At 65.1% G+C, this 113,765-nt stretch carries 104 protein-coding genes (2 of these 104 running past the window's edge); 51 read left to right on the top strand and 53 right to left on the bottom strand.

What is annotated here, in order from left to right; translation table 11 throughout:
- Positions 1-85 carry the 3' end of a prolyl oligopeptidase family serine peptidase gene (locus DIZ22_RS18275; protein ID WP_048936770.1) on the top strand. The gene continues 2,012 nt to the left of window position 1, outside the view, so only the last 85 of its 2,097 coding nucleotides appear in the window; the start codon falls outside the window, past its left edge; the stop codon is at positions 83-85.
- 71 nt (positions 86-156) lie between these two features.
- Here DIZ22_RS18275 and DIZ22_RS18270 read toward each other — a convergent pair whose 3' ends face one another.
- Together DIZ22_RS18270 and DIZ22_RS18265 are read right to left on the bottom strand one after the other, a co-directional pair.
- Entirely contained in the window at positions 157-513 is a 357-nt protein-coding gene (locus DIZ22_RS18270) for a DUF805 domain-containing protein (protein ID WP_137406043.1), read from the bottom strand.
- A gap of 149 nt (positions 514-662) precedes the next feature.
- Complete coding sequence (locus tag DIZ22_RS18265; protein WP_048936863.1) at positions 663-866, bottom strand: hypothetical protein; 204 nt, start codon at positions 864-866, stop codon at positions 663-665.
- Positions 867-1,195: 329 nt separating this feature from the next.
- Between DIZ22_RS18265 and DIZ22_RS18260 the strand changes: the two genes are divergently transcribed.
- From DIZ22_RS18260 to DIZ22_RS18240, 5 genes are read left to right on the top strand one after another with little or no spacing between them, the layout of a single operon-like run.
- On the top strand, positions 1,196-4,540 hold the full coding sequence (locus DIZ22_RS18260) for a transglutaminase family protein (RefSeq protein ID WP_048936771.1): 3,345 nt from the start codon (positions 1,196-1,198) through the stop codon (positions 4,538-4,540).
- 3 nt (positions 4,541-4,543) lie between these two features.
- Positions 4,544-7,027, top strand: a complete 2,484-nt coding sequence (locus DIZ22_RS18255) for a circularly permuted type 2 ATP-grasp protein (protein ID WP_048936772.1) — start codon at positions 4,544-4,546, stop codon at positions 7,025-7,027.
- A complete protein-coding gene (locus DIZ22_RS18250) occupies positions 7,024-7,929 on the top strand; it encodes a transglutaminase family protein (protein WP_048936773.1) in 906 nt (301 codons plus the stop codon). The genes DIZ22_RS18255 and DIZ22_RS18250 overlap by 4 nt, the downstream gene beginning before the upstream one ends.
- The gene (locus DIZ22_RS18245) at positions 7,926-8,108 is read left to right on the top strand and encodes a hypothetical protein (RefSeq protein ID WP_007706813.1); all 183 of its coding nucleotides are present in this window, start codon (positions 7,926-7,928) and stop codon (positions 8,106-8,108) included. The genes DIZ22_RS18250 and DIZ22_RS18245 overlap by 4 nt, the downstream gene beginning before the upstream one ends.
- Positions 8,109-8,121: 13 nt before the next feature.
- A complete protein-coding gene (locus DIZ22_RS18240) occupies positions 8,122-8,475 on the top strand; it encodes a hypothetical protein (protein ID WP_048936774.1) in 354 nt (117 codons plus the stop codon).
- A gap of 86 nt (positions 8,476-8,561) precedes the next feature.
- On the opposite strand, the gene DIZ22_RS18235 is transcribed toward DIZ22_RS18240, so the two are convergent.
- Together DIZ22_RS18235 and DIZ22_RS18230 are read right to left on the bottom strand one after the other, a co-directional pair.
- On the bottom strand, positions 8,562-9,929 hold the full coding sequence (locus DIZ22_RS18235) for a cytochrome P450 (RefSeq protein WP_048936775.1): 1,368 nt from the start codon (positions 9,927-9,929) through the stop codon (positions 8,562-8,564).
- A complete protein-coding gene (locus DIZ22_RS18230) occupies positions 9,926-11,050 on the bottom strand; it encodes a hypothetical protein (protein ID WP_048936776.1) in 1,125 nt (374 codons plus the stop codon). Before DIZ22_RS18230 ends, DIZ22_RS18235 begins: the two co-directional genes overlap by 4 nt.
- A gap of 21 nt (positions 11,051-11,071) precedes the next feature.
- Here DIZ22_RS18230 and DIZ22_RS18225 point away from each other — a divergent pair, with 21 nt between their 5' ends.
- Complete coding sequence (locus DIZ22_RS18225; protein WP_004209421.1) at positions 11,072-11,365, top strand: hypothetical protein; 294 nt, start codon at positions 11,072-11,074, stop codon at positions 11,363-11,365.
- Between the two features lie 5 nt (positions 11,366-11,370).
- Positions 11,371-12,198, top strand: a complete 828-nt coding sequence (gene kdsA / locus DIZ22_RS18220; protein WP_048936777.1) for a 3-deoxy-8-phosphooctulonate synthase — start codon at positions 11,371-11,373, stop codon at positions 12,196-12,198.
- A 26-nt stretch (positions 12,199-12,224) separates the two neighbouring features.
- Here the strand turns inward: kdsA and DIZ22_RS18215 are convergent, their stop codons facing one another.
- From DIZ22_RS18215 to DIZ22_RS18200, 4 genes are all read right to left on the bottom strand, one after another.
- A complete protein-coding gene (locus tag DIZ22_RS18215) occupies positions 12,225-13,490 on the bottom strand; it encodes a glutamate-5-semialdehyde dehydrogenase (RefSeq protein WP_048936778.1) in 1,266 nt (421 codons plus the stop codon).
- A gap of 237 nt (positions 13,491-13,727) precedes the next feature.
- Positions 13,728-14,831: a helix-turn-helix transcriptional regulator gene (locus tag DIZ22_RS18210; protein ID WP_048936779.1), complete on the bottom strand. Its 1,104-nt coding sequence runs from the start codon at positions 14,829-14,831 to the stop codon at positions 13,728-13,730.
- A 100-nt stretch (positions 14,832-14,931) separates the two neighbouring features.
- Positions 14,932-15,579: a methyltransferase domain-containing protein gene (locus DIZ22_RS18205; protein ID WP_010335491.1), complete on the bottom strand. Its 648-nt coding sequence runs from the start codon at positions 15,577-15,579 to the stop codon at positions 14,932-14,934.
- Positions 15,580-15,719: 140 nt separating this feature from the next.
- Entirely contained in the window at positions 15,720-18,008 is a 2,289-nt protein-coding gene (locus tag DIZ22_RS18200) for a CDC48 family AAA ATPase (protein ID WP_170978461.1), read from the bottom strand.
- 337 nt (positions 18,009-18,345) lie between these two features.
- Here DIZ22_RS18200 and DIZ22_RS18195 point away from each other — a divergent pair, with 337 nt between their 5' ends.
- Positions 18,346-19,230, top strand: coding sequence for a LysR substrate-binding domain-containing protein (locus DIZ22_RS18195; protein WP_004209412.1), 885 nt, complete (start codon positions 18,346-18,348; stop codon positions 19,228-19,230).
- 92 nt (positions 19,231-19,322) lie between these two features.
- Entirely contained in the window at positions 19,323-20,480 is a 1,158-nt protein-coding gene (locus DIZ22_RS18190; RefSeq protein ID WP_048936781.1) for a GGDEF domain-containing protein, read from the top strand.
- A gap of 21 nt (positions 20,481-20,501) precedes the next feature.
- On the opposite strand, the gene DIZ22_RS18185 is transcribed toward DIZ22_RS18190, so the two are convergent.
- Positions 20,502-21,173: a glutathione S-transferase family protein gene (locus DIZ22_RS18185; RefSeq protein ID WP_004209410.1), complete on the bottom strand. Its 672-nt coding sequence runs from the start codon at positions 21,171-21,173 to the stop codon at positions 20,502-20,504.
- Positions 21,174-21,325: 152 nt separating this feature from the next.
- On the opposite strand from DIZ22_RS18185, the gene acs reads away from it, so the two are divergent.
- Both acs and DIZ22_RS18175 read left to right on the top strand, forming a co-directional pair.
- Complete coding sequence (gene acs / locus DIZ22_RS18180; RefSeq protein WP_017502732.1) at positions 21,326-23,269, top strand: acetate--CoA ligase; 1,944 nt, start codon at positions 21,326-21,328, stop codon at positions 23,267-23,269.
- A 118-nt stretch (positions 23,270-23,387) separates the two neighbouring features.
- The gene (locus tag DIZ22_RS18175) at positions 23,388-23,900 is read left to right on the top strand and encodes a cytochrome b (RefSeq protein WP_048936782.1); all 513 of its coding nucleotides are present in this window, start codon (positions 23,388-23,390) and stop codon (positions 23,898-23,900) included.
- 33 nt (positions 23,901-23,933) lie between these two features.
- Here DIZ22_RS18175 and DIZ22_RS18170 read toward each other — a convergent pair whose 3' ends face one another.
- A complete protein-coding gene (locus DIZ22_RS18170; protein ID WP_122928499.1) occupies positions 23,934-25,142 on the bottom strand; it encodes a UbiH/UbiF/VisC/COQ6 family ubiquinone biosynthesis hydroxylase in 1,209 nt (402 codons plus the stop codon).
- A 100-nt stretch (positions 25,143-25,242) separates the two neighbouring features.
- Positions 25,243-26,334 carry a branched-chain amino acid aminotransferase gene (locus DIZ22_RS18165; protein WP_004209406.1) on the bottom strand — a complete coding sequence of 364 codons (1,092 nt, stop codon included), beginning with the start codon at positions 26,332-26,334 and terminating at the stop codon, positions 25,243-25,245.
- Positions 26,335-26,488: 154 nt separating this feature from the next.
- Here DIZ22_RS18165 and DIZ22_RS18160 point away from each other — a divergent pair, with 154 nt between their 5' ends.
- Both DIZ22_RS18160 and DIZ22_RS18155 read left to right on the top strand, forming a co-directional pair.
- Positions 26,489-27,514 carry a beta-eliminating lyase-related protein gene (locus DIZ22_RS18160; protein WP_048936784.1) on the top strand — a complete coding sequence of 342 codons (1,026 nt, stop codon included), beginning with the start codon at positions 26,489-26,491 and terminating at the stop codon, positions 27,512-27,514.
- Positions 27,504-28,439, top strand: coding sequence for an EamA family transporter (locus DIZ22_RS18155; RefSeq protein WP_234415689.1), 936 nt, complete (start codon positions 27,504-27,506; stop codon positions 28,437-28,439). The genes DIZ22_RS18160 and DIZ22_RS18155 overlap by 11 nt, the downstream gene beginning before the upstream one ends.
- A 64-nt stretch (positions 28,440-28,503) precedes the next feature.
- Here DIZ22_RS18155 and DIZ22_RS21965 read toward each other — a convergent pair whose 3' ends face one another.
- The 12 genes from DIZ22_RS21965 to DIZ22_RS18100 form a co-directional block, all read right to left on the bottom strand.
- Positions 28,504-28,662, bottom strand: a complete 159-nt coding sequence (locus DIZ22_RS21965; protein ID WP_004209402.1) for a hypothetical protein — start codon at positions 28,660-28,662, stop codon at positions 28,504-28,506.
- A 77-nt stretch (positions 28,663-28,739) separates the two neighbouring features.
- The gene (locus DIZ22_RS18150; RefSeq protein WP_122928496.1) at positions 28,740-29,555 is read right to left on the bottom strand and encodes an SDR family NAD(P)-dependent oxidoreductase; all 816 of its coding nucleotides are present in this window, start codon (positions 29,553-29,555) and stop codon (positions 28,740-28,742) included.
- 23 nt (positions 29,556-29,578) lie between these two features.
- Positions 29,579-29,941 carry an iron-sulfur cluster assembly accessory protein gene (locus tag DIZ22_RS18145; protein WP_017503694.1) on the bottom strand — a complete coding sequence of 121 codons (363 nt, stop codon included), beginning with the start codon at positions 29,939-29,941 and terminating at the stop codon, positions 29,579-29,581.
- Positions 29,941-30,402, bottom strand: a complete 462-nt coding sequence (locus DIZ22_RS18140; RefSeq protein ID WP_010335502.1) for an SUF system Fe-S cluster assembly protein — start codon at positions 30,400-30,402, stop codon at positions 29,941-29,943. Before DIZ22_RS18140 ends, DIZ22_RS18145 begins: the two co-directional genes overlap by 1 nt.
- Positions 30,399-31,604 (bottom strand): cysteine desulfurase, encoded by a 1,206-nt coding sequence (locus DIZ22_RS18135; protein ID WP_122928494.1) that lies wholly within the window; start codon positions 31,602-31,604, stop codon positions 30,399-30,401. The genes DIZ22_RS18140 and DIZ22_RS18135 overlap by 4 nt, the downstream gene beginning before the upstream one ends.
- Complete coding sequence (locus DIZ22_RS18130; RefSeq protein WP_048936787.1) at positions 31,601-32,353, bottom strand: SufD family Fe-S cluster assembly protein; 753 nt, start codon at positions 32,351-32,353, stop codon at positions 31,601-31,603. The genes DIZ22_RS18135 and DIZ22_RS18130 overlap by 4 nt, the downstream gene beginning before the upstream one ends.
- Complete coding sequence (gene sufC / locus DIZ22_RS18125; protein ID WP_048936788.1) at positions 32,350-33,111, bottom strand: Fe-S cluster assembly ATPase SufC; 762 nt, start codon at positions 33,109-33,111, stop codon at positions 32,350-32,352. The genes DIZ22_RS18130 and sufC overlap by 4 nt, the downstream gene beginning before the upstream one ends.
- Before the next feature lie 7 nt (positions 33,112-33,118).
- On the bottom strand, positions 33,119-33,574 hold the full coding sequence (locus DIZ22_RS18120) for a hypothetical protein (RefSeq protein WP_048936865.1): 456 nt from the start codon (positions 33,572-33,574) through the stop codon (positions 33,119-33,121).
- Between the two features lie 35 nt (positions 33,575-33,609).
- A complete protein-coding gene (locus DIZ22_RS18115) occupies positions 33,610-33,888 on the bottom strand; it encodes a cytoplasmic protein (protein ID WP_206364609.1) in 279 nt (92 codons plus the stop codon).
- 17 nt (positions 33,889-33,905) lie between these two features.
- Positions 33,906-35,390 (bottom strand): Fe-S cluster assembly protein SufB, encoded by a 1,485-nt coding sequence (gene sufB, locus DIZ22_RS18110; RefSeq protein WP_004209391.1) that lies wholly within the window; start codon positions 35,388-35,390, stop codon positions 33,906-33,908.
- Positions 35,387-35,797 (bottom strand): Rrf2 family transcriptional regulator, encoded by a 411-nt coding sequence (locus tag DIZ22_RS18105; protein ID WP_004209390.1) that lies wholly within the window; start codon positions 35,795-35,797, stop codon positions 35,387-35,389. The genes sufB and DIZ22_RS18105 overlap by 4 nt, the downstream gene beginning before the upstream one ends.
- A 269-nt stretch (positions 35,798-36,066) precedes the next feature.
- Positions 36,067-37,011 carry a helix-turn-helix domain-containing protein gene (locus DIZ22_RS18100; RefSeq protein ID WP_122928491.1) on the bottom strand — a complete coding sequence of 315 codons (945 nt, stop codon included), beginning with the start codon at positions 37,009-37,011 and terminating at the stop codon, positions 36,067-36,069.
- Positions 37,012-37,356: 345 nt separating this feature from the next.
- Here DIZ22_RS18100 and DIZ22_RS18095 point away from each other — a divergent pair, with 345 nt between their 5' ends.
- Positions 37,357-38,412, top strand: a complete 1,056-nt coding sequence (locus DIZ22_RS18095) for a quinone-dependent dihydroorotate dehydrogenase (RefSeq protein ID WP_048936791.1) — start codon at positions 37,357-37,359, stop codon at positions 38,410-38,412.
- Positions 38,413-38,482: 70 nt separating this feature from the next.
- Positions 38,483-40,192 carry a gamma-glutamyltransferase gene (gene ggt / locus DIZ22_RS18090; RefSeq protein ID WP_048936792.1) on the top strand — a complete coding sequence of 570 codons (1,710 nt, stop codon included), beginning with the start codon at positions 38,483-38,485 and terminating at the stop codon, positions 40,190-40,192.
- Between the two features lie 46 nt (positions 40,193-40,238).
- Here ggt and DIZ22_RS18085 read toward each other — a convergent pair whose 3' ends face one another.
- The 10 genes from DIZ22_RS18085 to DIZ22_RS22085 all read right to left on the bottom strand — a co-directional run bounded on the left by DIZ22_RS18085 (position 40,239) and on the right by DIZ22_RS22085 (position 44,169).
- Positions 40,239-40,736, bottom strand: coding sequence for a hypothetical protein (locus DIZ22_RS18085; protein ID WP_048936793.1), 498 nt, complete (start codon positions 40,734-40,736; stop codon positions 40,239-40,241).
- A gap of 51 nt (positions 40,737-40,787) precedes the next feature.
- Positions 40,788-41,222, bottom strand: coding sequence for a SufE family protein (locus DIZ22_RS18080; protein WP_048936794.1), 435 nt, complete (start codon positions 41,220-41,222; stop codon positions 40,788-40,790).
- 117 nt (positions 41,223-41,339) lie between these two features.
- Positions 41,340-41,573: a hypothetical protein gene (locus DIZ22_RS18075; protein ID WP_010339237.1), complete on the bottom strand. Its 234-nt coding sequence runs from the start codon at positions 41,571-41,573 to the stop codon at positions 41,340-41,342.
- A 28-nt stretch (positions 41,574-41,601) separates the two neighbouring features.
- Entirely contained in the window at positions 41,602-41,853 is a 252-nt protein-coding gene (locus DIZ22_RS18070; protein ID WP_007708693.1) for a hypothetical protein, read from the bottom strand.
- 30 nt (positions 41,854-41,883) lie between these two features.
- On the bottom strand, positions 41,884-42,228 hold the full coding sequence (locus DIZ22_RS18065) for a hypothetical protein (protein WP_004209381.1): 345 nt from the start codon (positions 42,226-42,228) through the stop codon (positions 41,884-41,886).
- A 27-nt stretch (positions 42,229-42,255) separates the two neighbouring features.
- A complete protein-coding gene (locus DIZ22_RS18060; protein ID WP_048936795.1) occupies positions 42,256-42,546 on the bottom strand; it encodes a hypothetical protein in 291 nt (96 codons plus the stop codon).
- Between the two features lie 43 nt (positions 42,547-42,589).
- Entirely contained in the window at positions 42,590-42,970 is a 381-nt protein-coding gene (gene pspC / locus DIZ22_RS18055) for an envelope stress response membrane protein PspC (RefSeq protein ID WP_004209378.1), read from the bottom strand.
- Between the two features lies 1 nt (position 42,971).
- Complete coding sequence (gene pspB / locus DIZ22_RS18050) at positions 42,972-43,238, bottom strand: envelope stress response membrane protein PspB (protein WP_004209376.1); 267 nt, start codon at positions 43,236-43,238, stop codon at positions 42,972-42,974.
- Between the two features lie 4 nt (positions 43,239-43,242).
- Positions 43,243-43,911, bottom strand: a complete 669-nt coding sequence (gene pspA, locus DIZ22_RS18045) for a phage shock protein PspA (protein WP_004209375.1) — start codon at positions 43,909-43,911, stop codon at positions 43,243-43,245.
- Between the two features lie 84 nt (positions 43,912-43,995).
- Positions 43,996-44,169: a hypothetical protein gene (locus DIZ22_RS22085; RefSeq protein WP_007708701.1), complete on the bottom strand. Its 174-nt coding sequence runs from the start codon at positions 44,167-44,169 to the stop codon at positions 43,996-43,998.
- Between the two features lie 187 nt (positions 44,170-44,356).
- On the opposite strand from DIZ22_RS22085, the gene pspF reads away from it, so the two are divergent.
- Positions 44,357-45,388, top strand: coding sequence for a phage shock protein operon transcriptional activator (gene pspF / locus DIZ22_RS18040; protein ID WP_048936796.1), 1,032 nt, complete (start codon positions 44,357-44,359; stop codon positions 45,386-45,388).
- A gap of 35 nt (positions 45,389-45,423) precedes the next feature.
- On the opposite strand, the gene DIZ22_RS18035 is transcribed toward pspF, so the two are convergent.
- Positions 45,424-46,302 (bottom strand): 3-hydroxybutyryl-CoA dehydrogenase, encoded by an 879-nt coding sequence (locus DIZ22_RS18035; RefSeq protein ID WP_037508086.1) that lies wholly within the window; start codon positions 46,300-46,302, stop codon positions 45,424-45,426.
- A gap of 167 nt (positions 46,303-46,469) precedes the next feature.
- On the opposite strand from DIZ22_RS18035, the gene DIZ22_RS18030 reads away from it, so the two are divergent.
- From DIZ22_RS18030 to DIZ22_RS18000, 7 genes are all read left to right on the top strand, one after another.
- The gene (locus tag DIZ22_RS18030) at positions 46,470-46,940 is read left to right on the top strand and encodes a YbgC/FadM family acyl-CoA thioesterase (protein ID WP_004209371.1); all 471 of its coding nucleotides are present in this window, start codon (positions 46,470-46,472) and stop codon (positions 46,938-46,940) included.
- Positions 46,937-47,656 carry a protein TolQ gene (tolQ, locus tag DIZ22_RS18025; RefSeq protein WP_048936798.1) on the top strand — a complete coding sequence of 240 codons (720 nt, stop codon included), beginning with the start codon at positions 46,937-46,939 and terminating at the stop codon, positions 47,654-47,656. The genes DIZ22_RS18030 and tolQ overlap by 4 nt, the downstream gene beginning before the upstream one ends.
- Entirely contained in the window at positions 47,656-48,126 is a 471-nt protein-coding gene (tolR, locus tag DIZ22_RS18020) for a protein TolR (protein ID WP_004209369.1), read from the top strand. The genes tolQ and tolR overlap by 1 nt, the downstream gene beginning before the upstream one ends.
- A gap of 18 nt (positions 48,127-48,144) precedes the next feature.
- Positions 48,145-49,116, top strand: coding sequence for a TolA protein (locus DIZ22_RS18015; protein WP_048936799.1), 972 nt, complete (start codon positions 48,145-48,147; stop codon positions 49,114-49,116).
- Positions 49,113-50,447 carry a Tol-Pal system beta propeller repeat protein TolB gene (tolB, locus tag DIZ22_RS18010; protein ID WP_017500982.1) on the top strand — a complete coding sequence of 445 codons (1,335 nt, stop codon included), beginning with the start codon at positions 49,113-49,115 and terminating at the stop codon, positions 50,445-50,447. The genes DIZ22_RS18015 and tolB overlap by 4 nt, the downstream gene beginning before the upstream one ends.
- A 119-nt stretch (positions 50,448-50,566) precedes the next feature.
- Entirely contained in the window at positions 50,567-51,079 is a 513-nt protein-coding gene (gene pal, locus DIZ22_RS18005) for a peptidoglycan-associated lipoprotein Pal (protein ID WP_004209366.1), read from the top strand.
- A 162-nt stretch (positions 51,080-51,241) separates the two neighbouring features.
- Positions 51,242-52,018, top strand: coding sequence for an IclR family transcriptional regulator (locus tag DIZ22_RS18000; protein ID WP_037508079.1), 777 nt, complete (start codon positions 51,242-51,244; stop codon positions 52,016-52,018).
- Between the two features lie 153 nt (positions 52,019-52,171).
- Here DIZ22_RS18000 and DIZ22_RS17995 read toward each other — a convergent pair whose 3' ends face one another.
- Entirely contained in the window at positions 52,172-55,114 is a 2,943-nt protein-coding gene (locus DIZ22_RS17995) for a TonB-dependent receptor (RefSeq protein WP_048936800.1), read from the bottom strand.
- 328 nt (positions 55,115-55,442) lie between these two features.
- On the opposite strand from DIZ22_RS17995, the gene DIZ22_RS17990 reads away from it, so the two are divergent.
- From DIZ22_RS17990 to DIZ22_RS17940, 11 genes are all read left to right on the top strand, one after another.
- The gene (locus DIZ22_RS17990; protein ID WP_122928490.1) at positions 55,443-56,654 is read left to right on the top strand and encodes a rhamnogalacturonan acetylesterase; all 1,212 of its coding nucleotides are present in this window, start codon (positions 55,443-55,445) and stop codon (positions 56,652-56,654) included.
- Positions 56,655-56,666: 12 nt separating this feature from the next.
- Entirely contained in the window at positions 56,667-58,202 is a 1,536-nt protein-coding gene (locus DIZ22_RS17985) for a glycosyl hydrolase family 28-related protein (protein ID WP_048936802.1), read from the top strand.
- A 104-nt stretch (positions 58,203-58,306) separates the two neighbouring features.
- On the top strand, positions 58,307-58,621 hold the full coding sequence (locus tag DIZ22_RS17980) for an L-rhamnose mutarotase (protein ID WP_037508075.1): 315 nt from the start codon (positions 58,307-58,309) through the stop codon (positions 58,619-58,621).
- A gap of 22 nt (positions 58,622-58,643) precedes the next feature.
- A complete protein-coding gene (locus DIZ22_RS17975) occupies positions 58,644-61,652 on the top strand; it encodes a beta-galactosidase (protein ID WP_122928488.1) in 3,009 nt (1,002 codons plus the stop codon).
- Positions 61,653-62,768, top strand: a complete 1,116-nt coding sequence (locus tag DIZ22_RS17970; protein WP_048936804.1) for a glycoside hydrolase family 88 protein — start codon at positions 61,653-61,655, stop codon at positions 62,766-62,768.
- A gap of 28 nt (positions 62,769-62,796) precedes the next feature.
- Positions 62,797-64,377: a glycoside hydrolase family 28 protein gene (locus DIZ22_RS17965; protein ID WP_048936805.1), complete on the top strand. Its 1,581-nt coding sequence runs from the start codon at positions 62,797-62,799 to the stop codon at positions 64,375-64,377.
- Positions 64,377-66,809 (top strand): glycosyl hydrolase 115 family protein, encoded by a 2,433-nt coding sequence (locus DIZ22_RS17960; protein WP_048936806.1) that lies wholly within the window; start codon positions 64,377-64,379, stop codon positions 66,807-66,809. The genes DIZ22_RS17965 and DIZ22_RS17960 overlap by 1 nt, the downstream gene beginning before the upstream one ends.
- A 108-nt stretch (positions 66,810-66,917) precedes the next feature.
- Positions 66,918-68,432 carry an MFS transporter gene (locus DIZ22_RS17955; RefSeq protein ID WP_017500972.1) on the top strand — a complete coding sequence of 505 codons (1,515 nt, stop codon included), beginning with the start codon at positions 66,918-66,920 and terminating at the stop codon, positions 68,430-68,432.
- A gap of 29 nt (positions 68,433-68,461) precedes the next feature.
- Complete coding sequence (locus tag DIZ22_RS17950) at positions 68,462-69,652, top strand: SGNH/GDSL hydrolase family protein (protein ID WP_048936807.1); 1,191 nt, start codon at positions 68,462-68,464, stop codon at positions 69,650-69,652.
- Entirely contained in the window at positions 69,649-70,614 is a 966-nt protein-coding gene (locus tag DIZ22_RS17945; protein ID WP_122928487.1) for a family 43 glycosylhydrolase, read from the top strand. Before DIZ22_RS17950 ends, DIZ22_RS17945 begins: the two co-directional genes overlap by 4 nt.
- A 46-nt stretch (positions 70,615-70,660) precedes the next feature.
- Complete coding sequence (locus DIZ22_RS17940) at positions 70,661-71,710, top strand: LacI family DNA-binding transcriptional regulator (protein ID WP_004209352.1); 1,050 nt, start codon at positions 70,661-70,663, stop codon at positions 71,708-71,710.
- 25 nt (positions 71,711-71,735) lie between these two features.
- Here the strand turns inward: DIZ22_RS17940 and DIZ22_RS17935 are convergent, their stop codons facing one another.
- The 7 genes from DIZ22_RS17935 to rhmD form a co-directional block, all read right to left on the bottom strand.
- A complete protein-coding gene (locus DIZ22_RS17935) occupies positions 71,736-72,554 on the bottom strand; it encodes an alpha/beta hydrolase (RefSeq protein ID WP_048936809.1) in 819 nt (272 codons plus the stop codon).
- Positions 72,541-73,581 carry a glycoside hydrolase family 43 protein gene (locus DIZ22_RS17930; RefSeq protein WP_048936810.1) on the bottom strand — a complete coding sequence of 347 codons (1,041 nt, stop codon included), beginning with the start codon at positions 73,579-73,581 and terminating at the stop codon, positions 72,541-72,543. The genes DIZ22_RS17935 and DIZ22_RS17930 overlap by 14 nt, the downstream gene beginning before the upstream one ends.
- Positions 73,581-74,645 carry an L-rhamnose/proton symporter RhaT gene (gene rhaT, locus DIZ22_RS17925; RefSeq protein ID WP_048936811.1) on the bottom strand — a complete coding sequence of 355 codons (1,065 nt, stop codon included), beginning with the start codon at positions 74,643-74,645 and terminating at the stop codon, positions 73,581-73,583. The genes DIZ22_RS17930 and rhaT overlap by 1 nt, the downstream gene beginning before the upstream one ends.
- Positions 74,642-75,544 carry an amidohydrolase family protein gene (locus tag DIZ22_RS17920; protein WP_048936812.1) on the bottom strand — a complete coding sequence of 301 codons (903 nt, stop codon included), beginning with the start codon at positions 75,542-75,544 and terminating at the stop codon, positions 74,642-74,644. The genes rhaT and DIZ22_RS17920 overlap by 4 nt, the downstream gene beginning before the upstream one ends.
- Positions 75,545-75,721: 177 nt before the next feature.
- Positions 75,722-76,471 carry an SDR family NAD(P)-dependent oxidoreductase gene (locus DIZ22_RS17915; RefSeq protein ID WP_004209347.1) on the bottom strand — a complete coding sequence of 250 codons (750 nt, stop codon included), beginning with the start codon at positions 76,469-76,471 and terminating at the stop codon, positions 75,722-75,724.
- Positions 76,468-77,325 carry a fumarylacetoacetate hydrolase family protein gene (locus DIZ22_RS17910; protein WP_048936813.1) on the bottom strand — a complete coding sequence of 286 codons (858 nt, stop codon included), beginning with the start codon at positions 77,323-77,325 and terminating at the stop codon, positions 76,468-76,470. Before DIZ22_RS17910 ends, DIZ22_RS17915 begins: the two co-directional genes overlap by 4 nt.
- Before the next feature lie 27 nt (positions 77,326-77,352).
- Positions 77,353-78,573, bottom strand: coding sequence for an L-rhamnonate dehydratase (gene rhmD, locus DIZ22_RS17905; RefSeq protein WP_004209345.1), 1,221 nt, complete (start codon positions 78,571-78,573; stop codon positions 77,353-77,355).
- Positions 78,574-78,707: 134 nt separating this feature from the next.
- Here rhmD and DIZ22_RS17900 point away from each other — a divergent pair, with 134 nt between their 5' ends.
- From DIZ22_RS17900 to DIZ22_RS17845, 12 genes are all read left to right on the top strand, one after another.
- Positions 78,708-79,535, top strand: coding sequence for an IclR family transcriptional regulator (locus DIZ22_RS17900; protein ID WP_004209343.1), 828 nt, complete (start codon positions 78,708-78,710; stop codon positions 79,533-79,535).
- 17 nt (positions 79,536-79,552) lie between these two features.
- Positions 79,553-80,317 carry an SDR family NAD(P)-dependent oxidoreductase gene (locus tag DIZ22_RS17895; RefSeq protein WP_004209342.1) on the top strand — a complete coding sequence of 255 codons (765 nt, stop codon included), beginning with the start codon at positions 79,553-79,555 and terminating at the stop codon, positions 80,315-80,317.
- A gap of 65 nt (positions 80,318-80,382) precedes the next feature.
- On the top strand, positions 80,383-81,189 hold the full coding sequence (locus DIZ22_RS17890; protein WP_048936814.1) for a rhamnogalacturonan acetylesterase: 807 nt from the start codon (positions 80,383-80,385) through the stop codon (positions 81,187-81,189).
- Entirely contained in the window at positions 81,186-82,157 is a 972-nt protein-coding gene (locus DIZ22_RS17885) for an alpha/beta hydrolase (protein ID WP_048936815.1), read from the top strand. Before DIZ22_RS17890 ends, DIZ22_RS17885 begins: the two co-directional genes overlap by 4 nt.
- On the top strand, positions 82,154-82,912 hold the full coding sequence (locus tag DIZ22_RS17880; RefSeq protein ID WP_048936816.1) for a (Fe-S)-binding protein: 759 nt from the start codon (positions 82,154-82,156) through the stop codon (positions 82,910-82,912). The genes DIZ22_RS17885 and DIZ22_RS17880 overlap by 4 nt, the downstream gene beginning before the upstream one ends.
- The gene (locus tag DIZ22_RS17875; RefSeq protein ID WP_048936817.1) at positions 82,909-84,324 is read left to right on the top strand and encodes a lactate utilization protein B; all 1,416 of its coding nucleotides are present in this window, start codon (positions 82,909-82,911) and stop codon (positions 84,322-84,324) included. Before DIZ22_RS17880 ends, DIZ22_RS17875 begins: the two co-directional genes overlap by 4 nt.
- On the top strand, positions 84,321-84,959 hold the full coding sequence (locus tag DIZ22_RS17870; RefSeq protein WP_122928486.1) for an LUD domain-containing protein: 639 nt from the start codon (positions 84,321-84,323) through the stop codon (positions 84,957-84,959). The genes DIZ22_RS17875 and DIZ22_RS17870 overlap by 4 nt, the downstream gene beginning before the upstream one ends.
- 79 nt (positions 84,960-85,038) lie before the next feature.
- Positions 85,039-85,878, top strand: coding sequence for a 5-dehydro-4-deoxy-D-glucuronate isomerase (kduI, locus tag DIZ22_RS17865; RefSeq protein ID WP_017500956.1), 840 nt, complete (start codon positions 85,039-85,041; stop codon positions 85,876-85,878).
- An 87-nt stretch (positions 85,879-85,965) separates the two neighbouring features.
- Positions 85,966-86,721, top strand: coding sequence for a 2-dehydro-3-deoxy-D-gluconate 5-dehydrogenase KduD (kduD, locus tag DIZ22_RS17860; protein ID WP_048936819.1), 756 nt, complete (start codon positions 85,966-85,968; stop codon positions 86,719-86,721).
- Positions 86,722-86,811: 90 nt separating this feature from the next.
- Positions 86,812-89,208 carry a beta-galactosidase gene (locus DIZ22_RS17855; protein WP_048936820.1) on the top strand — a complete coding sequence of 799 codons (2,397 nt, stop codon included), beginning with the start codon at positions 86,812-86,814 and terminating at the stop codon, positions 89,206-89,208.
- A complete protein-coding gene (locus DIZ22_RS17850; protein ID WP_048936821.1) occupies positions 89,205-90,416 on the top strand; it encodes a glycosyl hydrolase 53 family protein in 1,212 nt (403 codons plus the stop codon). Before DIZ22_RS17855 ends, DIZ22_RS17850 begins: the two co-directional genes overlap by 4 nt.
- On the top strand, positions 90,416-91,357 hold the full coding sequence (locus tag DIZ22_RS17845; RefSeq protein ID WP_122928485.1) for a glycoside hydrolase family 43 protein: 942 nt from the start codon (positions 90,416-90,418) through the stop codon (positions 91,355-91,357). Before DIZ22_RS17850 ends, DIZ22_RS17845 begins: the two co-directional genes overlap by 1 nt.
- Here DIZ22_RS17845 and DIZ22_RS17840 read toward each other — a convergent pair.
- From DIZ22_RS17840 to DIZ22_RS17810, 7 genes are all read right to left on the bottom strand, one after another.
- Positions 91,313-92,755: an efflux transporter outer membrane subunit gene (locus DIZ22_RS17840; protein ID WP_122928484.1), complete on the bottom strand. Its 1,443-nt coding sequence runs from the start codon at positions 92,753-92,755 to the stop codon at positions 91,313-91,315. The two genes, DIZ22_RS17845 and DIZ22_RS17840, sit on opposite strands and share 45 nt — an antisense overlap.
- Positions 92,748-93,650 (bottom strand): efflux RND transporter periplasmic adaptor subunit, encoded by a 903-nt coding sequence (locus DIZ22_RS17835; RefSeq protein ID WP_010337503.1) that lies wholly within the window; start codon positions 93,648-93,650, stop codon positions 92,748-92,750. The genes DIZ22_RS17840 and DIZ22_RS17835 overlap by 8 nt, the downstream gene beginning before the upstream one ends.
- Positions 93,647-93,862 (bottom strand): DUF1656 domain-containing protein, encoded by a 216-nt coding sequence (locus DIZ22_RS17830; protein ID WP_004209328.1) that lies wholly within the window; start codon positions 93,860-93,862, stop codon positions 93,647-93,649. Before DIZ22_RS17830 ends, DIZ22_RS17835 begins: the two co-directional genes overlap by 4 nt.
- A complete protein-coding gene (locus DIZ22_RS17825; RefSeq protein ID WP_048936824.1) occupies positions 93,859-95,967 on the bottom strand; it encodes an FUSC family protein in 2,109 nt (702 codons plus the stop codon). The genes DIZ22_RS17830 and DIZ22_RS17825 overlap by 4 nt, the downstream gene beginning before the upstream one ends.
- On the bottom strand, positions 95,964-96,413 hold the full coding sequence (locus tag DIZ22_RS17820; RefSeq protein ID WP_004209326.1) for a MarR family transcriptional regulator: 450 nt from the start codon (positions 96,411-96,413) through the stop codon (positions 95,964-95,966). The genes DIZ22_RS17825 and DIZ22_RS17820 overlap by 4 nt, the downstream gene beginning before the upstream one ends.
- Before the next feature lie 104 nt (positions 96,414-96,517).
- A complete protein-coding gene (locus tag DIZ22_RS17815; protein WP_004209325.1) occupies positions 96,518-96,820 on the bottom strand; it encodes a hypothetical protein in 303 nt (100 codons plus the stop codon).
- Between the two features lie 23 nt (positions 96,821-96,843).
- Positions 96,844-99,729 carry a pitrilysin family protein gene (locus DIZ22_RS17810; protein ID WP_048936826.1) on the bottom strand — a complete coding sequence of 962 codons (2,886 nt, stop codon included), beginning with the start codon at positions 99,727-99,729 and terminating at the stop codon, positions 96,844-96,846.
- 186 nt (positions 99,730-99,915) lie between these two features.
- On the opposite strand from DIZ22_RS17810, the gene DIZ22_RS17805 reads away from it, so the two are divergent.
- The 3 genes from DIZ22_RS17805 (at position 99,916) to DIZ22_RS17795 (ending at position 104,986) form a co-directional block, all read left to right on the top strand.
- Complete coding sequence (locus tag DIZ22_RS17805; protein WP_122928483.1) at positions 99,916-101,583, top strand: M28 family metallopeptidase; 1,668 nt, start codon at positions 99,916-99,918, stop codon at positions 101,581-101,583.
- A 95-nt stretch (positions 101,584-101,678) separates the two neighbouring features.
- A complete protein-coding gene (gene clpB / locus DIZ22_RS17800; RefSeq protein ID WP_048936828.1) occupies positions 101,679-104,258 on the top strand; it encodes an ATP-dependent chaperone ClpB in 2,580 nt (859 codons plus the stop codon).
- Entirely contained in the window at positions 104,255-104,986 is a 732-nt protein-coding gene (locus DIZ22_RS17795) for a 2OG-Fe(II) oxygenase family protein (protein WP_107917527.1), read from the top strand. The genes clpB and DIZ22_RS17795 overlap by 4 nt, the downstream gene beginning before the upstream one ends.
- Positions 104,987-105,101: 115 nt before the next feature.
- On the opposite strand, the gene DIZ22_RS17790 is transcribed toward DIZ22_RS17795, so the two are convergent.
- The 3 genes from DIZ22_RS17790 to DIZ22_RS17780 form a co-directional block, all read right to left on the bottom strand.
- Positions 105,102-108,077 (bottom strand): TonB-dependent receptor, encoded by a 2,976-nt coding sequence (locus DIZ22_RS17790; RefSeq protein ID WP_037519341.1) that lies wholly within the window; start codon positions 108,075-108,077, stop codon positions 105,102-105,104.
- A 482-nt stretch (positions 108,078-108,559) separates the two neighbouring features.
- Complete coding sequence (locus DIZ22_RS17785) at positions 108,560-108,817, bottom strand: hypothetical protein (RefSeq protein WP_234415690.1); 258 nt, start codon at positions 108,815-108,817, stop codon at positions 108,560-108,562.
- 56 nt (positions 108,818-108,873) lie between these two features.
- A complete protein-coding gene (locus tag DIZ22_RS17780; protein ID WP_048936829.1) occupies positions 108,874-110,157 on the bottom strand; it encodes an aspartyl/asparaginyl beta-hydroxylase domain-containing protein in 1,284 nt (427 codons plus the stop codon).
- Between the two features lie 88 nt (positions 110,158-110,245).
- Between DIZ22_RS17780 and DIZ22_RS17775 the strand changes: the two genes are divergently transcribed.
- Complete coding sequence (locus DIZ22_RS17775) at positions 110,246-111,280, top strand: hypothetical protein (RefSeq protein ID WP_048936830.1); 1,035 nt, start codon at positions 110,246-110,248, stop codon at positions 111,278-111,280.
- Between the two features lie 164 nt (positions 111,281-111,444).
- On the opposite strand, the gene DIZ22_RS17770 is transcribed toward DIZ22_RS17775, so the two are convergent.
- On the bottom strand, positions 111,445-113,765 hold the 3' portion of the coding sequence (locus tag DIZ22_RS17770) for a TonB-dependent receptor (protein ID WP_048936831.1). Its footprint extends 736 nt past the window's final position; 2,321 of the gene's 3,057 nt are visible here — the last part of the coding sequence; its start codon lies off the right edge, out of view — the gene reads right to left on this strand; the stop codon is at positions 111,445-111,447.

Here is a 113,765-nt window from a genome sequence, read left to right as displayed (position 1 = left end):
TTCGGGCGACGCCGATATCGAACAGGGTGCGCGGTTGCAGGCGATGCAGATGGTCTATTTCAGCCAAAGGCTGGAGGGGAAATAGGGGCCAGGCCGCGTGGACAAATCCAGTGCGGACCGAATGGCCGGGATGGGTGGGTAGCGGAAAGTCAGGTTTCAGTTCGCTGAAGAGCTATAGCTGCCGTTATGCTTGGCAGGGAAAATCCAGCCTAGAATGATTGGCACGCATGCGAGAATGGAGCCGCCGATATCCATCGTCACATAATCCGAAAGGTGCCAATCAGGACCGACACCAAATTTCAGGATCATCAATAAAATCCATGCGCCCGAGAGCCCACTATCACGCAGACGATGGAGAGTAATGGTTGCCAAAGCGATCCAAGCGGCCGCAGCGATTAGAAAGCAAAGCCAGCTAGGAACTCCAGCGAAAATTCCAGCCAGAGCAATATAGGACATCACGAACAGCGCTGCCGATGCGGGGCGGTAGCGGGAGCGCTCTGCGAATGCTTTCAAGTCAATCTCCACGTGTCGAATTTATCGTCCGCATATCACCTATGAAACCGTACGGCTATGATGCCGGAGCAGATGGCTGTTTTCGGACATTTCCTTATTTTTCGAGAACGTCTAAAAATGGTCGTATGCTGCCTATCGCCGGCTATGGCCTAGTCGTTGATTTCAACACGAATGCACGCTCGAAAGACGCCAGTTGCGCCCTCTTCGCGATGCCAGACCTCAACCACATTGTAGTAGTCGAAATACCCTCCCGCATCCTTGGAGATGTATTCCCCTATCCGGGGCAAAAAAGAGAAATCGCCTTGAAAGAGGGGTGTCATCTCATCTTTTTCAAACACTTCGACGGTGGGCATGGTGGTCTCCTTCCGCCGTTTTAGCCTTATCGCTTGATGTCCGCTATCAGGAAGGCCTTGAAGCCTATCGACCGGCAAAAAATGGTCGCTCCCTGCCAATCTCGACCTGCGCCATCCTGACGGAAGTTAGGATCTATTCGGCGTTACACCCGCGCGAAAGCGCCGAATGGATCACGGATCAAGCCTGCCCTGAGCCTGTCGAAGGGTCCGGGATGACGTCGGTTAAATGAGGGGATGGCCGGGGCTGACGCGAACGGAAATTGCGAGAATCTTTGTCGAGGCGACAGTTTCGCATTGCATTGCAGCAAAGCGTGGTTTCTGATCGCATCATGCTCAAGGCCGCGCTGCACCACCTGACCGCCTATCGCTATAGCCGCCCGATCCGTCTGGGTCCGCAAGTGATAAGATTGCGGCCCGCGCCGCATAGTCGCACCAAGATCCCCAATTATGCGCTGAAGATCGAGCCGGCGAACCATTTCCTCAACTGGCAGCAGGACCCGCACGGCAACTGGCTGGCGCGGATCGTCTTTCCCGATCCGGTCGATCATTTCAGTATCGAGGTCGACCTGCTGGCCGATCTGGATATCATCAACCCGTTCGACTTCTTCGTCGAACCCTATGCGGAAAATTACCCCTTCACCTATGACGAGACGCTGGGGACGGACCTGGCGGCCTATTATGATGTCGAGGCGCAGGGGCCGTTGTTCGAGGCGCTGGTCGCGCAGCATGCGTCGTTCGAGGGCCGGACGATCGACTTCCTGGTCGATGTGAACAGCAAGCTGCAGCAGCGCATCGGCTATGTCATCCGCATGGAAACCGGCGTGCAGACGCCCGAGGAGACGCTGGACATCGGCACCGGATCGTGCCGCGATTCCGCCTGGCTGCTGGTGCAGCTGCTGCGACGCCTCGGCTTTGCCGCGCGTTTCGTGTCGGGCTATTCGATCCAGCTGGTTGCCGATGTCGAGCCGATCGAGGGGCCCAAGGGCGTCACCCAGGATGTGGTCGACCTGCATGCCTGGGCCGAAGCCTATGTGCCCGGCGCCGGCTGGATCGCGCTTGATGCGACCAGCGGCATGTTCGCGGGCGAAGGGCATATCCCGCTCTGCGCCACGCCCCATTATCGGTCCGCCGCCCCGATCAGCGGCATGGCCGAGCCGGCCGAGGTCGATTTCAATTTTGCGATGAATGTCAGCCGCATTGCCGAGGCGGTACGGATCACCAAGCCCTTTACCGAGGGGCGCTGGGCGTCGCTGATGGCGCTGGGCGAACAGGTGGACGCGGACCTGATCGCACAGGATGTGCGGCTGACCACCGGCGGCGAGCCGACCTTCGTCGCGGTCGACGACCCGCAGGCGGGCGAATGGAATGGCGATGCGGTCGGGCCGACCAAGGCGGGCTATGCCGACCGGCTGATCCGGCGGCTGCGCGACCGCTTTGCGCCGGGCGCGCTGCTGCATCATGGCCAGGGCAAATGGTATCCGGGCGAAAGCCTGCCGCGCTGGGGCTATTCCATCTACTGGCGGGCGGACGGCGTGCCGATCTGGCGCGATGCCGGGCTGATCGCGGGCGAGCCGGAGGCGGGCGATACGACCATTACCGCCGAGGATGCCGGCCGCTTCCTGACCGCCATGGCGGACGGGCTGGGAGTTGAGACGGATTTCGTCCAGCCGGTGTATGAGGATGCGCTGGCCTGGTCGGTGAAGGAGGCGGAACTGCCCGCCAATACCGAGCCGGGCGACCCCAAGTTCGACAATCCCGAGGAGCGCAGCCGGATGGTGCGCGCGTTCGAGGGCGGCCTTAGCAAGACGGTCGGCTATGTGCTGCCGATCCAGCGCTGGCAGACGCAGGCGAGTGCGCCGCGCTGGCAGAGCGAGGTGTGGAAGGTACGGCGCAAGGCGCTGTTCGCGGTGCCGGGGGATTCCGCACTGGGATACCGCCTGCCGCTGGGCACCCTGCCCTATGTGCCACCGTCCGATTTTCCCTATATCCACCCGCAGGACACGAGCGAACCGCGTGAACCGCTGGCCGATTATCGTGCCGAGGCGGAAGCCGAAACCAGCGCGCCGGCGGAACGGTTCGAGCGGTCCGAAGTGGCGCAGGCCGAGCATCAGGACCGGCAGGAACAGGTGTTCATCGAAGGCGCCGTGCGCACCGCCGTCACGGTCGAGCCGCGCGGCAATTTCCTGTCGGTCTTCATCCCGCCGGTGAAGACGCTGGACGATTATCTGGAGTTGATTGCTGAGGTCGAGAAGGTGGCCGAGGCGACCCGCATCCCGGTGCGGATCGAGGGCTATGCCCCGCCGTCCGACCCGCGCGTCAACGTGCTGAAGGTGACGCCCGACCCCGGCGTGGTCGAGGTGAATATCCAGCCGGCAACAAGCTGGGCGGAAACGGTGGCGATCACGCAGGGCGTCTATGAGGATGCCCGCGAAGTGAAGATGACCGCCGACAAGTTCATGGTCGATGGCCGGTCGGTCGGCACCGGCGGCGGCAATCATCTGGTGCTGGGCGGGGCAAGCGTGAACGACAGCCCGTTCATCCGCCGGCCGGACCTCTTGAAGAGCTTCGTCCTCTACTGGCAGCGGCACCCCTCCCTCTCCTATCTGTTTTCCGGCCTGTTCATCGGCCCGACCAGCCAGGCGCCGCGCATCGACGAGGCACGGCACGACAGCCTCTATGAGCTGGAGATCGCGCTGGCGCAGGTGCCCAATCCGGTGCGTGACGGCGCGGACAAGCTGCCGCCGCCCTGGCTGGTGGACCGGCTGTTCCGCAACCTGCTGGTAGATGTGACCGGCAACACCCATCGCACCGAAATCTGCATCGACAAGCTGTTCTCGCCCGATGGCCCGACCGGGCGCCTGGGCCTCGTCGAGTTTCGCGGGTTCGAGATGCCGCCAGACCCGCAGATGAGCCTGGCCCAGCAATTGCTGCTGCGCGCGCTGACCGCCTGGTTCTGGCGCGAGCCGCAGCAGGGCAATCTGGTGCGCTGGGGCACGGCGCTGCACGACCGTTTCTTCCTGGGCCATTTCGTCTGGGCCGATTTCCTGGAAGTGCTGAACGACCTGCGCCAGGCGGGCTATGATTTCGATCCCAACTGGTTCGAGGCGCAGCGCCAGTTCCGCTTCCCGGTGCATGGCAGCGTGGAGGCCGGCGGCGTCGGGCTGGAAATCAGCCATGCGCTGGAGCCGTGGAACGTGCTGGGCGAGACCGGCGCGATCGGCGGCACGGTGCGCTATGTCGACAGTTCGACCGAGCGGTTGCAGGTGCGCGTGTCCGGCCTGGTCGCCGGGCGCCATATCGTCAGCTGCAACGGCCGGCGGGTGCCGATGACGCCAACGGGCGTGCCGGGCGAGGCGGTGGGCGGCGTGCGCTACAAGGCATGGGCGCCGGCCAATTGCCTGCACCCCAACCTGCCCGCCAATGCGCCGCTGACCTTCGATATCTTCGATAGCTGGAGCGGGCGGTCGCTGGGCGGCTGCGTCTATCATGTCGCCCATCCGGGCGGGCGCAATTATGACGATGTGCCGATCAACAGCTATGAGGCGGAGGCGCGGCGCAAGGCGCGGTTCCAGGATCATGGCCATACGCCCGGCCCCGTCGACATGCCGCCGGCCGAGCCCCCAAGCGAATTTCCGATGACGCTGGACCTTCGGTTCAGGCATCCCGAATATTAGACGATGACCGACTCGCCTGTCCTGCCGGGTCTCGAAGCGTCCGGCTGGGCCGGCGACTATCTGGCGCGCGCGTCGGGCGGCGACCTGTTCGCCGGGGCGCCGGCAGAGATGGCGCCACGCTGGCGGGCGATGCTGGATCGATTGTCGGAACAGGGACAGGGCGATCCGGCGACGCTGGCCGGCAATGTCGAGCGGCAGGCGCAGGATCTGGGCCTGGCGTTCCGCCTGACCGGCGACGAGCAGGAGCGGCCCTGGCCGCTGAGCCCGATCCCGATGCTGATCGGCGCTGGCGAATGGACCCGGATCGAGCAGGGGCTGATGCAGCGGGCCGAGCTGCTGGAGCGGGTGATCAGCGACATCTACAGCACCCAGAGCCTGGTGCGCGAGGGCAAGCTGCCCGCCGCCGTGGTGACCGGCAGCCCGCATTATTGGCGGGTGATGACCGGGGCGGCGCCGCCGCGTGGCCATTATCTCCATTTCTATGCTGCCGATCTGGGACGCGGGCCGGACGGCGAATGGCGGGTGCTGGCCGACCGGGTGCGCACGCCCGTAGGCGTCGGCTATGCGCTGGAGAACAGGCTGGCGCTGTCGCGCGCGACCGGCGATCTGCTGGGCGCGATGAACACGCGGCGGCTGGCGCCCTTCTTCGCCGACCTGCGCCGGGGCCTGGCGGTCGATTGCCAGCGCGCCGATCCGCGTATTGGCCTGCTGACGCCGGGCCGGTTCAACCAGAGCTATGCCGAACAGGCGCATCTGGCCCGTTATCTGGGCCTGATGCTGGTCGAGGGCGATGACCTGATCGTCAGCGACGGGCGCCTGTTCGTGCGCACGATCGAGGGGCTGAAGCGGATCGACGGGCTGTGGCGCTGGATGGACAGCCGCTTCCTCGACCCGCTGGCGTTCGACGGGGAATCGCGGATCGGCGTGCCCGACCTGTATGATGCCTGCGCGCGCGGCGGGTTGATGGTCAGCAACTGGCCGGGCGCGGGCGTGATCGAGGCGCGCGCCTTTGCCGCCTTCCTGCCGCAACTGGCGAAAGCGTTGCTGGGCACCGAATTGCTGCTGCCCAATATCGCCACCTGGTGGTGCGGGCAGGAGCGCGAGCGCGGCCATGTGACCGGCCATCTGGACGAGTTGCTGGTGGGGGCGGCATTCGACCGGGATGCGGCGGGGCTTGGACCGGCGCGGTCGGTGCAGGGATCGACGCTGGACGCGGACCAGCGCGCCACCCTGCTGGAGGCGATGGCGCGGCGGCCGATGGACTATGTCGGGCAGGAAGTGGTGAAATTGTCCACTACCCCGGCGATCGTCGGCGGGCGGCTGACGCCCCTGCCCTTCACCCTGCGCGTGTTCGTGGCGCGCGATGGGCTGGGCCAATGGCGGATCATGCCCGGCGCCTTTGCCCGGCTGGCCGCGCATGGCGATATTCGCGCCGCCTTGATGGGCGAGGGCGACATGTCGGCGGACATGTGCGTGATCGACAGCCAGCCGGTGCCGCCCGATACGCTGTTAGGCGATGGCGGCGCACCGGCGATCCGGCGGATCGGCGGGCTGTTGCCGACCAAGGCGGCGGACAATCTCTACTGGCTGGGCCGCTATATCGAGCGGACCGAAATGACGTTGCGGGTGATCCGCGCGGTCATCGGCGAATCGATCGAGGTCGATATGGGGCCGTCGTCGGATTCGCCGACCATGGCGCGGCTGGCGGGACAGCTGGCGCTGTGGGGCGCGACCGGAAACGCGGCGCAGCCGGTCGGTGCCCTATGCGCGCAGGCGCTGGGCGATGCGCGCCAGCCGGGCAGCGTGCGCGCGCTGATGGGCGTGGTCGCCAATATCGGCGAGGGGCTGCGCGATCGGCTGGCGACCGATTTCTGGCGGCTGGTGCGCCTGCCGCTGCCGGCGTTCGACGGGGCGGTGACCGAGACGCTGCTGGATGCGGCATCGCGCATGATCGAACGGATTTCGGCGCTGTCGGGCCTGGCGGCGGAGAATATGGCGCGCACCGAGGGCTGGCGCTTCCATGATATGGGGCGGCGGATCGAGCGGGCGATCACCGGATCCCGGCTGACCTTGCTGCTGGGCAGCGACTGGGCGACGGCCGACGACCTGACCGTGCTGCTCGACCTGCATGACAGCCAGATCAGCTATCGCAACCGCTATCTGACCGGCCCGTCGCTGCCGCCGGTGCGCGATCTGGTGGCGCTGGAGCCGCAGAATCCCCGATCGATCGCCTATCAGGCGCAGCGCATTGCCGAGCATGTCGCCGCTTTGCCGACGCTGCGCGGTGATGGCATGCCGGAGGAACCGCAGCGGCTGGCCGGCGCGCTGGCGGCGACGCTGGCGCCGCTGACCGGGGACATGCTGACCATGGCGGCGCTGACCGATATCGAAAGCCGGCTGCTCGCCTTGTCCGACGCGATCGGCCAGCGCTATTTCCTGCAGGTCCGCAAGACGGAAAAGGTCGAGGGCGCAGAGCTTCTGTCATGATCTACCATGTCCGGCACAGAAGCATATTGCGCTATGGCGCGCCGGTGCGGGTCGCCCGCTTCAATCTGCGCTTGCGGCCGATGGCCTGGGCCGGGCAATGGACCGCCGACTATGCCCTGAGCGTCGATCCTGCGCCGCTGTCGATCGAGGCGCGGCCGGGCGCCTGGCCGGTGCATGTCGAGCGACTGGTGATCGACCAGCCATTGCGGCAATTGACGATCGAGAGCCAGTTCCGCGCCGGGGTGGCGGGCGGCGCGCCGATCCTGCCGCAGGATGACGATCCCAGCATCGCCATGGTGGCGCGCGCGGCGCTGGCGGATCGCGACATCAGCGCCTCTGCCCCCGCGCAATATCTCTATGCCTCGCCCCGCGCGCCGATGCTGGACGCGATCGGCAGCTGGGCGGGCGACATGCTGGCGCCCGATCGGCCGATCGTCTCGGCGGCATGGGAACTTGCGCAGCGGATCAAGGCGGACTTCGCCTATGACCCCAGCGCCACCGATGCCGGCACGCCGGTGGCCGACGCCTTTGCCGCGCGCCATGGCGTGTGCCAGGATTTCGCCCATGTGATGGTGGTGGCGCTGCGCCTCGCTGGCCTGCCCGCCGCCTATGTCAGCGGATATCTGCGCACCTATCCGCCGCCGGGCATGCCCCGGCTGGTCGGCGCCGATGCCATGCATGCCTGGGTGATGCTGTGGTGCGGGCCGACGCGCGGCTGGATCGGCTTCGACCCCACCAATGGCGTCATCACCGGCGAGGATCATCTGTTCATCGCCATGGGCCGCGACTATGCCGATGTCGCGCCGATGGACGGGCTGTTCGTCGGCGGATCGGGCCAGAGCATCAGCGTTGCCGTCGATGTCGTGCCAGAAGACGAAAAGGCAAAAGAGGAAGTCGCATGATCGCCGCCATCATCCTGGTCCTGGCCGGCCTTTACTGCCTGGCGCGCGGCGTCATGGATTTGCGCGCGAAGCGCTGGGTGTGGGGCGTGCTGGGGATCGTCGCCGGGATCGCGATCATGGCCGCGCCGATCCCGACGCAGGTGCAGGTGGAACTGCCGGCGGCGCAGGGCGGGAAGTGATTGGGACGGCGCCATGAACGCCGACTCCCTCATCGAAGAGATCGATTCCGGGACTATTGCGCCGAGGACGTGGCCCGTTATTCGTGCGCTGCATCGGCACATGCCGCTGATCAGTCCTCTGCAACGAAATATATTGGTGGCGTTTGATCGGCGGGATAGCCCCGACTCCATGGCGCCATTGCGAGATATGCTATGGGCCTCGATCCAGTCACAATCGCCTAACGAGCAAGGATGCCTGCGCCTTTCCGTCGGCCTGACAAGGGGTGACGAACCGATCAACGCTTATCTGGCCGAGTTCCTGATCCAGTGGGCACGAGAGCAAAAACTCACGGAACGACAGATCATCGACGCCTTTCACGGCAAATGACTGGTCCGCGCATCGGTGAAAGCCCTCACCCTCCCACCGCTACGCGGCGGGCCCCTCCCTCTCCCGCACGCGGGAGAGGGATAAAGTTACACCCGCTCGAACAGCAGCTTCATGCCGGTCCTGGGGCGGATGGTGAGGCGGCTGATGGGTTCGGGTTTGAAGCCGGCGGGCATGGTGAGGCGGTAGCAGCGGATGACCGAGGCGATCACGGTCATCACTTCCTGCTGGGCGAAGCCGGCGCCGACACAGACGCGCGGGCCGCGACCGAAGGGGAACCAGGCCTGTTTCACCATGTCGGCATTGGCCGGGTCATCGAACCGGTCGGGATCGAAGGCGTGCGGGCAGGCCCAATTATCCTTGTTGCGCTGGGTCAGCCAGGGCGCGACGACCAGCATCGATCCTTCCTCAAGGCTCTTGTCGCGCATCTCCATCGGACAGGTGACTTCGCGCGGGAAGAAGGCGACCGGCGGATAGAGGCGCAGCGTTTCGCGGAAGATGTTGCGGACATGACCCATATCCTTGAGCATCGGCGCGGTCAGCACATCGTCGCCGGCGATGCCGGCCACTTCGGCGCGCACCCGATCCTGGATATGGGCGCATTCGGCGAGCATGTAGAGCGCCCAGGTCATGGTGCTGGCCGAGGTTTCATGGCCGGCGAGGAAGATGGTCGAGACCTGTTCCATCACCTGTTCGCAGGTGAAATGGGCGCCGGTCTGCGCGTCCTGCACCTCGATCAGCGACTGGAGAATGTCGCGATGGGGCGCCTCGCCCCGGCCATGATAGCCTTCGTAGCGGGCTTCGACGATCGGACGGAACACGTCATGGATGGCGCGGGCCGGCCCTTTCGAGCGCTTTTCGAACCAGCCAGCCGGAATGCCGTAGAGGCGCAGCATCGAGGCCGAATGGGCGAGCCGCTGGAACCGGCCGAAGGCGGTGTGGATGATGTTGGAGCGTTCCTCGTCCAGCGTCTGCGAGAAGAGGGTGCGGAAGATGATGTCGGCCGCGACATGGGTCATCATCGGGTCGATATCGACCGGCTTCGTGCGATCGGCGGCATCGAGCCGGGCGAGCAGATCGTCGGCGGCGGCGACCATCAGCGGCATGGAGCGATTGAGCGCGGTATGGGCGAAGGCGGGATTGACCATCGCCCGCTGGCTTTCCCAATCCTCGCCATTGGCGGAGAAGACCGAATTGCCGATCAGCGGATCGAGATTGCGGACCAGTTCGCTATGCTTGGGGAAGGCGGTGCCGCCCTTGAGGATCTTGTCCACCAGCGGCAGTTCGTTGGCGATATACATGGTCTGACCCGGCATGCGGATCTCGCCCATCTTCATCGTATAGCTTTTGTCGAACAGCACATGGATCCAGCTGTGCCAGCCGCGCAGGAACCGTTTGATCAGGCCGCGCTTCGACTTGGGCGGCTCGGGATAGGGCGGCGTGAAGGGCGCGCTCACGGGATCGTCCGGAAGGCGGCGACAGCTTCGTCCACGGTGCGGCGGCCGGCGGTAAGGCTCACGAAATCCAGCGGCGACAGGCGGTCGCCGACCCTGAGATAATCGAAATGCGCCTCATATTTGTTGGACCAACCCCCGTGATAATTTTCGGTCAAGTAGAAGAGATGGAAACGCGGCGATAGCATGTCCACCCGCGCGGCAAATTGATCGGCGACAAGGCGCAGCGGATTGACATTGTAATAGGCTGCGCCGTCGGGCGGCGAGCTGATGTCGACATAGCGGAAATGCTGGTCGGACAGGGCTTTCAGGTCGGCATGATACCAGCGCGCGTCGCGGCGCAGGCCGATCACCGGCACCACCTGTCCCATGCCGACCATGACGAAATGGTCGGGCAGCACGCCACTGCGCAGCGCGAGGATGCGGCGCAGCAGGCTCATGCCCAATATGGTGCCGGCACTGTGAGTGACGAGCTGGATCTCGTCCCAGTTGCCGTCCAGCTCCGCCGCGACGCGGGCGGCGAACTGGTCGAGCCGGGCATTGAGATCATCGCCCGGCCCGTCGGCGGCGAGCGCGCCATGATAGGTCATGAAGCGCAGCAGCCAGGGCACGACCAGCTTGTCGAGGATGCGGCCGGAGAAGAAGGCGCTGATGCCGATGCCGACCAGCGCGGCGATCCAGAAGGGCAGCAGCAGCGACAGCAGCAGCGCGGGCACCAGCGCCAGCAGCAGTGGGATCAGCACGGCCAGGATCGGCGGATAGAGGATGGTGATGACCGGGCCGCGGCGCAATTTGCGCATCCGCCCGAACTGCATCAGCCGGGCATGGCCGGCATAGGCACGAGCCGCGCGCCAGGCGAGGGTGAAGGGATGGCGGATCCAGACCTTGCCGATCAGGTCTTCCCAGCGGAGATATTCATAGTCGGTCTCGACCCCGGCGCTGGCGTTGGTGACGGTCCAGATCGCGCTGTTGGCGGGGCCGGCGCGGCGCGCGCTGACCTCCACCGCTTCGCCGGTCAGCGCGGTGTAGCGGGCAGCCTGATCGCGGTAAAGCTGGTGATAGAAACGGACGCCGCGCGGATCAAAACCACCTAGGTAAAAGACTTTACGCTTGAATTTCTGCACTGCCCCGGTCCTAATCGGGACATGACCACGCCCGAACGCGACTACTGCTATTTCATAGACCATCGCAAATACAACCGGAATGTCGGCTGTAGGAAGCATGACAATATGTATGGCATCAATGGCGGCGGCAGTGAGCGCGACCGCTGGCGCGCCGACATGACATTCTATCGCCATATGAAGGCCAATGGTGATCCGATGGCGCTGCCCTCGCTGCTCGCCTGCCTGACCTTTGGCTGGTTCTGCTGGAATTATCATCCCGGCAAGGGGCTGTGGCGCGGACAATTGTTGCGCCGCTTCGCAAAGGCGCCCAAGTGAGCGCCATGAGCGATCCCAAGCATGTGAAGGTCGGCCCGATCAGTTTCGGCAACGACCTGCCCTTCGTCCTGATTTCCGGCCCCTGCCAGATCGAAAGCCGCGACCATGCGCTGTTCATGGCCGATGCGCTGGCGAAGGCCGCGGCGGATGCGGGCGTGCCCTTCATCTTCAAGAGCAGTTTCGACAAGGCGAACCGCACATCGGTATCGGGCAAGCGCGGGGTCGGCATCGACGCGGGGCTGGCGATCCTGGCCGAGGTGAAGGCGGTGCTGGGCTGTCCGGTGCTAACCGACATTCATGGCCCCGAACAGGTGGAGGCGGCGGCGCAGGCGGTGGACATCCTGCAGATCCCGGCCTTTCTCTGTCGCCAGACCGACCTGCTGATCGCGGCCGGCAAGACCGGCGCGGTGATCAATGTGAAGAAGGGGCAGTTCCTGGCCCCGTGGGACATGGCGGCGGTGGCGCAAAAGGTCGCGTCGACCGGCAACGAGCGCATATTGCTGACCGAGCGCGGCGCGAGCTTCGGCTATAATACGCTGGTCAGCGACATGCGCGCGCTGCCGGTGATGGCGGAAACCGGTTATCCCGTCGTATTCGATGCCACCCATTCGGTGCAGCAGCCCGGCGGGCTGGGATCGGCCTCCGGTGGCCAGCGCGACTATGCGCCCCTGCTGGCGCGCAGCGCGGTAGCGGCCGGCGTGGCGGCGATCTTCGCGGAGGCGCATGAAGACCCGGACAATGCGCCGTCGGACGGGCCGGTGATGCTGAAGCTCGACTGGGTCGGGCCGATGCTGAAGCAGTTGAAGGCGATCGATAGGGTGGTGAAGGGGTAAGTTTCCCCCTTCACCCCGAAAACGCCTTACGGTCGGGCCTGGCCGCGACCGCGCACGATCCATTTATAGGTGGTGAGCCCTTCGAGCGCGACCGGGCCGCGCGCGTGGAGCCGGCCGGTCGAGATACCGATTTCCGCACCCAGGCCGAACTCGCCCCCATCGGCGAACTGGGTCGAGGCGTTCCACATCACGATTGCGCTGTCGACGGCATTGAGGAAGCGTTCGGCGACCGCCGCATCCTCGGTGATGATCGCGTCGGTATGATGGCTGGCATGGGCGGCGATATGGGCGATCGCCTCTTCCACGCCGTCGACCAGCCGGATCGAGACGATGGCGTCGAGATATTCGGTATCCCAATCCTCATCCGAAGCGGCGATCACGCGATCGTCCATCCCCTGCACCGCCTCATCGCCGCGCACTTCGCATTTGGCGTCGAGCAGCGCCTGCACCAGCGCGGGGGCATGGGCATAGGCGCGGTCGATCAGCACCGTTTCGGTCGAACCGCAGACACCGGTGCGGCGCAGCTTGGCATTGAGGACCAGGCTTTCCGCCATGGCGGGATCGGCCGCGCCATCGACATAGCTGTGGTTGATGCCGTCGAGATGGGCGAGCACGGGCACCCGCGCCTCTTCCTGCACCCGCGCGACCAGGCTCTTGCCGCCACGCGGCACGATGAGGTCGACGAAATCCGATGCGCGCAGCAGCGCGCCGACCACGGCGCGATCGGTGGTGGGAATGAGCTGCACCGCTTCGGCTGGCAGGCCGGCGGCGGCGATCCCCTCCACCATGGCGGCGTGGATGGCGCGGTTGCTTTCCTTCGCCTCGCTGCCGCCGCGCAGGATCACGGCGTTACCGGCGCGCAGGCAGAGGGCGGCGGCGTCCGCGGTGACGTTGGGGCGGCTTTCGTAGATGATGCCGATGACGCCCAAGGGCACGCGCACGCGACTGAGTTCCAGCCCGTTGGGGCGCACCCTGGCGTCGATCACGCTGCCGAGCGGATTGTCGAGGGTCGCCACCTGATCGACGCCGGCGGCCATGGCGGCGATCCGGTCCTCGTCCAGCCGCAGCCGGTCGAGCATCGCGGCGGACAAGCCATTGTCGATGCCATTGTCCATGTCGCGCGCATTGGCGGCGAGGATGGCGGGCGTCTGGTCGCGTAGAGCCTGGGCCGCGCGACGCAGCGCGTCGACCTTCTGCGCGTCCCCGGCTGGCGCGAGCAGGGCGGCGGCGCGGCGCGCACGCGCGCCCATCTGCGCGATCAGCATTTCGGGGGTCTGCGTCAGGTCGTTCATCGGTAATCTCGCTTCAAATCCGGCAGCGGCTTAGCACGAAAATGTCGCGGGACGGAACCCTGACGAAGCGGGAAGGTGGCAGGGAGCGGTTGCCGGCGGCCGACCCATGGGTCGCATATGGATCGGCCGTCGGCCGGCAAGATGGTCCTGCCTTATCGATTCGCTTAGCCTTTTTGCGCGGCTGACGCATACCCCATTGGGGGTAAATTGCGTAATTTTCGCAATAAAATCCGTAACTCAGCTGCTCATCATCCCGACGATGCGGACCAGTTGCGATTCCCGGTTGCAGCCCGTCTTGTCATAGATGGAGCGCAACTGAGCCTTGAGCGTCTCCGCCGAAACACCGCGCCGCGCGGCAATATCGGCACGACTCATCCCCGCGGCCAGATGGATGGCGATATCCGCTTCAGCCGGGGTCAGGCGGAAGGTCCGCATCAGCAGGCGGACATGGCGCTCGGTCGGCGCGCCCACGCGGGCGACGATGATCGCATGCGGCGCGAAGGGCAGCGACCAGGGCCGGGACGGCAGCGGGAAAAATTCCAGCATGATGCCCACGCCCCCATCCGCGTCGGCCAGCGCCACCGGATCAGCCTCCCGCGCGGGCGCGTCGACCACGGCCCGGACCGAACGCAGGATGGCGCGCGTCTCGTCGCTCCGTTCGCTCTGCAACCAGCCATCACCGACCCGCAGTCGGCTGGTGGAGAGCAGGGCTTCGGCGCGCGGTGTCATGCCCCCTACCCGCCCCGTCGCGTCGAGCAGCCAGCAGGCGCGGTCCATGGTTTCGAACGTGCCGGCCAGCAGCGCGAATCCCTGATGCTCGATCGCGCGCTGCAACCGCACGGCGTTGCGGGCATGGCCAGCGACATGGGCGAACAGGTCGCGCTGGTCCTGATCGGTCCGGCCATCCTTGCGACCACGCAAGAGCGCCAGGCCGATCATCATGTCGGGACCAGCGAAAAGCCGGGTCTGGCAGCCGTCGAAAATATCATAATCGCTGCACAGATCGAGATAGTCGGCAGAACGCAGGCTCTGCCGGGCGATGTCATAATGGGCTTCGTGGACGATTTCGGGGCGCCCGGACAATTGATCGGCCGCGACGCGGAAATTGAGATCGGGCGCGGCCCCATCGATGGTTGCCGACTTGTCGACAATATCCGGCTCTACATCACTGATCCAGTTGAAGCCGGCAGCTCCATGGCCAAAGCCGATCAACTGACCATGGCGCGACCCCGTCGCCTGCGCCATCGCACGGATCGCCTGATCCCACAGATGCGGCTCCAGCGCAGCCGACAGAAAGAGGTCGGCCCACGGGTCGCTGCCTTCGGCGTAATAAGACGCCATATAACCCCCTTGTCCCCAAGCAATTGGTTGCTCAAGTCGATCGCGGAGTCAAACGCGCAGCAGGCTGAATTACGTAATTTCTGCCAGATATTAATACAGATCAGGCCGCCTGGGCCAGCGCTTCGTCCTTGGCCGCGCGGAACAGGCGACAGGGGGGAATGTTGCGCCATTCCAGTTCGTCGCTGACCTGGCCGAACAGCGGGTCGATCAGGCGGCGGACATAGCGCGAATATTGGTAGATGATGAAGCTGCCGCCCGGCCGCAGCACGGCGCGCGTCTCTTCGCAGATGGTTTCGCCCACGCCCGCCGGCAGGGTGGAGAAGGGCAGGCCCGAAAGGACGTAATCCGCCTTCTGATAGCCCGCTTCCTTGACGAAGCGGCGCACGTCGGCGGCCGAGCCATGAACGACGCGCAGGCGCGGGTCGTCGATCGCATCCTCCAGATAGGCGACGAAATCGAGATTGAGGTCGATCGCCAGCAGGATCGCGTCGGGGTGCATGCGATCGAGAATGGCCTGGGTGAAGGTGCCGACACCCGGACCATATTCGACGAACAGGCGGGTCCGCGCCCAGTCGACGCCGTCCAGCGAGCGCGCGACCAGTTGCGACGAGGAGGGGATGACCGAACCGATCATGCCAGGATGCTTCATGAACTGGCGGAAGAACATGGCCCACTGGCTGCGGAAGGAGCGGCTGCCACCGCGCGTCGAAATCCTGGTCTTCTTGTCTTTGAACGGTAGGGAGGCCATCAAAATCCGCCTGACTGACTAACAGAATCGGCCTCGCAAAATTGATGTCCGCTGGCAAGCGGCTTTGCGCGCCACGGGATAGAACGCGCGGCCAGGCGATGGGTTCACCCACCGTCGGCCGTGCGCTTATCCCAAGTCCATCAGCGTTCGCGGGCGCGCAGCATGCCGGGCGCGATGAAGCCGATCGGATCGACCTGCATCGCGCTCTGTTTCAAGGTCGCCTGGATCTGCTCATATTCCCGCTCCATTTCCGGCGTCACAGAGGCGCGGGTTTCCTCCAGCGCCGCCTCGAAATGGGCCATGGTGACGGCTTCGACCCGCAGCGACTGGCGCAGCGCGATCAGGCCGGCCCGGCGGGACAGATCCTCCAGGTCCGCGCCGGTGAACCGCTCCGTCCGGGCCGCCAGCTGATCCAGATCGACGTCGGACGCCAGCGGCATCTTCTTGGTATGGATCGCCAGGATGCGCTTGCGGCCGGCCTGGTCGGGCACCGGCACATAGATGAGTTCGTCGAAGCGGCCGGGGCGCAGCAGCGCCGGATCGACCAGGGTCGGCCGATTGGTGGCGCCGATGACGACCACCGACTGCAATTCCTCCAGCCCGTCCATTTCGGCGAGGATGGTGTTGACCACCCGCTCCGTCACCGCCGGCTCGCCGAGGCCACCGCCACGGGCGGGGACCAGGCTGTCCAGTTCGTCGATGAAGATGACGGTCGGCGCCACCTGACGCGCGCGGGCGAACAGGCGGGCAATTTGCTGCTCGCTCTCGCCATACCATTTGGACAGGAGGTCGCTCGACTTGGTGGCGATGAAATTGGCCTGCGCCTCACGCGCGACCGCCTTGGCCAGCAAGGTCTTGCCGGTGCCCGGCGGACCATAGAGGAGGAAGCCCTTGGCCGGGCGGATGCCCAGGCGCCGGAAGGCGTCGGGATCCTTGAGCGGCAGTTCCACCCCTTCCTTGAGCCGCATCTGCGCATCGTCCAGGCCGCCAATGTCGGCCCAGCCGATATTGGGCGCCTGCACCATCACTTCACGCATGGCCGAGGGCTGGACCCGCTTGATCGCCGAGAGGAAATCTTCCCGCGTGACGGACAGATCCTCCAGCACGTCGGGCGGGATCATGCCTTCCTCCAGATTGAGGCGAGGCATCAGCCGGCGCACCGTCTCGATCGCGGCCTCGCGGGTCAGCGCAGCGAGATCGGCGCCGACAAAGCCATAGGTCATGCGCGCCAGTTCGGCGAGGTCGACCCGGTCGCCCAGCGGCATGCCGCGGGTATGGATGCCCAATATTTCGCGCCGGCCGCGTTCGTCGGGAACGCCGACGACGATTTCGCGGTCGAACCGGCCGGGCCGGCGCAGCGCCTCGTCGATCGCCTCGGGCCGGTTGGTGGCGGCGATGACGACCAGATTGGTGCGCGGCTCCAGCCCGTCCATCAGGGTGAGAAGCTGGGCGACGAGGCGCTTTTCCGTCTCCCCGGTCACCTGGCCACGCTTGGGCGCGATCGAGTCGATCTCGTCGATGAAGAGGATGGAGGGCGCCGCCTTGGCCGCTTCCTCGAAAATGTCGCGCAGCTTCTTTTCCGACTCGCCATAGGCCGAACCCATAATCTCGGGTCCGTTGATGAGGAAGAATTCGGCTTCCGATTCATTGGCGACGGCGCGGGCCAGCCGGGTCTTGCCGGTGCCCGGCGGGCCGTGGAGCATCACCCCCTTGGGCGGATCGACGCCCAGCCGCTCGAACAATTCGGGATAGCGCAGCGGCAGTTCGACCATCTCGCGCAGCTGGTCGATCGTTTCCGCCATGCCGCCGACATCATCATAGGTGACGTCGGCGCGGCGGGATTCGCGCGGCTCCTCATATTCCGCGCGCAGCTCCACCTCGGTCTCGGCGTCGATATGGACGATGCCCTTGGGCACGGTCGACACCACGATCAGGCGGATTTCCTGGAGCGCATAGGCCGGCGCCGCCAGCATCTGGCGCAGATGGGGTGGCATGTCGCCGGGCGGCACCTGTTGCTGGCCGGCGGTGGCGACGACATCGCCCGCGACGAGGGGGCGTTGAAAGAAAACGCGCTTCAGCGCATCGGGATTGCCCTGGAGACGGAGATTATTTTGTGCAGGCGCGAACACGACGCGCTGGGCCGGACGCGGATCGATCTTGCGCAACTGGACGAAGTCGCCCGAGCCGACGCCGGCATTGGCGCGCTGCAAACCATCCAGGCGCAGCACGTCCAGACCTTCATCTTCCTTGTAGGGGCGCACCACCCGCGCCGGAGTCGATCGCTTGCCGACAATCTCGACAACATCGCCTTCGGCCAGTTGCAATTCGGCCATTACCGTCAGCGGAAGCCGCGCCAAACCGCGCCCGGCATCCTCCGGCCGCGCATTGGCGACCTGAATCCTGCGTCCGCTGCTGTCCTGATCGGCCATGGTCATCCCCGTCCTTTTGGTTGCGAAACGAAGATAGGTAACGCCGGGGGTGAGGGAAAGGGGCCGTGCTTCGTTATGCCCGGAACAAAAAAAGGGCCGGCGCAAGCGCCAGCCCGGAAAGTTTATAGGAGAGGATGCCTGAAAGGCCTTTCCTATGTGCGCTGCAGCAGGTCATTTTGCAAGTGCGAAAAGAATCGGGTGGTTGCAATTTTTGCATCTTGCCATTTGCCGCGTTTTCCTGCTCATTGCAGGTCAGGATGCTTGAACCGGGGAAGCGCGCCGTTCGATAATGACAGATGATGCGACGCAGCGGACCGGCTTATAGAATTTGACGATTATGCGCAGATTGCCGCCTCTTACGGCCCTGGAGGCCTTTGTTCAGGTTGCCCGTCTTGGCTCGGTCAAGGCGGCTGCCGAAGAACTCGCCCTGTCGACGCCGGCACTCAGCCGTCGCGTCCAAGCGCTGGAGCGGTTCATCGGACGCCCGCTGTTCGACCGCAAGCATCAGGCGCTGGAGATCAATTCCGAAGGCCAGCGGCTGCTCGACGACATCGCCCCGGCGCTGGATTCGCTCAGCCAGGCCCTGGAGAATATCCAGAGCGGCGGCAACCAGTTGCGCCTGCGCCTGGCGGTGATGCCGCTGTTCGCGACGCAGCGCCTGTTCCCGCATCTGGGCCGGCTGCGCCAGCAGCATCCGCAATTGCATATCGACATCGAGACGACACCCCATGCGGTCGCGCGGCTGGGCGAAGGGCTGGACGCGGCGATCGTGCTGGCCAGCAAGGATATCGACCCGGCGCTCTATGCCTATGAGCTGGACCATGAGCAGGTCTATCTGATCGGCCGGCGCGAAATGGTGGAGGGCCCCAATGCGCTGGCATCGCCCAGCGAACTGGCGCAGCAGACGATCCTGCTGCATCGCGACATGGCCCTTTCCTTCGACGCGTGGAAGGACGTGGCGGGCATTCCCGACCTGCAGCCGTTGGCGATCGACAATTATGATTCGGGGCAGCTGATGCTGGAAGCCGCCGCCCAGGGACTGGGCGTGGCGGTCATGCATGCCAGCCATTTCGAACAGTCGGGCGACCCCCGCCTGATCCGGCTGTTCCCCAATATACGCTGCGACAGCCCCTATCGCTATTATTTCGTCTGTCGCCCGCGCGCGTTGCAGACCCGGTCGGTGCGCATCTTCCGCGATTGGCTGGTGGCGGCAAATATCTGAATCCACGTAGAAAAAGCGGCATGGATTGAAATCCCTGCGACTTTTGCCGAGCGCTCCCTTAACCTTGATCGGGCGCCTCCGTTATAAGCGGCATGACTGGATCAACCACATCCACCGCCGGCTCGCACCATGGGCTGACCGACCGCCTTTCCCGCTGGGCCCGTGGCCTGTCCGGCAAGCCGGACGAACCGCAGGTGGAGAGCGAACCGCGCGCGCGCGCCGGCAGTGCGGCCAGCCGCGAGATTAATCGCCGCCGACGTCTCTATGAGGAGATCGGCGAATTTCTATTCGCCCATGATCTGGACCTGACGCCGCTTAATTTCGGCGTCGCGCTCGACTATCTGACCGGCGCCAGCATCGGCGTGGAAAAGGCGGTGCAGGCAGTGCTGATGGAGCGCGGCAAGATCAGCAACGCCTGGATGGAATCGCTCGCCGCCAGCCAGCGCTCGGACGAGGTGACGCCCGACGCGCTCGCCTCCATGCTCGACAAGGTCGAGGAAAATCTGGACGAATTTACCGGGCTGATGACCGAATCCCGCAATTCGGCCAAGGATTATGGCGCGGCATTGCAGGAACAGGCCAAGGGCCTGGCCGCCGGCGCCGACAATGAGCCGATCCTGGCACGGCTGGTCAGCCTGACCCGGTCGATGGTGGAAAAGACCCGCCAGGTCGAAACCCAGCTGCGCGAGAACCAGAAGCAGACCCAGGCGCTGAAATCGAGCCTGGAGACCGCGCGTCGCGCGGCCGAGCATGACCATCTGACCGGTCTGCCCAATCGCCGCGCCTTCGAGGGCGTGCTGCGCGAGGAACTGAAGCTGGCGAAGGAAGGCGACGAGCAATTGTCGGTCGCCTTCTGCGACATCGACCATTTCAAGCTGGTCAACGATACCCATGGCCATGAGACCGGCGACCGGGTGCTGAAATTCGTCGCCGGGCTGCTGGCCAAAGCGTCCGATGACCGCTGCCATGTCGCTCGCCATGGCGGCGAGGAGTTCGTCATGCTGTTTCGCGGCAAGACGGCGGCCGAGACCTGTGAGGCGGTCGATGCGGTGCGCGAGGATCTGGCCAATCGCAGCCTGGTCAACCGCACCAATGGCGAGCGGATGGAGCGGGTGAGCTTTTCCGCCGGCGTCGCCAATGTCCTGGCCTATGACGACCCGCGCGCGGCGCTGAAGGCCGCCGACCGGGCGCTCTACCTGGCCAAGGAACATGGCCGCAACCGCGTCTATCTGGCGGCCGAAGCGGACTAGGCCGCTTCGTGCCCGTGCCCTTTAGAAATCGGGCTTTTCATAATGGGTCGGCGGGGTGATGACTTCCATCCGTTCGGACAGGAGCGGACGGAAGGAGGGGCGTGACTTGAAGCCGGCATACCAGCGCTTGACCGGCTCATGCCCGGCCCAGTCGATGCCGCCCAGATAATCCGCCACCGACAGATGCGCCGCCGCCGCGATATCGGCGAGGCTGAGCGTACCGCCGGCCATCCAACTGCGATGGTCGAGCAGATAGTCCATATAGTCCATATGGACGTTGGCCCGGCGCATCGCTTCGCGCAGGACGCGGGCGTCGGGCGAGACGCGCTCGATCAGCCGCTTCTTCATCCGCTCATGCAGCAGCGGGCCGACGACATCGCCGTAGAAATTCTGGTCGAAAAAGGCGGTCAGGCGCCGCACTTCCGCGCGCCCGGCAGCCGTGCCGGAGATGAGCGGGAATTTTTCGACCGTTTCCTCGAAATATTCGCAGATCGCCTGGCTGTCGATCAGCGTGACGCCCTTTTCCTGATCGACGACCACCGGGGTGGTGCCGGCCGGATTGAGATCCAGAAACTCGTCGCGCATTTCCCAGGGAGATTCGCGCACCAGATCATAGCCGATGCCTTTCTCGCCAAGCAGCAGACGGACCTTGCGGGAGAAGGGACAGAGCGGGAATTGGAAAAGTTGCCACATATGATCTTCTGTTAGGCCGGGGCCGCGCGCCGGGAAAGGCGCAAAAACACAGAAACGCGGCGAAACGCGCATCGCCCCTTTAAGTCGTGCTGCGCGCCTCCTACAACCTGCTGCAAGCGCATGGAATTTAGCGCACAGGAAAGGATAGCTGGATGTCTGACGATTTCTTCCCGGTTCCCTCCCAATGGGCCGCCCAGGCCCTGTTGGACCGGGAAGGCCGCGCGGCCGATTATGCACGCTCGATCGAGGACGCCGACGCCTATTGGCTGGAGCGGGCGCAGCGGCTGGACTGGATCACGCCGCCGACCAAGGCCGACGAAAGCAGCTTCCACGAGGCGGATTTCGGCGTGAAATGGTTCGCCGACGGTGAACTGAACGTCAGCGCCAACTGCATCGACCGGCATCTGGCCGAGCGCGGCGACCAGGTCGCGATCATCTGGGAACCCGACAGCCCGGACGCCGATGTGCGCCGCTACACCTACAAGCAGGTGCATGAGGAAGTCTGCCGCCTTGCCAATGTGCTAAAGGACGCGGGCGCGCGGAAGGGCGACCGGATCACCGTCTATATGCCGATGATCCCCGAGGCGGCCTTTGCCCTGCTCGCCTGCGCGCGGATCGGCGCGATCCACAGCGTCGTGTTCGGCGGCTTTTCGCCCGAGGCGTTGGCCGGGCGTCTGGTCGATTGCGATTCGACCATCGTCATCACCGCCGACGAAGGGCGCCGGGCCGGCAAGACCGTGCCGCTCAAGGCCAATGTCGACGCCGCACTGGCCGAAGCACCCTGCGTCAACAAGGTGATCGTCGTGCAGGCGACCGGTGGCGCGGTGCAGATGCGGGAGGGGCGCGACATCTGGCTGCATGAAGCCGCGGCGCAGGTATCGGTCGACTGCCCGCCCGAACCGATGAATGCGGAAGACCCGCTGTTCATCCTCTACACCTCCGGCTCGACCGGCAAGCCCAAGGGCGTGCTGCATACGAGCGGCGGCTATCTGCTGTGGGCCAGCCTCACCCATGAACTGTGCTTCGACTATCGGCCCGGCGACATCTGGTGGTGCGCCGCCGACATCGGCTGGGTCACGGGCCACAGCTATATCGTCTACGGCCCGCTGGCGAACGGCGCGACGACCCTGATGTATGAGGGCGTGCCCAACTGGCCGACCCCGGCGCGCATCTGGGAAGTGGTCGACAAGCATCAGGTCCACACCATCTTCACCGCGCCCACGGCGCTGCGCGCGCTGATGAAGGAGGGCGACGATTATGTGCATTCGACCAGCCGCGCCTCGCTGCGCGTGCTGGGTACGGTCGGCGAGCCGATCAATCCGGAAGCCTGGCGCTGGTATCATAGCGTGATCGGCGAAGGCCGTTGTCCGATCATCGACACCTGGTGGCAGACCGAGACCGGCGGCGCGATGATCGCGCCGATGCCTGGCGCCACCGACCTGAAGCCCGGCAGCGCCACCCTGCCGATGCCCGGCGTCATTCCTCAGATATTGGATGGCGATGGCACGGTGCAGGAGGGTGCGACCGAAGGCAATCTGGTGATCGCGGGCAGCTGGCCGGGCCAGATGCGCACGGTGTGGGGCGACCATGACCGCTTCTTCCAGACCTATTTCACCACCTTCCCCGGCAAATATACCACCGGCGACGGCGCGCGGCGCGACGCCGACGGCTATTACTGGATCACCGGCCGGGTCGACGATGTCATCAACGTGTCGGGCCATCGCATGGGCACGGCCGAGGTCGAGAGCGCGCTGGTGCTGCATGAAAGCGTCGCCGAGGCCGCGGTGGTCGGCTTCCCGCACGACATCAAGGGCCAGGGCATCTATGCCTATGTGACGCTGAACGCGAATGAGGAGCCGAGCGACGATTTGCGCAAGGATCTGGTGAAATGGGTGCGGACCGAGATCGGCCCGATCGCCACGCCCGATGCGATCCAGTTCGCGCCCGGCCTGCCCAAGACGCGTTCGGGCAAGATCATGCGCCGCATCCTGCGCAAGATCGCCGAGGGCGAAGTGTCAGCGCAGGCGCTGGGGGACGTTAGTACACTTGCCGATCCGTCGGTTGTGGATAATCTGGTCGCCAATCGTCAGGGATAAAAGACACGCCGGATAAGGACCTTATCGCCACCGTGCGTATCCTTTCGACATAGCTGGGCCGTGCGGGCGGGGTAGCGCGCGCAGGGCCCAGGCGAGACTTCCGTAAAAGGAGCAGCCCATGGCCCGTTACACGTCCGTCGCCCGCCTGTTGCACTGGATCATCGCGATCCTGATCCTGGTCAATCTGTGGCTGGGCTTTACCCATGACAGCCTGCCCAAGGAATGGAAGGTGATGCCGGTCCACAAGTCGATCGGTCTGACCGTATTGGCATTGACGATCCTGCGCATCGTCTGGCGGCTGGGGCACAAGCCGCCGGCGCTGCCGGCCGCGATGCCGGGCTGGGAGAAGCTGGCCGCCAACCTCACCCATTTCGCCTTCTACGCCTTCATGCTGATCGTGCCGCTGTCCGGCTGGATCATGTCGTCGGCGGGCGAGCGGCCCTTGAACTGGTTCTTCCTGTTCGACGTGCCGAAATTCGGCGTGGCCAAGGGCGATGCGATCGTCGGCATATCGCACGAGGCGCACGAGCTGATCCCCTGGCTGTGGAGCGCGCTCATCATCGTCCACATATTGGCGGCGCTGCGCCACCATTTCATGCTGAAGGACGGGGTATTGCGGCGGATGCTGTGATTGACCCATTCCTCCCCGGCACGGGGAGGAATATTACACCATCTCGCCGGCGAGCAGGCGCGGGAGGGCGCCGGACTGGCCGCGGGCTTCGGCCATGAAGCGGTTCTTGAGCAGGCTGGTGCGCTGCACGGCGGCAAGACCGGCGCGGCGGACCAGCGAGGGCAGCTTGCCGGGAATGTCGAACAGGCGGACCAAGCCATCCATCGCGACGCTGGTCATCATCGTGTCGAGGCCGCGCCAGCGCTGATAGCGGGCAAGCAGCTGCGCATCGCCCGGATCGAGGCCGAGGCGCATGCCTTCGACCAAGACTTCGACCAGCGCCGCCACATCGCGGAAGCCGAGATTGAGGCCCTGTCCGGCGATCGGGTGGATGGCATGGGCGCTGTCGCCGACCAGCGCGAGGCGGGTGTCGGTGATGCGCGCGGCATGATGGAAGCCGAGCGGATAGGAGGAGCGCGGGCCGGCCAGGCTGATCTCGCCCAGGAAGCCGCCGATGCGCTTCTGCATTTCGGCGAGCCAGGCGCGTTCCGACAGCTTGAGCATCGCCGGCGCCTGATCGGTGGGCACGGTCCACACCACGGCGGATCGGGTGCCCGGCAGCATCGGCAGCAGCGCGAGCGGACCGCCGACATAGAAGATTTCATAGGCGGTGTTGGCGTGCGGCACCTCATGGTCGATCGCGGTGACCATGGCGGTGTGCTTATATTGCCAGCGGGTGGTATTGATGCCCGCCGCCTCGCGCGTGGGGCTGTTGCGCCCTTCCGCCGCGACCAGCAATGCGCCGTGGATCGTCGCACCGCTTTGCAGCGTCAGGGTGACGCCATCAGCATTGCGATCGACATGGACGGCGCGATCGGGCTGGAAGATGGTGAGGTTTTCGACCTCGGCGGCGGTCTGCGCCAGCGCGACGCGCAGGTCGCGATTGGGGAACATCGTCCCCATCACGCCATCATCCGCGTCCGGCACGAAATCGAGCGCGCCCGGCTCCAGCCCGTCGCTGACCCAGATACGGTCGATCGGGCAGCCCTTGCCCTCCAGATGCGCGCCAACGCCGATCGCCTGAAGCATGGCATGGCTGGTCGAGCTGATCGCCGAGACACGGCCATCAAAACCGGCGGCCGTGGCCTGCACGGGGTCGGCCGGATCGATCACGGCGCATTGCACGCCATGGCGCGAAAGAGCGATGCCCAGGGTGAGGCCAACCAGGCCCCCACCAAGAATGACGACGTCGAAGCGTTGCATGGGCATCTGTCTAGGCGCTTGCGAGCGCTTTGAAAAGCATCGCCCCCGCTTTCGGGGTGAAAGCGGGGGCGACAAATTGTCTCAGGTGAGCGGCTCTAGATCAAAGAGTGCGGACCCAGCCGGCCGGATCGGCCACGCTGCCGCGCTGGATGCCGGTCAGTTCGGCGCGCAGGCTTTCGGTGACCAGGCCGCCATCGCCATTGCCGACGGTGAAATCGCCGTCGGTGCTCTTGACCGTGCCAATCGCCGTGACGACCGCAGCGGTGCCGCAGGCGAATGCCTCGCGCAGCTTGCCGCTGGCGGCGTCGGCACGCCACTGGGCGAAGCTGTATGGCTCCTCGCGCACCTCATGCCCCTTGGCGCGGGCGAGGCTGATGATCGAGTTGCGGGTGATGCCGGGCAGGATGGTGCCGGTCAGCGGCGGGGTGACGATCGAGCCGTCATCCATGACGAAGAAGACGTTCATGCCGCCCAGTTCCTCGACCCACTTATTCTCGGCGGCGTCGAGGAAGACGACCTGGTCGCAACCATGCTTGATCGCTTCCTTCTGCGCGACCAGCGAAGCGGCATAGTTGCCGCCGCACTTGGCAGCGCCCGTGCCGCCGCGCGCGGCGCGGGTATAATGTTCCGACACCCACAGGGTCACGGCCTTCTTGCCGCCCTTGAAATAGGCGCCGGCGGGCGAGGCGATGACGCAGAAAATATATTCGTTCGACGGGCGCACACCCAGGAAGGCTTCGCTGGCGAACAGGAAGGGGCGCAGATAGAGGCTGCCCTCACCCGACGGGATCCAGTCCGCGTCAATCTTCACCAGCTGCTCGACCGCTTCGAGGAACATGTCTTCCGGGATCGCCGGCATCGCCATGCGTTCGGCGGACTCGGCGAAGCGACGGGCATTTTCCTCCGGCCGGAACATGGCGACGCTGCCGTCGGCCAGGCGATAGGCCTTCATCCCTTCGAAGATTTCCTGGGCATAATGGAGCACGGCGCAGGCCGGATCGAGCTGGAACGGCTCGCGCGGACCGACGCTGTGGCTGTGCCAGCCCTGCCCCTCGGTATAGCGGATGGTGACCATATGGTCGGTGAAGAGCCGGCCGAAGCCCGGATCCTCCAGAAGTACCGCGCGCGCGTCCGCCGCCACAGCCTTGCTGCTGGGGGTAACGGTAAAGCGCGACTTCTGTTCGACGTCCATGGTGAGTCTCCTTATGCGTTGGACGGGGGCGCCTATGTCACATCCGGCCCCGCGAAACAATTGGTCATATATACTGACCAATTTTGGAATAAAGAGCCAAGGCGCTGTCGCTGGCCTCTTCCCGTCCCAGCGCGCGCCCTGTATCGCATGCGCCATGCACTTCTTTTCGGACAATGCCACCCCGATCTGCCCTCAGGTGATGGCCGCCATCGCCGGCGCGGACCATGCCGACCATGGCTATGACGGCGACGCGTGGAGCGCGCGGCTGGACGGCGCCTTTTCCGACCTGTTCGAAACGCCGGTGAAGGCGCAATGGATCGCTACCGGCACGGCGGCCAACAGCATCGCGCTCGCCTGCCTGTGCCCGCCCTATGGCGGGGTGATCTGCCATGAGGAAGCGCATATCGTGGTCGACGAATGCGGCGCGCCGGGCTTCTACACCCATGGCGCCAGCCTGATGGCGCTGCCCGGCGTCGGCGCCAAGCTGTTGCCCGATGTCGTGGAGGCAAGGCTCAAGGCGATCCGCCCCGACGTGCATCAGGTGCCGGCACGGGCGATCAGCATCACCAATGCGACCGAATATGGCATGGTCTATACGCCGGACGAGGTCGCGGCGCTGGGCGAGATCGCCAAGGCCCATGGGCTGGGCTTCCACATGGACGGCGCGCGCTTTGCCAATGCGGTGGCGCATCTGGGCTGCGCGCCGGCCGATGTCACCTGGCGGGCGGGGATCGACATCCTTTCCTTCGGCTGCGTCAAGAATGGCGGCATGGTGGGCGAGGCGCTTCTGTTCTTCGGCCCCGAACGCGAGGCGCGGGCAGCGGAAGCGGCGCGCTGGCGCAAGCGGGCGGGCCATCTCTTTTCCAAGGGGCGCTACCTCGCCGCGCAGATATTGGCGATGGTCGAGGACGGGCTGTGGCTGGACAATGCCCGCGCCGCCAATGGCGCAGCGCAGGCGCTGGCGCAGGCCGCGGCCGGGCGGCTGATGCACCCGGTGGAGGCCAATGAGCTGTTCGTCTGGCTGACCCCGGCGGAAGCGGCGACGCTGCGCGCGCAGGGCTTCGATTTCTATGACTGGGGCGAAGGTGCAGCGCGGCTGGTGACCAACTGGTCCCAGGATGCGCAGAGCGTCGCGCCGCTGGCCGCCGCGATCCGGGCATTGGGGCATCATGACGCCTGACGACAGGGCACGGCGCGGGATGGAGCGGGGCGGGATGGAGCGGGGCGGCATCGCCCTGCCCTTCATACTCGTCACCCTGATCTGGAGTTCGACCTGGATCGTGATCCGCGACCAGTTGGGCAGCGTGCCGGCCAGCTGGTCGGTCTGCTATCGCTTCCTGCTGGCGGGCCTTGCGATGGCCGCGTTCGCGCGGATGCGCGGCGTGTCGCTCAATATCGGGCGGAGCGGCCTGGTCTTTGCCGCATTGCTCGGCACGGCGCAGTTCGTGCTCAATTTCAACTTCGTCTATCGCGCCGAAGTCTATCTGACGTCCGGCGTGGTGGCGGTGGTCTATGCGATGCTGCTGATCCCCAACAGCATCCTGGCCTGGATCTTCCATCGCCAGCCGGTCAGCCGGGCCTTCATCGGCGGGTCGGTGATCGCGACGGCCGGCATCGCCATGATGCTGGTGCATGAATATCGCTTTGCCGGGATCGACCCGGACAAGGTGGTGCTGGGCGCAGCCTTTGCCTGTGCCGGACTGATGAGCGCATCGACCGCCAATGTGATGCAGGGCATGGAGATCGCCCGCCGGCTGCCGATGATCGCGGTGCTGGCCTGGGCGATGCTGATCGGCGCGGGAATCGACGCCGCCTTTGCCTGGATCACCACCGGGCCACCGGTGATCGAGCCGCGGATCGGCTATCTGCTGGGCATAGGCTGGCTGGCGCTGGCGGGATCGGTCGTCACCTTCCCGCTCTATTTCGGACTGATCCAGCGCATGGGCGCGGGTCGGGCCGCCTATACCAGCGTACTAATCCCGGTGATCGCGATGCTGATCTCCACGGTGGTGGAGGGCTATCGCTGGAGCGGGCTGGCCGTGCCGGGCGCGCTGCTGGCGATCGCCGGGATGGTGATCGCGCTGCGGGCCAAGACCAGAGCCTGATCGCCATCGGTGGAAGCGCTTCGCGCTTTCACCGATGGCGTGAATCAGGCTCTATTCTATGATTCTAGAGCCTGACGCCGCCGGGCTGGTAGCGCAGCTTGGCCATGTTGAGGCGGGCGATCAGGCTGCTGAGCGATTCCGGCGCGGGGGCCGCGCGATCGGGCACGGACATGGCGTTGATGCGGTCACCGAGCGTGGAAACAGTCTTGTCGATGCTGGTCATGACACACCCTTGTTGATGCGGTAATCCCGCTTTCGGCGCACGCTGGTTAACGGGGCGTAAACCATGCGACGAACCGATCAGCAAGGCTGATTTTCTTCCACAAGACAGGCCCTTAGACCTTCGACATAGGTGGGGTAAAGAGGTTTCCAATCAAGCAGCCGACGCGCCCGGCCATTGGCGACACGGCGGTTTTCGGCATAGAAGGCCAGCGCCTGGGGCGAGAGGTCGGCCTGTTCCAGCGACAGCAGCGGCGGTAGCGGCTGGCCCAGCAGTTCGCAGGCGGTGGCGATCACGTCATTCTGGGCGCAGGGCCGGTCGTCGGCCAGATTATAGGCACCGGGCGGGCCGTCAAAGGCGGCGATGATGCCGCCGACGATATCGTCGACATGGACGCGGCTGAACACCTGTCCGGGCAGGGCGACACGGTGCGCCTTGCCGGCCCGGACGCGATCGAGCGCGGAGCGGCCGGGACCATAGATGCCGGGCAGGCGGAAGCGACGGACATCGGGCCGCAAGGCACCCCAGTCGAGATCGGCGCGGGCGCGGGCGGTGCGGCGCCCCTGCCCCACAGGGCTTGCCTCGTCGACCCAGGCGCCGGCCGCATCGCCATAGACGCCGGTCGAGGAAAGATAGCCGACCCAGAGCGCCGGCGCGGCGGCGATCGCGGCGCCATAGCGGGTGAGGACGGGGTCATCCTCGCCCTCGGGCGGGACGGAGGAGAGGATATGGGTGGCGCCGGCAATCGCGGCGCGAACGGCGGGTTCATCGTCGAAGGCGATCGCCTGGGCATCGGCGCTGCGGCGGACGCCGGTGACCTGCCAGCCCTCGGCGCGCAGCCGCGCGGCGAGGCGGGAGGCGCTATAGCCCATGCCGAGGATCAGCATGTGCAGCATCGGCGCCCTCCCCTGAACTGGTATCAGACCGTGAAGCTCTCGCCGCAGCCGCAGCTGCCCTTGGCGTTGGGATTGGCAAAGACGAAGCCGGCGGTGAAATCATCCTCGACCCAGTTCATGGTCGAACCGATGAGATAGAGGACCGAGGCACCGTCAATGTAAAGGACACCGCCGGGGGTCTCGATCTTCTCGTCGAACTTGGCTTCTTCGGTGACATAGTCGACCGAATAGGCAAGGCCCGAGCAGCCGCGCTTGGGGGTCGACAGCTTGACCCCGATCGCGCCTTCGGGCGCCTGCGCCATCAGCTCGGCGATGCGGCCTTCGGCGCTGGGCGTCAGCATGACGGCCGCGGGGCGGGCGCGAGTCTTGGTGGTCGTCTCGGTCATCAGAGCATTCCCAGTTCGAGCTTGGCTTCGTCCGACATCTTGCCCGGATCCCATGGCGGATCCCAGACCAGGTTCACCTCGACATCGCCGACGCCGGGCACCGCGCCGACGCGCAGTTCGACTTCGCCAGGCATGGATTCGGCGACCGGGCAATGCGGCGTGGTCAGCGTCATGGTGACGACGGCATGGCCGTCGCTGGTGACGTCAACGCCGTAGATGAGGCCGAGGTCATAGATGTTGACCGGGATTTCGGGGTCGAAGATTTCCTTCAGCGCATCGATGATGCCGTCATAGAGATCGCCGCCCGGCTCACCGGCCGCGACTTCGCTGGGCTTTTGCGCCAGGAAACCGTCGAGATAGTCGCGCTGGCGCGGAGCCGCCTCCGCCTCTTCCACGCGCGCCTTGGGCGGGGTTTCCACCGCGTCGACTTCTTCCACCATGAACTTCTTTTCCTCGGTCATCCGAAGATCTTCCTTACCCGTTCAATGCCCTTGACCAGCGCATCCACGTCGCTGTCGTCGCTATAGATGCCGAAACTGGCCCGTGCGGTCGCCTCGACGCCCAAATGCCGCATCAGCGGCTGGGCGCAATGATGGCCGGCGCGGATCGCGACACCCGTTTCGTCCAATATGGTGCCGACATCGTGCGGATGCACCCCCTCCACCTCGAAAGAAAGGATGCCGGCCGAATCTTCGGGGCCAAAGACGCGCACACTGTTGATCTGGCCGATCGCGGTGCGGGCCTTGGCCACCATGGCGCATTCATGGGCGTGGATGGTGTCGAGGCCGATGCCCTGCACATAATCGATCGCAGCGGACAGGCCGACGACGCCGACGATATGCGGCGTGCCTGCCTCGAACCGGGTCGGCGCGGGGGCATAGGTGGTCTTTTCGAACGTCACCTTGTCGATCATCGATCCGCCGCCCTGATAGGGGGGCATGGAGTCGAGCAGTTCCTTGCGGCCCCACAGCACGCCGATGCCGGTCGGGCCGTAAAGCTTGTGCGCGGAGAAGACGTAGAAGTCGCAATCGAGCGCCTGAACATCGACGGCGAGGCGGGGGACCGCCTGGCAACCGTCGATCAGGATCTTGGCGCCGACCATATGGGCGATGTCGGCAGCGCGGCGGCAATCGAGCACGCTGCCGAGCACATTCGACACATGGGCGAGCGCGACCATGCGGTGCTGCGGCGTGATCATTGCGCGCATCGCGTCGAGATCGATCCGGCCATCATCCGTCAGCGGCACCACGTCGATCTGGGCGCCGACCTTTTCGGCGACGATCTGCCAGGGGACGATATTGCTGTGATGTTCGAGGGTCGACAGCAGGATGCGGTCGCCGGCCTTCAACTGCGTGCCAGCCCAGCATTGGGCGACCAGGTTGATGCCCTCGGTCGCGCCGCGGACATAGACGATCTCGCTGTCCGACGCGGCGCCGATGAAGCCGGCGACCTTGCGCCGGGCGGCCTCATAGGCGAGCGTCATATTGGCCGAGCGTTCATAGACGCCGCGATGCACGGTGGCATAGTCCGGGCCATAGGCACGGGCGATCGCGTCGATCACGGCCGTCGGCTTCTGCGCGGTGGCGGCGCTGTCGAGATAATGCCAGTCGCCGACACCGGGGAAATCGTCCCGCAGGCGCAAGCCTTGGGCGAGATCGGTCATACCAGCGTCTCCAGCTTGACGAGCGCCGCCGCCTCGAACTGTTCGCGCAGATCGTCCTGCGCGACATCGTCGAACACGCCGGCAACGAAGCCCTTGAGCAGCAGCGTCTTGGCGGTCGCCGGGTCCATGCCGCGCGAGGCCATGTAGAAGAGCGCCTGCTTGTCCAGTTCGCCGACGGTCGCGCCATGGGCGCATTTCACGTCGTCGGCATAGATTTCCAGTTCCGGCTTGGCGTTCGCCGTGGCGGTGCGGTCCAGCAGCATCGCCTTGATCGACTGGAAAGCGTCGGTGCGCTGGGCATCGCGGGCGACATTGATGCTGCCCAGATAATTGCCGGTGGCATGGCTGCCCAGGATCGAGCGGACGGTCTGGCCGCTGGTCGCGTCGGGCTGGGCATGGGTGACGCTGGTGATGATCTCCAGCGTCTGCTCGCCACCGCCGATGATCGCGCCGTTCAGCTCGAAATGGCTGCCCTTGCCAAGCGTGACAGCGAAAGTGACACGTCCAAGCTTGCCGCCGATGTTGAGCAGATGGAAATCGAACCGGGCACCGTCCGCGATATCAATGACATAGTCATGCACAGCGGTCGCGCCATCGGCCGCCTCCTGCAGCAGATGGCCATGCGCGCTTTCGCCCTCCGCCACCGTGATCCGGGTCGCGGCCGGCACCGGCCAGGCAGCGGCGAGTGCGTCAAGATCGCTGTAACGCCAGGCTTCATCCTTGCGCGTGGGGAGAGCAAGCAGGGTCACGCCGCGGTCACCTCGGCCCCAAGCACTTCTGAATAGCCTTCGCTTTCGAGCTGCAGCGCCAGTTCCGGGCCGCCCGACTTGACGATCCGGCCGGCGGCCAGAACATGGACGAAGTCCGGCTTCACATAGTCGAGCAGGCGCTGATAATGGGTGATCAGCAGCACCGCCTTGTCGGGCTTGCGCATGATCGCGTTGATGCCCGCGCCGACGGTCTTGAGCGCGTCGATGTCGAGGCCCGAGTCGGTTTCGTCGAGGATCGCGAGCTTGGGATCGAGGATCCCCATCTGCACCATTTCGGCGCGCTTCTTCTCACCGCCGGAAAAGCCGACATTCACCGGGCGCTTGAGCATTTCCATGTCGAGGCCCAGCAGCCCGGCCTTTTCCTTGGCCAGCTTGATGAATTCGCCGCCGTTCAGCTCCTTCTCGCCGCGCGCGCGGCGCTGCGAATTGAGGCTTTCGCGCAGGAACTGCAGGTTGGAAACGCCGGGGATCTCGACCGGATATTGGAAGCCCAGAAAAAGCCCGGCAGCGGCGCGCTCATGCGGGTCCATGGCGAATAGGTCTTCACCCTCGAAGGTCGCGGTGCCGCCGGTCACGTCATAGTTCGGACGGCCACCCAGCGTGTAGGCGAGGGTCGACTTGCCGGCGCCGTTCGGCCCCATGATCGCGTGGATTTCGCCCGCATTGATCTGGAGCGACAGGCCCTTGAGGATCGCCTTGCCGTCGATTTCGTTGGTGAGATTGTCGATCGTCAGCATCTTGTCTTTAGTCCTTGTGCGCGCGCTGGAGCGTCCGCGCGGTCCAGAAGGCCATGTCGCGCACGTCGCCCGGCGCGGGGAAGAGCGTGTCGATATGGCGCTTGATCGGCATATAGGGCCACCAGTCGGCGTCCGGTTCGGGCGCGCCCTTTTCCAGCAGCGCGACGACGAATTCGCTGACCGGGCCCATGCGGGCAAGGTTGGGTGCCTTCGCCTTGTGGAAGGCCTTGTCGGTGCGCAGCTTCTCGGTCATGGCGACGTCGCCCTTCTCCAGCGCATCGCGGCATTCGGTCTGATAGGCGTCGAGATCGCCGAAATCCTTGACGGCGCGGGTCTGCAACTCGCCGTCTTCCAGCTCATAATCCTCGGTCAGGATGCGGATCGCGGCGGTCCATGCCTGGCCATTGCCGACATCCTCCGCGAAATCGGCGAGGGCATCCTGGATATCGTCTTCGTCGCTCAATTGTCCGTCCTTCAAAATCTCAAATTCATCGATCGTCAAAACCAGATGCTATGCATCCGCTTGAGAAATGCTTCATCCGAAACGGGGAAACCGGAGGCATCGCCGATCACAGAATCAATACCGCATTCCGGACACATGGCTGTGCCGCCATCATCCACCCAATCATCTATCCGGGCAGCAGGGAAATTGGTGCAGCAGTAAAAGCAACCAGCCACATTACTGGCTTCCAGCTCCTGCCGATGATTAGCGCTATGAACATGCGCCTCCACCTCGGCTCCACCCTGTCGCTTTAGCTCAGCAAGCCGGGCAGCCACTGCATCCGACGCCCCTGTCACCCCACGCTGCCTTCCAGGCTGATGCCCAGCAACTTCTGCGCCTCGACAGCGAATTCCATCGGCAGTTGCTGCAGCACTTCCTTGGCGAAGCCGTTGACGATCAGGCTGACCGCGCTTTCCTGATCCAGGCCGCGCTGCATCGCGTAGAAGAGCTGGTCGTCGCTGATCTTGCTGGTGGTCGCCTCATGCTCGATCTGGGCGCTGGGATTGCGCACCTCGATATAGGGCACGGTGTGGGCGCCACACTGGTCGCCTAGCAGCAGGCTGTCGCATTGGGTGAAGTTGCGCACGCCCTCCGCACCCGGCGCGACGCGCACGAGGCCGCGATAGGTGTTGTTGGAGCGGCCGGCCGAGATGCCCTTCGACACGATGGTCGAGCGGCTGCCCTTGCCATTGTGGATCATCTTGGTGCCGGTGTCGGCCTGCTGCAGATTGTTGGTAAGCGCGACCGAGTAGAATTCGCCGACGCTATTCTCGCCGTTCAGCACGCAGGACGGATATTTCCAGGTGATGGCGGACCCGGTTTCCACCTGGGTCCAGCTGACCTTGCTATTGCGACCTTGGCAGAGCGCGCGCTTGGTCACGAAATTATAGATGCCGCCCTTGCCATTCTCGTCACCGGGATACCAGTTCTGGACGGTGCTATACTTGATCTCCGCATCGTCGAGCGCGACCAGTTCCACCACGGCGGCGTGGAGCTGATTCTCATCGCGCATCGGCGCGGTGCAGCCTTCGAGATAGGAGACATAGGCGCCATCATCCGCGACGATCAGCGTGCGCTCGAACTGGCCGGTATTTTCCGCATTGATGCGGAAATAGGTCGACAGCTCCATCGGGCAGCGAACGCCCTTGGGGATGTAGACGAAGGTGCCGTCGGAGAAGACCGCGCAGTTCAGGGTAGCAAAATAATTGTCGTGCATCGGCACGACCTTGCCCAGCCACTTCTTTACGAGGTCGGGAAATTCGCGCACCGCTTCGCTGATCGAGCGGAAGATGACGCCCGCTTCCTCCAGCTCCTTGCGGAAGGTGGTGGCAACCGAGACCGAGTCAAACACGGCGTCGACCGCGATCTTGCGGCTGCCCTTCACGCCGGCGAGCATTTCCTGCTCGGCGATGGGAATGCCCAGCTTTTGATAGGTGGCAAGAATCTCGGGATCGACCTGATCCAGCGAATCCAGCTCCACCTTCTTCTTGGGTTCGGCGTAATAATAGGCGTCCTGATAGTCGATCGGCGGGACGTTGAGCTTGGCCCAGTCCGGCGCTTCCATCTTCTGCCACATGGCGAAGGCCTTCAGGCGCCAGTCGAGCAACCATTGCGGCTCGTTCTTCTTGGCCGAGATGAAGCGGACCGTATCCTCGTTCAGGCCCTTGGGCGCAAAATCCTGCTCGATCGCCGACGACCAGCCATGCTCATAGGTGGAGGCGCGCTCGGCGGCCTCCAGCGCTTCCTGATTACGGACGGTGCTCACTTCTTCAGTCATGCCATTTCTCGTGTCAGGCTGGCGATGGTCACGTTCGCGAGCGCTTCGCGGATCGCGTTGTTCGCCAGATTCATGTGCGGACGGATGCGGCAATCCTGTTCCAGATTGCAGTCATGCGCCCCCTGTTCGCTGCATGCGGTCATGGCGATGGGGCCTTCGACCGCCTCCACCACGTCCGCCAGGGTGATCGTCGCGGGCGGGCGCGACAGACGCACGCCGCCACCGGTGCCCCGGCTCGATTCGAGCAGACCCGCCGCCGACAGCCGGCTCACCAGCTTCTGCGCGGTGGGCAGCGGGATGCCGGTTTCGGCGCTGAGCGTGGTCGCGTTCATCTTGGCCGCACCGCAGTGGCGGGCGGCGGCAGACATCAGCACGACGGCATAATCGGCAAAGCTCGATAATTTCATGCGTGTTGCGAACCATTCTCAAATCGGATCGAATCAATCCGATTGGGCATGTGGTCCCACTCGCCCCCGGAATCAAGGCATTTTTCCTACCTTGGGAGTCTGTTTGGAAAATGCGCGAAAGAGCGCATTTTCAGAGCCGCACCAGCCCACACCCCCACCCGGCCGCCCAGACATGATACCCTGATGGGCGGCCGGGTGGGGTTCAAACGAGTCGCGTGCCTCGTTTGAAGGCCGGTACAGATACGCCAAAGGCGCATTCCAAATAGCGATCAACTCAGCCGGTTGAGCACCGCGACATCGCCGCCCAGTGTGCGGCGGAGCAGAGTGAGCTGGACCACGGCGGTCGGCTCGGTCTGAAGCTGGTGCGGGGTCATGCCGATGAAATGCTTGATCTCGCGGATGAAATGCGACTGGTCGTAGAAGCTGCCATCGTCGCACAGGGCCTGCCAGCTTTCATGGTCGAGCGCGATCCGCGCGCTGCAGCGCAGGGCACGATATTTGCGGGCGAGCAGCTTGGGCGGGGCGCCATAGAGTTTGTTGGTGATGCGGGCGAGTTGGCGCGGCGACAATTCGGTCATTTCGCTGAGCACCTCGATCCGCGGCGATCCTTCGCCGATCAGCCAGCTGTCGATCGCCCGCAGGATCGCCCAGGTCGCTTCGGGCAGCGGCTTGATCCGTTCGGCGAGGAAGGACCAGGTGAGCGCGGCCATGGCGTCGCCATCCTCCATGCGCTGCAACTGGGCGAGCAGGTCGAGAAAGCCGTCATCCCGCTCCGCCGCCAGATCGCACAGGCCATCAGCCAGCTTGTCGGCGTCGCCGCCATGCAGCGCCAGCCAGCCGGCCGGCAGCAGCGACACGCCCAGCAGCCGGGTCGGCGCATCCAGTTCGAAGCGGGTCGCGCCCTGCGTGGGGCCGATCAGGCCGACGACGGGGGGCCGCTGCACCGATCCATCCTGGAAATGATAGCGCCCATCGCCCCGCAGCATCAGCCGCAACTGCGCGACATCGGCGCGGGTGACGTCGGCATAATGGTCTGCCGCCACGGAAAATATGTAGAGCGAGCCGAAATAGGGTCGGACCTTTTCCGGCGGGGTGAAATAGCGCAAGCGGACCGGGCCCTGTTCGGCATCCACCGAATAGGACAATGGCCCGCGATTATCCGGCACCACCCCCCGCGCCGCACTCAGCGGCAGATCCCAATGTTGCGGCCCCATAGTTTCACCCCAGTGGCGGCATTATGAGCGCGGCCAACGACCGTGCAAGAGCCATGACGTCACCATGACGATTTTTCGCCACAGCGTTGCAACAAAAAAATGACCCGGCAGCTTTCACTGCCGGGTCAGGAAAAGGTCTCATCAGCCAAAATGGCCTAGAGCCTTCGGGTCGCAAGACGGCTTTAAGCCCGAATCGGTGGAAGATTATTGGACAGATCGGACATCTGACGACCGAAAAGGATCGCATTCATGACGTTTTCTGTCATGAAATGACGCAAGGGAATATGTTGTTGCAATAACGCAACACGACTCGACCTGCGCAGGCACCGCTGGCATAGCGCGGCCATGTCCTATCGCCTGATCCGTCCGCTCTTCTTCTTCGCGCTCGATGCCGAGCGCGCCCATAATCTGTCGATCGCGCTGCTGCGGATGATGCCGACCCCGGCACCGCTGAAGGCCGACCCGATGCTGGCGCAGACGGTGGCGGGCATCGCCTTTCCCAATCCGGTGGGTCTGGCGGCGGGCTATGACAAGGATGGCCGGGTCGCGCACAAGATGCATGGGCTGGGCTTCGGCTTTGCCGAACTGGGCACGCTGACCCCGCTGGCACAGCCGGGCAATCCCCAGCCGCGCCTGTTCCGGCTGGTCGAGGACCGGGCCGTTATCAATCGCTTCGGCTTCAACAATGGCGGCCAGGGCGCCGCCGCCGACCGCATCGCCCGCTATCGCCGGCCGGTGGGTGAGGGTCCGGTGATCGGCATCAATATCGGCGCGAACAAGGAAGCGACGGCCGCCGGGCGCGCCAATGCCGATTATGCCACCGGCGTTACCTGCATGGCGCCGCTGGCCGATTATCTGACCGTCAATATCTCCTCGCCCAATACGCCGGGGCTGCGCGCGCTGCAGGGCCGGGCAGCGCTGGACGATCTGCTGGGCGCGGTGATGGCGGCACGGCCCGAAGGTGGCCCGCCGATCTTCCTGAAGGTCGCCCCCGATCTGGAGCCGGCCGATATCGAGGATATTGCCGCCGCCTGCATCGACCATCGGATCGACGCGCTGATCGTGTCGAACACCACCATCACCCGCCCGGCGCTGCAATCGCCCCATGCGAGCGAGACCGGCGGCCTGTCGGGCGCGCCGCTGACCGACCTGTCGCTAGGCAAGCTCAAGGATTTCCGCCGGCTGCTGGGCGACCGGTTGCCGCTGATCGGCGTCGGCGGCATCGCCAATGCGGAGCAGGCCTATGCCCGCATCCGTGCCGGCGCCTCGCTGGTGCAGGTCTATAGCGCGCTGGTCTATGAAGGCCCCTATCTCGCCAGGCGGATCAATGATGGCCTGAAGGCGCTGATGGCGCACGATGGCGTGCGGCATATCGGCGACGTGGTGGGGATCGACGCCTGATCCGTCCTTCCCGGACATGATCGAAACAAGACGGGTTGCGAAACGAAATGCGAGCTTTAGGGTGCCGGCCATGACCTCCCGCCTGACCGGCCTGCTGGCCCCCTTCGCCCTGATTGCCCCCCTTGCCCTGGCGCCCGCGACCGTACTGGCGCGCGAGCCGGTGGCGTTAAATGCCACCGTGTCCGCCGCCGATCCGCGCGCGGCCGCGGCAGGGCAGGAAATATTGCGCAAGGGCGGCAGCGCCACCGACGCGGCGATCGCGATGATGCTGGCGCTGAATGTGGTCGAGCCGCACAACAGTGGCATCGGCGGCGGCGGCTTCCTGATGCATCATGATGGCGCGAGCGGCGTGCTGGAATCGATCGACGGGCGCGAGACCGCGCCGGCCGCTGCCCGGCCCGACCGCTTCATGGGCGCCGACGGCAAGCCCCTGCCCTTCGTCCAGGCCTGGCCGGGCGGCTATTCGGTCGGCGTGCCTGGCAATCTGCGCATGGCGTGGGAAGCCCACAAGAAATGGGGCAAGCTGCCCTGGGCCGACCTGTTCCAGCCCGCGATCCGGCTGGCCGACGATGGCTTCCAGCTGGGCGAGCGCACCGCCACGGCGCTGAAGGCGTTGCAGAATATCTGGGCCGATTTCCCCGAGATCCGCAGCTATTACTGGATCGACGGGCAGTTGCCGGCGGTCGGCACGACGCTGAAGAACCCGCCGCTCGCCGCCCTGTTCAAGCGGATCGCGGCGGAAGGGCCGGACGCCTTCTATCTGGGCGAGAATGCGCAGGCGATCGCCAAGGCGGTCACCAATGCGCCCCGCAATCCGGTGCCGATGACGACCGACGATCTGGCCAATTACCAGGTCAAGGAGCGCAAGCCGGTATGCGGCCACTATCGCGTCTATACGGTGTGCGGCATGGGCCCGGCGTCGGCCGGCGGCATCACCGTGCTGCAGGTGCTGGGCATGGTCGAGCGCTTCCCGCTGGCGCAGTGGGGCAAGGATGATCCGCGCTCCTGGCACGTCATCGGCGAAGCGATGCAGCTGGCCTATGCCGACCGTGACACCTGGCTGGGTGACCCCGAATTCGTCCATGTGCCGATCGCCGGGCTGATCGATCCCGCTTATTTGAAGCAGCGGTCGGGCGAGATCCGGCTGAACAAGGCGCTCAATTCCTATAAGCCCGGCCTGCCCGCCGGGGCGCAGCCGCGCACCAGCGCCCTGCCCCAGCCGGAAAGCGGCACCAGCCATTTCGTCGCGGTGGACCGCAATGGCGACATCGCCGCCTGGACGTCGACGATCGAGAGCTTCTTCGGCAGCCAGCTGGTCGCCAATGGCGTGGTGCTGAACAATGAGCTGACCGATTTCAGCTTCACGCCCGAGAAAAATGGCGCGCCGGTCGCCAACCGGGTGGAACCGGGCAAGCGACCGCTATCGTCGATGTCGCCGACGATCGTCTATGACGACAAGGGCATGCCGATCTTCACCGTCGGCGCCGCCGGCGGCAAGACCATCATCATGCAGGTCGCCAAGGCGCTGATCGCCCATTTCGACTGGGGCCTGTCGGCGCAGGATTCGATCGCGCTGGGGCTGGAATTCTTCAATGGTGACGGGCTGGTGCTGGAACAGGGCACGTCGCTGGAAGCGATGAAGGGACCGCTGGAAAAACTGGGCCACCGCGTCACCATCTCGCGCCTGGGCCTCAAGGCCAATGCCGCCGAGCGGACCGCCGACGGCCACTGGATCGGCGCCGCCGACCCGCGCAGCCCCGGCGTATCGCTGCAGGAATAAGGCAGGCAATCATGGCGAGCGCAGCGTCGCGCTCGCCAGTCGCGCGTCAGGCGCCCTTCTTGAGGTCGAGCCCGGCGACGTTGAATTCGAACGGGAAGCGCTGATCCTTGGGGCCGACGGCGAGGTCAACCTTCAGGCTCTTCGCCTTGGCGATCGCCTCATAGGCATTTTGCGAAGGCATGATCTCGATCCCGTCCTTCGCTTCGGTCATGCGGCCCTTCCAGCGATGGGCCTTGCCGTCATCGGTGGTGGCATCGACCGCGCAGTCGGACAGGTCGCACTGGAAGGGCGCGCCGACCAGCTTCACCGTCACCGTCTTTTCGCCGTTGGACATGGGCTGGACCATCAGCACCGAGAAGGTGTCGGCGGCGGTCATGGTCTGCACGCTGTTGGCGCTGCCGATATAGGCGACCTTCTGGCCGGCGCCGGCGGTTTCATATTTCCAGACCTGGCCGATCTGATCGCGCTGGGTCGGTTCCTTCTTGTCCCCGCCCGAACAGGCGGCCAGCAGGCCGAGCATGGCGAGGGGCATGATATGGCGCATTGTCGCATTCTCCTTGTCAGGCAAGAACGCGGGGATGCGCGGGAGTTTCCGTCAGGCGTAGCGGGCCGCGGTCTCGCGGATCAGGGCGATCATGTTGGGAATGCCCTGGGTGCGGTTGGAGCTGAGCTGGTTCTTGAGGTCGAAAGGAGCCAGCGCGCCCTCGATATCGGTCGCGCCGATCTCTGTTGGGGCGCGATCCTGCACGGTCAGCAGCACCAGCGCGATGATCCCCTTGGTGATGGCGGCATTGCTGTCGGCGAGAAAATGGAGCCGGCCGTCATCCAGCACCGTGGGATAGACCCAGACCGCCGCCGAACAGCCCCGCACCAGCGTCATATCGGTCTTGAGCGCGTCGGGCATATCCTCCAGCCCCCGGCCGAGATCGATCAACAGGCGATAGCGATCATCGGCGTCGAGAAATTCATATTCTTCCTGGAGGTCGGCCAGAACGGGCATCGGGGCGGGCTGATCGGTCATGCCGCCCATATAGGGGGAAAAGCGGTGCGGGAAAGCCCGAAACCGGTCCCCAAGCGGAGGGACGCGGCTTCGCCCCTGGCTCAGCCTGGCCCTTCGACTTCGCTCAGGGCGAACGGAGAAGGGCCGTTACAGATCGACGCCGGCGGCGATGGCTTCGAGCTTGCGGATGCGTTCCTTGAGGTCGGCGACCTCGATCCGGGCGGCGGCCGAGGGCGGCGCGGCTTCCTCGCTGCGGCGGCTCAATTCCGCGCGCTTGAGGTCGAGCCAGCCGTTCCAGCCGCGCAGCGACGCGAAGGCGACGATGGTGAGGCCGGCGAGGCCGGCGGTGGCCATGGTGAGGTAGAAGAGGGGATCCTGCATGATGTCCTCCCTGTGTCCTTTGCCGCGATCAGTCGCGGTCCTTGAGCTTCTCGAATTCGCGCTCCAGCGCGGTCGAACTGTCGGTGGCGAGCCGTTCCAATACGGCAACCCGGTCCTTGAGCGCCTTCACTTCGGCGCGGAGGCGTTCGGCCTCCGGATCGGGACCGCGCTGGATGAAATCCTCGCCCTTGTGGCGGCGCACGACGCCATATTTGGCGCGGACGACGCTGGCGATGGCGGTGATCGCGACGATGGCGACGACCATTTCAAACGGATTCATGTTTGTCCTCCCTTGAGGCGCGCGGGGCGATCAGTTCGCCGGGCCGCGCAGCCGCTCGATTTCGCGATTGAGCTGATGGCTTTCGTCGGTGACGATCCGCTCGACCACGGCGAGCCGGTCCTTCATCGAGCCGATTTCGGCGCGCAGCTGGGCATTTTCCTGGCTGATCAGCTTGATGCGCTCGACCAGTTCCTCATTCTTCTGCGGATAGACCGCCTTGCCCCAGCTATTTTCCAGCGGATAGCCGTTGCGGACGCGCAGCCAGGTGGTGAAGATCCACCCGCCGATCGCCATTGCCCCGATCAGAAGCCCGCCGCCGATGATCCACGGCAGGTTGGGCATGACGAAGGCGTCTACCATGTCGGTCTTGTTCATGTCCTTTACTCCCCTTGCCGGCCAGCGTCAGCGCAGCGCGTCGATGTCGCGCGCGGTCCGGGCGGCGGGATCGGTAGCGATCCGTTCGAGGACTGCGATGCGTTCTTCGAGGCGGCTGATGCGGCCAGTCAGCTTTTCGTTTTCACTTGAAAGTAGTTCGATTTTTCGACCGGCGTCGGGATCTGTTCGATGAACGGTGCCGGTCCATTCATTTTCAACCGGATAGCCGTGCCGGGCACGGACCCAGGTGGTGAACATCCAGCCCAGCGTCGACATGGCGATGATGGCCAGAACGAAGGTCGGTCCTGCGAAATTCATGGCCTTGAACTCCCCGTTATTGCTGCCCTGTCCTGGCGATGTCTCAGCGCAGGCTGTCGATCTCGTCGGCGAGGCGCGTGTTGCGGCTGGTATAATAGACCTCGATGTCGGCGAGGCGGCGGTCGATGTCGCGGAACTTGGAGCGGACGTCGCGGGTGGAGCGCGCCGGATTGGTGCGCACGCCCTGCCAGAATTTCTCGTCGTCCCGATCCGAATAAAGGCCCTGGGGCTTGGCATCGGCGAAATAGGCGGCGGCGAAATAGGCGATCAGCGTCCAGGGGAAGGCGCCCATGAGGGTCACCAGCACCGCGCCGACCCGGACCCAGACCACGTCGATCCCGGTATAGTCGGCGATGCCGGAGCACACGCCCATCCACTTGCCATTCTGCTTGTCGAGATAGAATTTGGTGCGGCGGGCGCTCATGTCAGTTCCTCCGGTCGAAGTCGTAATTATCGTCCTGTGCCGGACGTTGCGGGCGGAAGTCGGGATTGTCGGCTGCGACGATCCGTTCGACCGTCTGCAGCCTGTCTTCGAGACGGCGGGCGAGCAGGTGGAGTTCATCCAGCAGCCGCTCATCCTCGTCGGTGATCTTGGGCGCCTGCTTCCACTTGGTGACATAGTGGAAGATCAGCCAGGGCATGCCGATGAACAGCATGCCGCAGACCATGATAGGCAAGAAGACGTCTTCCATGGGATCAGGCTCCCTTGTTCATGCTGGCCTTGAGCGCGGCGAGATCGGCATCGACCTTGTCGGCCGACTTCAGCTCCGCGATTTCCTCTTCCAGCGTCTTGGGCTGCGCGCCCAGGCCCATGGCATCGGCGCGGCCTTCGGCCATGTCGACGCGGCGTTCGAGCATGTCGAAGCGGGCAAAGGCTTCGTTGACCTTCTCGCCGGCATAGGCTTCACGCACCCGCAGGCGGTTCTGCGCGCTTTCCATGCGGCTGACCAGGCTGTTCTGGCGGGCACGCGCCTCGCGCAGCTTGCCCTGCAGCTTGGCGATATCCTCTTCCGACGCCTTCAGCGCCTCGTCCAGCACCTCGATCTCGTGGGAGAGATGCTCGGCCATGTCGGCGGCCTTCTGGCGTTCGACCAGGGCAGCCTTGGCGAGGTCCTCGCGGTCCTTGCTGAGGGCAAGCTGCGCCTTTTCGGTCCAGCCATCCTGCAGCGCCTGCAGCTTGCCGATGTGGCGACGCATTTCCTTCTGATCGGCGATCGTGCGGGCGGCGGACGCGCGCACCTCGACCAGCGTCTCCTCCATTTCGAGGATGATCATGCGGATCATCTTCGCCGGGTCTTCGGCCTTGTCGAGCAGGTCGGTGACATTGGCGGCGATGATGTCTCGGGTGCGGGAGAAAATACCCATTTTAACGGTGCTCCTGGTCTTCTCTTCAAGGGGGCCGGGGCGGACGAGAGGGGGCATTTCCGCCCCGGCCTGGGTCGTGCGGCCTTACGCCAGATAGCGCAGGGTCGCGGGGGTATCCTGGGTCGCGAGGACCGGGGCTTCGCTGGCGCGGGCCGGGCCGACCGCCGAAAGGATCATGGTCGATCCGAACAGGACGGCGGCAATGGCGACCGACATCAGTTGACCGATTTCGCGAACGCTGTTGCTGTTCTTTTCCATCTTCAACACTCCTTGAACCTGGCCTTCTAAAGGTGCCGCCTGTCTGTGCAGCGGCTTCGTTCCCAACATTGCAGAGGCCGTGCCAATTTTTGAAAAGCGCAGAAAACAGCCGTTTTTTGATGATTTGGCACGGCTGCGCAAAGATTTCACTTGCTGAAAGTTGGGAAATTTCCCCATATTTTGGCGCATGGAGAAAAATACCCAGTTTGTCGGCCAGTCGCTGGCCTTTCTCGACGCCGTCGAACTGGCCGGGCGGGCCGCCGAACTCAATCGCCCGGTGCTGGTGATCGGCGAACGCGGCACCGGCAAGGAGCTGATTGCCGAGCGCCTGCATCATCTGTCGCCACGCTGGGGCGAGCCGCTGATCGTGATGAACTGCGCTGCCCTGCCCGAGACGCTGATCGAGGCGGAATTGTTCGGCCATGAACAGGGCGCCTTCACCGGCGCGACCAAGGCGCGGCCGGGCCGGTTCGAGGAGGCCGATGGCGGCACCCTGTTCCTGGACGAACTGGGCACCTTGTCGATGGCGGCGCAGGAACGGCTGCTGCGCGTGATCGAATATGGCGAAGTGACGCGGATCGGATCGTCGCGGCCGGTGATGGTCGATGTCCGCATCGTGGCCGCCACCAACGAGGATCTGCCCGCCGCCGCCGATGCCGGGCGCTTCCGCCCCGATCTGCTCGACCGGCTGAGCTTCGAGGTCATCACCCTGCCGCCGCTGCGCGCGCGCGAAGGCGACATAACGGTATTGGCCGACCATTTCGGCCGGCGCATGGCAGCGGAACTCAACTGGCCGCAATGGCCGGGTTTTTCCGCCGCCTGCGCAGCCGAGCTGGAAGGCCATGGCTGGCCGGGCAATGTGCGCGAACTGCGCAATGTGGTGGAGCGGGCAGTCTATCGCTGGCCCGAGCCGGGGCGGCCGATCTCGTCCATTGTGTTCGACCCCTTCGCCTCGCCCTGGAAACCGCGCCCGCTGATGCCGGGAGCCGCCGCGCCGTCAGCGGAAAATGCGGCACCGGCACCTGCGGCTGCATCGGTGATGAACGGGCATGGCGATGTCACCGATCTCAAATCGGCGGTCGACGCGCATGAGGCGGCGATCGTGCGGGCGGCGCTGGAGCGGTTCCGCTATAATCAGCGGGCGACCGCCAAGGGGCTGGGCCTGACCTATGACCAGTTGCGCCATTGCATGAAGAAACATGGGCTGAGCGCGGGATAGGGCGGCACGAGGCCGCCCCACCGGATAGTTTTTTTTTAACGGGTCGGGACGGGTTCCGGGCCCGAATAATCATAGAAGCCCCTGCCGGTCTTGCGGCCATACCAGCCGGCCTCGACATATTTGACCAGCAGCGGCGCCGGGCGATATTTGGGGTCGCCGGTGGTGGTGAGGAAGACGTTGAGGATTTCGAGGGCGGTGTCGAGGCCGACGAAATCGAGCAGGGTCAGCGGCCCCATCGGATGGTTGAGGCCGAGCTTGCAGCCCTGATCGATATCGGTGACGCTGCCGACGCCCTCACCCAGCACGAACACCGCCTCGTTCAGCATCGGCAGCAGGATGCGGTTCACCACGAAGCCCGGCGCGTCGAAGGCATGGACCGTGGTCTTGCCGATCTTCGCGGCGAACCCCTCGACCGCGGCGACCGTTTCGGGCGACGTGGCGAGGCCGCGAATGACCTCGACCAGCACCATCACCGGCACCGGATTGAAGAAATGGACGCCGACGAAGCGGCTGGCATCGGGCGCGGCCTGGGCGAGGCGGGTGATCGGGATGGACGAGGTGTTGGTGGCAAGGATGGCGTCGGGCGCCAGGATCTTGCCGACATTGGTGAAGATGGTGCGCTTGACCTCTTCGCGCTCGGTCGCGGCCTCGATCACCAGCTGGGCGCCGGCGAGCGGCGCGATCTCGCCGACCGGGGTGATGCGGGCAAGGGCGGCATCGGCGTCGGCCTGGCTGATCTTTTCCTTCTCGACCGCGCGGGCCAGCAGCTTGGCGATGCCGGCCTTGCCCTTTTCGGCGCGGGGCAGGTCGATGTCGGACAGGATCACGTCATAGCCGGCCTGGGCGGCGACCTGGGCAATGCCCGCCCCCATCTGGCCGGCGCCGATCACGCCCACGGTCTTGATGTCGGTCATGTCCCATTCTCCTCACCAAATGTTCGTTCCAGTCACCCCTACCGACAAGTAAGGCCGCGCGCCAAGCCCCTTCGCGGGCGGCGAACGGGCCATCGCGACGGATGGATGGTCCGCCCGCGCTATTTTCCGCCTTTGCGCGAACCGCACGCCATGCTTAATAGCCGCCCATGCCCCTTGCCGATCCCCTGCCAGCGCCCGCATCCGGACGGTTCATCGCCGCCGTGCATCATTTCCCGCTGCGCATCTATTTCGAGGATACGGACCTGTCGGGGCTGGTCTATCACGCCAATTATCTGCGCTATATGGAGCGCGCCCGGTCCGACATGCTGCGCATCGCCGGCATCGACCAGCGCGCCAATCATGAAGGCGGCGAAGGCGTCTATGCCGTCACCGACCTGAAACTCGCCTATCGCCGTCCCGCCCGGCTGGACGATGACCTGATGGTCGTCAGCCAGGTGATGGAGGTGCGGGCCGCCAGCTGCGTCATTCAGCAAAGAGTCATGCGCGGCGAGGACATATTGACCGACGGCGTCATCACCGTCGCCTATCTGACACCCCAGGGACGACCGCAGCGCCAGCCGCGCCCCTGGATCGAGATTTTCAGCCGTTTGATGCGAGGGGAAGACATCCACCCATGAACCTGTCCATGCCTGACGTCGGCACCGCCGTTGGCGCCGCAGCCGACGCCGCCACCATTTCGCCGCTCGCCCTGTTCCTGCAGGCCGACATCGTCGTGAAGGGGGTGATGCTGGGCCTGTTGCTGGCCAGCATCTGGACCTGGGCGATCATCATCGGCTTCAGCTTCACCCTGCGCAAGGCGAGCAAGCAGAGCCGCGCGTTCGAGGCGGATTTCTGGAAGGCGGACGATATCGACCGTTTCTATGAAGCCCGCGGCAAGGCCGAATTCCCGGCCGCCAAGGTGATGGCCGCCGGCGTCACCGAATGGCGCCGCTCCACCGCGCAGAAGGTGATCGACCGCGACGGCACGCGCGACCGGCTGGCCACCAGCATGTCGAGCACGATCGCGGCCGAGGTCGACCGGCTGTCGGACCGGCTGAACATCCTGGCGACGGTCGGTTCGGTCGCACCGTTCGTCGGCCTGTTCGGCACCGTGTGGGGCATCATGCGCGCCTTCACCTCGATCGCCGCCGCGCAGAACAGCTCGCTCGCCGTCGTGGCGCCGGGCATTGCCGAGGCCTTGTTCGCGACCGCGATCGGCCTGTTCGCCGCCATCCCGGCGGTGATCGCCTACAACCGGTTCAGCCATGGCATCAACCGGATGGAATCGCGCCTCAACCGCTTTGCCGATGGCTTCTACGCGACGCTGAGCCGCGAGCTTGAGGCCCAACGCTGATGGCGATGTCTGGTCCTCCGTCCGGTCGGCGCGGGCGCAATCGCGCGCCGATGGCAGACATCAACGTGACGCCGCTGGTCGACGTCATGCTGGTGCTGCTGATCATCTTCATGGTGACCGCGCCGCTGCTGGTGACCGGCGTGCCGGTCAACCTGCCCGAGACGCGCGCCAAGGGGCTGGACCAGGATGCCAAGCCGACCGTGGTGTCGATCGATCGCGACGGCGCCATCTATGTCGACGAAGACGTGGTCAGCGACGCCGACCTGCCCGACCGGCTGGCCGAGATCGTGTCGGCCAATGCCGGCAAGCCCGATGCGCCGCAGATCTTCCTGCGGGCGGACACGGCGCTGGATTATGGCCGGGTGATGCGGGTGATGGGCGAGCTCAACCGGGCCGGCCTCAACAAGGTGGCGCTGGTCAGCACCGGCGGGCAGGACGGCGCCGACGATGTCAGCGCAGGTTCAGAATAGGGGCCATAGGTCAAACCGATGGAACGCGCGGAAAAAATCGGCCTTGGCGTTGCGACGGCAGGACATGTCCTGCTGTTCGGCCTGCTGTCGGCCGGGTTCCTGGCGACGCCCAATCCGCTGAAGCTGAACAGCCCGCCGATGGATGTCAGCCTGGTGGACGAAGTGGCGCTGCAATCGACCGCGCCGCGCATCTCGACCGAGCCGCCACCGCCCAGCGTCGCGCCTGAGAAGGGCCCGACCGAGGACGCTGCGCCCGCTGCCCAGCCCGAGCCGGCACCCGTGCCCGAGCCGACCCCGGCGCCGCCCAAGCCAAAGCCGGTCCCGCCCAAGGAAGTCGCGAAACCCGCGCCGCCCAAGCCGAAGCCAACGCCGCCGAAGAAGGAAACGCCCAAGGCCGCACCCAAGCCCAAGCCGGCCCCTGAAAAGCCAGCGGAAAAGCCCAAGGCGAAGCCGGCGCCGGAGAAGCCCAAGGCTGCGGCCGCCGCGCCGGCCAAGGCCAGCGCCAAGCCCGCACCCAAGGCCGCCAAGCCGGCGGCCGCATCGGGATCGGGCAAGGCCGCGGCCAAGCCCAAGGGATCGCTGCTGGGCAATGATTTCCTCAAAGGCATCGACACCAGCGCCGACGCACCGCGTAAACCCGCCGCCGCACCGCAGGCCGCCGCCATGGGGCCGCAGCAGAAGGCCGCGCTGGATGCCGAGATCCGCCGGCAGCTCAAGCCCAACTGGCGCCCGCCGTCAGGCGCGGACGCCGATCAGCTGGTGACCCTGCTGGAAGTGCGGCTGGACAAGAATGGCGCAGTGATCGGCACGCCCGAAGTGATCGACCAGCTGGGCGTCACCGCCAGCAACCGGCCCCAGGCCAAGCTGCATGCGGAACGCGCGATCCAGGCGGTCAAACTGGCATCGCCCTTCCGCAATTTGCCGCCCGAATATTATGAACAATGGAAATGGCTGCGGCCACTCCGCTTTGACGCGAGGCTGACCCGATGACGACGACCCTGCTCCGCCGCCTGGCCGCGGCGACCGCCGCCCTGCTCGCCTTCACCGCCATGCCCGCGCTGGCGCAGCTGTCGGTCGACGTGACCGGCGATATCGACAGCAACCTCAAGATCGCCGTGCCCGCCCTGCCGGCGCAGCAGGATGTGGCGACCCCGGCCGGCACCGCCAATGAACTGGGCCGCAAGATCGCCGAGGTGATCGCCACCGACCTCAAGGGATCGGGCCTGTTCGATCCGTCCGGCCCGGCCGGCATGCCGACGCTCGCTTTCCCGGAAGTGACCAATCCCGTCTACGACAAATGGGGCGCCTATCAGGCGCTGGTGCAGGGCTTTGTCCGCACCACCGGCGGCGAGGCGGACATCACCGTCGGCTGCTACCTCTACGACGTGGCGCTGAAGCAGGAATTGACGCGCCAGGGCTATGTCGTCGCGCCGCGCGACTGGCGCCGGGCCGCGCATAAATGCGCCGACGCCATCTATGCCCGGCTGTCGGGCGAGAGCCCCTTCTTCGACAGCCGGATCGCCTATATCGCCGAGAGCGGCCCCAAGGATAACCGCGTCAAGCGCCTCGCCATCATGGATTCCGATGGCGCCAACCACCGCTTCATCACCAATGGCCAGTCGATCGCGCTGACCCCGCGCTTTTCGCCCGATTACAAGTCGATCGTCTATGTGAGCTATCTGGGCAGCCGGGTGCGGATCTATGTCTATGACATCGGCACCGGGCAGCAGCGGCTGGTGACCGAAAGCAACAACACGACCTTCGCGCCGCGCTGGTCGCCCGATGGCCGCAACATCCTGTTCTCGATGGCGGTGTCGGGCAATACCGACATCTATCGCGTGTCCGCCCAGGGCGGCGCGCCGGTGCGCCTCACCAATTCGCCGGGCATCGATGTCGGCGGCTCCTATTCGCCCGATGGCCGCCAGATCGTGTTCGAAAGCGACCGGTCGGGCGGACAGCAAATCTATGTGATGAATGCCGACGGGTCGAACCAGCGCCGCATCAGCCATGGCGGCGGCCGCTATGCGACGCCAGAATGGAGCCCGCGCGGCGACCTCATTGCCTTCACCAAGCTGTCGGGCGATTTCAAGATCGCGGTGATGACGCCGAGCGGCGACAATGAGCGCATCCTGACCAATGGCTGGCAGGACGAGCAGCCGACCTGGTCGCCCAATGGCCGCGTGCTGCAATTCTTCCGCACCACGCCGGGTCGCCAGGGCAGCAGCCAGGTGTGGCAGGTGGACCTGACCGGCGTGAACGAACGGCGCATCCCGACACCGCTCAGTGGCTCCGACCCGGCCTGGGGTCCGTTGCTGCCATAAGTTTTCCACAGCTTTTCGACGCGATAGGGAACCCTATCGTCTTGACAGCGTAACGATTTTTACCAACCATGCTGTTGCCCGTCCGGGTGGCAGAATGGCGATATCCTTAGGAGACCCCGATGAAGATCACCCGGCCCCTGCTCATGGCAACCGCCGTCTTGGCCCTCGCCGCCTGTTCGAAGAAGCCGCCGGCCGAACTGCCGCCGGCGCCGGGTGGCAGCGACACGACCCAGACGGGCGGTCCGGTTGGCCAGACCGGCCCGGTCAAGGGCAGCCAGGAAGATTTCGTCGCGTCGGTGTCGTCCGACCGCATCTTCTTTGGCCTCGACCAATATGATGTCGATGCCGAGGATCAGGCGACACTGCAGAGCCAGGCCGCCTGGCTGCAGCAGAACCCCAATGTCCGCATCACCATCGAGGGCCATGCCGACGAACGCGGCACCCGCGATTACAATATCGCGCTGGGCGACCGTCGCGCCAATGCGGCCAAAAATTATCTCGCATCGCTGGGCATTTCGCCCAGCCGCATCAACACCGTGAGCTATGGCAAGGAACGGCCTGCGGCTCTGGGTTCGGACGAAGCAAGCTGGGCGCAGAACCGCCGCGCAGTGACCGTTACCGTCCAATATTGATCCCCGTCGGGTCGCATCTGACGGCTATGGGCCCGCCGATTTCGATCGGCGGGCCCTTATGTTTTTGGGCCGGCCGCGATGTTCGCTCCGCCTTTGCGAAATTCGTTTCCGATATGTGGGACGACCCTATATATGGGACGAAAACAGGAAGCGAAAAAACATATGCAAGATGGCGAAGAGAAGCAGGAACAGGGCGTTAAGGGCACGCAGACGCTGATGCGCGCGCTCGATATCATGGACGAGGTGATCGACGGGCCGATCCGTGCCGCCGATCTGGCCCGCAAGCTGGGCATGAGCAAGACCACCGCGCATCGGCTGGTGCAGGCGCTGAAATCGCGCGACTATCTGGCGGTGACGCGCAACGGCTTCGCGCTCGGTCCCAAGCTGTTGCAGCTGGGCGTGCTGGCCACCGAGCAGATCGACTATGTCCGCGTCGCCCGCCCGTTCATGGAATTACTGTCGGAAAAGACCGGCTTCTGCGTGTTCGTGGGCAAGCGCGAGGGCGACTGGTCGCGCCATCTGGACCGGGTAACCGGCAACCAGCGGCTGCGCGTCGCGACCGCGCCGGGCGATCGTCGTCCGGTCGCCGAAACGGGCCTGGGCAAGGCGCTGCTGCTGGACGAGGATGAAGCGACCTGGGAACGGCTCTATGTCGAGGCCAAGGGCGGCGAGGCCAGCCGCAAGCAGATCGACGCCTATATTGCAGAAATGCGGGTCCACAAGGCGCGCGGCGAAGTGCTGCATGACAGCGAACTGGGCGATGGCGTGCGGTCGATCGCCGTGCCGGTGCGCGATGCCAAGGGGCAGATCTGCGTCGCCATCTCGATCGCAAGCGCCGCCCATTATCTGACCGACGATGTTCGCCCGGCGCTGGCCGAGCAGGTGATGAAGTCGGCCGAACAGATCAGTGCGGCGGTGGGCTTCAGCGGCCAGCGCTGAATTTCCTGATCTACCGGATAAGAAAATGGGCGCGGTCACCAATGGTAACCGCGCCTGCCACATAAAAATGGAGCCTGATTCACGTCTTCGGTGAAAGCGCGAAGCGCTTCCACCTCAGACGATCAGGCTCCAAGTTTGGGGAGGACTGGAAAATTACATCCGGTAGGTCACGCCAAAGGTGAAGGTGCGGCCAATGCGGGTTTCGAACAGCGTGTCCTGACGCTGGCTGTCGATATAGAGGCGGTTCTGCTCGTCGGTCAGGTTCTGCACCTCGACGATGATCTTCAGGCGATCCGTGACATTATAGCTGGCCGACGCATCCATGTAGAAGGTCTTGGCATTGCCCTGAAGGTCGCTGCCCGGCGAGGCCGGAATGCCGCGGATGAACTTGTCGCGGAAGTTGCCGGTGGTGCGGATCGAGAATTTGTCATCCTCATAATAGAGCGTGCCCGACGCGGTGTTGGGCGACAGGCCGACCAGGTCCGCCGTGGTCGTCACGGTCGGCACGCCGTTCACGCTGGCGAGGATATAGTCGATCTTCGACGTGACGTGGGTGTAATTGGCCAGCACGCCGAAATTGCTGAAGAAGCCGTCGAGGAAGGTGAAGGGGATCTGGGCATTGAGCTCGATACCCTTGAGCTTGCCGCCCGGCGTGTTGAACGGCTGCGACACGGTGAACAGCTCATCCGGCAAGGTGTTGCTGTTTTCCAGCAGAGCGTTGGGCAAGCCGAGCTGGTTGAACGGGATCTGACTGTTCACATTCTGGATGAAGCTCTTGATGTCCTTGTAGAAGAAGGCGGCCGAGAGCAGCGAACCGGGGCGGAAATACCATTCGACCGCGACGTCGAAGGTGTTGGCCCGGATCGGGTCGAGGAACGGGTTGTTGACATTGCCGACGCGGGTGACCGGATTGACGCCGCTGGTCGGGGTCAGCAGGCCGAGTTCCGGACGGGCCATGACCTTCGCGCCGGAGAAGCGGACCAGGACATTCTCGACCGGCTCGACGACGATGTTCGCCGAGGGCAGCCAATCATCATAGCTGTTGCTGGCGGCCGCGAACTGGCCGGTCAGACCCGTCGGCGAGCTGGCCTGCGCCACGGCGATATAGCCCGACGACAGCATGTCGGTCTTGACGTAGCGCACGCCGACGTCACCGCGAATGCCGAAGCCGATCGCATCGCTGAGATCGAAATTGGCCATGAGATAGCTGCTCATGACCTCTTCGCGCACGCGGCTGCGGCCGCCGCCACATTCGACGCCGCAATAGCGGACATCGTCGAAGCCGAAGGTGTCGGCCCATTTCTCGGGATCGATCGCCGCCCAGCTGGACGGGGCGCCATGGCCCCACAGCTTGTCGACGCCGGTGATGTTGGTGGTGATATCGGCCAGCGTCGTGCCGGCCGGCAGCGCCCGCACCACGGTATCGGCATTATAGGGACGCAGGAAGGTCGAGAGGAAATTGCTGCGCCGATATTGCGCGCCGCCCTTGATCGAGAAGGCGTCGCTGACCGTCCATTTGAGGTTGATGTCGGCGGTCATGTTGTCGGTGGTGTTCTTCGACGGCTTGCCCTGATAGCTGAAGCCGCCCAGCACGGTGCCGTCGGCGCGGCCCGGCGCATAGTTGAAGCTGGCAGGGTCATTGACGTCGATACCGAAGCCCAAGGTCGGGGTGGTGCCGCCCTTGCTATAGTCGATCGAGAAACCATCGGTGTCGATCGCATCCATGAAGGTCTGGAGACGCTTCTTGCCGTCCCAGATGGAGCGGTTGAAGCCGACGATGCCGCTCAGTTCCAGACTGTCGTTGAGGCGACGGCGGAAGTTGAGGTTGGCCTGCTTGAAGGTCGAAACGAAATGATCGACCAGCCCTTCGGAACGGACGTCGACGCCGTCGAACACGCCCTGGACCAGCGAGCCATTCTCGTCGAACTCGATATCGCGCACGGACGTCATCGGCTGGCCGTTATTGGCGGCCGAGCGGGCGAAGGAGATGGCGGCGATATAATTGTCGCGCCGGGTCACCTCGAACCGCGAATAGAGCATGTCGAGCGAGATGTCGGTGTCGTCGTCGGGGTTGAACTGCAGGGTCAGCGACCCGCCAATCCGTTCCTGATTCTGTTCCGAATTGAGGTAGCGCGGAATGCGCGGCAGGAAGGCGCCGCTGCCCGGCGTATTGGGCAGGTCGTCGCGACGCAGATCATAGATAGCCTGATAGGCGGCGCTGGTGCTGGTGCGCGGATTGCCGGTCGAGCAATTGAGCGCATCGGCGCCCTTGGCGGCATTGTCGGCCGGGTTCTGCGGCGCGAAGCCGACCGGCGAGCAGAAACCGCCATTGGTATTGGCCGACAGGATGTCCACCGCCGAATAGCCGACTTCGCGGATGTGCCGCTTCTGATAGGCGACCGAACCGAGGATGCCGAAGCCGCTGTCGCCGAACTTCTTCGACACCAGCAGCGAGGCACGCGGATCGACCTCCTTGGACAGTTCGTTATAGACGCCGCGCGCGGTCATCGAGAGGACGAAATCCTCCTTCTGCTCCATCGGCTTGGGCGCGCTCAGATCGACCGTCGCGCCGAGCGAACCTTCCTCGACATCGGCCGAGGGCGTCTTGCGCACCGACAGGGCCGAGAAGATTTCGGTCGGGAAGACGTTGAAGTCGAAGCTGCGGCCATTATTGCCGGCGCCGTAAATGTCCGACGAGCCGGTCTGCGACGTGCCTTCCATGCCGTTGATGCGGGTGCGGGTGAAGGCCGGGCCAAGGCCGCGGACCGAGATGTTGCGGCCTTCGCCGCCGTCGCCGCGCTGGAGCGCGATGCCCGGCACGCGCTGCATCGATTCGGCAAGGTTGGAGTCGGGGAACTTGCCGATATCTTCGGCGACGATCGAGTCGATCGCGGCGGCTTCCTGCCGCTTCATGCTGAGCGCGCTGTTGAGCGAGGCGCGGAAGCCGGTGACGACGATGTCGGCATTTTCCTGGTCGGGCTGTGCCTGCGGCGCCTGGTCCTGCGCAAAGGCCGGCGCGCCCGCCATCATGGCGACGGCCAGCGCGATCACCGACGAACGGCGCGCGGACGCAATACGGCTGTAATGCTCGATCATGACTTCCTCCCCAATGTGCCGGCCCTCGCCAGCATTCCCACTATGTGAAATTTTGTGTCACACTATATTATATTTCACGACATTTCCATAAAAATCATAATATGATCGCAAGTTCCACACTGTGGATCACCATGACGCTGATCGCATTGGATGCAGGGAGGGATTGACCGGAATTTTTTCCCTATATATGGATCATGCTATCAATTTATGAGACCGATTCCATCGTGATCGCGACCGGATTCCTGCTTCCGCCTCTGCACGGGCGGTTTTCTTGGGGGAGCGCGTCTTGGCGCGCTCCCCTATTTGTCTCGCTCAGGATGTTTGCGTCATGCCGCTCAGCACCAGCCTTGCCCTGATCCTGATGGCAGGATCCTCCATCGCCGCGCCGCAGTCCTTCGACCTGTCGTCGGACAGCGCCACACGGCAGACGCCCTATCAGGCCGGCGGCCATGGCATGGAGCCGGGCAGCACCGCGGATGACTTCCTGTTTTCGGTGGCCGTGCCCGACGGCACCTATCGGGTGACGCTGACGCTGGGTAACCGCAAGGCGGCTGGCGACACCACGGTCAAGGCGGAGGCACGGCGGCTGATGCTGCGCAATGTCGCGACCAAGAAGGGACAGTTCGTCGAACGGCAGTTCCTGGTCAATGTCCGCAGCCCTGCCCTGCCGCCGCCGCCCGCCAATGCGACGGGCGGAACGGCGGTGCGGATCACTGCCGGCGATGCGCGCGAATATACGTGGGACGACCGGCTGACGCTGGAATTTCTGGGCAAGCCGCAGGTCGCTTCGGTGACGATCGAGCCGGTGAGCGCTCCAACCCTTTTCCTCGCGGGCGATTCGACCGTCACCGATCAGGCGGCCGAGCCGGCGGCGAGCTGGGGCCAGATGCTCCCCGTAATGCTGGACGGCAGCATCGCGGTCGCCAACCATGCCAAGTCGGGTGCGACGCTCAAATCCTTCCTCACCGACCTGCGCTTCGACAAGCTGTTGTCGGCGGTTAAGCCGGGTGACTGGCTGTTCATCCAGTTCGGCCATAATGACCAGAAACAGGAATGGCCGCAAACCTATGCCGATGCGGCGAACACCTACCCCGCCTATCTGCGCGCCTATATCGCCGAGGCGCGGCGGCGCGGCGCCCATGCGGTGCTGGTGACCTCCCCCGAACGGCGCAATTTCGACGAGAGCGGCCGCATCAAGGATACGCTGGGCAGCTATGCCGATGCGGTGCGCAAGCTGGCGGCCGAGGAACGAGTGCCGCTGATCGACCTGAATGCCGACAGCCGGGCCATTTATGAGGCGCTGGGGCCGCAGGTTGCGCCGACCGCCTTCAATGATGGCGGCAAGGACAAGACCCATCATGATAATTATGGCGCCTGGCTGCTGGCGAGCGCGGTGGCCGAGCGGATCAGGGCACAGATTCCCGAACTGGCGCCCCATGTCGTCGCCGCCCCCTTTGCGCCGGCCCAACCGCCGAGCGCGGCGCAGGTGGCGATCGTGCCGAGCCGGGCACATAGCGATGTGCGTCCGGCAGGTAACTGAGCCATGTTGCGGATGAGCCGGCGCGAAATCAGCCTGGGCCTGGCCGCTGGTGCGCTGCTGGCGCCCGGCACTGCCTTTCCCTTTGCCGGTCATGCGGCGCGACGGTTCGACGTGCGCGATCATGGCGCACGGGGCGACGGCATGGCGATCGACAGCGATGCGATCAATGCCGCGATCCTGGCCGCATCGCAGGCAGGTGGCGGCACCGTGCTGCTGCCACGGGGCCGCTATCTCTGCTTCTCGATCCGGCTGAAGAGCCATGTCACCCTGGTCATCGGCGAAGGCGCGGTGATCGAGGCGGCCGATCCCGCGCGCCATGCCGGCCGCTATGACCTGCCCGAGACGGGGATCGACCAGCTCTATCAGGATTTCGGCCATAGCCATTGGCACAACAGCCTGATCTGGGGCGAGGATCTGGTCGAGGTTGCGATTCTTGGCCCCGGCATGATCCATGGCCTGGGCCTGACCCGCGACGGGCCGGGTGCCCGCTGGAAGAAGCAGGCCGGCGAACGGCCGCTGTCGATGCGCAGGATGAGCGACGCGCAGATTGCCGAGTTGGAGCCCGATGCCGCGAAGATGAACGGCCTGGGCAACAAGGCGATCGCGCTGAAGAACGGCCGCGACATTCATCTGAGCGGCTTTTCGATCCTGAAGGGCGGGCATTTCGCGATCATCGCGACCGGCACGCAGCAATTGCGCATCGACAATCTGGCGATCGACACCGAACGCGACGGTATCGACCTCGACTGCGTGCGCGACGTGGTGGTGGAACGCTGCCGGGTCAATTCGCCCAATGATGACGGCATCGTTGTCAAGAGCAGCTATGCGCTGGGCCGCGCGATCGCATCGGAGAATATCCTGATCCGCGACTGCGACGTGTCCGGCTATGACATGGGATCGATGCTGGACGGCACCAAGCGCACCACACAGCAGATCGCGCCCGACCAGGACCGGGTCACCGGTCGGATCAAGCTCGGCACCGAGAGCAATGGCGGATATCGCAATATCCGGATCGAGGATTGCCGCTTCACCCGCTGCCGCGGGCTGGCGCTGGAAACGGTCGACGGCGGGGTCATGGAGAATATCGCCGCGCGGCGGCTGACCATGCGCGAGGTGACGACCGCGCCGATCTTCCTGCGCATCGGCGATCGGCGGCGCGGGCCGGATGGCACCGGCATCGGCGCGATCAACGGCGTGGAGATCAGCGAGGTGGATGCGCGCGGGATCGACCACAGATTTGCCGCGAGCATTGCCGGCCTGCCGGGCCATCCGGTGCGCGACGTGACGCTGCGCGACGTGCATCTGGTCTATCAGGGCGGCGGCACCGCGCAGGATGCGGCGCGCAGGCCCGCCGAACTGGCCGATGCCTATCCCGAACCCAGCATGTTCGGCGTGCTGCCCAGCTGGGCGCTATGGGCGCGCCATGCCGAGCGGCTGACGATCGAGCGCTTTTCCGCCGAGACGGCGACGCTCGACGCGCGGCCACCGGCGCTGTTCGACGATGTGGCGGGCCTGACGATCCGCAACAGCCCGATCCTGGCGCGCTGAAACGGACATCGTCCCACCCATTCTTAGCATTTGACGAACATGTGGGACGATGTTACCCAAATATCGGTTTCGAGTTCCATAATATGGTTCACAGGGGAGAGCCGATGTCCGTCCACGCCTTCAAGATGCAGCTCAAGCCCGGCGTGGTCGCGGAATATCGCAAGCGCCATGACGAGATCTGGCCCGAATTGTCGGCGCTGCTGACCGAGTCGGGCATCCATGACTATTCGATCTTCCTGGACGAAGAGACGCTGAGCCTGTTCGCGGTGCTGAAGCTGCGCGAGGACAATAGCCGAGACAGCCTGCCCGACCATCCGATCATGAAGCGCTGGTGGGATTATATGGCGCCGCTGATGGAAGTGCAGCCGAGCAACCAGCCCAAGGAATGGCCGCTGTCGCTGCTGTTCCACATGGATTGAGTGCAGGAACAGGCTGACACCCATGCGTAGCTTCATCGCCGCCCTCGCCCTTGGCACCATGCTCGCCACGCCCGTCCTGGCGCAGCAGGCCAAGCCGACCGCCAACCTCTCCGCGCCGGTCAAGACCTTCGGCCGCGTCTCCTATGATGCGCGATCGCTGATGATCGACGGCAAGCGGATGGTGATCTGGTCGTCGGAATTCCACCATTTCCGCCTGCCCTCGCCCGATCTGTGGCGCGACATCCTCCAGAAGATGAAGGCCAGCGGCTTCAACAGCGTCGCCGTCTATTTCGACTGGGGTTTCCACAGCCCGAACAAGGGCGTGTATGATTTCAGCGGCATCCGCGACATCGACCGGCTGCTGACACAAGCGGAGGAGGAAGGCCTCTACGTCATCACCCGCGCCGGTCCCTATGTGAATGCGGAATTGTCGCGCGGCGGCTTTCCCGGCTGGCTGGTCAACCAGCGCGCCCGCGCCCGCACCGATGACCCCGATTATATGGCGGCCGCGGACGAATGGCTGACGAAGGTCAACGCGATCATCGCCAAGCACCAGATCAACAATGATCCGAGCCGCAAATATGGCGTGATCCTGCACCAGATCGAGAATGAGCTGGCGATGACCACGCCGGCGCAGCGGCGCTATATGGATCATCTCTATGCCAAGGCACGGGCCGACGGCATCACCGTGCCGCTGTTCCACAATGACCAGGGCCGCAACGGTTACTGGGCGCCCGAGAGCAGCAAGGTGGAGAAGGTCGTCCACGGCCCCAACGACATGTATGCGTTCGACGGCTATCCCGGCGGCACCTGTACCGTGGACGGCAAGCCAACGCGTGGATCGGCCGCGCCCGACTGGGGCTATTATGGTCCCGGCGGCGCCAAGGGCGGCGCATCCGCGTCCCCGGACACGCCCGGATTCCTGGCCGAATTCGGCGGTGGCTGGTTCGACTATTGGGGTTCGAACGGCGGCTATGAGTGCAACGCGATCCAGCGTGGCAAGCGGTTCCAGCGCGTCTTCTATGGCACGAACCTGGCCAATGGCATCGGCATCCAGAGCTTCTACATGGGCTATGGCGGCACCAGCTGGGGCTGGCTGCCCGCGCCGGTGGTGTTCAGCAGCTATGATTATGGCTCCGCCATTTCCGAGCCGCGCGAGGTGCGCGAAAAGGCGCTGGAGATGAAGCAGCTGGGCGGCCTGATCGCCTCCGTCCCCGACATGGCCGGCATGATCCCGGCCGGGACACCGGAGATCAGCTCGCCCAATATCCAAGTCTATCACAACAAGAGCCCGGAGACGGACGCGCGCTTCCTGATGGTGACACACAAGCCGTCCAACGGGCAGACGAGCGACGCTTTCAGCTTTACCGCCGACCTGCCCGATGGCCGCTATACCGTGCCGATGCAGCTCAATGGCTTCGACGCCAAATGGCTGGTCGCCGGCGTGACGCTGGGCGGGCAGCGGCTGGTCTATTCCAGTTCCGAACTTCAGTCGGCGCAGCAGATCGACGGCAATGACCTGATCCTGCTCTATGGCCGCGCCGGCGAGCCGGGCGAGACGGTGCTGCGCTACACTTCCGCGCCCAAGGTGACGGTGGTTGAGGGGCAGGCGCGCAGCGCGTTCGATGCCGCGAAGGGCGACCTGAAGCTGGATTACAGCCATCAGGGCCGCGCCGTGGTGCGGATCGAGGGGGGCGGGCGTCCGCCCTTGACCCTGATCCTGGCCGATGAGGCCGAGGGCGCGCGCTACTGGCGCGAGAAGGACATGCTGGTACGCGGGCCGGCGCTGGTGCGCAGCGCTGTTGCCAAGGGCGGTTCGCTTGTGCTGACCGGCGATACGAATACGGCCAGCCCGATGGAAATCTGGGCGCCCAAGGCGGTCCGCTCGGTCAGCTGGAACGGCGCGAAGGTGACAACGAAAGCGACAGCCATCGGCAGCATCGCCGCGGTCCAGCCGCTTGCCGGCCCGGCTGATGTCGCTCTGCCGGCGCTCAACGACTGGCGCATGGCACAGGGTTCGCCTGAGGCGCAGCCCGGTTTCGACGACAGCGGCTGGCAGGCGATCGACAACCGCTCCTATGCCAGCACCACCGCCAAACCCGACGGCCAGCCCAATATGCTGATGGACGCCTATGGCTTCCATGATGGCGATGTCTGGTATCGCGGCCGCTTCACCGGCTCACCCGATGCCAAGGCGCTGTCGCTTTATTATGGCGCGGGCGGTTCGGGGCTGGTGCAGGCCTGGGTCGATGGCAAGTTCCTGGGCGAAGGCGAAACGCCCGGCGGCCTGCCCCGGCCGATCACCACTGGCACGGCGCGCTTTGCCCTGCCGGCGGACGCGCAGGCGGCAGGCGAGCATGTCATTTCCGTCATGGTCCGCAACAATGGCCATAATTGGGATCTGGACAGCGACGATTTCCACAAGGAAGCGCGCGGCCTGGTCTCCGCTTCGCTGGAGGGCGGCCCGAGCGGACGCAGCTTCGCGGTGCCGATCCACTGGAAGATCCAGGGCAAGCAGGGCGGCGAGGATCTGCCCGATGTCGCCCGTGGCCCGGCCAATAATGGCGGCCTTTATGGCGAGCGGATGGGCTGGCACCTGCCCGGCTTCAACGACGCGGGCTGGGCCAAGGCCAGCGTGCCCGCGACCCAGGCGGCGGCCGGGACGAGCTGGTATCGCACCAGCTTTGCCCTCAACGTTCCCAAGGGGCAGGATGCGACCATTGGCCTGAGCATTGGCGACGCCGGCAAGCCGCGTTCGCCGGTGCGTTACCGTGTGCTGATCTTCGTCAACGGCTGGAACATGGGGCAGTTCATCGCCCATGTCGGGCCGCAGCGGACCTTCCCCATTCCCGAAGGCATCCTGAACCACAGGGGCCAGAACCATGTCGCGCTGGCCGTCACGTCCGACGGTCAGCCGGGCGATGCGCTCGAAACCGTGCGCCTCGTCACCCTACGCAATGTGAAAGGCGGTCTGCCGGTGCAGATGGTGACCGCGCCAAACGCACCTTCAGACCTCAAGGAGACCAAGTAAGTGGCCGCTCTCACCCATGATGTACCGCGCCAGCAGGTCGTCGAATCCATCGACCGGCTGATGGACAATCTCGTCAATATCAAGGACGAGACAGGCGAATTCCTGCTCCATCTGGAAGATGGCCGCATCATCGACACCAAGGGCTGGGCCGGATGGGAATGGACCCATGGCGTCGGCCTGTTCGGCATGTGGCGCTATTTCGAGCAGACCGGCGACCAGAAGGCGCTGGGCATCATCAAGCAGTGGTTCGAGGATCGCTTTGCCGAAGGCACGCCGACCAAGAATATCAACACGATGGCCCCGTTCATCACGCTGGCCTATCTGTATGAATATGAGCCCGACCCGCGCTACATCCCCTATCTGGACGTCTGGGCCGAATGGCTGATGGCGGCCGACGGCCTGCCCAAGACCGAAGAAGGCGGGTTCCAGCATATCGTCTATAATGACGAGAATCCTGGCGAGATGTGGGACGACACGCTGATGATGTCGGTGCTGCCGCTGGCCAAGATCGGCCTGCTGCTGGATCGTCCGACCTATGTCGAGGAAGCCAAGCGCCAGTTCCTGGTCCATATCAAATATCTCTATGATACGAAGACCGGCCTGTGGTTCCACGGCTGGGACTTCAACGGCCGCCACAATTTCGCCGAAGCGCTGTGGGCGCGGGGCAATTGCTGGGTGACGATCGCCATCCCCGAGATCATCGAGATCCTCGACCTGAAGGAAGGCGATTTCTTCCGCACCTTCCTGATCGACACGCTGGCCGCCCAGGTGAAGACCCTGGCCGAGACGCAGGACGCCGAAACCGGCCTGTGGCACACGCTGATCGTCGATCCGACCAGCTATCTGGAAGCATCGGCCACCGCCGGCTTTGCCTATGGCATATTGAAGGCCGTGCGTAAGGGCTATCTGCCCCGCCATTATGAGGAAGTCGGCATCAAGGCGGTGCGCGGCGTGCTGGCGAACATCGACGAGACTGGCGAGCTGCAGCAGGTGAGCTTCGGCACGGCGATGGGCGACACGATGCAGTTCTACAAGGACATCGCGCTCACCTCCATGCCCTATGGCCAGAGCCTGGCCATGTGCGCACTCGGCGAGTTCCTGCGCACCTATATCTGAGTCACGGGAAACGGGGATCGAGGGGTAAATGGAAGGACCGTTCGATCGCCGTTTCCTGCTGAAAGGTGCCGCCGGCATATCCATGCTGGCGGCACTGCCCGCTTTCGGCCGCGCCCTGCCGCAGGGCATAGTGAATGTTCGCGATTTCGGCGCGAAGGGCGATGGTAGCCATATCGACAGCCCCGCGATCGACCGGGCGATCGCCTTTGCCGCAGAGCGCGGCGGCGGGACCGTCTATGTGCCGCCCGGCCGCTATGCCAGCTATACCATACACCTGAAGAGCAACATCACCCTGTGGCTGGACCGGGGCGCCACCCTGCTGGCCGCATCGGTGCCGCTGACCGGCCTTCCCAATGGCGGATATGATGCGGCCGAGCCGCAGGATCCGGCGATCGCGCCCTATCAGGATTATGGCCATAATCATTGGCGCAACAGCCTGATCCATGGCGAGGGACTGCATGATATCGCGATCTGCGGCGACGGGCTGATTTGGGGCAAGGGGCTGAGCCGGGGCCATCCCGATAAGGATCGGCCGGCCGCCGAACTGCCCGGCGTCGGTAACAAGGCGATCGCGCTCAAAAACTGCCGCAATGTCGCGCTGCGGGACTTTTCCATTCTGGAGGGCGGGCATTTCGCCCTGCTGGCCACCGGGGTCGACAATCTGCTGATCGACAACCTCACCGTCGACACCAACCGCGACGGCTTCGACATCGACTGCTGCCGCAATGTGCGGGTCAGCAACTGCACGCTCAACACCCCCTATGATGACGCGATCGTGCCCAAGTCCAGCTATGCGCTGGGCTATCCCCGCGCGACCGAGAATGTGACCATCACCAATTGCCATGTCAGCGGATCCTATGTCGTCGGCACGCTGCTGGACGGGACGTTCCAACCATTGGCGCGCAATCGCGACACCTGGCTGCTGGGGCGGATCAAGTGCGGCACCGAAAGCAATGGCGGGTTCAAGAATATCACCATCAGCAATTGCGTGTTCGACCAATGCTGGGGGCTGGCGCTGGAAACGGTGGACGGCGCGGTGATGGAGGATGTGACGATCAGCAACATCGCCATGCGCGGCTGTCACAGCCCGGCCCTGTTCCTGCGGCTGGGCCGGCGGATGCGCGGGCCGGCCGGCGCGGCGGTGGGATCGATGCGACGGGTGCTGATCGACAATATCACCTGCCAGAGCGGGTCGATGCTGCCGTCGATCATCGCCGGCGTGGCCGGCCATCCGGTCGAGGACGTCCAGATCAGCAATATCTTCATCGACCAGCCGGGCGGCGGCGACGCGGCGATGGCCGGGATCGATCCGCCGGCCAAGGAAGAGGATTATCCCGATCCCGACCGGTTCGGTCCCCTGCCGGCAAGCGGTTTCTTCATCCGTCATGCGCGCAATCTGGACCTGAGCCATGTCGAGGTGCGGACACGGGCGGCGGACGCGCGACCGGCCTTCTGGCTGAAGCATGTCGAAGGGTTTGACGGATCCTATCTGAAGATGCCGGGCGGCGCGGATTCCTTCCGGCTGGAGCATGTGACCGGCTTTCGCAGCAGCGCGATCCGCGACCTGCCGGATCGGCGGATCGACACGACCAACATGGTGCGTTTCTGATGCGCTGGTGGCTGGCGCTGCTGCTGCTCGGCGCGACGCCGGCGCAGGCGGCGGACTGGGTGCGGTCGGTGGCGCAGCGGGGGGATTTCCCGCTGGTGGCGCAGGGGCAGGCGGCGCGGATCGTCACCGACCCAGCCGATGACGCCGTGGTAGGAATCGCCGCCGATGACCTGAAGCAGGATATTGGCCGAGTCACTGGCGCGGCCGAGGGCGGCGCGGCACAGGTCTGGATCGGCACGCTGGGCCATAGTGAAGCGATCGATCGGCTGGTGGCGGACAAGCGGATCGATGTCGCGAAGCTGAAAGGCGCGTGGGAGAGTTTCCTGATCCTGCCGGTCGAGCGGCCGGCGGCCGGCGTGGCGCGCGCGCTGCTGATCATCGGCAGCGACCGGCGCGGCACCGCCTATGGCGCCTATGAACTGTCGCGCGCGATCGGCGTGTCACCCTGGCACTGGTGGGCGGACGTCACGCCGCTGCATCGCGACGCGCTCTATGTGGCGAAGGATGCCCGGCGGTTCGGGCCGCCTTCGGTCAAATATCGCGGCATCTTCCTGAATGACGAGGATTGGGGGCTGGTGCCCTGGGCGGCGGGAAAGCATGCGCCGGACGAGAAGCCGCTGGGGCCGAAGACTTATGCACAGGTTTTCGAGCTGCTGCTGCGGCTGAAGGCCAATCTGCTGTGGCCGGCGATGCACAAGGTGACGACGCCGTTCAATGCCGACCCGGCCAATGCGGCGCTGGCCGATCGCTATGCCATCATCATGGGGTCGAGCCATGCCGAGCCGATGCTGCGCAACAATGTCGGCGAATGGACCGCCCCGGCCGAGGATTTCGATTATCTGAAGAACCCCGACGGGGTGCGGCGCTATTGGGACGAGCGGGTACGCAGCAATGCCCGTTATGAGAGCATCTGGACGCTGGGGATGCGCGGCATCCATGACAGCGGCATGGTGGGGCCAAAGACGGTCGAGGAGCGGCGCGCCACGCTGGAGCGCATCTTTGCCGACCAGCGCGCGATGCTGGCCAGGGCCGGTGCGGCCGACGCGCCGCAGGTCTTCACCCCCTATAAGGAAGTGCTGGACGTCTATCGCGCGGGCCTCAAGGTGCCCGACGATGTGACGCTGATGTGGCCGGACGATAATTTCGGCTATATCCGCCACTTCCCCGATGCCGCCGAGCGAGCGCGCAAGGGCGGGTCGGGCGTCTATTATCATCTCTCCTATCTCGGCGCGCCGCTCTCCTACCTATGGTTATCCACAACCCCGCCGGCGCTGATCCGCGAGGAAATGGGTCGCGCCTGGGATGCCGGCGCGCGGCAGGTCTGGGTCGCCAATGTCGGCGATTTGAAGCCGGCGGAACTGGCCACCGACTATTTTCTGAGCCTCGCCTGGGCTGTGGATAAGGTGCGGGCAAAGCCTGTGGATAAGTTTGTGGACGACTGGGTGGCGGAGAATGTCGATGCTGCGCAGGCACCCGCCATTGCGGGGATTTTGCGCGATTATCATCGGCTGAATTTCGCCCGGCGGCCCGAGCATCTGCAGTGGAATCTGCCTGTGGATAAGTATCGGCAAAGCCCGCTGACGATCGGCGAGGCGGATGCGCGGTTGGCGGCGTTCGCGGCGATGGAAGCGGCGCTGGCGAAGGTCGAGCCGGCGATCCCGGCCGAGCGGCGCGACGCCTTCTATGAATTGCTGGCCTATCCGGTGCGGGCATCGGCGGCAGCCAACCGGCGCTTCTTTTCCGCCGAGGCGCATGACCGGCTGCGTGACAGCGACCTGGCCGAGGCGACGCGGCGCGGCAGGATCGCGCATGAAGCGGACAGCGAAATTGACAGGCTGACGACCTATTACAACCGCGAACTGGCGGGCGGAAAATGGCGCGGAATCATGGCGGTGGAGCCGGCGGACGGGCAATGGCGCAGCTATCGCCAGACGCCGGTGATCCTGCCGCCGATCGATGCGCCGGCGCCGCCGGCCGGGCCGGCCAAGGCGCAGCCGGCCGTTCCTGACCTGCCGCTGCTGACGCCGGACCGATTCGCCGGATGGACGCGCGTGGAGGGGCTGGGTCGTCATGGCGCGATGCTGGCGCCTGGCACCAAGGCCGGGGCGAGCCGCGCGACGATCGACCTGCCACCGGGCGAATGGACCGTGCTTGTGGATATCTTGCCGACCTATGCCGACAGGGATGGCGACACGCTGCATCTGACCATCGACATTGATGGCGTGACGCAGGCGCTGGAGAGTCGGCGCGAGACCGGCAGTCGCGACTGGGCGATGGGGGTGCTGGACAATCGCGCGACCATGACGTTAACGCAACGACTGAGCGGCGGGCGGCATGTCGTGACGCTGGAGCGCGCCGATCCCGGCGTGCTGATCGAGGCAATCCGCTTCGTGCCAGCGACCGCAGAAAAGGCGGATGGCGGCTTGCATTAGTCTCATATCGTGTGATAGCCGTTCACTATGTGGCATATATTTCATATGCCCGCGCGCGTCAGAACAAGAGCCCAAGCGCCGATCATTGCCCTAGGCGGAGGACCTGAATTGCCCGAGACTGCCCCATCCACCGCGCGTCCCGTCCGCCTGCAAAATTACCTCGCCTATGGCTCCAACGACGTGCTGGGCGCGGGATCGATGGCGGTCATTTCCGGCTGGGTGCTGATCTTCTACACGCAATTCTGCGGGCTTAGCGCCGGACAGGCGGCGACCATCTTTGCCGTCGCGCGCATCCTGGACGCCTTTGCCTCGCCGATGATCGGCTATATTTCCGACCATTTCGGCGGCACCTGGCTGGGCCGCAAGTTCGGCCGCCGTCGCTTCTTCATCCTGGCCGCGATTCCGCTGTTGCCGAGCTTCGCGCTGATGTGGCTGCCGGGTCAGGGCTTCTGGTATTATCTGGTCAGCTATGTGCTGTTCGAGCTGGTCTATGCGATGGAGATCATTCCGTTCGAGACGCTGGCGGCTGAAATGTCGACCGACTATCGCACCAAGGCAAAGTTCGCCGGGTCGCGCATATTGTTCGGTCAGGCATCGGCAATCCTAGCCGGCTTCCTGCCGCTGTGGCTGATCAACGCCCTGGGCCGCGACAGCGCCGACACCTTCTTCTACATGGGCATCATCTTTGCCGCCTTGTTCATGGTGACGGCGGGGCTGCTCTACCTGTTCAGCTGGGAACGGCACCTGCCCGGATCGGCCGAGGCTATCGGCCAGCATCCGGTCGGCGCGGGCGGGCCGGGACAGGCGTTGAAGGCGCTCTACCGCAACCTGTTTTCGACCATGCGCATCCGCGCCTTCCGCCTGCATCTGGGCATGTATCTGGGTGGCTATATCAGCCAGGACATCTTCAACGCGGCCTTCACCTTCTTCGTGATCTTCGCGCTGGCCGGATCGACGGCGATCGCATCGGGCCTGCTGGGCACCATGTATATCGTCCAGTTCGTGGCGGTGATCATCGCCATCAACCTGGCGCTGCGGGCGTCGCCGGCCAAGGCCTATCAGGTCGCCGCCGCCGACTTCGCCGTCGGCTGCCTGACGCTGATCGGCCTGTGGTTTGCGGGCGTGCCGGCGACCAGCCCGTGGATCTGGCTGCCGATCATCCTGTGCGGCCTGGGCCGCGGCGCGCTCAACTATATTCCCTGGGCGACCTATAATTATATGGCCGATGTCGACGAGATCGTGACCGGCCAGCGCCGCGAAGGCAGCTTTGCCGGGGTCATGACCTTCGTGCGCAAGGCGACACAGGCGGCGGCTGTCGCCGGCGTGGGCTTCATCATGCAGGCCGGCGGCTTCGTATCGGGCGCGGCGGAACAGAGCCATGGCGCGATCCTGACCATGGCGTTGCTGCTGGGCGTCGGCACGGTCGGCTGCCTGGGGCTGGGCATCTGGGTGTCGACCAAATTCCGCCTGAGCCCGGCGACGCACGACATATTGATGCGCGAGATCGAGCATCTGCGCAGCGGTGCGCGCACGCCGACATCGCCGGTCGCGGCCGAAGTGGTCGAGGATCTGTCCGGCTGGCGCTATGACCAGCTGTGGGGCCGCAACCCGGTCGCGCAATAAGGGCCGGTCAGACAATAAGGGAGAGGGACATGGGCAAGAGGATGCTATTGGGTGCGGCGCTGCTGGCGATGGTCGCCGCATCGCCGGCGCAGGCCCAATATTGGTCGCGCAGCTGGATGACGGCACCCTTGGTCAACCGCGCCCCGCCCGAGAAGCATCCCGATCTCAACGACCGCACCGTCCGCCAGGTCGTGCGCCTGTCGAGCGGCGGGCAGCGCATCCGCATCCGCCTGTCGAACGAAATGTCGGTCAATCCGCTGCTGGTGGGCAGCGTGCATGTCGCGCTGGCCGGCGAAAATGGCGCGATCGTGCCAGGCAGCGACCATGTCGTGACCTTCAACCAGGCGCAGGGCGCGACCATCCCCGCGCGCGCGCCGCTGCTGAGCGATCCGATCGACCTGGCGGTCAAGCCGCTGACCCGGATCAGCATTTCCATCCATCTGCCACAGGGCGCGGCGGATGCGACCGTCCACAGCTATTCGGCGGCGACGACCTGGACCGCGTCGGGCGACCAGACGGGGGCGGAGACGCTGACCAGCCCGACCGTCATCGGGCCGCGCGTGGTGATTTCGGCGGTCGAGGTCGACAATGCCAAGCGCGGCACGGCGATCGTGACGCTGGGCGATTCCATCACCGATGGCGTGCGTGCCACCCCCGACAGCAACCGGCGCTGGCCCGACCTGCTGGCCGAGCGGCTGCAGAAAGCCGGGCGTAAAAGCGTCGGCGTCGCCAATGCCGGGATCAGCGCCAATCGGCTGCTGAGCGAGGCGGACGGCTATAATGCGCTGGCGCGGTTCGACAGCGACGTGCTGGCGGTGCCGGGCGTCACCCATGTCGTCATTCTGGAAGGAGTGAATGATCTGGGCGGGGCGGCGCGCGACAAGCGTCCGATGCTGACGCCGCAGACGGTGATCGGCGCCTATCGCCAGATGATCGCGCGGGCGCATGACCGCAATATCAAGGTCATCTTGGCGACCATCCTGCCCTATAAGGGCGCGGGCTATTGGAGCGCGGAGGGCGATGCGGTGCGCATTGCCGTCAATGACTGGATCCGCACGACCAAGGAGGCCGACGGCTTCGTCGATCTGGCCAAGGCGGTGGCCGATCCGGCCGATCCGTCGCGCATGGCCAAGCCCTATGATGTCGGCGACGCGCTGCACCCCAATGACGAAGGCTTCCGCGTCATGGCCGATGCGTTCGACCTGAGGCTGTTCAAATGATCGCGTCGCTGCTGTTGATGGCCGCCGCCGCGAGCGGGCCGGTGGCGCCCAAGCCGCTGCTGCGCGATCCGGTGCATGATGGCGCGGCCGATGCGTCGACCGTCTATGATCGCAAGAGCGGCGAATGGGTGATGTTCTACACCAATCGCCGCGCCGACCTGCCCATGGAGGACGCCAAGGATGTCCGCTGGGTCCATGGCACGGCGATCGGCACGGCGCGGTCGAAGGACGGTGCCAAATGGCGCTACAGCGGCACCGCGACGATCCCGACCAGTTGCACCGGCGAGACGCTGTGGGCGCCCGAAGTGCAGTGGCTGGAAGGCCAGTGGCATATGTGGCTGACGGTGGTGCCGGGCATCTATCGCGACTGGAATGCGCCGCGCTTCATCGTCCATCTGACCAGCCCGGACCTCAAGAGCTGGACCTGTGGCGAGCGGCTCGACCTCGGCTCCGACCGGGTGATCGACGCCAGTGTCCTCGCCCTGCCGGGCGGGAGCTATCGGCTGTTCTTCAACGACGAGCGGATGAACAAGGCGATCCGCACTGCCGACAGCGGCGACCTCATCCACTGGACCGTCAAGGACCGGCTGACCGACACGCCGGGCGAAGGGCCCAAGGCGTTTCGCTGGAAGGGCAAATATTGGCTGATCTCCGACGCGTGGAAGGGGCTGCTGGTGATGCGCTCCGACGACGGGACACACTGGACGCGCCAGCCGGACTATATATTGGCGACGCCGGGCAAGGCGCCGACCGACCGGGCCAAGGGCCAGCATCCCGACATCATCGTGTCGGGCGACCGCGCCTATATCATCTATTTCGTCCATCAGGAGGGCGAGGATGAAGCGAAGGCCAATCCCGACTGGAAACGCCGGTCGGTGCTGCAGATCGCCGAACTGACCGAGAAGGACGGGATCGTGACCGTCGATCGCGATGCGCCGGCGCATATACGACTAAAGCCCTGATCGCCGCGATTTTCCTTGTCGGGAAAACCGGCTAGGACGTCAGGTGATGCAGAAAGCCGCGAAGAAAAAGCCGCCCACGATCCGCGAGGTCGCCGCCCGTGCCGGCGTGTCTATGATGACCGCATCGCGCGCGATCAACGGCAAGGCGCTGGTCAGCGCCAAGTCGCAACAGGCGGTCGAGCAGGCGGTCAAGGATCTGGGCTATGTGCCCAATGCGTCGGCGCGTGCGCTGGTGGGCAGTGCCGACCGGCGGGTGGCCTTGCTGCACAGCAATTCGACGACGTCGGCCTATCTGGGCGAGTTGCTGCTCGGCGCGCTGGGCGAGGCGCCGCAGCGCCATCTGCATCTGGTGGTCGAGCAATGCGCGCCCGGCGCCTTTGCCAAGGAAATCGTCGATCAGGTGTCGAAGGCGCATGTCGCCGGCGTCATCCTGCCGCCGCCGCTGTGCGACTGGGCCGAACTGGTCGAGGCGTTGCAGGCGCGTGACATCGCCGTGGTCGGCATCGCCCCCGATGGCGATGTGCCCGGCATGCTGGCGGTGGGGACCGACGACCGCCATGCCGCCTATGACCTGACCCGGCACCTCATCGACCTGGGCCATCGGCAGATCGGCTTCATCTCCGGCAATATCCGCCACCGCGCCAGCGCCCGGCGCCTTCAGGGCTTTCGCGACTGCCTGGCCGACCGGGGGATAAGGCTGGACGAGCGCTGGATCGTGCCGGGCGACTTTTCCTATCGATCGGGGCTGGACGCGGCCGAGCAGTTGCTGAGCCTCGATACGCCGCCCAGCGCCATCTTTGCCTGCAATGACGATATGGCAGCGGCGGCGATCACGGTGGCGCATCAGCGCCGGATCAACGTGCCGGGCGACATCACCATCTGCGGCTTCGACGACACGCCGCTGGCGAGCGCGATCTGGCCGGCGCTGACGACGATCCGCCAGCCGATCCGCGACATGGCGCGCGAGGCGATCGGCCTGCTGGGCGCCCATTTCAGCAGCCAGGACGATGGCGCCGGCGAAGAGGCGCTGGGCCGGGTGAAGCTGGATTATCAGCTGATCCGGCGCCAGTCGGATGCCGTGCCCTCACGGCATTAGAATTGCCGGAAGGTGACAGCGAAGTTTACAGGAAGCCGACCTGCCTGAGCCAGGCTTCGCACAGGCGCGGCCAGAGCGAGACCGGCTGATCCTGCGTGTCGAGCGCGAAGCCATGGGGGGCGTCGGCGAAGATGTGCAGTTCCGCGCTGCCGCCCGCATCCTGCCAGGCGCGGCTGAGGCGATGGGCGTTCTCGACCGGCACCACCGGATCATTGCCGGCATAGGCGATGAAGGCCGGCGGCGGGCCAGGCCGCAATTGCGCGTCCGGCTGAAGCACGTCGTAGAGCGCCTGCTTTTCCACCGGCGGCAGTGGCGGCTTGTCGGCGACGATGGTGCGCCCTTTGGCATTGGTCGAGATGGGCGCATAGCCGATGACCATGACGTCGGGCCGCTGTGGCGCGACATCGCCCCAGTCCGCCGGATAATGCGCGGCGAGGCAGGCGGCGAGATGGCCGCCCGAGGAGAGGCCGACGACGCCGACGCCATCGGGCGCCAGATCGGACGCGCGGATCATCCGCATCGCGGCGAGCGCATCGTCGAGCGGCGCGGACGGGCCGGTGCCGGCATGGGGGAAGCGGTGGACGAGGACGAAGGCATGATAGCCGAGCGACGTCAGCCATTGGGCGACCTGCACCCCTTCGCGTCCGGCCATCAGCGCGACATAGCCGCCGCCGCCCAGGATGAGCATGGCGCGGCCATTGGGCTTGTCGGGCGCATAGCCGAGCAGCACCGGGCGATCGACGGCGGTGACGACCGCCTGTTCGGGCGCGGCATTGGCGTCCTCCAGCGCGAAGGCGCCGCTTGGCGCATCGCGCAGCGGCCAGACCAGATCAGCAGCGAGCATCGGATACTCCCATCGGGCAGCCATGGGTGGGATAGGCTTCGCCATCCAGTTCCACGGCCTCGCGCACGATCTCCAGCCGATCGCCGGCGTCGCGCATCTCATAGAATTTGGCGATCGCCCGCTTGAACGGGCGATGGAGGACCAGCATCAGCCGGCCATCAAAGGCATGGAACAGCATGCCATGGCCGCTGTCCTGCATGATGAGCGGGCCAAGCTGTTCCCAGGGGCCGGCGAGCGTGCCGGATTTGGAGCGGGCCTGCGCCTGGACATAGCCGCCCTTCCCCCAACTGGACCAGAGCATCAGCAGGGTGCCGCTTTTGGTGCGATAGAGTTCGGGGCCGTCGGTGACATAGCCCATATCCCCTTCGGGCTGTTTCTGGCCGATCACCCAGTCGGCGTCATTGGCGCGGAACAGCAATTGCGGCTTGCCGGCGGGCGAGAGATCGTCCTTCAGCGGTAGCGCCTCCATCGTGCCGACGCCCATCTGCAGCCATTCATGGGCATAGACCATCCAGGGCTTGCCGGCCGGGTCGATATAGAGGCTGCCGTCGAGCGTCATGTCATTGGGCGTAGTGACCGGCTCGCCCTTGTGGATAAGTTGGTAAGGACCATCGATCCGGTCCGACACCGCCAGCAAGGTGGCGCGGCGATAATTGGGGCGCTTGCCGCTGGCCGGGATTGCCGCCTTGTCATTGTGGAAGGTGGCGAAGAGATAATAGCGCCCCTTCCAGCGATGCACCTCCGGTGCCCAGCCGCCGTCATCGGCCCAAACGTCCTTCGGCAGGGCGAAGACCAGCTTCGGCTTCTGCCAATGGGCAAGATCGCTGCTGGCATAGGCCATGATACCGATGCGCGGATCGCCGGTGACGGCCGGGTCATTCTTCGAGAAGAGCCAGTAGGTCTTGCTCGCCGGTTCCGCCACGACGAAAGGGTCATGGATGCGCAGATGCGATGTCAGCAGCGGCGCGTCGGCCGCCGCCACCGGGGCGGCGAGCGTCAGCAACAGAGCGGCGAGCCAGCGGCGCATCAGCTCGCCAGCCTGTTGCCATAGCCGATGATGAGGGTGGCGAGGATCAGCAGGCCGACGCCGCTCCACACCATGCGGCGGACCGCCGGCGCGGCGTCCTTCCATTCGCGGAAGGCAAAGCCCCAGCAGGTGCCGAAGATGATGATCGAGGCCATGTGCAGCGTCCAGCTGGAGAAGCCGAAGCGGCCCATCTGGCTTTCACCCATCGTGTAGAAGAAGAACTGGAAATACCAGGCCGTACCCGCCACCGCGCAGAGCAGGAAATTGGGCAGCAGCTTCGGGCGCTGGCCCGAGGCATCGGGCGCGCCGACCCACTGGCCCGCCGACTTGTTCCTGGCGATCAGCCAGCCGCACCAGAGCGCGTTGGTGATGAGGCCGCCGAACATGACGAGGCAGAGGGTGGGAAGACCGGTCCAGAGCGGACCGGTGCCGGCGGCGGCCGAGAGCGCCTTGACCGGTTCGCCGGCGGCGAGGCCGAAGGCGAAGCAGCTCGACATGATGCCGGAGAAGATGGCGACGGCGATCCCCTTCTTGAAATCGAACTCGGCGACGGCTGCGGCCTTCTGATCAGCCGAAAGCGCCGCATCCTTGCGGGCGCCAGCACGGGCGACGACGACGATGCCGAGCACGGTGACGGCCAGGCCCAGCAGGACGATCTGGCCATGCAGGGTGCCGGCAATCTCCGTCATGAAGCTGCCGTCGAAGATCGGCGGGATCAGCGTGCCGAAGACGGTGCAGAGGCCCAGCACCACCGCCATGCCGAGCGAGAGGCCGAGATAGCGCATGGTAAGGCCATAGGTGAGGCCGCCAAAGCCCCAGAGAAAGCCGAAGAAGATGCACCAGCCAACCACGGACGAGGGCACCTGGGCCATCACGCCCATCAGGTCGTTGGTCTGGACCGAGGCGAAGAACCAGGGCGCAATCACCCAGGAGAAGATGCCGCCGGTGAGCCAGAAAATCTCCCAGTTCCAGCGCTTCACGCCGCGGAAGGGGACATAGAAGCTGGCCGAGGCGAAGCCGCCGAGCCAGTGGAAGAGGACGCCGAGCAGAGGATTGGGGGTCATAGGGCAAGTCCCAGACGATAGAGGCGATTGGCGTTGCCGGCGAACATCGCGCGGCGATCGGCTTCGGGGAAATCCGACACGATGGCGTGATAGGATTCCATGTAACGGTCGATCGGGCCGAACAGCTTGTCGGTCGGCGTGTCGCTGGCAAAGGCACAACGATCGACACCGAACATGTCGATCGCCTCATGCACCAGCGGCGCGATGCCAGCCATGATCCAGTCGCGGCGGATGAAGCCCATGCCCGACAACTTGACCGCGACATGGGGCAGTGCGGCGAGCGCCTTCATGCCCCTGCGCCAGTCGTTGAGGCCATCCGGATCGGTCAGCACCGGCATGCCCATATGGTTGATGATGACCGGGATATCGGGATGCCGCTCGATCAGCGGGACGAGGCCGGGCATCTGCCCCGGATAGCATTGCAGGTCGAAGGAGAGGCCATGCTTCGCGAGCAGGCCATAGCCCGCCTGCCATTGCGGATCGACGGTGAGGTCGACCGGGCCATAGGTGCGCTGGGGATCGGCATGCCAGTTGACGATATGGCGGATGCCCTTGACGCGGGGATGGGCGGCCTGGGCGGCCAGCAGCGCATCGACATCCGGGTCGTTGAGGGCGGCGAAGGCAACGAAGCCGGTGGGGAGGCCGTCGACGGCGGCGAGCGTGTCGAGCCACTGGGTCTCGCGCAGCGCGCTTTCCGCCGCGGCGCCGGCATCGACATGGACCGCGCCGATGACGTTCCAGCGGGCAAGGTCTTCGCGATAGTCGGCCACGCCATAATTGCGGGCGATCGGCTCGACACTGCCATTGGGGCCATCGTCCGAAAAGGGCGGGCTCAGCCAGTCGTAGCGGATATGATTGAGATCCCACAGATGGATATGGGCATCGACAAAGGGGATCATGCGTCCTCTCCCATGAACAGTTCAGCAGCCTCTTTTCCGTTCGGGCCGAGCGTGGCGAAGGCTTCGACTTCGCTCAGCCTGCCCTTCGACAGGCTCAGGGCGAACGGGGGAGAAACTGGCATAAATCGCGGCGCGCCGGGCTCTTGGATGGCCGGTCGCGCCGCGTAGAGGCTTGGGTCAGAAGGTGGTGCGGCCGCCCGAGGTGTCGAAGGTCGACGCCGTGGTGAAGCTGCATTCCTCGCTGGCCATGAAGCAGACCATGGCGGCCGATTCCTCGACCAGGCCAAGCCGGCCCATCGGGATCTTCGAGCGCATATAGTCGACCTGGCTCTGCGGCAGCTGTTCCAGGATCGGGCTTTCGAAGGTGGCCGGCGTCAGGGCATTGGCGATCACGCCCTTGCCCGCCAGTTCCTTGCCGATGCTCTTGGTAAGGCCGATGACGCCCGCCTTGCTGGCCGAATAGGCGCTGGCATTGGGATTGCCTTCCTTGCCCGCGACCGAGGCGAGGTTGACGATCCGGCCATAGCCGTTTTCGAGCATGAAGGGCACGACTTCCCGATTGCAGTAGAAGAGGCCATTGAGGTTGATGTCGATCACCCGCTGCCAGCTGTCGACCGGATAGTCCCACACCGTGGCAGTCGCGCCGGTGATGCCGGCGGAGCAGACGAGGACGTCGATCTTGCCGAGCGCATCCGCGCTGGCCTTGGCGGCGGCGGCGACGGCGGCCTGATCGGAGACGTCGAGCGCAACTACATGGGTCGCGCCGACTTCATCCTTCGCAGCGGCGAGGGCGTCGGCATTCAGATCCCACAGGACCACCTTGCCGCCTTCTTCGACGATGCGCTTGGCAACCAGCTTGCCCAGGCCCGAGGCGCCACCGGTGACGATGGCGCAGCGACCTTCATAGCGTCCGGAAAAGACGCTCATCCGAGCACCTCGTCGCCCAGGTGGCGCCATTCCACGACATTCTGCTTCTGGCTGCCGAGCTTGGCGATGCCCAGTTCCATGACGTCGCCGGCCTTGAGGTAGACGGCTTCGGGCTTCTTGCCCTCGCCCACGCCCGGAGGGGTGCCGGTGATCATCAGGTCACCGGGATAGAGGGTGATATATTCGCTGACATAGGAGATGAGCTGGGCGACGTTGAAGATCATCGTCTTCGTATTGCCGGTCTGCATCCGATCGCCATTGACGTCGAGATACATGTCGAGATCCTGCGGGTTGCCGATTTCGTCGGCGGTCACCAGCCAGGGGCCGACCGGGCAGAAGGTGTCATGGCCCTTGCCCTTGCTCCACTGGGTGCCGCGCTGCTTCTGGTTGAAGCGTTCCGACACGTCGTTGACGAGGACATAGCCCGCGACCTTCGACAGCGCTTCCTCTTCGCTGACGAAGCGGCAGGTTTCGCCGATGACCACGCCCAGTTCGACTTCCCAGTCGCCATGGGTCGAACCCTTGGGCAGCATCACTTCGTCATTGGGACCATTGAGCGACGACAGCGCCTTCATGAACATCATCGGCTCGGTCGGGATCGGCAGGTTGGATTCGATCGCATGGTCCTCATAGTTGAGGCCGATGGCGACGATCTTGCCGATGCCCTTGACCGGCACGCCATAGCGCGGGTCGCCATCGACGACGGGGAGCGAGTCCACGTCGACGCCCTTGGCGGCGGCGAGGCTCTCGATCGTCAGGTCGGCGACGACGCCGGAGAGGTCACGGATCTTGCCCTCGGCATCGATCACGCCGGGCTTTTCCTGGCCACGCTGGCCGAAACGAACAAATTTCATGGGATCAGTCTTTCTCTGTTCAGGCGATCAGTGGGTATAGGGGCGGTGCATCGCGATGTCGGGGTTCAGGTCGACGCCGAAGCCCGGCTTGTCGAGCGCGGTCACCTTCATGCGGCCATTTTCCGGCACCGGTTCGCCCAGCAATTGCGGGTGGAACATCGGCACCACCTCCGTCGGCCCCGGATGCATCATCAGGAACTCGGCGAAGGGCGAGTTGTGGCGGGTGATGACGAAATGATAGCTGTAGACCGACGAGCCATGCGGCACGACCATCTTGCCATGGGCGTCGGCCAGCGCGCTGATCTTGAGCAGCTCGGTGACGCCGCCGCACCAGCCGACGTCGGGCTGGATGATGTCGCAGCAATCCATTTCCATCAGCATGCGGAAGCCCCAGCGGGTCGCTTCATGCTCGCCGGTGGTGACCAGCATGCCCTTGGGCACGTTGCGCTTGAGCTGCTGGTAGCCCCAATAATCGTCCGGGCTGATCGCTTCCTCGATCCACTTGAGACCCAGCTCATGCGCGGCGATGGCTAGGCGGGTGGCATAGTCGACGTCGAGCGCCATCCAGCAGTCCCACATCAGCCAGAAATCATCGCCGACCTTGGACCGCATGTCGGCCAGTTCGGCGATATTCTTCTTGAGGCCCTCAATGCCTTCGGCCGGGCCGTGGTGCAGCGCCATCTTGCCGCCGATGAAGCCGAATTCCTTCGCCTTGTCCGGGCGCGCGCCGGTGGCGTAGAATTGCAGTTCGTCGCGGACCGCGCCGCCGAGCAGATGATAGACCGGTTCCTGGCGCAGCTTGCCGAGCAGATCCCAGAGCGCGAGGTCGACGCCGGAGATGGCGTTGATGACCAGGCCCTTGCGGCCATAATATTGGGTCGAGAAATACATCTGGTCCCAGATCTTCTCATAATCGGTCGGCGACCGGCCTTCGAGGAAACGGGCGAGATGCTTTTCGACGATATAGGCGGCGGGCTCGCCACCGGTCGTCACGGCGAAACCGATGGTGCCGTCTTCCGCCTCAATCTCCACCACCAAAGTGCCGAGCACATTGATGCCGAAGCTCTGCCGCGACTGGCGATATTCGGGATATTTCGACATCGGCGTCGCGATGTGATCGTCGATCCAGTGGCCTTCGCCCTGGTCATGATAATCGGCACCGCCGCCGCGCACGGTGAAGGCGCGGACATGCTTGATCTTCGGCAACGTCACGATGGGCACGCTGAAACTCCCTTGGGCCAGACCCATCGCAAGGGGATGGGCAATAACACTTCCACCATATGGACAAAATGCGCACAACGTGGGGCAATTGAGGGGAAGAATCGCGTCCAGCCTCTCCTACACCCTTGTTTTTCTCATTTTGTGGGATAGAGTGTTAGTAGATGAGACAAAATACGTCAAACCCGGAATCGGGTCCGCGAGAGGAAAAGTCGAAGACGCAGGGGTCGCAGACCCTTCAGCGCGGGCTGGACCTGCTCGACCAGGTGATCGACGGGCCGGTGAAGCTCGCCGACCTGTCCGAGCGCATGGGCCTGACGCGCTCCACCACTCATCGCCTGGCCAATGCGCTGGTCGAGCGCGGTTTCCTGACCTTCCTGCCGCGCGAGGGCTATCAGCTTGGCCCCAAGCTGCTGCAGCTAGGCTTCCTGGCGCAGAGCCAGGCCGACGTGGTGCAGATTGCCCGCCCCCATCTGGAAGCGCTGGCCGCCGCGAGCGAGGATGTGGTGCATCTGGGCCGGCTGGACGGCGACCAGGCGCTCTATCTGGACAAGATTCCCGGCCGCCGCCGGGTCGAGATTTCGAGCCGGATCGGCGACCGCCACCCGCTGACATCGACGGGCCTTGGCAAGGCGCTGATGCTGGACGATCCGGAGGCGGGCTGGACCCGGCTGCTAGAAAGCGAGCGGGAGAACGGCACCCATGATGCCGACCCGGCCACATGGCTGGAGCGGATGCGCGGCTATGTCGCGGCCGGGCGCGCGTTCGACCTGGAAGAGAATGAGGACCAGATACGCTGCGTCGCCGCGCCGATCCGCGATGCGTCGGGCGCGATCGTCGCCGCCATCAGCCTGTCGAGCGCCGCCCAATATATGGACGATGAGCGTATGGCATCGCTGAGCGACGAAGTCCGCGCCGCCGCGCAGAAGGTCAGCGCCGATCTGGGCTGGACCCCCGGCGTCAAATCCCCCCGCCGCCCGGTGCGGCGCTAATCCAAGGAAATGCTCGCATGAAGCTGCTTGAAGGCAAGACCGTCCTCGTCACCGGCGCATCGACCGGCATCGGCCGGGCGGCCGCCATCGGCGCCGCCCAGCATGGCGCCGACGTCGTCATCAACTATGCCCATAGCGATGGCCCGGCCGCCAGCTGCGTCGCCGAGATCGAGGCGCTGGGCCAGCGCGCGATCGCGGTGAAGGGCGATGTCGCCGATCCGCAGACCGCGCAGGACTTCGTCGCCAAGGCGGTCGAGGCGTTCGGCAAGGTCGACGTGATGGTCAGCAATGCCGGCATCTGCCCGTTCCACGGCTTCCTCGACATGCCGGTCGACGTGGTGGAGCGGACCTTCAAGGTCAATCTGCATGGCGCCTATTTCATGGTGCAGGCAGCCGCGCAGCAGATGGTCAAGCAGGGCCATGGCGGATCGATCGTCGCCGTCTCCTCCATCTCCGCGCTGGTCGGCGGCGAATTTCAGACGCACTACACCCCGACCAAGGCCGGCGTGCATTCGCTGATGCAGTCGACGGCGATTGCACTGGGCAAATATGGCATCCGCTGCAACAGCGTGCTGCCCGGCACCATCCTGACCGAGATCAACAAGGATGACCTGGCCGATGTCGAGAAGCGCGAATATATGGAAAAGCGCACGCCGCTAGGCCGCCTGGGCGCACCCGAAGACCTGGCCGGGCCGATCGTCTTCCTGGCGTCGGACATGGCCGCCTATGTCACCGGCGCAGCGCTGCTGGTCGACGGCGGCATGTATGTGAACCTGCAATAAGATATTGAGCGCCGTCATTCCCGCGAAAGCGGGGATGACGGTATTCAGGAAACAGGACATCGCCGATGAGGATCGTCACCAAAGCCGCCGCCGCCCTCGCCCTGCTGGCCACGCCCCTGCCGGCGCTGGCGACGCAGCCGGGCGACACGATCCTGATCGCCAGCGATTCGACCGCGGCCAATTACAAGAAGGGCAATTATCCCCAGACCGGCTGGGGCATGATGCTGGGCTGCGGCCTGGCGCCCGAGGTGCGGGTGTCCAACCATGCGATGGGCGGGCGGTCGACCCGCACCTTCATCGAGGAAGGGCGCTGGACGAAATTGATGAGCGAGCTGATGCCCGGCGACACGGTGCTGATCCAGTTCGGCCATAATGACGCCTATCGCGCCAAGCCGCAGCGCTGGGCGCCGGCGCAGACCGACTATCGCAACAATCTGCTGCGCTTCATCTGGGACGTGCGCGGCGCGGGCGGCACGCCGGTGCTGGTGACGCCGGTGACGCGGCGCAGCTTTGGCGCCGATGGCAAGGCCAAGGCCGACTTCGCCGAATATTCCGCCGTGATGCGCGAACTGGCGGCGAGCGCCCATGTGCCGATCATCGATCTGGAAGCGCTGTCGCGCGCCTGGGTCGACCGGGCCGGGCCGGACAAGGCGAAAGCCTATTTCCTCCACTACAAGGCGGAGGACAAGATGCCCGGCTTCCCCAAGGGGATCGACGACGATACCCATTTCAGCGAACTGGGCGCGCGCAATGTCGCCGATCTGGTCGCCGGCGGCCTCAAGGCGCTGAACCTGCCGATTTCGGCCAAAGTGCTGACGAGCCGGCCGGCGCTCAAGCGGACCACGCCGCTGGGAAGGACCGAATGCCAATGACCATGCTTGACCGTCGCGGCCTGTTGACCGGTGCTGCCGTTGCTGCCGCGCTTGCGCCGATGGGCGACGCGCTGGCGCAGAGCTTTCCGCTGCCCCAGGGGTTTGTCCGCTTTCCGATCTGGCCGGGCAAGGCGCCGGGCAGCGAGCATGTGACGGTGAAGGAAGTGGAGACGCTGCGCCGGCCCGACAGCGGGCCGGACGATGGCGTGTTCGCCCATATCGTCACCCCGACCCTGACCCTGTTGCGGCCGGCAAAGCCCAATGGCGCGGCGATCATGCTGATCCCCGGCGGCGGATACAGCCGGGTGGCGATCGGCCATGAGGGCTATTCGATCGCGCGCCGCTTTGCCGAGGCGGGCTATGTCTGCTTCGTGCTGCTCTATCGCCTGCCCGCCGATGGCTGGGCCGCCGGGGCCGAAGCGCCGCTGCAGGATGCGCAGCGCGCGCTGCGGCTGGTGCGCAGCCTGGCGGGCAAGGAGAAGTTCGACGCCAATCGGGTCGGCGTGATCGGCTTTTCGGCCGGCGGGCATCTGGCCGCCTGGCTGACCAGCCGGACGCCGGTGGAAAGCTACAAGCCGGTCGATGCCGCCGATCGCGAGCCGATCAAGGCCGCCGTCGCCGCCTATATGTATCCGGTGATCCAGATGGAGGGGCCGTTCGTCCACAAGGGGTCGCGCACGCAATTGCTGGGCGAGAATCCTTCGCCCGAACGGATGCGTGCCTATTCGCTGGACCAGGATGTGAGCGCGCAGACGCCGCCGGTGTTCCTGGCCCATGCGATCGACGATCCGGCGGTGCCGGTCGACAACAGCATCGCCATGCTGGCGGCGCTGCGGGCGCAGAAGATCCCGACCGAATGCCATTTGTTCGAAAATGGCGGCCATGGCTTCGGCATCACGGCCCAGGCCAAATCAGCCGCGCCCTGGCCCGATCTGTTCCTGGCCTTTGCCAAGAGGCATGGCGTGTGACCCAGCATAAGGTTGCCCTGTTCGTCACCTGCCTGGTCGACATGATGCGCCCGCGCATCGGCTTTGCCGCGATCCGCGCGCTGGAGGCGGCGGGCTGCGACGTGATCGTGCCCGAGGGCCAGACCTGTTGCGGCCAGCCGGCGCTCAACAGCGGCGACACCGATCATGCGATCGCGCTGGCGAAACAGACGATCGTCGCGCTGGAACCCTATGAAGCGGTGGTGGTGCCGTCGGGGTCGTGCGGCGGCACGATCCGTTGCCATTATCCAGAACTGTTCGAGCATGATCCCGCATGGCTGCCGCGTGCGCAGGCGGTGGCGGCCAAGACATGGGAGATCATGGCCTATCTGGACGAGCAATGCGGGTGGAAGCCCGAGGGCGTGCAGATGGAGGCCAAGGCGACCTATCATGACAGTTGCTCGGGGCTGCGCGAGCTGGGCGTCAAGGCGCAGCCGCGCCGGTTGCTGAAGCCGATCGCCGGGCTGGAGCTGACGCCGCTGGCGGGCGAGGAGACCTGTTGCGGTTTCGGCGGCACCTTCTGCGTCAAATATCCCGCGATTTCCAACGCGATCGTCGGCGAGAAGGCGGACGCGATCGAGGCGACCGGCGCCGACCTGCTGCTGGCCGGCGACCTCGGCTGCCTGATGAACATGGCGGGCAAGCTCAACCGCCAGGGCAGCAAGGTGCGGGCGTTCCACGCGATCGAACTGATCGCCGGCATGGGCGATGGCCCGGCGATCGGGGAAGAGGCATGAGCGGCGCACCGGCCGAAGCGACCAGTTTCAAGGACCGCGCCGACGCGGCGCTGGCCGACCGCATCCTGAAGGTCGCGGTCGAGCGGACGGCAGGCACGGCCGAGGCCAAGCGCGCGGTCGCGGTCGACGCCTTTCCCGATTTCCAGGCAGCGCGCACCCGTGCGGCGGCGATCAAGGACCATGTCGTCGCCCATCTGGGCCATTATCTGGAGCAGTTCGAGGCGAACGCCATCGCCGCCGGGGCGAAGGTCCATTGGGCGCGCACCGCCGACGAGGCCTGCGACATCGTCATCGCCCTGTGCAAGGCGGCGAAGGCCAAGAGCGTCGCCCGCTCCAAGTCGATGCTGGGCGAGGAGATCGGCCTGCCCCATGCGCTGGCCGAAGCGGGCATCGGCCGGGTCGAGACCGACCTTGCCGAACATATCATCCAGCTGGCCGACGAGCGGCCCTCACACATCATCTGGCCGGCGATGCACAAGACCCGCGAGCAGGTGTCCGCCCTGTTCAAGGCGAAGCATCGCACGCCGCATGAGGAAGAGACGATCGCCGCTATGGCGGAAAGCGCGCGGCGCGAGCTGCGCACGCAGATGCTGGGCGCGGATGTCGGCATTTCCGGCGCCAATTTCCTGATCGCCGACACCGGCGCGATCTGCACTGTCACCAATGAGGGTAATGCCGAGCTGTCGCTCGTCCCGCCGCGCGTCCATATCGTGACCGCCGGGATCGAGAAGATCGTGCCCAGCATGCCCCATGCCGTGCATATGCTGCGGATGCTGGCGCGGTCGGCGACCGGCGCGGCGTTGACCCAGTACACGACCTTCTACACCGGCCCCAAGCGCCCCGGCGACCGGGACGGGCCGGAAGAGATGCATATCGTGCTGGTCGACAATGGCCGCACCCAGATGCGCGAGGAAGGGCTGGCCGAGATGCTGCGCTGCATCCGCTGTGGCGCCTGCATGAACCATTGCGTGGTGTTCCGGCAGATTGGCGGCCATGCCTATGGCGGCACCTATCCGGGGCCGATGGGCGCGGTGCTGACCCCGGTGCTGGACGGGCTGAAGCAGAGCCGCGATCTGCCCAATGCCTGCACCATGAACGGCAAGTGCCAGGAAGTGTGTCCGGTGCGCATCCCGCTGCCGACGCTGCTGCGCGGCTGGCGGGAGAAGAGCTGGCGCGAGGGGCTGGAGCCGCAATCCTTGCGCGCGGGGCTGGGCCTATGGGCCTGGGTCGCGACCCGGCCACGGCTCTATCGGATCGGCACCAGCATGGCGGTGCGGGCGATGCGGCTACTGGGCAGCAAGGGCTGGATCAGCAAGTTGCCTCTGGCGGGCGGCTGGACCCGCTATCGCGACATGCCCAAGCCGGCGGCGCAGACCTTCATGGAGCAATATCGCAAGGAAAACGGCCGATGAATGCGCGCGAAGCCATCCTCAGTCGGCTGAAAGATGACAGCGACATTGACATAGCGGCGGAGGCTGCGGCGCTGCTCGGCACGCCGGAACGGCCGGCGGTCGATGTCGCCCATGTCGAGGCGGAATTTCTGGCGCGGCTGGCGCTGCCCAGCGTCAGCGTCAGTCATGACGTTATCGAAACGATATCGGATCTGCCCGCTGCGGTCGCGCGCTATCTGGACGCGCAGGGCGAGGCGCGCGCGCTGTGCCTGCCGCCCGACCCGCGCCTGTCGGGCTGCGACTGGAGCGGCTTTGCCCTGCATCAGGGCGCCGCGCCCGACGAAGCGGCGGCGCTGGCGATCGCGCGCAAGGGGATTGCCGAGACCGGGTCGCTGGTCTTCGAGACCAGCCCGCAGGCGCCGATGCTGCCCAATTTCCTGACCCTGCACCATCTGGTGCTGCTGCGCGTGGCGGACATCGCCCCCTGGCTGGAGGAAGCGCCGCTGGCCGGGCCGCAGCCGCGCGCCCATTATTGGGTCACCGGCGTGTCGGGTACGACCGATATCGAGGGTACCTATGTGCGCGGCGCCCATGGCCCTCGTTTCCTGCACGTCATCCTGTTACGCGGCGACTTTCCTCATATGTCGGAACAATAGTCCACATTCCGGGAAAACAGGCTTACATTCGCCGCCTGCGCCGTTATAAGCTTCCGCAAAGTTTAGATGGAGATTTCCGATGTTCGACAAGACCTATTATGCGACCCACCCCGACATGATGGAGTGCGTGTCGAACGAGGAGCTGCGGGATCGCTATCTGATCGGCGGGCTGTTCCGTGACGGCGAATGCGTGCTGAACTATACCCATGCCGAGCGCTTCGTGATCGGCGGCGTGGCGGTGGCCGATGCACCGGTGAAGCTGCCGGCGCAGACCGAGCCGGCTTCGGCGGCGGGCCATCCCTTCCTGGAACGGCGCGAACTGGCGATCGTCAATGTCTCGGGCGTCGAAGGCACCGTGACCGTCGACGGCGAAGTCTTCACGCTCGGCAACAAGGATTGCCTCTATGTGACGATGGGCGCCAAGGATGTGGAATTCGCCGGCGCTGGCGCGCGTTTCTATCTCGCCTCCTGCCCGGCGCACAAGGCGTTCACCACCCGCAAGCTCGGCATCGCCGACGCCAATGCGCTGGAGCGCGGCAGCCTGGAAGAATCCAACGAGCGCACCATCTTCCAGCTCGTCATCCCCGGCATCTGCGACAGCGCGCAGCTGGTCATGGGCCTCACCGTGCTCAAGCCCGGTTCGGTGTGGAACACCATGCCCCCGCACATCCATGAGCGCCGCAGCGAGATTTATTTCTATTTCGAGCTGGATGGCGATGCCGACCGCGTCTTCCACTATATGGGCGAGGGCGACGCGATGCGTCACATCGTCATGGCCAATGAGGAAGCGGTGATCTCGCCGCCCTGGTCGATCCATATGGGATCGGGCACCAAGGCCTATGCCTTCATCTGGGCGATGGCCGGCGAGAACCAGGACTATACCGACATGAACGTGCTGGATATCTGCCAGCTGGCCTAAGCCAGAAGGGGGAGAGGCTGTCACGCCCTCTCCCCTCACATGCCCTCCCCTAACCCCTCCCTGAAGGGAGGGGGATTTGGAGCTTATATGAGCACTATCTTCGATCTGACCGGCAAGGTCGCCATCGTCACCGGCGCCAATACCGGCATTGGCCAGGCGATCGCGCTGTCGCTCGCGGCGGCCGGCGCCGACATCGCGGCGGTCGGCCGCACCCCGGCGGAAGAGACCGTCGAGAAAGTTCGCGCGCTCGGCCGCAAGGCGGAGATCGTCTCGGCCGACCTGTCGAGCATCGAGCCGGTGCAGCGCGTCGTCGACGAGACGATCGAGAAACTGGGCGGCCTCGACATCCTCATCAACAATGCCGGCATCATCCGCCGCGCCGACAGCGTCGACTTCACCGAGGAAGACTGGGACGCGGTGATCGACACCAATTTGAAGTCCACCTTCTTCCTCGCCCAGGCGGCCGGGCGGCACATGCTGGCACAGGGCTCGGGCAAAATCGTCAACATCGCCTCCTTGCTGTCGTTCCAGGGCGGCATCCGGGTGCCGAGCTATACTGCGTCCAAGAGCGGCGTCGCCGGCCTCACCAAGCTGCTGGCGAACGAATGGGCGGCCAGGGGCGTCAACGTCAACGCGATCGCGCCGGGCTATATCGCGACCAACAACACCGCCGCGCTGCAGGCCGACGAGACCCGCAACCGCCAGATCCAGGAACGCATCCCGGCCGGCCGCTGGGGCGACCCGAGCGATATCGGCGGCGCCGCCGTGTTCCTCGCCTCGCCGGCGGCAAACTATATCCATGGCCATGTCCTGGCCGTCGATGGCGGCTGGCTGGCCCGCTGATATCCCGTCCTGCGCCTGCCAGCGGGTGGGCGCAGGACAACCTTGACCAAAGAGGAGGGCTCAGCCTCCCGTTTCACCACAGGAGGACGGATGCCCGATATCGACCGGCGCACGGCGCTGACTGCCACGGGCCTTGCCGGCCTGGGCCTCGCCCTTCCCGCTGACGCCCTGGCCCAGACGGCCAACAGCCTGGATGCGCGCAAGCCGGGCCTGCCGCTCAAATCCGGGCATCTCCATATGGGCACCGGCGCCGGGCCGCAGGGCCGGATCGGCATCACCAATCTCTATCTAACCCGCGACGACCGGCCCTGGCTGCCGGTGATGGGCGAGTTTCACTTCACCCGCTTCCCGAGCGAATATTGGGAAGAGGAATTGCTGAAGATGAAGGCGGTCGGTGTCGGCATCGTCGCCTCCTATGTTCTCTGGAACCATGTCGAACTGGCGCCCGGCAGGATCGACTGGACCGGCGACCGCGATATCGGGCGTTTCGTGCGGCTCTGCCAGAAACATGGTCTGCTCTTCTTCCTGCGGCCCGGCCCCTGGGGCCATGCGGAGGCGCGCTTTGGCGGCATTCCCGACTGGATCGCCGGCAGCACCCGCACGCGCAGCAACGACCCGGCCTATATGGCGCAGGTCGAGCGCTTCTGGCGCGGGCTGCACGATCAGCTCAAGGGGCTGATGTGGAAGGATGGCGGGCCGATCATCGGCATGCAGGTCGAGAATGAATATAATCTGGGCGGCCCCGGCCAGGGCCGGGAGCATATCGCGGCGCTGAAGGCGCTGGCGCTGCGGATCGGCTTCGACGTGCCGCTCTATACCGTGACCGGATGGGACCAGACCGTCTATCCCAAGGGCGAGGTGGTGCCGGTGCATGGCGGCTATCCCGACGAACCCTGGTCGGCGAAGACGGTCAAGCTGCCGCCCAAGGAAAATTACCTGTTCCGCTTCGACAGCCGGGTGAGCGGCGACCTGGGCGCGCAGACGCGCGGCGGGCGGCGCGGCGATGCCGACAGCGACATGGCAGATACGCCCTTCCTGGGCGCGGAATATGGCGGCGGCGTGCCGGTCATGTATCGGCGGCGGCCGTTGCTGCAGCCGGCCGACGTGGCGGCGGCGGTGACGACGCAGGTCGGATCGGGCGTCAATCTGCTGGGCTATTATATGTTCCATGGCGGCGCCAACCCGATGGCGAACGGGCGCATGCTGGAGGAAACGCAGCGGTCGGGCGGCTATAATGACTGCCCGGCGATCGCCTATGATTTCCAGGCGCCGATCGGCCAATATGGCGAGGTCAATCCGGTGAGCGCGGCGCTGCGCCCGCTCCATTATTTCCTGGCCGAATATGGCGAGACGCTGGCGCCGATGACGGTGCATGCGCCGGCCGTGCTGCCGGCAGACAAGGATGACCTGAAGACACTGCGCTGGGCGGTGCGGGCGAAGGGCGACTCCGGCTTCCTGTTCGTCAACAATCATGTCCGCCAATATGGCACGGCGGCGCATCCCGGCACGCAGTTCAATGTGACTTTGGCCGGCGGCCCGGTTCGCCTACCGAGCCGGCCGGTGACGATCGCGCCAGGCGACAATTTCTTCTGGCCGATCGGCATGGATCTGGACGGGGTGCGGCTCGACTGGGCGACGGCGCAGCCGGTGACGCGCATCGCCGACAGCGACGGGCCGATCCATGTGATGGCGGCCTGCCTGCCCGGCCCCGTGGAGCTGGCCTTCCCGGCCGGGACGAAGGTCGATGCGCCGGCGCGCAGCGAAGGTGGACGGGTGATCGTGCAGGTGCCGCCATCCGCGACGCGCCCGGTACAGGTGACCGGCGCTGAGGGGCGATCGGTGCGGTTGCTGCTGATCGAGCGGGACGCGGCAAAGCGCATCTGGGTCGGCGAGATCGGTGGCGAGCGGCGCGTGGTGCTGAGCGCGGCGGATGCGCTGTTCGGGCCGGACGGGCTGGAGCTGCGCCAGCGTGGCGAGGCGCGTTTCGCCTGGCAGATATTGCCCGGCAAGGCGGCGATGATGACGGCGAAAGCGACAGCCATCGCGCCCCTGCCCTTCACCCAGACGCGCGAGGCCGGCACGGCGCCGCCGATCGAGATTGGCGGGCCGGCCAAGGCGGCGATGCAGCCTTTGCCCGAGGCGCACAAGGCGGCGGCGGCCTTTAGCTTCACCATTCCGAAGGATGTGTTGGCGAAGGGCGGCGACGCCTTTCTGGAGATTGACTGGCGCGGCGATATCGGCCGGCTGTTCGATGGCCCCGACATGCTGGACGATGCCTATTGGGACGGGCGGGTCTGGCGGATCGGCCTGAAGCGCTTTGCCGCGCGGCTGGGCCGGCCCTGGACGCTGACGGTGATGCCGCTGCGCGCCGATGCACCCATCTATCTGGATGATGCAGCGCGGGCGAAGCTGCCGGCGGGGGAACAGGTGGCAACGCTGGAGGTGCTGCGCATCGTCCCGGAATATCGCATGGAGGTGAAGGCATGACCCGGTTTACGCGGCGCGGCACATTCGGTCTTGCCACCCTGCCCCTGCTGGCCCGGCCGGCGCTGGCCAAGGTAAGCAAGAATGGCGCGCGGCCCGGCCCCTATCTGATCGGCGCCGATGTGAGCTGGGTGCCCGAAGATGAAGCGGCCGGTGCGCGCTATTTCGCGAACGGTGTGCAGAAAGACCCGATCCTGATCCTGCGCGATGCCGGGTTCAATGCGATCCGGCTGCGCATCTTCGTCGATCCGGCCAAGGGCTATTCCAGGCGGGAGCCGGACAAGGGCTGGGCCGGCCTGGCCCAGACGGTGAAGCTGGGCAAGCGGGTGCGCGATGCCGGCATGGGGCTGGTGCTGAGTTTCCATTATAGCGACACCTGGGCCGATCCGGAGCATCAGGCGGTGCCGGCGGCCTGGGCCGGTTATGACCTGCCGGCGCTGGCCAAGGCGGTCGAGGCGCATACCCATGACACGCTGGTGGCGATGCGCGCGGGCGGCGCGCCGGTCGACATGGCGGTGATTGGCAATGAAACGACCTTCGGCATGTTGTGGCCTTATGGCCGGGTGAAGCTGTCGACGTCGACCGGCAATCCGGTGACCGACGCCAATCATGCCAAAGTCGGCGAGGTTGGCGGATTCGACGGCTTTGCCGCATTGCTGCGCGCCGGGATTGCCGGTGCGCGCCGGGCCGAACCGGGGGTGGCGATCCAGGTGCATAATCATCTGGGCCGGCACTGGCCGATCGTGCGCGAATGGAGCGATGCGCTGATCGCACGGCAGGTGGATTTCGATGTGGTCGGCTTTTCCTGCTACCAGCAGCGGGCGCAGGGTGACTGGGCCACGACCTTCAGCGAATATGTGAAGCGCTATCCCGACAAGGGGCTGCTGGTCGCCGAATATTCGAGCCGCAAGCGCTATATCAACGATCTGGTCCATGCCCTGCCCGGCAAGCATGGCTGGGGCACGTTTATCTGGGAGCCGATCCGGCACCAGGAGGCGATTTTCGACCAGGATGGGCATAATGCCGGCGAAGGCGCCAAGCCCGACCTGATCAGCCAGGGGCTGAACGGGGCGGAGGCGCCGGGCGGGCTGGCATCGCAGCAGCCGGCCGTGCCGAAACCCGAACCGACCGGGCCGATGGGCCATGGCGGCGACTATGTCGCCAATGAGCTGATCGACCTCTACCCGCAAATGGCCAAGGATTATCGCTGATGAGACGGCGCGACTTCACATTGGGGCTGGGCGCGCTGGCGCTGGCGGGGTGCGCTACCCGGTCGGCGGCGCGCGCCGATGACCTGCTGGTCTTTGCCTATTTCACCACCGGCAAGGGCGAGGCCGACGGCCTCAAACTGGCGGTGAGCGAGGATGGCTTTGCCTTTCGCACGCTGGCGGACGGGCGCAGCCTGCTGGTGCCGCAGGTGGGCGAGAAGAAGCTGATGCGCGACCCCTATCTGTTCGCGGACAAGGGCGTCTATCATCTGCTGTGGACCACCGCCTGGGAAGGGGTGACGATCGGCCATGCGACCAGCCGCGATCTGGTCCACTGGTCGGAGCAGCGCGCCATCCCGGTCATGCAGGACGTGCCGGGCACCCGCAATTGCTGGGCGCCCGAGGCGGTGCGCGATCCGGCGACCGGGCGGCATATCCTGTTCTGGTCTAGCACGGTGGAGGGGCGCTTCACCGAAACGGCGGGGACGTCGGAATCGGGCTATAATCATCGGCTCTGGTCGGTCAGCACGGCCGATTTCGAGACGTTCAGCGCGCCCGCGCCGCTTTATGATCCCGGCTTCAGCGTGATCGACGGGACGTTCGCGCAGGCGCCGGGCGGCGGCCTATACCTGATCGTCAAGGACGAGACGGTGCAGCCGCCGCACAAATGGCTGCAGGTGGCCAAGGCGGACAGCCCGACCGGGCCGTTCGGCCCCCTGTCGCCACCCTTCTCGCCCGGCTGGGTCGAAGGGCCGATGAGCGCGCAGGTCGGCGATGCGCTGCTCTGCTATTATGACGTCTACAAGGAGGGCCGCTGGGGCGCGGCGATGACGCGCGACATGGTCAGCTGGACCGAAGTCAGCGCGCGCCTGACCATGCCGGCCGGCGCGCGCCACGGATCATTGCTGCGCGTTCCCCGCGCTCTGGTTGCCGACATCGTCTGAGGTCCAGCCGCCGCCCAGCGCCAGGAAGATGGCGATCTGGTCCTGCACCAGCTGGACGCGGGCGGCCGCGGCCGAGGATTCGGCGCTGGCGAGGCTGCGCTGGGTGTCGAGCAGGTCGAGGAAATCGCTGCGGCCAAAGCGGAACAGCTTGTTCGCCTGCCCCGCCGAGACATTGGCGCTGTCGCGCGCGCGATCGAGCGCGGCGGCCTTTTCCGCATCGCGGCGATAGGTTTCGAGCGCGGTTTCGGTCTGGCGCAGCGCTTCCAGCACGCTGCCGTCGAAGCTGGCGAGATCGGCCTGCACCTGGGCATCGGCCTGGGCAATGCGAGCGCGGACCACCGGACGGTTGGGGAAGGTCCAGCTGATGAGCGGGCCGAGGCTGAAGCCGAAGGCGGAGCCGGAGCCGAAATCCTTGAGCGGGCCGGACAGGCCGACCGAGCCACCGATGCTGACCTGCGGATAGAGATCGGCCATGGCAACGCCCAAAGTCGCGGTATCGGACGCGATCATGCGTTCGGCCTGGCGGATATCCGGGCGGCGGCGGATCAGTGCGGTGCCATCACCCACCGGCAGCGGCGCACCGAGCGACGGCAGGGTGGCGCAGCCTTCCACATCCCTGGGGTAATCGGCCGGCGGACGGCCGAGCAGGGTGGCGAGCAGATAGAGGCCGCTCTGGCGCTGCGCTTCATAAACGGGCAGCGTCGCCTCGCTCTGGTCCACCGCCGCCTGGGCGCGGCTGACGTCGAAGGCGGTGCCGCGACCACCCTTGAACAGGCGCTGGGTGGCGTTGAGCGTATCGCGCTGGAGCGAGACGACCCGGCGATTGACGCCGAGCGCATAATTGGCGGCGCAGACCTGGGCATAGGCCTTGGCCGTGGCGGCGGCGACGCTGACGCGGACATAGTCGCGCGCGGCGGTCACCGCCTCGACATTGGCACCGCTCGATTCGATCGCGCGGCGGATGCGGCCGTTGAGGTCGAGCGGATAGGAGGCACTGAGGCCGAAATCATAGCTGACCGAGCCGGGCAGATGCTGGGTCACGCCCGAGGGACGCGCCAGCGTTTCGCCGCCGCTGATCGTGGTGCTGATCTGGCGCCCCGCCTCGGTCTCGCGCAGCACTGCCTGCGCCGCGGTGAGATTGGCATCGGCGACGCGCAGGTCGGTATTGGCGGTCAGCGCTTCGGCGATCAGCGCGTCGAGCCGGGGGTCGTTATAGAGTTTCCACCAATGATCGGGCAGGTCGGCATTGCTGAAGTCCGCACCCTGGGCCGACTGGAAATTACCCTGCGCGCCCGGCGCGGTCGCGGCCGAATGCTCGGGCGGATGATAGTCCGGCCCGGCGGTGGCGCAGGCGCTGAGCGCCAGTGCCATCAAGGATGCAGCAAGGCCCTTACGCATGGCGGCAGCTTCCCGGCTTGGCATCCTTCTTCGCCGGTTCGACCGTGACCGTGGCGGTGCGGCCGGAGATCAGCGTGATATTGGCCGGGACATTGGTGAGCTTCACCCGGACCGGGATGCGCTGGGCGAGGCGGACCCAGGAGAAGGTCGGCTCCACCGTGGGCAGAAGGTTGCCGGAATCGCTGCGGGTCGAGTCATTGATGCCATAGGCGATGCTTTCGACCTTGCCGTGCAGATCCTGCTTCTCGCCCATCAGGCGGACGGTGACCGGCGCGCCGATGCAGACCAAAGGCAGCTTGGTTTCCTCGAAATAGCCCTCCACCCGCAGGCTGTCGCTGTCGATCAACGCCATCGCCTGGGTGCCGGCGCCAAGATAGTCGCCGGGATGCAGATCGAGATTGGTGACGACGCCGTTGACCGAGGCACGGACCTGGGTGCGCTTGAGGTTCAAGGCGGCGGCGTCGCGCGCACTCCGCGCCTCGGCCAGCGCGGCCTGCGCCGTGGCGACGCGGGCGACATTCTGTTCATGGCTTTCCTTGGCGACAAGATCGCCCAGCGCCAGATCGCGGGTCGCCTCTCGCCGGGCCTGGCCGAGCGTGGCCTGGGCGCTGGCGATCTGCGCCTCCGCCTGTTCCAGCGCCAGCGCATAGCGCGGCGTGTCGATGACGAAGAGCAGGTCGCCCGCCTTCACCTGCTGGTTGTCGCGCACCGCGACCGAGGTGACGAGGCCGCCGATATCGGGGGTCACGCGCACCACGTCGGCGCGCACGCGGCCGTCGCGGGTCCAGGGGCTGCGCTCATAATGGTTCCACATCCACACCGCGACGATGACGGCGAGAATGACGATGATGATGGTGGCGGCGCTGCGGATCAGCGTCCCGGTCAGGCGGTTCATAGGCGGATTCCCAGCATCGGAACGAGAATGGACAGGCCCCCGAGCGTCAGCACGAACAGGCTGAGGTCGACGAGGGCCCGATAGGCAAGAAAGCGGTAGAGGCCGAACGCCGCGATCAGGCGGGTGAGGCCATAGGTGAGGATGAGCGCTGCCAGCGCCAGCGCCAGCAGCGTGGGGAAGAAGACCCCGTCGATGGACAATTCGCCGGTCATGTGGGAACTCCGGTCAGGGGGATCTTTGGGGTCATGGGGGGCATGCGATAGCCGGCGCTGTCGGCAAAGAGATTACGGCGCAGGCTGACCAGCGCCAGGATCGCATCGCGGCGGACCGAAGGCGCGGGATTGGCGGCCAGGTCGCCGATGGCGCTGTCGATGTCATCGAGCAGGGCGGGGTCGGCCGCGGCCGGCGCATCGGGATCGAGCCGGCGATAATGGTCGGCCACGCCGCCCAGCACCCGGCCGAGCGGAGCGCCTTCGTCAAAGGGAAGATCGACGCGGAGCTGACGCAATTCGCCGATGGCGACACCGGTGCGCAGGTCGCGCAGTGCGTCATAGAGCGGCTTGCCGCTGTCGGTGCGGATGGCGGCGAGGCGTGGGGCGAGCAGCGCGATGCGATCGAGCATGCGGTTGATCCAGCCGCGCACATCGGGCTGGGTCATGAGGTTGGCGCGAGTGGCGATATCCGCCCAGCCGGCGCGCACGGTGCGGCGCACGGCGCGCTCCACCCCGGCCGATTGCAGCAGGCCGGCCATGATGATGGCGAACCAGATGCCGACAAGCTGTGCCACCGAGCCGTTCACATAGGAGGCGAAGGCGCTGACATAGGCACTGGAGAGCAGCACCGGACTGCCCAGGCCGAGCAGCGTCGGCAGCGCAATGCCCATCCAGCGCGGCGAGGCCATCATCGCGCCCAACACCAGCAGCGGCGGCGCATAGGCCAGGGCGAGCATGGCGAAGCCGTCGAGCCGGGGCATGATGGCATAGCCATAGAGGGCGCCGAGGAAGGTGGCGATGATCGTGCCGATCATGAAGCCCTTGAGCGGGGCGAGCGGATTGTCCGACGCCGAGAAGAGCGCAAGGAAGACGCCGGCCAGCATCACCGCGCTGCCGCCATCATGCCAGCCGCTGCCGATCCACAAGGCACAGCCGATCGTCACCGTCATGAAAGCGGCGAAGGCGCCGCGCGCGGCCCCGGCATAATCGCGATGCAGTTCGCGGTTGCGGCGCCCCTCCAGCAGTTCGGCGACGCGCGGCGTCACCGGGCTGCGGCTGTGGGTCAGCATCTGGTCGAACAGGTCGCGGCAGTCGCGATGGACGGCGATCAGCGTGCCGAGCCGCGAATAGAGGCTGAGCCGCATCATGCCGGCCCAATCCATATGGCTGTCGGCTGTCGGTTCCAGCGCGGCGCAGCGGTCGATCAGCGCCTGGGCGCCGGCGGCGCGGGTCGCGCTGTCGGTGCCGGGATGATCGAGCCAGTCGCGCGCATCGGCGATCAGCTGTTCGACCTGGGCCGGGACGATGCCGCCATTGGCCTGTTTCAGCATGGCCAGCCGATCCTCGACCGCGGCGCCGAGCGGCAGCAGCAGCGAGAGCTGGTCCTGCATCGCGCGCACGGTGCGGACGCGCGGCGCGAGGCGGCTGATGTCGAAGGGCAGATGGATCGACATCTGGTGCAGTTCGGTGACATCCTGCGCCAGGCGGCGACGTTCGGCATCAAGGCCGGGCACCGGATCGGTCGCGATCGCATCGCGCGACCAGCGTTCGGCATCGCGCAGCATGGCTTCGACACGGGCGAAGAGGTTGCCGGTGATCGAGCCGGGCAGGACGACGCCATGGACGATGCTGCCGCAGGCGATGCCGATCCAGATTTCCTGCACGCGCAGGGTTGCAACGGTGAAGATGGTCTGGGGCGAGTCGACGTCGGGGAAGACGATCAGGCAGGCGCTGTAGCCGGCCAGCACGAACATGTAGGAGCGCGGCGTGCGATCGAGCAGCGAGACGAAGACGCAAAGCGCCAGCCAGGCGGCCATGGCAAGGGTCAGAAGTTCGGGCGAATTGACCAAGGGCGGGACGATCGCAACCGAGAAGGCGGCGCCGACGATGGTGCCGATGGCGCGGAAGATCGCCTTGGAAATCACCGCGCCGGCGAGCGGCTGGGCGACGATATAGGAGGTAAGGAAGGCCCAATAGGGGCGTTCCAGCCCAATGCTGAGCGCCACATAAAGGGCCAGCATCGCCGCCAGGAAACATTTGAGCGAGAATAGCGCGGCGGGAACGCCGAGGCGCTCGCTCCAGGCTGACAAAGCGGCCTTTTTCATGACTGGCCCCGGCGCTCCCCGATACGGCGTCGCAGCAGTTCTAACAGATTGACCGCCGTCTCGATATCCGCCTCTGGCACACCATCGAGCAGGTCATTGCGCATGTTGCTGAGCCGCGTTTCGATGCGACCGACCAGGTCGCGGCCGGAGGTGGTGAGCGACAGGCAGTTGGACCGGCGATCCTCCGGATTGGGGGTGCGCTCGATCAGGGCGGCGGCCTGTAGATGGTCGAGGGTGCGGACCAGCGAAGGCTGGGTGATGCCCAGCACATCGGCCAGTTCGATCTGGCGCACGTCGGCGCCCAGCCGGTCGAGATAGAGAAGGCACCAGCCGGCGGAATTGGAGACGCCGAATTCGGCCAGGGTGGAATCGGCAAGCTGGCGCCAGAGGCGCGCGATCTGCGGCATATTATGCGCCAGCGCGCGCTGAAGTTCGGTCCGATTCACGAACGCTTAGATAGCTAACTAATTTTACAGTGCAACGGGTCGGCCATGAATTTTTGGTAATGTCGGTTGCGGCCCGGCATGAACCGGGCCGCAGCCGATCGGGATTATGCGCGACGCGTGCCGGTGAAGGGCGCGGCACCAAAGGCGCCGAGCTGCATCGTGCCGGTCAGGCTTTCGCCGGTGATTTCGGCTTCGCATTCCAGCGTCATCGGCATGGGGATGGTCATTTCCATCTTCCAGGTCAGCTTGTTGCCGGCAACCACGCCATCCTTGACGTCGAGCGAGCCCATCATGCCGGCAAAGGTGCCGTTGAAGCGGTCGCCCGTGCTGATCACGGTGAACACGCCGGTCTGTTCGCCCAGCGGGGTCTTAGCCACGCAATCATAGGCACCATCCACTGCAGCCATCTCACTTCTCCTTTACGTTAGCGTCAATCAGCCAATGTGCCCATTTCCACCGGCAGGCCGACCGCGTCAAGCTGGGGCTTCACCAATTTCGCATCGCCGACCACGACCCAGATCAGCCGATCGGGATTGATCGCCTCGCGCGCGGCCTGATCCATCTGCGCCGCGGTGATGGCGCGATAGGTCGCCGGCAGGGTGGCGTAATAGTCGTCGGGCCGGCCGAGCAGATTGTTGCGCATCATCGCCGAGAGCAGGTCGGACGAGGTTTCGAAGCTGCCGGGCAGCGACAGGATCTGGCCATTGATCGTCTGGTCGCGCTCCGCCTGGGTCGTGCCCTTGCTGGTCAGGAAATCCTTGATGTCCTGGCGCGCGGCGATGATCGATTCGCCGGTCTTGTCGGTCTGGACCGGGGCATAGACCAGCAGCGGAATGGTTTCCTTGACGCCGGGCATGCCGGTGCCCGCGCCATAGGCCCAGCCCTTGGCCTCACGCAGGTCCATGGTCAGGCGCGAGGTGGTGCTGCCGCCCAGCACCTCGTTCGCGGTGATGAGGGTGACCGGATTGTCGGTGCCCGACTTGTTGGTGAGCTGGCCGGCGAGGATCATCGACTGCGGGCTTTGCGGCTTGTCGATGAGGACGATGCGCGACGGGCGCATCATGCGGTCCATGCGGAACAGCTTGGCGCCCTTGGCAAGGGCCGGCGCCTTCCAGTCGCCGAAGCGCTTTTCGAGCAGCGGCAGCAGTTCGGCCAGCGTCGTGTCGCCAGTCGCGAAGATGGTCGCATTGTCCGGGCGCATCCATGTGTCATGGAAGGCGACCAGATCGGCGCGCGTCACCGCTTTCACCCCGCTTTCGGTGCCCGAACCGGTGAAGGGAATGCCATAGGGATGGGCCTGGCCATAGAGCATCGGCGGCAGCATGCGCTGGGCGATGGCCATGGGCTGGGTCTTTTCCGCGGCGATGCGGGTCAGCATCTGGCTGCGCAGCCGTTCCACTTCCTTGGGATCGAAGGCGGGGTTGCGGATGATGTCGGCGAGCAGGCCGAGCGAGGCGTCGAGATTGGGCTTGAGCGCATAGAGGCCGACATTGGTGGCATCCATGCTGTTGGCCGCGCTGATGCCGGCGCCCAGACGTTCCTGCTCCTCGGAAATCTGCACCGAGTTGCGGCTGGTGGTGCCTTCGTCGAGCAGGGCGGTGGTGAGCGCGGCGGTGCCGAGCTTCTGCCGGTTGTCGGCGGCATTGCCCGCGTCGAAGGCGACCGAGACCTTCACCACCGGCACTGTGGCGCGACGCGAGAAGACGACGGACATGCCGTTGGAGAGCTTCGCGCGCTCGACCGGCGGGAAGACCAGATCCTTGACCGGCTCGATCGGCGGCTCGGCCACCTTGGTCGGCGGCGGCGGCGTGCCGGCCTTTGGCGCGGGGCCATTGGGATCGCGGAAATGGGCGGGATGCATGGTGGCGCTGCCCGTCGGCGCATTGCCGGCGAGCGCATTATCCTCGGCCGAGCGTTCGCCCGGCGACACGGTCAGGCGGAAGACCGGGCGGCCCAGCCATTGGCGCGCGGCGGCCGAGACGCTGGCGGGCGTCGCGGCGGCATAGATGGCGAGATCCTTCTTATATTTGCCGGGATCATTGGAATAGACCGCGCCTTCGGCCAGGGTCACCGCCTTGCCGGAGAAGCCGCCGACCTTTTCGAGACCACCGATCGTGCCGGAGAGCTGCTGGGTCGCGGCGCGCAGCACCTCGTCCGCGCTGGGGCCCTTGGCGAGATAGTCGGCGAGCAGCGCGTCGAGCCGCTTGCCCACGGCGACCGGATCCTGGCCCGGCTTCACGTCGACGGTGATTTCGACCATCGACAGCTTCTCGAACGGCTGGATGCTGGCCTTGACCGCGACCGCGACCTTCTCGTCGCGGACCAGGATATTGTCGAGGCGCGAGGAGCCGAGGCCACCGAACACCGAGAGGGCGAGGTCAAGCTGCTGCAGGTCGGGCGAATTGACGCCGGGGACGATCCAGTTGCGGTAAAGGCGGGTGGCAGCGACATTGTCGTGCATCACCTTTTCCACATCCTTGTCGAGCGTCGGCACGGTTGCGTCGACATCCTGCGGGGCCGGGCCGGAGGCGATGTTGCCGAACCATTTTTCAACCTTGGCCTTGGCGGTCGGCACGTCGATGTCGCCGGCCAGCACCAGCGTGGCGTTGTTGGGGCCATAGTGAGTCTTGAACCAGCTCTGGACGTCGGCCAGGCTGGCCGCGTTCAGATCCGCCATCGAGCCGATGGTCGAGTGGCGATAGGGATGGCCTTCGGGCAGCATGCCGGCAAGCTGGGCATATTCGACCAGGCCATAGGGCTCATTCTCGCCCATACGCTTTTCATTCTGGACGACGCCGCGCTGGGCATCGAGCTTGGTCTGGGTCACGGCGCCGAGCAGATGGCCCATGCGGTCGGATTCCAGAAACAGTGCGCGATCGAGCGCGCCGGTCGGCACCGTCTCGAAATAATTGGTGCGGTCGAACCAGGTCGTGCCGTTCCAGTCGGTGGCGCCGATATCCTCCAGACGGCCGAAGAAGGGACCGTCGGCATTTTCCGAGCCATAGAACATCAGATGTTCGAACAGATGGGCAAAGCCGGTCTTGCCGGCGGGCTCGAAGCGCGAACCGACATGGTACCAGACCGACACGGCGACGATCGGCGCCTTGCGATCGGTATGGACGATGACCCGCAGACCGTTGGGCAGGCGAAATTCCTGATAGGGGATGTCCACCGCCGAAACGAGGCTGGAGAGCGGCGCGGGCGCAGCGGCGGCGGTGGCCGGGGCGGCCCGCGCGGCGGAGCCAAGCGGCGCGAACGCAAGCGCGGACAGGCCGAGCATCAGGGGAAGCCGGCGGGACATGCGGGTAAGGATCATGAAGACCTCTAGGACAGGAGGGCAGTCGATGCGGCCGGGACGGACCCCGCCGCGATGGCGCGCAGCATAGCGGGGCGTGATAGCGGCGCAATACGCATGATATCGACAAGCGGAGGCTGGACAGCGACGGGGCGCAGCGGCAAGTCTGCACGCCATCATCCATAGAGACGGAAAGTCCCCGATCCCATGAAACGCCTGGCCCTGCTGGCCGCCACCGCCGCCCTTGTGCTGCCCGCCACCCTGCCCGCTCAAACAGCGACGCCGGCCGCGTCCGATGCGCCGACCTTCTCGGCCGCGGCGGTGCGCGCCCATGTCGAATTTCTGGCCGACGATCTGCTTAAGGGGCGCGACACCGGCAGCGAGGGGCATGAGATCGCCGCCCGTTATGTCGCCAGCCAGTTTGACGGGCTGGGCCTAAAGCCCGCCGGCGACAATGGAAGCTGGCTGCAGCGCATCGGTTTCCAGAAGACCGAGCGCGCCAAGACGCCGGGCACGCTGACCGTCACCGGTCCGGCCGGCAGCAAAAGCTTCACCCATGCCGGCGACGTGCTGATCGGCATGAACGCGGCCGAACCCAAGCTGGACGTGTCGGCACCTTTGGTGTTCGTGGGCTATGGCCTGGAAAATGCGCGGCTCGGCCTCAACGACTATGCCGGGCTGGACGTGAAGGGGAAGATCGTCGTCACCCTGCGCGGCTATCCCAAGGGGCTGCCGAGCGAGGAAGGCGCGCACCTGTCCGCCACCAAGGGCAAGATCGCCGAGGCGCATGGCGCGATCGGCATGCTGTCCATCGGCACCCTCCAGTCGATGAAGGCCCGCCCCTGGAACCGCATGGTCCAGTTCGCCGATGAGCCCGACTTCACCTGGGTCTCGCCCGAGGGCGTGCCGTTCGACGCCGCCCCCGGCATCCGGGTCGGCGTCAGCCTGGACGATGCCGCGGCGCAGGCGGTGTTCGCCGGCGCACCGACCAGCATCGCCGCGATCCGCAAGCAAGCCGACAAGGCCGGCGGCAAGCCCAAGGGCTTTGCGCTCAAGTCGACTGCCCAGATCCAGGTCGAAAGCGTCAGCGAGCGGGTGACCAGCCCCAATGTCGTCGCCATCCTGCCCGGCAGTGACCCCAAGCTGAAAGACGAATATGTCGTCCTGTCGGCGCATCTCGACCATATCGGCATCAGTCCGGAAAAGCCCGGCGACAAGCCCGACACCGACCGCATCAACAATGGCGCGCTGGACAATGGCGCCGGCATCGCGACCATGCTGGAAGTCGCGCGCGCCATGGCCCAGTCGCCCAACAAGCCGCGCCGCTCGATCGTCTTCCTGGCCTCCACCGGCGAGGAGAAGGGCCTGCTGGGCGCGGACTATTATGCCCGCCACCCCACCGTTCCGGGCAAGCAGATCGTCGGCAATGTCGACCTGGACATGCCGCTGCTGCTCTATCCCTTCACCGATGTGATCGCGTTCGGCGCCGACCATTCGACGCTGGGGCCGATCGTCGCCAAGGCGGTTGCGCCGATGGGGATCAAGCTGGCCGCCGACCCGATGCCGCAGGAAACCATTTTCGTGCGGTCGGACCATTATATGTTCGTGAAGCAGGGCGTGCCCGCGGTCTTCCTGGCGACCGGCTATGCCAATGGTGGCGAGAAGGCCTGGGGCGAATTTCTGAGCGGCGCCTATCATCATCCCGGTGATGACATGACGCAGAAGATCGACTGGGATGCGGGCGCCCGCTTTGCCGAGGCCAATTATCGCATTGCACGGGTTATGACCGATAGCGACACCCCGCCGCAATGGTACAAGGCGGACTTCTTCGGCGACCTGTTCGCACCGGACGCGGCCAAGGCGCCCAAGCAGTAAGTAAAATAGGCAAGGGGCGTGGATTTTTTGCCCGCGCCCCTTGTGTGTCATTTTTGCAACATTACATCGCCAGCAATGCCTTGAAGGGGATGCTAATGAACCTCGAAAAATTCACCGACCGCGCCAAGGGTTTCCTCCAGTCGGCGCAGACCGTTGCGATCCGCATGAACCATCAGCGGATCAGCCCCGAACATCTGTTGAAGGCGCTGCTGGAAGATGAGCAGGGCATGGCGTCCGGCCTGATCAGGGCGGCGGGCGGCGATGCCGCGACCGCGCTACGCGAGACCGATGCCGCGCTGGCCAGGGTGCCGGCCGTATCGGGCAGCGGCGCGCAGCAGACACCGGGCCTCGACAATGATGCCGTGCGCGTGCTCGATTCCGCCGAGCAGGTGGCGCAGAAGGCAGGCGACAGCTTCGTCACCGTCGAACGGCTGCTGCTGGCGCTGACGCTGGCGACGACCACGACGGCCGGCAAGGCGCTGGCGACCGCCGGCGTACGCGCCGAGGCGCTGAACGGCGCGATCAACCAGCTGCGCGGCGGCCGCACCGCCGATACGGCGGGCGCGGAAGACCGCTATGATGCGCTGAAGAAATTCGCGCGCGACCTGACCGAGGCGGCTAAGGCCGGCAAGCTCGATCCGGTGATCGGCCGCGACGAGGAAATTCGCCGCACCATCCAGATCCTGGCGCGCCGCACCAAGAACAACCCGGTGCTGATCGGCGAGCCGGGCGTCGGCAAGACCGCGATTGCCGAAGGGCTGGCGCTACGCATCGCCCATGGCGACGTGCCCGATACGCTGAAGGACCGCACGCTGATGGCGCTCGACATGGGCAGCCTGATCGCCGGCGCCAAATATCGTGGCGAGTTCGAGGAGCGGCTCAAGGGCGTGCTCGACGAGGTGAAGGGCGCGGACGGGCAGATCATCCTGTTCATCGACGAGATGCATACGCTGATCGGCGCGGGCAAATCCGAAGGCGCGATGGATGCCGGCAACCTGCTGAAGCCGGCGCTGGCACGGGGCGAGCTGCACTGCATCGGCGCGACCACGCTCGACGAATATCGCAAATATGTCGAGAAGGACCCGGCGCTCCAGCGGCGGTTCCAGCCGGTGTTCGTCGGCGAGCCGACGGTCGAGGACACGATTTCGATCCTGCGCGGCATCAAGGACAAATATGAGGCGCATCATGGCGTGCGCATCGCCGACGGCGCGATCGTGGCGGCGGCGACCCTGTCCAACCGCTATATCACCGACCGTTTCCTGCCCGACAAGGCGATCGACCTGATGGACGAGGCCGCGAGCCGCATCCGCATGGAGGTGGAGAGCAAGCCCGAGGAGATCGAAAATCTCGACCGGCGGATCATGCAGCTGCAGATCGAGCGCGAGGCGCTGAAGAAGGAAAGCGACCAGGCGTCGAAGGACCGGCTGGCCAATCTGGAAACCGACCTCGCCAATCTGGAGCAGCAGTCAGCCGAGCTGACGACGCGCTGGCAGGCGGAGAAGGACAAGATCGCGAGCGAAGCCAAGCTGAAGGAACAGCTCGACGCGGCGCGCCTGCAGCTGGAGCAGGCGCAGCGCGGTGGCGACTATGGCAAGGCCGGCGAGCTGCAATATGGCACCATTCCGCAGCTGGAAAAGCAGCTGGCCGAAGCCCAGGGCGCGTCCAAGGGCGCGATGCTGCGCGAGGAAGTGACGGCCGAGGATATTGCCAGCGTCGTGTCGCGCTGGACCGGCATTCCGGTCGACCGGATGATGGAAGGCGAGCGCGAGAAGCTGCTGGCGATGGAAGCCGAACTGGGCAAGCGGGTGATCGGCCAGGCCGATGCCGTGCGCGCGGTGGCGACCGCCGTGCGCCGCAGCCGGGCGGGTTTGCAGGATCCGAACCGGCCGCTGGGCAGCTTCCTGTTCCTGGGCCCCACGGGCGTCGGCAAGACCGAGCTGACCAAGGCGCTGGCCGGATTCCTGTTCGACGACGAAAGCGCGATGGTGCGCATCGACATGAGCGAGTTCATGGAGAAGCACTCGGTCGCCCGGCTGATCGGCGCGCCTCCGGGCTATGTCGGTTATGAGGAAGGCGGTGTGCTGACCGAAGCGGTGCGGCGCCGGCCCTATCAGGTCGTGCTGTTCGACGAGGTCGAGAAGGCGCATGGCGACGTGTTCAACATACTGCTGCAGGTGCTGGACGATGGCCGCCTGACCGATGGCCAGGGCCGCACGGTCGACTTCACCAACACGATCATCGTGCTGACGTCGAACCTGGGCAGCCAATATATCGCCGCCCAGCCCGACGACGAGCCGGTCGAGAAGGTCGAGGACCAGGTGATGGAAATGGTGCGCAGCCATTTCCGCCCCGAATTCCTCAACCGCCTGGACGAGATCATCCTGTTCCACCGTTTGGGGGCGGGCCATATGGCGCCGATCGTCGATATCCAGGTGGCGCGGGTGCAGAAGCTGCTGAAGGACCGCAAGGTGGTGCTGAACCTGACCGACGGCGCGCGCGCCTGGCTGGGCCGGGTCGGCTATGATCCGGTCTATGGCGCGCGACCATTGAAGCGGGCGGTACAGCGCTATCTGCAGGATCCGCTGGCCGACCTGATCCTGCGCGGCGAGGTGCCTGACGGATCGACCGTGACGGTGGAAGATGGCGACGGCGCGCTGAAGCTCAGCGTCGCATGACGACAATGGTTGCGGATTTCCGGTTGGCCGATGGCATCGACATCGACCAGCTGCGATCCGACTATCAGCGCGACGGGCATGTCCGCATCGGTCCCTTCCTGACCGATGCGGCGGCCCGCGCGCTGGCCGCGCATCTGGACACGCGCGAGGATTGGCGGATCGTCCTCAATTCGGACGAGAAATTGTTCGAGATCGATCGCCCGACGGCGCAATCCATGACGCCGCAGCAATGGGGCGCCCTGAACCAGGCGGTGCATGAGGCGGCACGCCATGGCTTCCAGTTTCGCTATGCTAGTATTCGCGTGCCCGACGAGGAGCAGGCGCGCCGGCAGTCGCCGCATCTGCTCGACGCCTTCGTCCGCTTCATGGCGGGGCCGGAGGTGCTGGCGCTGGTCCGGGCGATCACCGGCAGCGAAGCGATCGGGTTCGCCGACGGGCAGGCGACCCGCTATGTCAGCGGCGATTTCCTGACCGGCCATGATGATGGGGTCGCGGGGAAGAATCGGCATGCCGCCTATGTCTTTGGCCTGACCAAGGGATGGCGGACCGAATGGGGCGGCTTGCTGATGTTCCATGGTGCCGATGGCGGCTTTTCCGGCCGGGTTCCGGCCTTCAACAGGCTCGACCTATTCCGCGTGCCACAATTGCACAGCGTCAGCTATGTCGCGCCTTCCGCTGGCGCAGCCCGGACGTCGGTGACCGGCTGGTTCCGGTCGGCGATGGGGTGAAGACGGCGACGGCGCACGGAGACCCAGTGTCGGCTAAGTCGGGCGCGCCGCGCGCCAGTTGGTCCTGAAAGGAGGGCGGCCCCGCAAGGGAGGGCCGCCCTTTTATATTATATCGTCAGAAGCTGGCCTTCGCGCCGATGCGGAAGGAGCGGCCCAGGATCGCAGACTCTCCAACCACCGGGTTGTAGAGATAGGCGCCATAGGTGGTCGCATCGATCGGCGGCTTGTTGTTGAAGACGTTCATGACGTTGGCATAAAGCTCGAACTGGTCATTGACCTTGATCGTGCCCGTCATGTCGACGCTGATGAACGACTTCACGCGGCAGCCCTGATAGGCTTCACCATCATAGTTGGTCGGCACCAGGCTGCAGTCGCCGGCAACGCCGCCCTGATCCTCGGCCGAATAATTATAGCCATCGGTGTAATAGGCGGTCGCGCTGAGCGAAGCCTTACCGAAGTCCAGCGTATTCTGCCAGCTGCCACGCCACTGCTGCGTGCCCGAACCGGCCGTCAGGTTGAAGTTACCGAGCGTGTCGACATAATGTTCAACCGTCCCGTCGGGATATTCGGTGTTCAGCTTGATGACATAGGTCGCATCGATCGAGGTCGAGAAGGTGATGTTGTCGCTCAGGCGGAACTTGCCCATCGCGTTGAAATCGATACCCGACGTCTTGATCGTGTTGGCGTTGATGAAGCTGCCTTGCACGAAGGCGATGCGACGCTGCGAACCGGTATGTTCCTGATCGACTTCGTCCGGAATCACCGTCACGCCATCATAGGAGGTTTCCCCGGTGGCATAATAGTTGGCGATCGCGTTCGAGAAGTTCACCGAGGTGATCGCGCCGGTCTTCTTGATGTTATAGTAGTCGACGCTGAACGACACATTGTTGAGCGGCTGGAAGGTCGCGCCGAGCGTGATGTTGCGCGACTTTTCCGCCTTCAGGTTCGGGTTGCCCACCGTCGTCTGACCGATCGAATAGTTGGTCAGATAGGTGTTGGGACCGGTGCCAGCCGAGTTCAGATGCTGGTCGATGAATTCCTGCGGCATCGAACCGATCGACTGGGTGACATAGCCGGTGGTCGGCAGAGCGCCCATTTCCGCAAAGCTGGGGATGCGGAAGCCCTTCGAGAAGGTGCCCCGGAACATCAGTTCGCGGATCGGCTTGAACTTCGCACCGAACTTGGGCGAGAAATTGTCCTGGCCGGTCGAATAATGGTCGTAGCGACCCGCCGCCGTCAGTTCGAGCTGCTCGACGATCGGTGCGCTCAGTTCGAAATAGGCGGATTCGACGTCGCGATGGCCCTTGGCGCCGAAGGCGTTCAGGCGGAAATAGCGCTCCGTCTGACCATCATAGTCGGGGTTGCCGCTGGGATTGTTGAGCGATTCATAGCGGGCGGCGACACCGACCGCGACCTGCAGCGGGCCACCCGGCAGGTCGAACACTTCCTTCGAAATGCTGGCCTGGCCCTGATAGAGCTGGGTCTTGCTGTGGTTGATCTGGGTCGGGGTCAGATAGTCGAGCGTCTCCTGCGAGGTCGCCGACGGGTTCATGAAATTATACGAACCGTCCGCGATCACATCGAGCAGATGCTGGATATAGACATAGCCCTTGGCCGTGGTCTTCAGCTTCGAGACCATGGCAGTGCCATCGACCTGATAATGCCAGTCGTTGCCGAAATCGCCCTTGATACCGGCGGCAGCGCGGAAGACCTGGCTGACCGATTCATTATATTCGGTGCTGGTCGGCAGGCGGCCGATGATGGCGGCTTCCTGGCCCTGAGCGGCATAGGGGTTGTTCGGGTTCAGCGTGCCGTTGCTGGCGTCGCAGGTGGCGGTGCCACGGGCGCAGACATAGACGGGCAGACGCAGCAGGCCCGCACCCGTCGAGGTCGAGTAAGCCGAATAGTCGATGCCGGCCGGCGCATTGGCGCGGATGATCGAGGCAAGGCCGGTATAGGAGGACTTGCTGTTCTCATAGTTCAGTTCGAGATAGGCTTCACCGCTGTCGCCGACGATCTTGGTGAAGCGGCCCGAAATGCCCCAGCGCTGCTGTTCCGGCAGAACCTGGCTGTAATCGTGCGTGATGTCCTGCTGGCAGACGGTACGCGGCGCCGTTGCATTGGCCGCATATTCGTCGTCGGTCAGCGTATAGGGATTGAGGCTGCCGCAGCCGGCAGCGGCATTCAGCAGCGCGTAACGGCCAGTGCCGGCGCCGGTGGCCGCATCATAGGGGCGCGCCATGAAGACATTGGTCGCGGTCGACAGGCCGGTGAAGCCGATGCTGGGATCGACGCCATTAGCCATGTTGTTGGGGCCGCAGACGCCGTCATGGCAGATGCCCGACAGGTCGTCGCTGTTGTAGGGATAGCCCAGATCCTTGTTATAGACCGCAGCGCTCTTGAGATAATGGGCGCTGACATAAGCGTTGAAGCCCTGTTCGGCGAGGTCGCCATAGCCATAGGTGGCCGACAGGCGCTGGTTGGCGCCATAGCCCTTTTCAGCGACGCCGGCTTCGGCCTGAAGGTGCAGCCCCTTCACTTCGCGCTTGGTGATGATGTTGACCACGCCGGCAACCGCGTCGGCGCCATAGGTGGCCGACGCGCCGTCCTTCACCACTTCGACCCGATCGACGATGGCGTCGGGGATGGTGTTGAGATCGACGAAGTTGCGCGTGCCGTCATCGGCCAGCGGATAATAAGCAGCACGCAGGCCGTCGAACAGCACCAGCGTCGAAGAGGTCGACAGGCCGCGCAGCGAGACCGCCGACGCACCACCGGCAAAGGCGCCATTGGCCGAGAAGCCGTTGGTCAGTGCCGGGCCGTTATTGGCCGACAGATTCTGGATGCCCTGCTGCACCGTGGTGATGCCGCGGATCGCCAGATCTTCCGACGAAACGGTGGTGATCGGCGAAATGGTTTCCTTGTCGATGCGGCGCAGCAGCGAGCCGGTCACGACGATCGTGTCGTTGGCGCCGTCATCGGCCTGGGGGGCGGCATCCTGAGCATGGAGGGGCGCCTGGAACAGCGCGGTGGCGAGAATGACGGGCGCGACTCCGGCCCGCAAGAATGCGGCAATCGATGCGTTCTTCAAATTTCCAGTCCCTTATCTGGAGCGGCGGATTTTCCACCTGCTGTGACCAGTGCGACCCCGTGAGACCACAAGGCGGGGCATGGGTGCGCCCCATGGAACCGGCTGTAAACCCGGTTGCGTTACGAAACGTTACGATTTTTACAAATGTGCAACATTCTGGCAACACCATTACGGTTTTGAAACCAAATGAGATTCTTTTGACCCATCGGAGCGAACAGTCCGAAAACCCCGTAATTATAGGTATTTTTGTGCAACCCAACGCATCAGGAGGTCTTCCGTTTTCATCCTGACACGTAATTATGTTACAATGCCCGATTTGAAAAATATTGACGCATGGAACCGATCTCAGACGGGCAAATTAGCGGCCTGAGCAGATGGAATAGATGAGCTGTAGATATGAAAAGGGGAGCGCCTGCCCCTGGCAGCCGCTCCCGTCGATCAGCTAGACATTGTCCCTGCGCCCATGAGGGCGGCAGGCAGGGTTAGCCGTTCGGGTTCATGCCCGCCCGGCTGCGGGTGATCATGTCATCGGCATCGCGATTCTGCTGTTCGCTGATGGCGCGCCATTCCGCGTTGGTCTTGCAGACGCGCTCCTTCTTCACCAGCGATCCCGTGATCGGGAAACTCCGGCAGCGGGTCGCATTGGGATCATTCTTGTCGAGCTTGGGCTTGTCTTGAGCGAGGGCAGGATAAGCCATCACGAACAGGCCAGTCATGACCAAGGCTTTGACGATACGCATCTTCTATCTCCCAGATGACAAGGCAACCCGGCACAGTGGCCATCGCATCCCTTGTCTTAAACCCCGGCCCCCAGAGCATCCTGCGCCCTGCTGGCATCAGCTGTGGCATAGAATTGCTTCAAGAGCTGCTGCTCGGCAAGTGACAAATGCGGATTCCACATGTCGAAGATCAAGACGACACGAAGATGAGCGCTGTCATTCCAGGCTTCATGTTCGATCGTATCATCGAATGCGAAAGCCTGTCCTTCCTCCCAGGCGCGGGTTTCTCCGCCGACGCGGAAGTAACAGCCAGGTGGAACGATGAGCGGAAGGTGGATGATCGCCCGTGTATTGGTGACGCCGCTATGGGCCGGAATGCGGCTATGGGGCTTGAGCAGCGAGAAAAAGGCGGATGGTGCGCGGCCGGGAATATCCGCTCGCGGCAGCGCTTCGAGCGCAGCGACGGTCTGGGGACAGGCATTGCAGACGGCTTCGTTGCGCACGCCATATTCCCATAGAAACGCCGCGCCCCAATCGAGCGAGCCATCGAGCGCGGTCCATTTATTTTCGGGCGTGCCCGGATCCTGCCGAACATAGGGGCGCACATTGCCGCCCTGCTGTTCGATCAGGCCCAGAAATTCGGCCCGGATGGCGTCGGTCTTCGCCTCCAGTTCCGCCATCCAGGGGAAATGGTCGCGATCGAAATATTCATCGGCCGGCAGGAAGGGGTAATGGAGCCCGGAACATTGGTTCTGGTAGAGCGGACGCCGCCCGAATTCATGATCGAGACAGGCTTGAAAGCGGCGCTGACTCCGCAGGTCCGCGTCCGCCAGCAGCGGCGCGACACCGTCTTCCACGAAGCTTGCCAACCTCGCCTGATGATTGGTCACGAAGCCACGCGCTTCGGCCAACGTATCGACCAGTTGCGGCGGCAAATCGCCCATGCCGGACGACATCGCCAGCACCTTGCTCCAGCTATCGGCGGCAGCCTGGACTTCGCCCAGACGCTGCTGCAACTGGGCCAGACGCATCTGCGCCATGAAATTACGCTGATCGATATCGATCGCGCGTTGCAGAGCAGCGCGCTCGCCTTCTCCATCGCCCAACCCCCGCTGCGCGGCTGCCACATTCATCCACAGGGCAGGTTCGCCGGTGTCGCTCTGGGTCGCTCCCAGAAAATGCATGCGGGCAGCATGGAAATCGCCATTTTCCAGCGCCATCATGCCGAGCATGTTGAGCGCCTGAGGCTCGCCGGGCTGGAGCGCCAGAATATGCGTCAGCGCGGCCTGCGCCTCACCGTTGCGGCCAGTGCGGCGGGCTTCGGCCGCCTGTTGAAAAAATCGTCCGATCTGCTGGTTCATGCCATCCTGCTATCAGATGCGACGGCCCAAGCAAGACGGCTGCCTGCGGCCTTGCTCCCCGGCCCCATGCCGTGCGAAGGCTGGGTCGATGAGCGCTTCCTCGACCCAGCCCCTGACCATGTTAATGGCGGATGCCCGCTGGCTGGCCCACCGCTATGATCCGGGCCATGATGCCTTTCAGTTCCTGCAGGTTTCGCGCGCGCGTCACGCCGATGTGCCGTTCCTGACAGACGAATATATCGCGCAGGGCGTGGAACCCATCGTGGTACGGCGCGAAGATGCCGTGCGCGCAGCGCCGCCACCCGCGCCGGTGCATTTCATCTTCCATTCGGCCTATTGTTGTTCGACCTTGCTGGCCGCCGCCTTCGATCGGCCCGGCATCGCCATGGGCCTCAAGGAACCGGTACTGCTGAACGACATTGTCGGCTGGCGCCATCGCGGCGCGAAAGGGCCAGAAGCAGCCCGCGCGCTGGACCATGGTCTGCGGCTGTTGGCGCGGCCCTTTACGGCAGGCGAGGCGGTGGTGGTGAAGCCGTCCAATCTGATCAACCCTTTGATCCCCGGCATCATGGCGCTGCGCCCCACAGCCCGTGCGTTGCTACTCCATGCACCTCTGGATGCCTATCTGACGTCGATCGCGCGCAAGGGCATGTGGGGGCGCCTGTGGGTGCGCGACCTGTTCGGCAAGCTGCTGCGCGAAGGCATGGTCAATCTGGGCATCGCGCCGTCCGACTATCTGGGATTGACCGATATCCAGGTCGCGGCGCTGGGCTGGCTGGCGCAACAGGCCCAGTTTCAGGCGTTGGCCGGGCAGTTGGGCGAGCGCGTCCTGACCCTGAACAGCGAAACATTGATCGCGCATCCGGCCGAGAGTCTGACCGTCCTGGCCAGGCATTTCGATATCGCGCTGAGCGACGCGGACATTGCCGCCATCGTTGCTGGGCCGATATTCGGCCGGGATTCCAAGACCGGAGCCAATTTCGGCCAGGGCCAGCGCGAACGCGCCGCGCAGGATGGCAAGACGCTGCATGCCGAGGAGGTCGAGAAGGTTGGCGAATGGGCCGACCTGATCGCCCGCAACAATGGCATCGTCATGGACCTGCCCCGCCCGCTACTGGGCTGAGACGGCCATCCCGCCCGCAGGCGGAACAATAGCTAATCGACGGAAAGCCGACCGCTGCACGCAGCGGCGCGGCATCGCATGTTCGGCGCAGGCGCTGAGGACGGCATGAAAAAAGGGCCGGCTTTGCAGCCGGCCCTCCTTTTTCCTTCGGCGTTACGCTTCGATTAGAAGCGGAACTTGGCCGAAACAGCGTAGCGACGGCCCAGCGCGTCGTAGGTCGACGGATAGACGTTACCGCTGTTGTAGCTGGTCGAACCGATCGTGTTACCCACCACCTTCGGCTTGTTGTTCAGCAGGTTCTGAACGGTCAGCGTGAAGGTGATTTCGTCCGAAGCGTGGAAGCGGCCGGTCAGATCGAAATAATGTTCAGCCGGGATACGGTTGAAGTCGACCTGCTTGCCGTTGAGTTCACCAACGAAAGCATCGCCGAACTCATACTTCACACCGTCGATGTAGCGCCACAGCAGCGAGACATCGGCCATGCCGAACGACAGGGTGTTACGCACCGACCACTGGAACTCCGGCTGGATCGACGCACAGTTGGCCGAGTAGAGGCCGACGCAATCGCGGTTGATCGAGGTCGGGGTTGCCTGGAAGGTCGAGCTGTTGGTCCAGTTACCGTTGGCGTTCAGCGCCCACTTGGCGAAACCGATGTCCTTCGAATAGTTGATCGAGACATCGATACCGTCGGTCTTGAGCTTACCCAGGTTGGACAGCGGCTGGTACAGACCAGGAGCGTTCGCGGCCAGACCATAGAGGCCACCGGTCGACGGATCGCGACGGATGACCGTGCAAGCCTCGCTCGAAGCGCTGGCTGCCGTGACATTGCCGAAGCAAGCGTCGATAACATCGTCCGGGGTCGGCGTGGTGATCGCACCCGTGATCTTGATGTTATAATAGTCGACGGTGATCGCCAGACCGGGGACAGCCGACGGCTGCAGCACGACACCGAAGGTGTAGCTGTTCGACTTTTCCGGACCCAGGGCAAGGTTGCCACCGGTGGTGGTGTTCACCTGACCAGCCGGATCGTTGATGATCGAACCAATCTGCGCAAGCGTTGCGCCCTGCGCGACGCAGATCGCTGCCAGGTTGGCGTCCTGGGTCGGCGCGGCGCCGGCGCAGGGGTCCGAAGCCAGGTTGGTCAGAACGGTGTTCAGCGGCGAGAAGAGCTCCGAAATGTTCGGGGCGCGCACGGCATGCGAATAGTTGCCGCGCAGCTTCAGGCCGTTGACCGGGGTCCAGTTCAGACCGGCCTTCCAGGTGGTGGTGTTGTAGCCCGAACCACCCTGAACGCTGTAGTCCGAATAGCGGATACCCGCTTCGGCGGTCAGGTCTTCAAAGAAAGGCTTGTCCTGAACCAGCGGCAGAACGAGTTCGCCATAGGCTTCATAGACGTCATAGCCGCCGTTGATGTTGGGAGCCGCACCACCGGCGCCACCCAGATCACCCGACTGCGACAGCAGATCCGATTCCTGCGAGGCGGTGTACTTGCGATATTCGCCACCGACAGCGAAGGCGACGGCGTCCGAAGCGAACGGCACAGCCACGCCGAAGTCGCCGCTGATCACGCCCTTGACCTGAGCCAGCGAGGTCTTGGTGGTCACCTGGCTGTTGGCATTCAGGAAGCTGTTCATCGCATCGGTGATCGAACCGTCGGGACCGAACAGATTGAGCGGAACGCAGCCATTGGAATCATCGACGCACTCAGTGGTGCTGGTAGCAAGCAACGCCTGCTGCACGCGCGAGTTCAGCCAGTAGCCCTTCTGGGTCTGAATCTGCTCGCTTTCGCCATAGGCGCCCGACAGATCCCAGCTGATCGAATCCGTGATGCCGCCACGAGCGCCGATCTTGTAATCGAAGAAGGTGGTGGTGAAGTCCGAAATACGCGGCCCAAGCTCGGTGGCACGACGGTTCACGGTAACGGCGGGGTTCGAGTTGAAACCTTCGCCTTCCCCGATCACGCCATCGCCGTTCATGTCAGCCGCAACGAATTCGCTAGCCGAAGCAGAACCGACGGTACCGGTGCGGGCGTCGCATTCGGCCTGGGTAAAGCGGGGGCGATAGCCGGCGCGCGGATCAACGTCGAACGCACAGAAGGCATTGCGCTGTGCATCGGTCAGGAACGGATTGTCCAGACCGAAGGTCACCGGAATACCAAAAGCGCCCGAAGGAGCAATGATGGTGCTGACGGTGTTCTTCGAGAACACGCCACGCGAATAGACTTCCACCGCGTCGCTGAGTTCGTAGCGGCCAGCGCCGTACATGTTGAAGCGCTTAAACGGCGTCTGGAAGATGTTGAAAGGGTTGAAGTTGTAAGCATCGAAAGCCGAGGTCGGACGGAATGCACCGCCATCAGCAGTCAGCTGACGCGTACCCTGAACCGAAGTACAGGCCACCTGGCCAGTGCCACCGCAACCCGTGGTGATCGAATCCAGACCGCCAACGTTCACGCCACCGAAGCGCGACGGGGTCGAGGTGCCCGAAC

The organism is Sphingobium sp. LF-16, assembly GCF_003711185.1.
Classification (GTDB): domain Bacteria; phylum Pseudomonadota; class Alphaproteobacteria; order Sphingomonadales; family Sphingomonadaceae; genus Sphingobium; species Sphingobium yanoikuyae_A.
The sequence above is the reverse complement of the archived record's forward strand: the minus strand, read 5'-3'. Positions and strand labels throughout refer to the sequence as shown.

Excerpts from the sequence above, each read along its gene's own strand:
- DIZ22_RS18265 (WP_048936863.1), bottom strand. The coding sequence starts at position 866 with ATGCCCACCGTCGAAGTGTTTGAAAAAGATGAGATGACACCCCTCTTT.
- DIZ22_RS18260 (WP_048936771.1), top strand. The coding sequence starts at position 1,196 with ATGCTCAAGGCCGCGCTGCACCACCTGACCGCCTATCGCTATAGCCGC.
- DIZ22_RS18255 (WP_048936772.1), top strand. The coding sequence starts at position 4,544 with ATGACCGACTCGCCTGTCCTGCCGGGTCTCGAAGCGTCCGGCTGGGCC.
- DIZ22_RS18250 (WP_048936773.1), top strand. The coding sequence starts at position 7,024 with ATGATCTACCATGTCCGGCACAGAAGCATATTGCGCTATGGCGCGCCG.
- DIZ22_RS18245 (WP_007706813.1), top strand. The coding sequence starts at position 7,926 with ATGATCGCCGCCATCATCCTGGTCCTGGCCGGCCTTTACTGCCTGGCG.
- DIZ22_RS18240 (WP_048936774.1), top strand. The coding sequence starts at position 8,122 with ATGAACGCCGACTCCCTCATCGAAGAGATCGATTCCGGGACTATTGCG.
- DIZ22_RS18225 (WP_004209421.1), top strand. The coding sequence starts at position 11,072 with ATGACCACGCCCGAACGCGACTACTGCTATTTCATAGACCATCGCAAA.
- kdsA (WP_048936777.1), top strand. The coding sequence starts at position 11,371 with ATGAGCGATCCCAAGCATGTGAAGGTCGGCCCGATCAGTTTCGGCAAC.
- DIZ22_RS18215 (WP_048936778.1), bottom strand. The coding sequence starts at position 13,490 with ATGAACGACCTGACGCAGACCCCCGAAATGCTGATCGCGCAGATGGGC.
- DIZ22_RS18210 (WP_048936779.1), bottom strand. The coding sequence starts at position 14,831 with ATGGCGTCTTATTACGCCGAAGGCAGCGACCCGTGGGCCGACCTCTTT.
- DIZ22_RS18205 (WP_010335491.1), bottom strand. The coding sequence starts at position 15,579 with ATGGCCTCCCTACCGTTCAAAGACAAGAAGACCAGGATTTCGACGCGC.
- DIZ22_RS18200 (WP_170978461.1), bottom strand. The coding sequence starts at position 18,008 with ATGGCCGATCAGGACAGCAGCGGACGCAGGATTCAGGTCGCCAATGCG.
- DIZ22_RS18195 (WP_004209412.1), top strand. The coding sequence starts at position 18,346 with ATGCGCAGATTGCCGCCTCTTACGGCCCTGGAGGCCTTTGTTCAGGTT.
- DIZ22_RS18190 (WP_048936781.1), top strand. The coding sequence starts at position 19,323 with ATGACTGGATCAACCACATCCACCGCCGGCTCGCACCATGGGCTGACC.
- DIZ22_RS18185 (WP_004209410.1), bottom strand. The coding sequence starts at position 21,173 with ATGTGGCAACTTTTCCAATTCCCGCTCTGTCCCTTCTCCCGCAAGGTC.
- acs (WP_017502732.1), top strand. The coding sequence starts at position 21,326 with ATGTCTGACGATTTCTTCCCGGTTCCCTCCCAATGGGCCGCCCAGGCC.
- DIZ22_RS18175 (WP_048936782.1), top strand. The coding sequence starts at position 23,388 with ATGGCCCGTTACACGTCCGTCGCCCGCCTGTTGCACTGGATCATCGCG.
- DIZ22_RS18170 (WP_122928499.1), bottom strand. The coding sequence starts at position 25,142 with ATGCAACGCTTCGACGTCGTCATTCTTGGTGGGGGCCTGGTTGGCCTC.
- DIZ22_RS18165 (WP_004209406.1), bottom strand. The coding sequence starts at position 26,334 with ATGGACGTCGAACAGAAGTCGCGCTTTACCGTTACCCCCAGCAGCAAG.
- DIZ22_RS18160 (WP_048936784.1), top strand. The coding sequence starts at position 26,489 with ATGCACTTCTTTTCGGACAATGCCACCCCGATCTGCCCTCAGGTGATG.
- DIZ22_RS18155 (WP_234415689.1), top strand. The coding sequence starts at position 27,504 with ATGACGCCTGACGACAGGGCACGGCGCGGGATGGAGCGGGGCGGGATG.
- DIZ22_RS21965 (WP_004209402.1), bottom strand. The coding sequence starts at position 28,662 with ATGACCAGCATCGACAAGACTGTTTCCACGCTCGGTGACCGCATCAAC.
- DIZ22_RS18150 (WP_122928496.1), bottom strand. The coding sequence starts at position 29,555 with ATGCTGCACATGCTGATCCTCGGCATGGGCTATAGCGCCTCCCGCCTC.
- DIZ22_RS18145 (WP_017503694.1), bottom strand. The coding sequence starts at position 29,941 with ATGACCGAGACGACCACCAAGACTCGCGCCCGCCCCGCGGCCGTCATG.
- DIZ22_RS18140 (WP_010335502.1), bottom strand. The coding sequence starts at position 30,402 with ATGACCGAGGAAAAGAAGTTCATGGTGGAAGAAGTCGACGCGGTGGAA.
- DIZ22_RS18135 (WP_122928494.1), bottom strand. The coding sequence starts at position 31,604 with ATGACCGATCTCGCCCAAGGCTTGCGCCTGCGGGACGATTTCCCCGGT.
- sufC (WP_048936788.1), bottom strand. The coding sequence starts at position 33,111 with ATGCTGACGATCGACAATCTCACCAACGAAATCGACGGCAAGGCGATC.
- sufB (WP_004209391.1), bottom strand. The coding sequence starts at position 35,390 with ATGACTGAAGAAGTGAGCACCGTCCGTAATCAGGAAGCGCTGGAGGCC.
- DIZ22_RS18105 (WP_004209390.1), bottom strand. The coding sequence starts at position 35,797 with ATGAAATTATCGAGCTTTGCCGATTATGCCGTCGTGCTGATGTCTGCC.
- DIZ22_RS18100 (WP_122928491.1), bottom strand. The coding sequence starts at position 37,011 with ATGGGGCCGCAACATTGGGATCTGCCGCTGAGTGCGGCGCGGGGGGTG.
- DIZ22_RS18095 (WP_048936791.1), top strand. The coding sequence starts at position 37,357 with ATGTCCTATCGCCTGATCCGTCCGCTCTTCTTCTTCGCGCTCGATGCC.
- ggt (WP_048936792.1), top strand. The coding sequence starts at position 38,483 with ATGACCTCCCGCCTGACCGGCCTGCTGGCCCCCTTCGCCCTGATTGCC.
- DIZ22_RS18085 (WP_048936793.1), bottom strand. The coding sequence starts at position 40,736 with ATGCGCCATATCATGCCCCTCGCCATGCTCGGCCTGCTGGCCGCCTGT.
- DIZ22_RS18080 (WP_048936794.1), bottom strand. The coding sequence starts at position 41,222 with ATGGGCGGCATGACCGATCAGCCCGCCCCGATGCCCGTTCTGGCCGAC.
- DIZ22_RS18075 (WP_010339237.1), bottom strand. The coding sequence starts at position 41,573 with ATGCAGGATCCCCTCTTCTACCTCACCATGGCCACCGCCGGCCTCGCC.
- DIZ22_RS18070 (WP_007708693.1), bottom strand. The coding sequence starts at position 41,853 with ATGAATCCGTTTGAAATGGTCGTCGCCATCGTCGCGATCACCGCCATC.
- DIZ22_RS18065 (WP_004209381.1), bottom strand. The coding sequence starts at position 42,228 with ATGAACAAGACCGACATGGTAGACGCCTTCGTCATGCCCAACCTGCCG.
- DIZ22_RS18060 (WP_048936795.1), bottom strand. The coding sequence starts at position 42,546 with ATGAATTTCGCAGGACCGACCTTCGTTCTGGCCATCATCGCCATGTCG.
- pspC (WP_004209378.1), bottom strand. The coding sequence starts at position 42,970 with ATGAGCGCCCGCCGCACCAAATTCTATCTCGACAAGCAGAATGGCAAG.
- pspB (WP_004209376.1), bottom strand. The coding sequence starts at position 43,238 with ATGGAAGACGTCTTCTTGCCTATCATGGTCTGCGGCATGCTGTTCATC.
- pspA (WP_004209375.1), bottom strand. The coding sequence starts at position 43,911 with ATGGGTATTTTCTCCCGCACCCGAGACATCATCGCCGCCAATGTCACC.
- DIZ22_RS22085 (WP_007708701.1), bottom strand. The coding sequence starts at position 44,169 with ATGGAAAAGAACAGCAACAGCGTTCGCGAAATCGGTCAACTGATGTCG.
- pspF (WP_048936796.1), top strand. The coding sequence starts at position 44,357 with ATGGAGAAAAATACCCAGTTTGTCGGCCAGTCGCTGGCCTTTCTCGAC.
- DIZ22_RS18035 (WP_037508086.1), bottom strand. The coding sequence starts at position 46,302 with ATGACCGACATCAAGACCGTGGGCGTGATCGGCGCCGGCCAGATGGGG.
- DIZ22_RS18030 (WP_004209371.1), top strand. The coding sequence starts at position 46,470 with ATGCCCCTTGCCGATCCCCTGCCAGCGCCCGCATCCGGACGGTTCATC.
- tolQ (WP_048936798.1), top strand. The coding sequence starts at position 46,937 with ATGAACCTGTCCATGCCTGACGTCGGCACCGCCGTTGGCGCCGCAGCC.
- tolR (WP_004209369.1), top strand. The coding sequence starts at position 47,656 with ATGGCGATGTCTGGTCCTCCGTCCGGTCGGCGCGGGCGCAATCGCGCG.
- DIZ22_RS18015 (WP_048936799.1), top strand. The coding sequence starts at position 48,145 with ATGGAACGCGCGGAAAAAATCGGCCTTGGCGTTGCGACGGCAGGACAT.
- tolB (WP_017500982.1), top strand. The coding sequence starts at position 49,113 with ATGACGACGACCCTGCTCCGCCGCCTGGCCGCGGCGACCGCCGCCCTG.
- pal (WP_004209366.1), top strand. The coding sequence starts at position 50,567 with ATGAAGATCACCCGGCCCCTGCTCATGGCAACCGCCGTCTTGGCCCTC.
- DIZ22_RS18000 (WP_037508079.1), top strand. The coding sequence starts at position 51,242 with ATGCAAGATGGCGAAGAGAAGCAGGAACAGGGCGTTAAGGGCACGCAG.
- DIZ22_RS17995 (WP_048936800.1), bottom strand. The coding sequence starts at position 55,114 with ATGATCGAGCATTACAGCCGTATTGCGTCCGCGCGCCGTTCGTCGGTG.
- DIZ22_RS17990 (WP_122928490.1), top strand. The coding sequence starts at position 55,443 with ATGCCGCTCAGCACCAGCCTTGCCCTGATCCTGATGGCAGGATCCTCC.
- DIZ22_RS17985 (WP_048936802.1), top strand. The coding sequence starts at position 56,667 with ATGAGCCGGCGCGAAATCAGCCTGGGCCTGGCCGCTGGTGCGCTGCTG.
- DIZ22_RS17980 (WP_037508075.1), top strand. The coding sequence starts at position 58,307 with ATGTCCGTCCACGCCTTCAAGATGCAGCTCAAGCCCGGCGTGGTCGCG.
- DIZ22_RS17975 (WP_122928488.1), top strand. The coding sequence starts at position 58,644 with ATGCGTAGCTTCATCGCCGCCCTCGCCCTTGGCACCATGCTCGCCACG.
- DIZ22_RS17965 (WP_048936805.1), top strand. The coding sequence starts at position 62,797 with ATGGAAGGACCGTTCGATCGCCGTTTCCTGCTGAAAGGTGCCGCCGGC.
- DIZ22_RS17960 (WP_048936806.1), top strand. The coding sequence starts at position 64,377 with ATGCGCTGGTGGCTGGCGCTGCTGCTGCTCGGCGCGACGCCGGCGCAG.
- DIZ22_RS17950 (WP_048936807.1), top strand. The coding sequence starts at position 68,462 with ATGGGCAAGAGGATGCTATTGGGTGCGGCGCTGCTGGCGATGGTCGCC.
- DIZ22_RS17945 (WP_122928487.1), top strand. The coding sequence starts at position 69,649 with ATGATCGCGTCGCTGCTGTTGATGGCCGCCGCCGCGAGCGGGCCGGTG.
- DIZ22_RS17940 (WP_004209352.1), top strand. The coding sequence starts at position 70,661 with ATGCAGAAAGCCGCGAAGAAAAAGCCGCCCACGATCCGCGAGGTCGCC.
- DIZ22_RS17935 (WP_048936809.1), bottom strand. The coding sequence starts at position 72,554 with ATGCTCGCTGCTGATCTGGTCTGGCCGCTGCGCGATGCGCCAAGCGGC.
- DIZ22_RS17930 (WP_048936810.1), bottom strand. The coding sequence starts at position 73,581 with ATGCGCCGCTGGCTCGCCGCTCTGTTGCTGACGCTCGCCGCCCCGGTG.
- rhaT (WP_048936811.1), bottom strand. The coding sequence starts at position 74,645 with ATGACCCCCAATCCTCTGCTCGGCGTCCTCTTCCACTGGCTCGGCGGC.
- DIZ22_RS17920 (WP_048936812.1), bottom strand. The coding sequence starts at position 75,544 with ATGATCCCCTTTGTCGATGCCCATATCCATCTGTGGGATCTCAATCAT.
- DIZ22_RS17915 (WP_004209347.1), bottom strand. The coding sequence starts at position 76,471 with ATGAGCGTCTTTTCCGGACGCTATGAAGGTCGCTGCGCCATCGTCACC.
- DIZ22_RS17910 (WP_048936813.1), bottom strand. The coding sequence starts at position 77,325 with ATGAAATTTGTTCGTTTCGGCCAGCGTGGCCAGGAAAAGCCCGGCGTG.
- rhmD (WP_004209345.1), bottom strand. The coding sequence starts at position 78,573 with ATGGGTCTGGCCCAAGGGAGTTTCAGCGTGCCCATCGTGACGTTGCCG.
- DIZ22_RS17900 (WP_004209343.1), top strand. The coding sequence starts at position 78,708 with ATGAGACAAAATACGTCAAACCCGGAATCGGGTCCGCGAGAGGAAAAG.
- DIZ22_RS17895 (WP_004209342.1), top strand. The coding sequence starts at position 79,553 with ATGAAGCTGCTTGAAGGCAAGACCGTCCTCGTCACCGGCGCATCGACC.
- DIZ22_RS17890 (WP_048936814.1), top strand. The coding sequence starts at position 80,383 with ATGAGGATCGTCACCAAAGCCGCCGCCGCCCTCGCCCTGCTGGCCACG.
- DIZ22_RS17885 (WP_048936815.1), top strand. The coding sequence starts at position 81,186 with ATGACCATGCTTGACCGTCGCGGCCTGTTGACCGGTGCTGCCGTTGCT.
- DIZ22_RS17875 (WP_048936817.1), top strand. The coding sequence starts at position 82,909 with ATGAGCGGCGCACCGGCCGAAGCGACCAGTTTCAAGGACCGCGCCGAC.
- DIZ22_RS17870 (WP_122928486.1), top strand. The coding sequence starts at position 84,321 with ATGAATGCGCGCGAAGCCATCCTCAGTCGGCTGAAAGATGACAGCGAC.
- kduI (WP_017500956.1), top strand. The coding sequence starts at position 85,039 with ATGTTCGACAAGACCTATTATGCGACCCACCCCGACATGATGGAGTGC.
- kduD (WP_048936819.1), top strand. The coding sequence starts at position 85,966 with ATGAGCACTATCTTCGATCTGACCGGCAAGGTCGCCATCGTCACCGGC.
- DIZ22_RS17855 (WP_048936820.1), top strand. The coding sequence starts at position 86,812 with ATGCCCGATATCGACCGGCGCACGGCGCTGACTGCCACGGGCCTTGCC.
- DIZ22_RS17850 (WP_048936821.1), top strand. The coding sequence starts at position 89,205 with ATGACCCGGTTTACGCGGCGCGGCACATTCGGTCTTGCCACCCTGCCC.
- DIZ22_RS17845 (WP_122928485.1), top strand. The coding sequence starts at position 90,416 with ATGAGACGGCGCGACTTCACATTGGGGCTGGGCGCGCTGGCGCTGGCG.
- DIZ22_RS17840 (WP_122928484.1), bottom strand. The coding sequence starts at position 92,755 with ATGCGTAAGGGCCTTGCTGCATCCTTGATGGCACTGGCGCTCAGCGCC.
- DIZ22_RS17835 (WP_010337503.1), bottom strand. The coding sequence starts at position 93,650 with ATGAACCGCCTGACCGGGACGCTGATCCGCAGCGCCGCCACCATCATC.
- DIZ22_RS17830 (WP_004209328.1), bottom strand. The coding sequence starts at position 93,862 with ATGACCGGCGAATTGTCCATCGACGGGGTCTTCTTCCCCACGCTGCTG.
- DIZ22_RS17825 (WP_048936824.1), bottom strand. The coding sequence starts at position 95,967 with ATGAAAAAGGCCGCTTTGTCAGCCTGGAGCGAGCGCCTCGGCGTTCCC.
- DIZ22_RS17815 (WP_004209325.1), bottom strand. The coding sequence starts at position 96,820 with ATGGCTGCAGTGGATGGTGCCTATGATTGCGTGGCTAAGACCCCGCTG.
- DIZ22_RS17810 (WP_048936826.1), bottom strand. The coding sequence starts at position 99,729 with ATGATCCTTACCCGCATGTCCCGCCGGCTTCCCCTGATGCTCGGCCTG.
- DIZ22_RS17805 (WP_122928483.1), top strand. The coding sequence starts at position 99,916 with ATGAAACGCCTGGCCCTGCTGGCCGCCACCGCCGCCCTTGTGCTGCCC.
- clpB (WP_048936828.1), top strand. The coding sequence starts at position 101,679 with ATGAACCTCGAAAAATTCACCGACCGCGCCAAGGGTTTCCTCCAGTCG.
- DIZ22_RS17795 (WP_107917527.1), top strand. The coding sequence starts at position 104,255 with ATGACGACAATGGTTGCGGATTTCCGGTTGGCCGATGGCATCGACATC.
- DIZ22_RS17785 (WP_234415690.1), bottom strand. The coding sequence starts at position 108,817 with ATGCGTATCGTCAAAGCCTTGGTCATGACTGGCCTGTTCGTGATGGCT.
- DIZ22_RS17780 (WP_048936829.1), bottom strand. The coding sequence starts at position 110,157 with ATGAACCAGCAGATCGGACGATTTTTTCAACAGGCGGCCGAAGCCCGC.
- DIZ22_RS17775 (WP_048936830.1), top strand. The coding sequence starts at position 110,246 with ATGAGCGCTTCCTCGACCCAGCCCCTGACCATGTTAATGGCGGATGCC.